The organism is Mesorhizobium sp. M0340, from assembly GCF_040321535.1.
GTDB lineage: Bacteria > Pseudomonadota > Alphaproteobacteria > Rhizobiales > Rhizobiaceae > Mesorhizobium.
The window spans coordinates 56,300-171,226 of the sequence record NZ_JAMYRR010000012.1 but is presented as its reverse complement, the minus strand read 5'-3'; the positions used below and the strand labels follow the sequence as shown (position 1 = coordinate 171,226).

At 60.1% G+C, this 114,927-nt stretch carries 100 protein-coding genes and 10 pseudogenes (2 of these 110 only partly in view); 67 read left to right on the top strand and 43 right to left on the bottom strand.

All coding sequences use genetic code 11. The annotated features are described in order from the left end of the window. The 3 genes in view from NKI79_RS18910 to NKI79_RS18900 are tightly spaced (at most 12 nt apart) and all read left to right on the top strand, a layout consistent with a single transcriptional unit that may run on beyond the window. On the top strand, positions 1–1,571 hold the 3' portion of the coding sequence (locus NKI79_RS18910) for a TnsB C-terminal domain-containing protein (protein WP_352620101.1). 43 nt of this gene lie to the left of the window's left edge; 1,571 of the gene's 1,614 nt are visible here — the last part of the coding sequence; its start codon lies beyond the left edge, outside the window; the stop codon is at positions 1,569–1,571. Between the two features lie 12 nt (positions 1,572–1,583). Continuing rightward, positions 1,584–2,465, top strand: coding sequence for a TniB family NTP-binding protein (locus NKI79_RS18905; RefSeq protein ID WP_352620102.1), 882 nt, complete (start codon positions 1,584–1,586; stop codon positions 2,463–2,465). After that, a complete protein-coding gene (locus tag NKI79_RS18900) occupies positions 2,462–3,328 on the top strand; it encodes a TniQ family protein (RefSeq protein WP_352620103.1) in 867 nt (288 codons plus the stop codon). Before NKI79_RS18905 ends, NKI79_RS18900 begins: the two co-directional genes overlap by 4 nt. 66 nt (positions 3,329–3,394) lie before the next feature. On the opposite strand, the gene NKI79_RS18895 is transcribed toward NKI79_RS18900, so the two are convergent. Further along, the gene (locus tag NKI79_RS18895; protein WP_352620104.1) at positions 3,395–4,324 is read right to left on the bottom strand and encodes an endonuclease/exonuclease/phosphatase family protein; all 930 of its coding nucleotides are present in this window, start codon (positions 4,322–4,324) and stop codon (positions 3,395–3,397) included. Positions 4,325–4,501: 177 nt separating this feature from the next. Then, positions 4,502–5,977 carry a DUF8370 family protein gene (locus NKI79_RS18890; RefSeq protein ID WP_352620105.1) on the bottom strand — a complete coding sequence of 492 codons (1,476 nt, stop codon included), beginning with the start codon at positions 5,975–5,977 and terminating at the stop codon, positions 4,502–4,504. A 177-nt stretch (positions 5,978–6,154) separates the two neighbouring features. Here NKI79_RS18890 and NKI79_RS33265 point away from each other — a divergent pair. The 4 genes and pseudogenes from NKI79_RS33265 to NKI79_RS18870 all read left to right on the top strand — a co-directional run. Continuing rightward, positions 6,155–6,318 (top strand): annotated as a pseudogene (locus NKI79_RS33265) (MucR family transcriptional regulator); the annotation flags it as partial. A 552-nt stretch (positions 6,319–6,870) separates the two neighbouring features. Next, the gene (locus NKI79_RS18880; RefSeq protein ID WP_352803363.1) at positions 6,871–7,458 is read left to right on the top strand and encodes a matrixin family metalloprotease; all 588 of its coding nucleotides are present in this window, start codon (positions 6,871–6,873) and stop codon (positions 7,456–7,458) included. 331 nt (positions 7,459–7,789) lie between these two features. Then, positions 7,790–15,118 carry a hypothetical protein gene (locus NKI79_RS18875; RefSeq protein WP_352803361.1) on the top strand — a complete coding sequence of 2,443 codons (7,329 nt, stop codon included), beginning with the start codon at positions 7,790–7,792 and terminating at the stop codon, positions 15,116–15,118. Positions 15,119–16,039: 921 nt separating this feature from the next. Further along, positions 16,040–20,176 (top strand): hypothetical protein, encoded by a 4,137-nt coding sequence (locus tag NKI79_RS18870; protein ID WP_352803360.1) that lies wholly within the window; start codon positions 16,040–16,042, stop codon positions 20,174–20,176. Here the strand turns inward: NKI79_RS18870 and NKI79_RS18865 are convergent. Then, the gene (locus NKI79_RS18865; protein WP_352620109.1) at positions 20,173–20,451 is read right to left on the bottom strand and encodes a hypothetical protein; all 279 of its coding nucleotides are present in this window, start codon (positions 20,449–20,451) and stop codon (positions 20,173–20,175) included. The two genes, NKI79_RS18870 and NKI79_RS18865, sit on opposite strands and share 4 nt — an antisense overlap. Before the next feature lie 342 nt (positions 20,452–20,793). On the opposite strand from NKI79_RS18865, the gene NKI79_RS18860 reads away from it, so the two are divergent. Then, positions 20,794–21,096 carry a hypothetical protein gene (locus tag NKI79_RS18860; RefSeq protein ID WP_352620110.1) on the top strand — a complete coding sequence of 101 codons (303 nt, stop codon included), beginning with the start codon at positions 20,794–20,796 and terminating at the stop codon, positions 21,094–21,096. Between the two features lie 261 nt (positions 21,097–21,357). Here NKI79_RS18860 and NKI79_RS18855 read toward each other — a convergent pair whose 3' ends face one another. Continuing rightward, positions 21,358–21,849 carry a DUF1612 domain-containing protein gene (locus tag NKI79_RS18855; protein WP_352803398.1) on the bottom strand — a complete coding sequence of 164 codons (492 nt, stop codon included), beginning with the start codon at positions 21,847–21,849 and terminating at the stop codon, positions 21,358–21,360. On the opposite strand from NKI79_RS18855, the gene NKI79_RS18850 reads away from it, so the two are divergent. The 5 genes and pseudogenes from NKI79_RS18850 (at position 21,784) to NKI79_RS18830 (ending at position 26,117) form a co-directional block, all read left to right on the top strand. After that, positions 21,784–21,993: a hypothetical protein gene (locus tag NKI79_RS18850; RefSeq protein WP_352620111.1), complete on the top strand. Its 210-nt coding sequence runs from the start codon at positions 21,784–21,786 to the stop codon at positions 21,991–21,993. The genes NKI79_RS18855 and NKI79_RS18850 overlap by 66 nt on opposite strands. Before the next feature lie 286 nt (positions 21,994–22,279). Next, complete coding sequence (locus NKI79_RS18845) at positions 22,280–22,471, top strand: hypothetical protein (protein WP_352620112.1); 192 nt, start codon at positions 22,280–22,282, stop codon at positions 22,469–22,471. Between the two features lie 71 nt (positions 22,472–22,542). Further along, positions 22,543–24,194 (top strand): annotated as a pseudogene (locus NKI79_RS18840) (transposase). 1 nt (position 24,195) lies between these two features. Continuing rightward, positions 24,196–25,074: a TniB family NTP-binding protein gene (locus tag NKI79_RS18835; RefSeq protein WP_352620113.1), complete on the top strand. Its 879-nt coding sequence runs from the start codon at positions 24,196–24,198 to the stop codon at positions 25,072–25,074. Further along, a complete protein-coding gene (locus tag NKI79_RS18830; RefSeq protein ID WP_352620114.1) occupies positions 25,071–26,117 on the top strand; it encodes a TniQ family protein in 1,047 nt (348 codons plus the stop codon). The genes NKI79_RS18835 and NKI79_RS18830 overlap by 4 nt, the downstream gene beginning before the upstream one ends. Before the next feature lie 24 nt (positions 26,118–26,141). On the opposite strand, the gene scpB (NKI79_RS18825) is transcribed toward NKI79_RS18830, so the two are convergent. Both scpB (NKI79_RS18825) and NKI79_RS18820 read right to left on the bottom strand, forming a co-directional pair. Continuing rightward, positions 26,142–26,840, bottom strand: a complete 699-nt coding sequence (gene scpB / locus NKI79_RS18825; protein WP_352620115.1) for an SMC-Scp complex subunit ScpB — start codon at positions 26,838–26,840, stop codon at positions 26,142–26,144. A gap of 5 nt (positions 26,841–26,845) precedes the next feature. Then, positions 26,846–27,799, bottom strand: a complete 954-nt coding sequence (locus NKI79_RS18820; protein ID WP_352803395.1) for a DUF1403 family protein — start codon at positions 27,797–27,799, stop codon at positions 26,846–26,848. 127 nt (positions 27,800–27,926) lie between these two features. Here NKI79_RS18820 and NKI79_RS18815 point away from each other — a divergent pair, with 127 nt between their 5' ends. Then, positions 27,927–29,042 (top strand): tyrosine-type recombinase/integrase, encoded by a 1,116-nt coding sequence (locus NKI79_RS18815; protein WP_023723132.1) that lies wholly within the window; start codon positions 27,927–27,929, stop codon positions 29,040–29,042. Between the two features lie 38 nt (positions 29,043–29,080). On the opposite strand, the gene NKI79_RS18810 is transcribed toward NKI79_RS18815, so the two are convergent. Further along, positions 29,081–29,773, bottom strand: a complete 693-nt coding sequence (locus NKI79_RS18810) for a nucleotidyl transferase AbiEii/AbiGii toxin family protein (protein ID WP_023723131.1) — start codon at positions 29,771–29,773, stop codon at positions 29,081–29,083. Beyond that, the gene (locus tag NKI79_RS18805; RefSeq protein WP_023723130.1) at positions 29,773–30,042 is read right to left on the bottom strand and encodes a hypothetical protein; all 270 of its coding nucleotides are present in this window, start codon (positions 30,040–30,042) and stop codon (positions 29,773–29,775) included. The genes NKI79_RS18810 and NKI79_RS18805 overlap by 1 nt, the downstream gene beginning before the upstream one ends. 606 nt (positions 30,043–30,648) lie before the next feature. Here NKI79_RS18805 and NKI79_RS18800 point away from each other — a divergent pair. Further along, positions 30,649–31,581 (top strand): recombinase family protein, encoded by a 933-nt coding sequence (locus NKI79_RS18800; RefSeq protein ID WP_031195486.1) that lies wholly within the window; start codon positions 30,649–30,651, stop codon positions 31,579–31,581. Positions 31,582–31,882: 301 nt separating this feature from the next. Here NKI79_RS18800 and repC read toward each other — a convergent pair whose 3' ends face one another. The 4 genes from repC to NKI79_RS18780 form a co-directional block, all read right to left on the bottom strand. Beyond that, positions 31,883–33,226, bottom strand: a complete 1,344-nt coding sequence (gene repC / locus NKI79_RS18795) for a plasmid replication protein RepC (RefSeq protein ID WP_023723128.1) — start codon at positions 33,224–33,226, stop codon at positions 31,883–31,885. A 154-nt stretch (positions 33,227–33,380) separates the two neighbouring features. Then, the gene (gene repB / locus NKI79_RS18790) at positions 33,381–34,415 is read right to left on the bottom strand and encodes a plasmid partitioning protein RepB (protein WP_352620116.1); all 1,035 of its coding nucleotides are present in this window, start codon (positions 34,413–34,415) and stop codon (positions 33,381–33,383) included. Next, positions 34,412–35,593, bottom strand: a complete 1,182-nt coding sequence (gene repA / locus NKI79_RS18785) for a plasmid partitioning protein RepA (RefSeq protein WP_023749471.1) — start codon at positions 35,591–35,593, stop codon at positions 34,412–34,414. The genes repB and repA overlap by 4 nt, the downstream gene beginning before the upstream one ends. 1,006 nt (positions 35,594–36,599) lie before the next feature. Then, on the bottom strand, positions 36,600–37,730 hold the full coding sequence (locus NKI79_RS18780) for a site-specific integrase (RefSeq protein ID WP_051409794.1): 1,131 nt from the start codon (positions 37,728–37,730) through the stop codon (positions 36,600–36,602). Between the two features lie 275 nt (positions 37,731–38,005). Between NKI79_RS18780 and NKI79_RS18775 the strand changes: the two genes are divergently transcribed. From NKI79_RS18775 to scpB (NKI79_RS18760), 4 genes are all read left to right on the top strand, one after another. After that, positions 38,006–38,302: a hypothetical protein gene (locus NKI79_RS18775; protein ID WP_352468047.1), complete on the top strand. Its 297-nt coding sequence runs from the start codon at positions 38,006–38,008 to the stop codon at positions 38,300–38,302. Then, entirely contained in the window at positions 38,292–38,885 is a 594-nt protein-coding gene (locus NKI79_RS18770; protein ID WP_352620117.1) for a type II toxin-antitoxin system VapC family toxin, read from the top strand. The genes NKI79_RS18775 and NKI79_RS18770 overlap by 11 nt, the downstream gene beginning before the upstream one ends. Positions 38,886–39,128: 243 nt before the next feature. Beyond that, the gene (locus NKI79_RS18765; protein WP_352620118.1) at positions 39,129–40,085 is read left to right on the top strand and encodes a DUF1403 family protein; all 957 of its coding nucleotides are present in this window, start codon (positions 39,129–39,131) and stop codon (positions 40,083–40,085) included. 2 nt (positions 40,086–40,087) lie between these two features. Next, positions 40,088–40,795, top strand: coding sequence for an SMC-Scp complex subunit ScpB (scpB, locus tag NKI79_RS18760; RefSeq protein WP_352620119.1), 708 nt, complete (start codon positions 40,088–40,090; stop codon positions 40,793–40,795). Positions 40,796–40,838: 43 nt separating this feature from the next. Here the strand turns inward: scpB (NKI79_RS18760) and NKI79_RS18755 are convergent, their stop codons facing one another. The 3 genes and pseudogenes from NKI79_RS18755 to NKI79_RS18745 form a co-directional block, all read right to left on the bottom strand. Next, complete coding sequence (locus tag NKI79_RS18755) at positions 40,839–41,363, bottom strand: RES family NAD+ phosphorylase (protein ID WP_352803352.1); 525 nt, start codon at positions 41,361–41,363, stop codon at positions 40,839–40,841. Next, positions 41,360–41,746 carry a hypothetical protein gene (locus NKI79_RS18750; protein WP_023680933.1) on the bottom strand — a complete coding sequence of 129 codons (387 nt, stop codon included), beginning with the start codon at positions 41,744–41,746 and terminating at the stop codon, positions 41,360–41,362. Before NKI79_RS18750 ends, NKI79_RS18755 begins: the two co-directional genes overlap by 4 nt. Before the next feature lie 89 nt (positions 41,747–41,835). Further along, positions 41,836–42,072 (bottom strand): annotated as a pseudogene (locus NKI79_RS18745) (hypothetical protein); the annotation flags it as partial. Between the two features lie 246 nt (positions 42,073–42,318). On the opposite strand from NKI79_RS18745, the pseudogene NKI79_RS18740 reads away from it, so the two are divergent. Together NKI79_RS18740 and NKI79_RS18735 are read left to right on the top strand one after the other, a co-directional pair. After that, a pseudogene (locus tag NKI79_RS18740) lies at positions 42,319–42,980 on the top strand (trypsin-like peptidase domain-containing protein); the annotation flags it as partial. Further along, complete coding sequence (locus tag NKI79_RS18735; protein WP_352803393.1) at positions 42,963–43,712, top strand: PDZ domain-containing protein; 750 nt, start codon at positions 42,963–42,965, stop codon at positions 43,710–43,712. The pseudogene NKI79_RS18740 and the gene NKI79_RS18735, both read left to right, overlap by 18 nt. A 62-nt stretch (positions 43,713–43,774) precedes the next feature. On the opposite strand, the gene NKI79_RS18730 is transcribed toward NKI79_RS18735, so the two are convergent. Then, positions 43,775–44,263: a hypothetical protein gene (locus tag NKI79_RS18730; protein WP_156937504.1), complete on the bottom strand. Its 489-nt coding sequence runs from the start codon at positions 44,261–44,263 to the stop codon at positions 43,775–43,777. 223 nt (positions 44,264–44,486) lie between these two features. Further along, the gene (locus NKI79_RS18725; RefSeq protein WP_352496426.1) at positions 44,487–45,221 is read right to left on the bottom strand and encodes a thermonuclease family protein; all 735 of its coding nucleotides are present in this window, start codon (positions 45,219–45,221) and stop codon (positions 44,487–44,489) included. Positions 45,222–46,464: 1,243 nt separating this feature from the next. On the opposite strand from NKI79_RS18725, the pseudogene NKI79_RS18720 reads away from it, so the two are divergent. After that, a pseudogene (locus NKI79_RS18720) lies at positions 46,465–47,444 on the top strand (IS110 family RNA-guided transposase); the annotation flags it as partial. A 949-nt stretch (positions 47,445–48,393) separates the two neighbouring features. Here the strand turns inward: NKI79_RS18720 and NKI79_RS18715 are convergent. From NKI79_RS18715 to NKI79_RS18705, 3 genes are all read right to left on the bottom strand, one after another. Beyond that, entirely contained in the window at positions 48,394–48,582 is a 189-nt protein-coding gene (locus NKI79_RS18715) for a hypothetical protein (RefSeq protein ID WP_352637044.1), read from the bottom strand. Positions 48,583–48,744: 162 nt separating this feature from the next. Continuing rightward, positions 48,745–49,050, bottom strand: coding sequence for a hypothetical protein (locus NKI79_RS18710; protein WP_352803350.1), 306 nt, complete (start codon positions 49,048–49,050; stop codon positions 48,745–48,747). A gap of 335 nt (positions 49,051–49,385) precedes the next feature. Further along, positions 49,386–49,763 carry a transcription elongation factor Spt5 gene (locus NKI79_RS18705; RefSeq protein WP_352637042.1) on the bottom strand — a complete coding sequence of 126 codons (378 nt, stop codon included), beginning with the start codon at positions 49,761–49,763 and terminating at the stop codon, positions 49,386–49,388. Positions 49,764–49,914: 151 nt separating this feature from the next. On the opposite strand from NKI79_RS18705, the gene NKI79_RS18700 reads away from it, so the two are divergent. Beyond that, a complete protein-coding gene (locus NKI79_RS18700; RefSeq protein ID WP_352803347.1) occupies positions 49,915–50,157 on the top strand; it encodes a hypothetical protein in 243 nt (80 codons plus the stop codon). A 1,681-nt stretch (positions 50,158–51,838) separates the two neighbouring features. On the opposite strand, the gene NKI79_RS18695 is transcribed toward NKI79_RS18700, so the two are convergent. From NKI79_RS18695 to NKI79_RS18680, 4 genes are all read right to left on the bottom strand, one after another. Continuing rightward, entirely contained in the window at positions 51,839–52,084 is a 246-nt protein-coding gene (locus tag NKI79_RS18695) for a DUF982 domain-containing protein (RefSeq protein ID WP_352469334.1), read from the bottom strand. A 207-nt stretch (positions 52,085–52,291) separates the two neighbouring features. Then, positions 52,292–52,546, bottom strand: a complete 255-nt coding sequence (locus tag NKI79_RS18690) for a DUF982 domain-containing protein (RefSeq protein ID WP_352469335.1) — start codon at positions 52,544–52,546, stop codon at positions 52,292–52,294. A gap of 379 nt (positions 52,547–52,925) precedes the next feature. Next, the gene (locus NKI79_RS18685; RefSeq protein WP_352803344.1) at positions 52,926–53,144 is read right to left on the bottom strand and encodes a hypothetical protein; all 219 of its coding nucleotides are present in this window, start codon (positions 53,142–53,144) and stop codon (positions 52,926–52,928) included. Positions 53,145–53,419: 275 nt separating this feature from the next. Continuing rightward, positions 53,420–53,647: a hypothetical protein gene (locus NKI79_RS18680; RefSeq protein WP_352469337.1), complete on the bottom strand. Its 228-nt coding sequence runs from the start codon at positions 53,645–53,647 to the stop codon at positions 53,420–53,422. Positions 53,648–54,127: 480 nt separating this feature from the next. Here NKI79_RS18680 and NKI79_RS18675 point away from each other — a divergent pair, with 480 nt between their 5' ends. The 3 genes from NKI79_RS18675 (at position 54,128) to NKI79_RS18665 (ending at position 55,345) form a co-directional block, all read left to right on the top strand. Further along, positions 54,128–54,454 carry a glycogen debranching N-terminal domain-containing protein gene (locus NKI79_RS18675; RefSeq protein WP_023722971.1) on the top strand — a complete coding sequence of 109 codons (327 nt, stop codon included), beginning with the start codon at positions 54,128–54,130 and terminating at the stop codon, positions 54,452–54,454. An 85-nt stretch (positions 54,455–54,539) separates the two neighbouring features. Then, the gene (locus tag NKI79_RS18670; RefSeq protein ID WP_023722970.1) at positions 54,540–55,157 is read left to right on the top strand and encodes an amylo-alpha-1,6-glucosidase; all 618 of its coding nucleotides are present in this window, start codon (positions 54,540–54,542) and stop codon (positions 55,155–55,157) included. Continuing rightward, entirely contained in the window at positions 55,046–55,345 is a 300-nt protein-coding gene (locus NKI79_RS18665) for a DUF6074 family protein (RefSeq protein WP_352536487.1), read from the top strand. The genes NKI79_RS18670 and NKI79_RS18665 overlap by 112 nt, the downstream gene beginning before the upstream one ends. A gap of 262 nt (positions 55,346–55,607) precedes the next feature. Here NKI79_RS18665 and NKI79_RS18660 read toward each other — a convergent pair whose 3' ends face one another. From NKI79_RS18660 to NKI79_RS18640, 5 genes are all read right to left on the bottom strand, one after another. Next, positions 55,608–55,835, bottom strand: a complete 228-nt coding sequence (locus NKI79_RS18660) for a hypothetical protein (protein WP_352803342.1) — start codon at positions 55,833–55,835, stop codon at positions 55,608–55,610. Positions 55,836–56,631: 796 nt separating this feature from the next. Next, positions 56,632–56,916, bottom strand: coding sequence for a PilZ domain-containing protein (locus tag NKI79_RS18655; protein ID WP_023680838.1), 285 nt, complete (start codon positions 56,914–56,916; stop codon positions 56,632–56,634). A gap of 295 nt (positions 56,917–57,211) precedes the next feature. After that, positions 57,212–57,565, bottom strand: coding sequence for a TadE/TadG family type IV pilus assembly protein (locus NKI79_RS18650; protein WP_352622013.1), 354 nt, complete (start codon positions 57,563–57,565; stop codon positions 57,212–57,214). Between the two features lie 40 nt (positions 57,566–57,605). Continuing rightward, complete coding sequence (locus NKI79_RS18645) at positions 57,606–58,046, bottom strand: TadE/TadG family type IV pilus assembly protein (protein ID WP_031195389.1); 441 nt, start codon at positions 58,044–58,046, stop codon at positions 57,606–57,608. 5 nt (positions 58,047–58,051) lie between these two features. After that, on the bottom strand, positions 58,052–59,284 hold the full coding sequence (locus NKI79_RS18640) for a pilus assembly protein TadG-related protein (RefSeq protein ID WP_352681764.1): 1,233 nt from the start codon (positions 59,282–59,284) through the stop codon (positions 58,052–58,054). 470 nt (positions 59,285–59,754) lie between these two features. Here NKI79_RS18640 and NKI79_RS18635 point away from each other — a divergent pair, with 470 nt between their 5' ends. Genes NKI79_RS18635 through NKI79_RS18605 form a run of 7 tightly spaced genes read left to right on the top strand, consistent with a single transcriptional unit; the run spans position 59,755 to position 68,419 of the window. After that, entirely contained in the window at positions 59,755–61,653 is a 1,899-nt protein-coding gene (locus tag NKI79_RS18635) for a methyl-accepting chemotaxis protein (RefSeq protein ID WP_245278787.1), read from the top strand. 7 nt (positions 61,654–61,660) lie between these two features. Beyond that, complete coding sequence (locus NKI79_RS18630) at positions 61,661–62,125, top strand: chemotaxis protein CheW (RefSeq protein ID WP_023680840.1); 465 nt, start codon at positions 61,661–61,663, stop codon at positions 62,123–62,125. After that, positions 62,125–63,375 (top strand): CheR family methyltransferase, encoded by a 1,251-nt coding sequence (locus NKI79_RS18625; protein WP_031195386.1) that lies wholly within the window; start codon positions 62,125–62,127, stop codon positions 63,373–63,375. The genes NKI79_RS18630 and NKI79_RS18625 overlap by 1 nt, the downstream gene beginning before the upstream one ends. Beyond that, positions 63,372–64,091 (top strand): chemotaxis protein CheW, encoded by a 720-nt coding sequence (locus tag NKI79_RS18620; protein WP_051409790.1) that lies wholly within the window; start codon positions 63,372–63,374, stop codon positions 64,089–64,091. Before NKI79_RS18625 ends, NKI79_RS18620 begins: the two co-directional genes overlap by 4 nt. Next, positions 64,088–66,367, top strand: a complete 2,280-nt coding sequence (locus tag NKI79_RS18615) for a hybrid sensor histidine kinase/response regulator (RefSeq protein ID WP_352803339.1) — start codon at positions 64,088–64,090, stop codon at positions 66,365–66,367. The genes NKI79_RS18620 and NKI79_RS18615 overlap by 4 nt, the downstream gene beginning before the upstream one ends. A 22-nt stretch (positions 66,368–66,389) precedes the next feature. After that, the gene (locus NKI79_RS18610; protein WP_352469269.1) at positions 66,390–67,412 is read left to right on the top strand and encodes a chemotaxis response regulator protein-glutamate methylesterase; all 1,023 of its coding nucleotides are present in this window, start codon (positions 66,390–66,392) and stop codon (positions 67,410–67,412) included. 11 nt (positions 67,413–67,423) lie between these two features. Next, entirely contained in the window at positions 67,424–68,419 is a 996-nt protein-coding gene (locus NKI79_RS18605; RefSeq protein ID WP_031195385.1) for a response regulator, read from the top strand. 915 nt (positions 68,420–69,334) lie between these two features. Here the strand turns inward: NKI79_RS18605 and tnpC (NKI79_RS18600) are convergent. The 3 genes from tnpC (NKI79_RS18600) to NKI79_RS18590 form a co-directional block, all read right to left on the bottom strand. Then, positions 69,335–70,975, bottom strand: coding sequence for an IS66 family transposase (gene tnpC, locus NKI79_RS18600; protein ID WP_352803336.1), 1,641 nt, complete (start codon positions 70,973–70,975; stop codon positions 69,335–69,337). Positions 70,976–71,051: 76 nt separating this feature from the next. Then, positions 71,052–71,396, bottom strand: a complete 345-nt coding sequence (gene tnpB, locus NKI79_RS18595) for an IS66 family insertion sequence element accessory protein TnpB (protein ID WP_023722957.1) — start codon at positions 71,394–71,396, stop codon at positions 71,052–71,054. A gap of 96 nt (positions 71,397–71,492) precedes the next feature. Further along, on the bottom strand, positions 71,493–71,705 hold the full coding sequence (locus NKI79_RS18590) for a DUF982 domain-containing protein (RefSeq protein WP_352466278.1): 213 nt from the start codon (positions 71,703–71,705) through the stop codon (positions 71,493–71,495). 992 nt (positions 71,706–72,697) lie between these two features. Here NKI79_RS18590 and NKI79_RS18585 point away from each other — a divergent pair. Beyond that, complete coding sequence (locus NKI79_RS18585) at positions 72,698–74,212, top strand: adenylate/guanylate cyclase domain-containing protein (RefSeq protein ID WP_352803333.1); 1,515 nt, start codon at positions 72,698–72,700, stop codon at positions 74,210–74,212. Between the two features lie 312 nt (positions 74,213–74,524). Continuing rightward, positions 74,525–75,457 carry an NAD(P)-dependent oxidoreductase gene (locus NKI79_RS18580; RefSeq protein ID WP_352803331.1) on the top strand — a complete coding sequence of 311 codons (933 nt, stop codon included), beginning with the start codon at positions 74,525–74,527 and terminating at the stop codon, positions 75,455–75,457. A 326-nt stretch (positions 75,458–75,783) separates the two neighbouring features. On the opposite strand, the gene NKI79_RS18575 is transcribed toward NKI79_RS18580, so the two are convergent. Then, positions 75,784–76,623, bottom strand: coding sequence for a class I SAM-dependent methyltransferase (locus NKI79_RS18575; protein WP_031195157.1), 840 nt, complete (start codon positions 76,621–76,623; stop codon positions 75,784–75,786). Between the two features lie 435 nt (positions 76,624–77,058). Between NKI79_RS18575 and NKI79_RS18570 the strand changes: the two genes are divergently transcribed. The 6 genes and pseudogenes from NKI79_RS18570 (at position 77,059) to NKI79_RS18545 (ending at position 81,555) form a co-directional block, all read left to right on the top strand. Then, entirely contained in the window at positions 77,059–77,298 is a 240-nt protein-coding gene (locus NKI79_RS18570; protein ID WP_352803328.1) for a M15 family metallopeptidase domain-containing protein, read from the top strand. Between the two features lie 29 nt (positions 77,299–77,327). Next, on the top strand, positions 77,328–77,435 hold the full coding sequence (locus NKI79_RS18565; RefSeq protein WP_023722474.1) for a M15 family metallopeptidase: 108 nt from the start codon (positions 77,328–77,330) through the stop codon (positions 77,433–77,435). Positions 77,436–77,677: 242 nt separating this feature from the next. Next, the gene (locus tag NKI79_RS18560; RefSeq protein ID WP_023722473.1) at positions 77,678–78,706 is read left to right on the top strand and encodes a sulfate ABC transporter substrate-binding protein; all 1,029 of its coding nucleotides are present in this window, start codon (positions 77,678–77,680) and stop codon (positions 78,704–78,706) included. Positions 78,707–78,718: 12 nt separating this feature from the next. Next, positions 78,719–79,569, top strand: a pseudogene (gene cysT, locus NKI79_RS18555) (sulfate ABC transporter permease subunit CysT). Then, complete coding sequence (cysW, locus tag NKI79_RS18550; protein ID WP_352684764.1) at positions 79,562–80,446, top strand: sulfate ABC transporter permease subunit CysW; 885 nt, start codon at positions 79,562–79,564, stop codon at positions 80,444–80,446. Before cysT ends, cysW begins: the two are co-directional and overlap by 8 nt. 68 nt (positions 80,447–80,514) lie before the next feature. Beyond that, positions 80,515–81,555 (top strand): sulfate/molybdate ABC transporter ATP-binding protein, encoded by a 1,041-nt coding sequence (locus NKI79_RS18545; RefSeq protein WP_352684761.1) that lies wholly within the window; start codon positions 80,515–80,517, stop codon positions 81,553–81,555. An 11-nt stretch (positions 81,556–81,566) separates the two neighbouring features. On the opposite strand, the pseudogene NKI79_RS18540 reads toward NKI79_RS18545, so the two are convergent. Then, a pseudogene (locus NKI79_RS18540) lies at positions 81,567–81,819 on the bottom strand (GNAT family N-acetyltransferase); the annotation flags it as partial. A 360-nt stretch (positions 81,820–82,179) separates the two neighbouring features. Here NKI79_RS18540 and NKI79_RS18535 point away from each other — a divergent pair. Both NKI79_RS18535 and NKI79_RS18530 read left to right on the top strand, forming a co-directional pair. Further along, positions 82,180–82,782 (top strand): sulfotransferase family protein, encoded by a 603-nt coding sequence (locus tag NKI79_RS18535; protein ID WP_084643033.1) that lies wholly within the window; start codon positions 82,180–82,182, stop codon positions 82,780–82,782. Positions 82,783–82,875: 93 nt separating this feature from the next. Beyond that, positions 82,876–84,249 (top strand): transposase, encoded by a 1,374-nt coding sequence (locus NKI79_RS18530; RefSeq protein WP_352473781.1) that lies wholly within the window; start codon positions 82,876–82,878, stop codon positions 84,247–84,249. Positions 84,250–84,600: 351 nt separating this feature from the next. On the opposite strand, the gene NKI79_RS33260 is transcribed toward NKI79_RS18530, so the two are convergent. The 4 genes and pseudogenes from NKI79_RS33260 to NKI79_RS18515 all read right to left on the bottom strand — a co-directional run. Further along, positions 84,601–84,705, bottom strand: coding sequence for a hypothetical protein (locus tag NKI79_RS33260; RefSeq protein WP_352693738.1), 105 nt, complete (start codon positions 84,703–84,705; stop codon positions 84,601–84,603). Beyond that, positions 84,699–85,136 carry a recombinase family protein gene (locus tag NKI79_RS18525; RefSeq protein WP_502894646.1) on the bottom strand — a complete coding sequence of 146 codons (438 nt, stop codon included), beginning with the start codon at positions 85,134–85,136 and terminating at the stop codon, positions 84,699–84,701. The genes NKI79_RS33260 and NKI79_RS18525 overlap by 7 nt, the downstream gene beginning before the upstream one ends. Before the next feature lie 331 nt (positions 85,137–85,467). Then, entirely contained in the window at positions 85,468–87,369 is a 1,902-nt protein-coding gene (locus NKI79_RS18520; protein WP_352621867.1) for a heavy metal translocating P-type ATPase, read from the bottom strand. Between the two features lie 135 nt (positions 87,370–87,504). Then, positions 87,505–87,699, bottom strand: a pseudogene (locus tag NKI79_RS18515) (transposase); the annotation flags it as partial. A gap of 269 nt (positions 87,700–87,968) precedes the next feature. On the opposite strand from NKI79_RS18515, the pseudogene NKI79_RS18510 reads away from it, so the two are divergent. Further along, a pseudogene (locus NKI79_RS18510) lies at positions 87,969–88,172 on the top strand (IS110 family RNA-guided transposase); the annotation flags it as partial. An 82-nt stretch (positions 88,173–88,254) separates the two neighbouring features. Here the strand turns inward: NKI79_RS18510 and NKI79_RS18505 are convergent. After that, entirely contained in the window at positions 88,255–89,619 is a 1,365-nt protein-coding gene (locus NKI79_RS18505; RefSeq protein WP_352621864.1) for a hemolysin family protein, read from the bottom strand. A 44-nt stretch (positions 89,620–89,663) separates the two neighbouring features. On the opposite strand from NKI79_RS18505, the gene NKI79_RS18500 reads away from it, so the two are divergent. The 14 genes and pseudogenes from NKI79_RS18500 to NKI79_RS18440 all read left to right on the top strand — a co-directional run bounded on the left by NKI79_RS18500 (position 89,664) and on the right by NKI79_RS18440 (position 103,808). Beyond that, entirely contained in the window at positions 89,664–90,005 is a 342-nt protein-coding gene (locus NKI79_RS18500; protein ID WP_352621862.1) for a hypothetical protein, read from the top strand. A 31-nt stretch (positions 90,006–90,036) separates the two neighbouring features. Next, positions 90,037–90,711 (top strand): response regulator transcription factor, encoded by a 675-nt coding sequence (locus NKI79_RS18495; protein WP_352621860.1) that lies wholly within the window; start codon positions 90,037–90,039, stop codon positions 90,709–90,711. Continuing rightward, positions 90,698–92,104: a sensor histidine kinase gene (locus NKI79_RS18490; protein WP_352621859.1), complete on the top strand. Its 1,407-nt coding sequence runs from the start codon at positions 90,698–90,700 to the stop codon at positions 92,102–92,104. The genes NKI79_RS18495 and NKI79_RS18490 overlap by 14 nt, the downstream gene beginning before the upstream one ends. 29 nt (positions 92,105–92,133) lie before the next feature. Beyond that, a complete protein-coding gene (locus NKI79_RS18485) occupies positions 92,134–93,204 on the top strand; it encodes an ABC transporter substrate-binding protein (RefSeq protein WP_352803320.1) in 1,071 nt (356 codons plus the stop codon). Positions 93,205–93,414: 210 nt separating this feature from the next. Next, positions 93,415–94,518 (top strand): ABC transporter substrate-binding protein, encoded by a 1,104-nt coding sequence (locus tag NKI79_RS18480; RefSeq protein ID WP_023722101.1) that lies wholly within the window; start codon positions 93,415–93,417, stop codon positions 94,516–94,518. A gap of 120 nt (positions 94,519–94,638) precedes the next feature. Continuing rightward, positions 94,639–96,309 (top strand): ABC transporter permease, encoded by a 1,671-nt coding sequence (locus NKI79_RS18475; RefSeq protein ID WP_352508356.1) that lies wholly within the window; start codon positions 94,639–94,641, stop codon positions 96,307–96,309. Next, positions 96,302–97,366 (top strand): ABC transporter ATP-binding protein, encoded by a 1,065-nt coding sequence (locus NKI79_RS18470; RefSeq protein WP_023722103.1) that lies wholly within the window; start codon positions 96,302–96,304, stop codon positions 97,364–97,366. The genes NKI79_RS18475 and NKI79_RS18470 overlap by 8 nt, the downstream gene beginning before the upstream one ends. 335 nt (positions 97,367–97,701) lie before the next feature. Continuing rightward, on the top strand, positions 97,702–98,709 hold the full coding sequence (locus NKI79_RS18465; protein ID WP_023722104.1) for an AI-2E family transporter: 1,008 nt from the start codon (positions 97,702–97,704) through the stop codon (positions 98,707–98,709). 275 nt (positions 98,710–98,984) lie between these two features. Continuing rightward, positions 98,985–100,021, top strand: a pseudogene (locus tag NKI79_RS18460) (IS110 family RNA-guided transposase). 138 nt (positions 100,022–100,159) lie between these two features. After that, entirely contained in the window at positions 100,160–101,347 is a 1,188-nt protein-coding gene (locus NKI79_RS18455; RefSeq protein ID WP_502906474.1) for an ISNCY family transposase, read from the top strand. Further along, a complete protein-coding gene (locus tag NKI79_RS33255; protein WP_502897232.1) occupies positions 101,280–101,423 on the top strand; it encodes a hypothetical protein in 144 nt (47 codons plus the stop codon). The genes NKI79_RS18455 and NKI79_RS33255 overlap by 68 nt, the downstream gene beginning before the upstream one ends. A 483-nt stretch (positions 101,424–101,906) precedes the next feature. Further along, the gene (locus NKI79_RS18450; protein WP_352452020.1) at positions 101,907–102,449 is read left to right on the top strand and encodes a hypothetical protein; all 543 of its coding nucleotides are present in this window, start codon (positions 101,907–101,909) and stop codon (positions 102,447–102,449) included. Between the two features lie 277 nt (positions 102,450–102,726). Next, complete coding sequence (gene copC, locus NKI79_RS18445; protein ID WP_023722111.1) at positions 102,727–103,068, top strand: copper homeostasis periplasmic binding protein CopC; 342 nt, start codon at positions 102,727–102,729, stop codon at positions 103,066–103,068. A gap of 2 nt (positions 103,069–103,070) precedes the next feature. Beyond that, positions 103,071–103,808: a CopD family protein gene (locus tag NKI79_RS18440; RefSeq protein WP_352803317.1), complete on the top strand. Its 738-nt coding sequence runs from the start codon at positions 103,071–103,073 to the stop codon at positions 103,806–103,808. Positions 103,809–104,705: 897 nt separating this feature from the next. Here NKI79_RS18440 and NKI79_RS18435 read toward each other — a convergent pair. Beyond that, a complete protein-coding gene (locus NKI79_RS18435; protein WP_352466309.1) occupies positions 104,706–104,885 on the bottom strand; it encodes a hypothetical protein in 180 nt (59 codons plus the stop codon). Positions 104,886–105,244: 359 nt separating this feature from the next. On the opposite strand from NKI79_RS18435, the gene NKI79_RS18430 reads away from it, so the two are divergent. The 5 genes from NKI79_RS18430 (at position 105,245) to tnpC (NKI79_RS18410) (ending at position 109,312) form a co-directional block, all read left to right on the top strand. After that, positions 105,245–105,889, top strand: coding sequence for a DUF1007 family protein (locus tag NKI79_RS18430; RefSeq protein ID WP_502906472.1), 645 nt, complete (start codon positions 105,245–105,247; stop codon positions 105,887–105,889). Between the two features lie 21 nt (positions 105,890–105,910). Then, entirely contained in the window at positions 105,911–106,624 is a 714-nt protein-coding gene (locus NKI79_RS18425; protein ID WP_352466347.1) for a HoxN/HupN/NixA family nickel/cobalt transporter, read from the top strand. A gap of 254 nt (positions 106,625–106,878) precedes the next feature. Further along, a complete protein-coding gene (gene tnpA, locus NKI79_RS18420; RefSeq protein WP_352453912.1) occupies positions 106,879–107,352 on the top strand; it encodes an IS66-like element accessory protein TnpA in 474 nt (157 codons plus the stop codon). Further along, positions 107,333–107,686 carry an IS66 family insertion sequence element accessory protein TnpB gene (tnpB, locus tag NKI79_RS18415; RefSeq protein ID WP_352469379.1) on the top strand — a complete coding sequence of 118 codons (354 nt, stop codon included), beginning with the start codon at positions 107,333–107,335 and terminating at the stop codon, positions 107,684–107,686. Before tnpA ends, tnpB (NKI79_RS18415) begins: the two co-directional genes overlap by 20 nt. A gap of 54 nt (positions 107,687–107,740) precedes the next feature. After that, positions 107,741–109,312 (top strand): IS66 family transposase, encoded by a 1,572-nt coding sequence (gene tnpC / locus NKI79_RS18410; RefSeq protein ID WP_352803314.1) that lies wholly within the window; start codon positions 107,741–107,743, stop codon positions 109,310–109,312. Between the two features lie 79 nt (positions 109,313–109,391). On the opposite strand, the gene NKI79_RS18405 is transcribed toward tnpC (NKI79_RS18410), so the two are convergent. From NKI79_RS18405 to NKI79_RS18395, 3 genes are read right to left on the bottom strand one after another with little or no spacing between them, the layout of a single operon-like run. After that, positions 109,392–110,180, bottom strand: coding sequence for a hypothetical protein (locus tag NKI79_RS18405; protein WP_352621854.1), 789 nt, complete (start codon positions 110,178–110,180; stop codon positions 109,392–109,394). 11 nt (positions 110,181–110,191) lie between these two features. Further along, positions 110,192–110,929, bottom strand: coding sequence for a HupE/UreJ family protein (locus NKI79_RS18400; RefSeq protein WP_352803310.1), 738 nt, complete (start codon positions 110,927–110,929; stop codon positions 110,192–110,194). A gap of 48 nt (positions 110,930–110,977) precedes the next feature. Continuing rightward, positions 110,978–111,361: a hypothetical protein gene (locus NKI79_RS18395; protein ID WP_352803307.1), complete on the bottom strand. Its 384-nt coding sequence runs from the start codon at positions 111,359–111,361 to the stop codon at positions 110,978–110,980. A gap of 106 nt (positions 111,362–111,467) precedes the next feature. Here NKI79_RS18395 and NKI79_RS18390 point away from each other — a divergent pair, with 106 nt between their 5' ends. The 4 genes from NKI79_RS18390 to NKI79_RS18375 all read left to right on the top strand — a co-directional run. Continuing rightward, positions 111,468–111,749 (top strand): metal-sensing transcriptional repressor, encoded by a 282-nt coding sequence (locus tag NKI79_RS18390; RefSeq protein ID WP_352803304.1) that lies wholly within the window; start codon positions 111,468–111,470, stop codon positions 111,747–111,749. Between the two features lie 9 nt (positions 111,750–111,758). Beyond that, positions 111,759–113,102, top strand: a complete 1,344-nt coding sequence (locus NKI79_RS18385) for a cation diffusion facilitator family transporter (protein WP_352622669.1) — start codon at positions 111,759–111,761, stop codon at positions 113,100–113,102. Between the two features lie 67 nt (positions 113,103–113,169). Further along, positions 113,170–114,492: an MFS transporter gene (locus NKI79_RS18380; protein ID WP_352466314.1), complete on the top strand. Its 1,323-nt coding sequence runs from the start codon at positions 113,170–113,172 to the stop codon at positions 114,490–114,492. A gap of 9 nt (positions 114,493–114,501) precedes the next feature. Beyond that, a protein-coding gene (locus NKI79_RS18375) for a YqaA family protein (protein ID WP_352495700.1) crosses the window boundary here: on the top strand, positions 114,502–114,927 show its 5' portion. Its footprint extends 15 nt past the window's final position; 426 of the gene's 441 nt are visible here — the first part of the coding sequence; the start codon lies at positions 114,502–114,504; its stop codon lies beyond the right edge, outside the window.

The window sequence follows — 114,927 nt, the reverse complement described above, 5'->3', positions numbered from 1 at the left end:
ACGAAGCGTGCAGACGGGCAGATGCGATCCGCAGCTTCCTGAAGCGCAATCCTGCCAGCGCGACGGCCGCAGATGTTGCGGAACTCGCGGCCAGGCTCGGCCTGAGCCAAGCGACAGCATACCGGCTGATAAAGCTGTTCCGCGCCGGCGGGACCATCCTGTCGCTGGTCGATCGTAAACGTGGGCGACCACAGGGGCACCGCGTACTGGACGATAAGCGAGAAGAGATCATCCGCGCCACGATCAACGCATATTACCTGAAGCGGACCCGGCCGACGGTTTCGCAGCTGGTCCGCGACGTGCAGACGAACTGCACATCGGCGGGGCTCAAGCCACCGCATCGCCGGACGATAGTGGCTCGCCTTAACGAGATTGACCTCCAGAAGCGTGCCAAGCGACGCGGTGAACAGAAGATCGTCAAGGCGACGACGCCCGTTCCCGGGGCGTTCGGTGCCTCCCGCCCCCTGGAGGTGGTCCAGATCGACCATACGAAAGCCGACGTCTTCGTTGTTGACGAGGAGACCCGGCAGCCGGTCGGTCGACCGTGGCTGACCCTGGCGATGGACGTGTGCAGCCGGATGGTCACCGGTTTCTATCTCACCATGGACGCGCCGTCCCGGCTGTCGACCAGTCTGTGCCTGTTACACTCCGTCTTCGACAAGTCGGCATGGTTGAGAGAACGCGAGATCACGGACCCTTGGCCCGTTGCCGGGCTGCCGGACACGGTGCATGTCGACAACGGTGCCGACTTCCGCAGCCGGGCGTTCAAGCGCGGATGCCAAGACGCCGGCATCGCCATTGAGTGGCGGCCACCGGGTGAACCCCGCTTCGGCGGTCACATCGAGCGCCTGATCGGCACACAGATGGGAAGGCTGCACCTGCTCCCGGGCACCACATTCAGCAACGAACAGGATCTGGGAGACTACGACTCGAAGCGGCACGCGGCACTGACACTGCGTGAGCTCGAACGGTATATCGCACTCGACATCGTCGGCTCCTATCATCAATCGATCCACGGTGGACTGGGCCGTCCGCCGATTGCTGTCTGGCGAGACCATGAAGGTGAGATTCCACTTCGACTGCCACAAGATCGAATGCGCTTCTGGCTGACCTTCTTGCCCGAGCAGGAGCGCACCTTGCGGCCGACCGGCATTCATCTGTTCGGCCTGCGCTATTGGTCGGCGGCGCTAAGCGCCGACGTCGGGCGTTCTGACCGGCGCCTGCTTGTCAAATACGATCCACGCGACATGGCCCGCATCTTCGTTCGACGGCCTTCAGGAAACTTCGTGGACGCCCGCTATGCCGACGTGACGTTGCCTTCGATCACCCTGCATGAGGCGGTGACCGCGCGACGCTCCCTGCTGGCGAAAGGCCGCAGTGAAGTCGACACCCGCGCCATCGTCCGCGCCGCCATCGCACAGCGAGAACTGGTCGAGACGGCAACCAAGAAGACCGCAGCGGCGCGACGCGGGAAGGCTTCTTCGAAATCGAAAGTGGATGACCGAGGATGGGGCTCGCTCCGCGGTGTAGACTCCAGCAAACCTGTACCCTTTGTCGAGGATACAGATTGAGCTGGAGTGAAAATGAACGATGAAGTCTCCCACCTGACCGCCGGCGCTGCAGCGCTGCTCGCCGAGACGGATGAGCAACGCGTTCGCGCGATACGATCACGCCGCTGGGTACTCTATCCGCGCGCCAAGCAGGCACTCGACCGGTTGAGCGCGCTCCTCGTCCAACCGCGAGGCACGCGTATGCCCTCGGTCGCGATCTACGGCGACAGCGGCATGGGCAAGACGATGATCATGAAGCGGTTCCGGGACGAGCACCCGCCAAGCTTCAATCCTCTGACGGGCACACTGAAGACACCGGTCCTGGCCATGGAAATGACCAGCCGCCCCGGCGAGCGACGGTTCTACGCCGAACTGCTCACCCTTCTCGGCGCGCCACAGCGGCCGCGCGCCGACATCGCCCAGATGGAACAGGCCGCGCTACGCATTATGGAGGCCATCGGCGTGCAGGTTCTGGTCATCGACGAGGTGCACAACATCCTCGCCGGAACTTATCGCGAGCAGCGCATCGTCCTGAACACGCTGCGGTTCCTCAGCAATCGTCTGCAGATATCGCTGGTCTGCTTCGGCGTCAACGAGGCGCGGGAGGCCATCAGCGGCGACGTTCAGCTTGCGCGCCGGTTCGAGCAGTTCACCTTGAGCCGGTGGGCTGCGAACGAACAGTTCGAAACCCTGGTCGTGTCGATCCTGCGCAATACGCCGCTGCGTCGGCCCTCGGTGCTCACGCCGAAATCGCTGCGCCGGATCCTGCAGATCACTGAGGGTATCACCGCCAGCATCTTCCACATGATCAACAGCCTGGCCATCGAGGCCATCGAAAGCGGCCACGAATGCATCACCGATGCATCGATTGAGAACTGGGAGCCAGAGTTCGATGCCGAGGCGGCATTCGCATGATTGAGAACACGCCGTCACGGCAGTTGCCGGTGCGGTTGTCACCTGTCGCCGACGAACTCCTGTCCTCTTGGATCAACCGCCATGCAGCCTTCTACGCGGTCCCTCCGCTTGTCATGCTTCGGCACTGCCTTCCAGAGGTGCCGTCGCTGCGCAGCGCCGATCTCCATCTGAGCGGCGCTCACCAGATCAGGCTGGCCAACATGTTCGCCATCGGACCGGCCGTCTTGCGTCGCATGGCCTTCACCGGTGCGCCGAGGTTATCGCATCGGCTCATCGCCGCGAGACCGGCTCAGACCTGTGCGAGTTGCAGCCCTCGTGGCGCGGAACTGTCGCCAATCCTGCGAAGCCAGTTGGCGGGATGGCGGATCACCTGCCCGCATTGCGGAACATTGTTGCGAGGGCTCGGCGATGGTGAACTCCCCTCCCCTTTCCGGCAATATCACCGTGCGGCTCTGCGGGGTGAAAAGCTGCTCGACGATGAAGCCGAACGCGGCATCCGAACCTGGACATCGGCAACCGAAATCGCCCGGCTTCTCCTGATGCGACGCATTCCAATACCTATACCCCGTGAGCACGATCTCTGGCGCTTCCGGGTGCTCGGCGCAATCATCCCCGATCTCGACCATGTCATTGCCGAGCAACAGGAGAATCTGCCCACACCTGCAAAGCCGATCCTGCCGCTTCACCTGCGGCCGGCTCTGCTGGCAGGGGTAGCTATCGTCGAGCGTGCCGGACCGGAGATGCTGCGAATGCTGCGTGGGCATATGATGGGTGACAACAGGGTGAGATTCACCGACGCCGCCGAGAACATAATAGCCCGAGCGCGCAGGTCGAGAGCCTCTTCTCAAATGCAGTTAATTTGAGACTCTGACGTCCAAGATTCCCACGATTAAATGCCAATCCTGAACCAAGCCGGCGCATTCTTACAATTAAGTGCCAAGCGACAGCACGCCTGAGAACTGGTCCAGAAATATTTCCTTGCGAACTGAATCTGGGGGCTTGAGAAGGGTTCTGTTCATATCGCCCGTGACGATCACGGCCTCGCCTTCGGGTCGGCTCTTGATCCACTTTGCGAGTTCCTCATACTGAGCCCGCTGCGTTCGGCAATCATCCTCGGCGCCTTCCTCGATAATGTCATCTTTGCAACTTGCCTTCATGTGGACAGACGGAATCCACGTCATCTGCCAGCCGATATCGAGCTTCACGCAAACGCCGCCCCGCACAGGCCGCGTAACGCCGCATTCGTCGGCATGATCGATCCCGAGACTGTCAATCTGAAAGATCTCCACTCTGCCGGCGAGCCCCTTCCGGTAGGCGATGGCGGTATAGATATCATCGTGATCGGAAAGGCATCTGGTTTCATGTGCCGTGCAGCGTGTCTCAAAGGTGATCTCATAGCCATCTCCGAGCACGGCACGCGCGCCCGGAAGACTGCCGATTTCCTGAAGGGCGATAATGTCGGCGCCGAGAATGCGAACTTGGTTCCTGAGATAGTCGTAGTCGTCCTGCGTTCTGGTTTGCCCGCGAAGATCGACACCTGGCCCGCTTGCAAGGTTGGCAATGTTCCAGCTTGCAATGCGCAGCTCGTCCGCGATCGCGGCCTGCGAGAAGAAAACCGCCACGCTTGCGGCAGCCGCGAAACGCCCATATTTCATGTGGTCCTCCCCAAAGTCGCCTGCCCCGTTACTGGCAATGGCAGTATATGATCCTTCCGTGAAGTTGGTACGAAAATCGGAAAGTCGTGCAGCGTCAGTGCCGAAACGCGCGAGCATCGCTGGAACAGACAAAAAAGGCACGCAAAAGCGCCACGCGTGCGAAGCAGCGCTGTAGAAAAAGGCAGCCGAAGGAGCGTCAGCCATTGCGGCGCCAAAGGCGAGACGCGGGACCGACTGCCCCCGGCGAGGAGTACCGTTCTCGAGCTTGCCGCGGTGGAGTCCGGATACGTCCGCCAGGCAAAGTGCTTAATGCCGAGCGCATCTTGGCAAAGCGCGGGGATTGGTTGGCGCATTGAATACTGAGACTTCGGTCGAAGCGTATTAAGCCTTAGATCCCGATGGCTTGTTATCGGCGCGTGCGTCGATCAGAACGACGTCCTTGTGCCCGGTAAGCTTTAGCTCGTCTAATATAGCGTCGACGCGGATCTTCTCTTCTAAGCTGAAATAAATGATGGCCTTGATGCCTTCCTTCGCGTCGCTAGCCGCTTGGTAGATCGGCAACTGCTTCTCAAGATTCCGCTTCAGCGAGGTGTTTTTCGCGAGCTTCATCTCAATCAGAGTCTTATCGAATGCTCCCCTGGTGATTTTGTAATCGACTGGCCCACGGCCGTCGTTTGCCTCCGCACCTACGTCCGACGGGGACCCGAACCACACGAGTCGCGCGAGCACGTGCAGATCGTTCTCCCGTTGAATGGCTTTACCGTCGCGCCAGAAAATGCGGTGACCACCTTTGTTCTCGATGACATCCTTCAGATAGGCGAGCCGCTGGTGGGTTTCCTCATAGGTGCTGCCGGCGATCACGTAGAACGGTGTGAAATTGGCTAGGTCCTTCTGGAGCAAGCGCACCTGCTCTTCGAATATCTGACGCGTGAGCAACACGCGCTCAGTACTCAAATCAACGGCCTGGTCGCCGTTGAGCTCTTTGCTCCGGATGTAATAATCGACCAGTGCGGGGAACTTGATAATCGTCTTAACCGCTGCCTCGTCATGCTCTCGCTGGCTCGGCTCCCGGTCTTCGTGTCTTGTTAGCACGCTCTCGAAATAGGCGAACACCTGCCCCCTTAGCTCATCGTCTGCGATCGCGGTTGGGATACTCTCAAAGTCGCGAATCATATCCGTGCGATTGATCCAGTTTTCGTCGCGAGTGAGAATGTCTTTGGGCGTCAACAGCACGAAATCCTGGTCGCGGGCTAGCCATGGCAGCTCGTACTGCCGCCGCTCCCACGAGTGGGTTTCATAATTGAACCGCGCCTTGCCGACCCAGACCTTTTTACGCAGTCCGGGCGCTATATGGGCCAAAGTGAACGCTTCCGTGTAGGTGCACAAAAAGTCCTTGATCAGATTGGTCGTGAAGTCGCTGATATTGTCTCGACCTACACCGCCCTGAACCAGGCACACCTTCTCGACATGGCTTCCATTGGTGATTTTCTCATCACCGAAATCAGCAAACAAATCGGCCAGATTGCCGCTGAGAGCGTTCGCAAATCCCTCGCCAAGTCCCGAGCCACCGTTGCCGACGAGCGAGAAACCCAGCCAGTTCTGCTTCACCTCGGAGAAGAAAAACCACGCCGCTATTAGGTCCTTGTTGATTTTGCCGCGGATAACCGCGTCACGCAGAAATTTTATGTACTTCAGAATCTCCGCATGTAGGGTCTTGTAGCGTGCATCCGCGCTGTGGAACAGCAAGAATGGGTCGATGAACAAAGGCAGATCGTTGATTATCGACACGTTGAATGCGCCGTAATCATCAACCTGATCACGACTGACGTTAAAATACTCGTTAAAGTAAGTTGCCATATTCCCCCCTAAGCAACGTCAACCGAAGACGATGCCCTTTCTATAGGGTTACCACTGTCTCGGGGGCCTGGCGACGGTTTAGGCTGCTGTCGCTTGGCAGTAAATTGTGAGAATGCGGAGTCAATGATTTCCGTAGCTTAGCTGTGCAGCTAATCTGAGAATGCAAACTTAATTTGATCAGTATTTCCTGACTACATCGTTTGTCTGGAAGACGGTAAGAAATTCAAATCGCTTAAGAGGCATCTTGGCGTCCACTACGACAGCCTGACGACTAACCGAGCAAATGGAGCCTTGTGAGGGACTATCCGATGGTGGCGCCGTACGCAGCGGCGGGCCTCTAAGCCCTTCACTAGTGAGGCAAGTCGACATGTTCAATTTTGCAACCATCGACTGATCCTAGCCCATATGTCCAGCATTTAGTGGTGTCACTGGATGTCGAATCGTACTGATTCTTGCCCTCGGTGCATGCAGCCTTTCGGGTCGCAAAAGGTCCCTTAAAGTCCTCGCCGAGTTTAGAAGCTGTCGTCTTTTGAACATGACAAACTCGAAAGTCTTTCTCTACTCGAAGTACCCAATCGTCCGCTTTGGCGATCGAACAGAACGAAGCATTGGCGAGCAATCCAAGCGCAAACAAAAGCTTCCTCACGTTTCAACTCCTTCGCCTTTAACTTTCTGCAAAAGCTCGACCAACTTTCGCTGGCGGCGACTGTAATACTGTGTTAGGTAAATGACAAGTAAATAACGAAAGTATTTGAGTCATTTCGGCGGTCATGGCTGTGAGGCTGATCGCACTAGTTGCCTGACAATGGCCTTTGCGCTTTCGTACTGACAACCTTTGTCGAGATCGGTAATGGGGGCTCACGCTTCTGACCTGCAGGCTAATCGTGGCTCTAATGTTTTGTACGATCCAAGTCGAATCCGCCCTTGGGTTCGAACTCGTTGGTGCTGATTGGACTTACCGGCATCATCCAATCGAAATACTCTTCGAGATTTGCAGTCATAAGCTCCCGCAGGGAGCGGTCGCGATTGTTCAGAACGCCGCCTCCAAGTGGAATTCACCATCATTGAGATTGCGCGCCGTGACTAAGGACTGTGGTCCCTTGAATGGATTATTCCCGATCAGGGATGGGCGCAACCGCATTGATTTCGGTCCACTTGAACAGTATGCGGCCCCTGGGCGTTCCGAGCTGAAGTGGAAAAATGGTCGAATTGCCGAATGCGACGTCCGCTTCAATGCCGCGCTCAGCTGGAATGTTGGAGAAAAAGCGCCGACGCACATTGAGTGGGATCTCGCCAGCGTTGCGCTTCACGAGATGGGTCATTGCATCGGACTGGCAGATATAAGAGATCGTACGTTAAACCCCCGACCTGTCATGCTGGAAGTGTTGTCGCCGGGTGAAGAACGACGCAAACTTACCAAAGATGATATTAGCGGGCGGGACGCAATATACGCGCGACGGTTAACCAATGGTAAGTCATAAGACTTCGGATGCCGCAGATCCTGCCGAAGGAACCCTTGACAATTTGAAGAATAAGGAGGAATTCTAAGGCCCAATCCTGAGACGTCGTCCTTTTCCCGGGGGGGGGCAGAGTTGGTTGAGTATTGCTTTCCAGCAGTGTCTTATGTCGGTTTATCAGGCGCAGTTTTACTGCTCGGCCTGAAGCAGAATGGCTAAAGCCCCACAAGGGGGGGCGCAGGACCAGGGGGACCACACCCCCGGCGGAAGTGATTACTTAGCGGCTCGGTTTCGAGGACCTCTCGTCACACGACGCGGCATTCTGAAAATAGGGTCGACTCTAGCGGCCATGCCGGTGGCCAACGTTTTCGCCGCAGCCGATGACAGCATCCATCTGACTCGCACCGACGCGTCGTTCAGAATTCAGTATGGAACCGGCGACTGGACCTGCCTACTGGCCTGGTTCGGTCCGCTTGCTCGTCACTCGCTCGGGCGCGATGCCGACGTCTCGCCATCCAGCGATCCGGTCGAGATTGCGATAAAGCCGGTCTCGTTTTCCGGCAGTGAGCTGAGCTTTAACCTAACCCTGACAGTGCGTTTCGTGGACGGGCGCGCGGCTCTGGCGCTCACGATTCCGGAACTCAGGATCAGGGACGAGGTCGATCTGATCGATTGGCTGTCAAATGCGCGCGACCTCAGCGGTAACATCAGTGCCGCGCGCGCCGCTTCCATTGCCAAGGCTCTAGATCATCGCTCTTTGGCGGCCGGCGGACCCGCTGTGTTCTCGTTTGCCCCAAACGGACGCTTCGCTCTGCACGGTCTTGAGACGCCGATCAGCTTCAGAGCCAACGGGGTCCGGATCCCTGTACGCACGCTGCGCCTTGCAATCGGCAAAACGGCACTGCCGTCGCGCGTTCCCGCCCTCGAACTGCTTGCCGCGCGAAGCAGCCGTATCCCGGGCTATGAGGCAGACGATCGCGTCACCGTGCTGTGGGCCGAAGGGCCGATGAGCGACGGGGCCGGCGGGCGCTTTGCGAGTTCCAAGACCGCGGATCTCGAACTCGACGCCTTCATGTTTGAAGCGTCCGATCCTGAGGAACCGCATCTTTCGATGGTTCTGGCCGACCTTTCGCCGACCTCTCGCACCTGTGTCGTCGCCAAGTCGTTCAATTTCGAGGCGGTAGCCGCTTTCTCTGCAAGAAAGGACGCTGCCGAGCGCCATGTTCGCGAGTGGCCGGACTTCAAATTGGAGATGGCCAGGCTGAACGAGATCGTTTGGGGCAAGCATTCTCACTCCTGGCTCACGGGGAACTTTCGGTCAAATCCTGCCTACAAGGCACGCGGTCACGTCCCGCTGACTATCTCAGGCGGCCCTGAGCTTGGACTCTGGGCCGAAAGCGCAGACGACGCGCTAACGGCCTTCACCGCGAAAGCCAACCTCCACCACGCATTCGTACCCTTGCCAGGAGCCGACTACAGTCGGATCGATTTCGAGCAGACGCAAATCGACTACGCCCTCGAGGAACTGCAGCCCGATCGGAAGGCGACGCTGGTCGCTGCAGGTTACATGCTCGGCAGCCCGCCGCTGTTCTCTGCTGTAATGGGCGAGAGAGCCATGGTCCGGGTGTTGAGGACTGCCGATCTTCTGAGCTTGAAATACTCGTTCCGGGACCTCTATCTCGTCAGTAAACCCGGCGATGCATACCTAGACAGCTGCGAGAATTGTCTGCCGGGATTCAAATTGCCCGTTGGCCGGGATCCGCTGATGATCGTGCGCTTTCCGCCGCAGCACATTACGGAGAAGGCCTATCTAGTAGTCGAAAACGAAGACCGCACCAGCAAAGACGTGCGACTTGGAACCACGCGTCTCTACGAAACCACCGGGGGTAATGGAAACGCCGAGCTTGCAAACGCGGCACGGAACCTTCGAAACGCGGCGCCGCCGGTTGTCGACAAAATAAAAACGGAAAATCTAGCGGCGGCTCAAAACGAACGCGACAAGGATCTGAAAACCGCGTCGATGGTCGTCGACGAGCTATTAAAATCGCTCGATCATGTAACAGAAGCCCGCAGCGCCGGTCCGACCCGTCTTGTCTTCGCCTTTAGCCCCGAGGCGCACGAGGCTGACCCGGCGACACGCGGAACACCATTCCTGCCGCGTCCGTATACGGTCCGCGCATTGTCCTACTGGCGCGGCCTCAAAGCCAAAGTGGCTGCCCGTGCTTTGCGGCGCGATGCTTCGCTCGCCGAGCAGTTGCGTATCTCTGGTGTTACTGTTGATACTGAGATTCGCGACAAGACCTACGCAATCGATCGCGCGCTGACCCGGCCCACCGCTGAGGACTCGGCAATGGAGATCCCCTATCGCCTGCAGCTCTCAACCGCCAACGATGCGCGATGGCACACACCGCCGGAGTTGACGGACGAGCGGATTGCCGCCGGTATCATGCTGTGGTCGGCACGTCTCGATCCCGATCTGGGTGGAAAGAGCGTACGTGCGTTGTGGTCGCCCGATTTCGACAAGGCACGTCCCGGCTTCTTTAGCAACAGGAAGCACCCATCCCATTCCAACGAAGCGCCTTGGCGCGACCCGCCGCGCAACATCTGGGAATCCGCATGCGACTGGCTTGCCCCTCATTCCATGCGCATGTCCCTGGACGCACGCGATCGGCACGAACTAGTCTTGCTGAGTTCGGTCTATGGTCTCCCCGCCTTGCTGCCAGTCCCCGACCCGGTGCTCTTCCAAAACCCCAGCAGCACCGACGACGAAAAGCGCGCGGAATCTACCGTCTTTCCGCTGCCAAAGGACTATATAGCCGCGACAGGCCTCTTGGGCGACGAGGGCATATTCGCGCCGCAGGCTTTGAGCAGCGCCGACATCGCGCTCTCCAGCCTCGGCGCGACCGTCAATCTCCAGGGGCAATGGGAGCCGCCCTCCGGCTTCACTATGCGCGAGGACGTTCAGCCGCTTTGGCCAGCTCTCACAATCGAACGGTGGCAACATCAAGCCTTCCTTGGCCGCGATGTGTTCGTGGAAGTGGTGTACAAAGGCTTTCTTTTCCCGCTTGGACACCGCTGCTCGGTAATCAAGTCGACAGAGCGGAAGTTCCGCGCCGACCCCAGGGATAGATCGGGCAAGGCGCCGGTCGCCTATCTCATACAGCGTTATTTCGTGGTCGTCGGTGAACCTCGTAAATCGTTCCCGGCAGTCAGCCAGCGCTATGGCGGGCGTGCCTTCTACACCACCGCCATTACGGTGTTGACGACAACGTCGCCTGACATCGTCGATCCCTTCGACAAGGGGAATATGCCAGGCACGTTTGGAGAAATGGGAGGAGCGGCGTTCTTTCCAAAGACGCAACCAGGCAATAAGCTCGAAGGCGTTATCCAGTTTGAGTATGAGGTTGAATATTCGAACGGCGACAAGCGCAAACTCAAGAGCCCCCTGATTGTCGTCGACAACACTCTTGCGCACGACCCCTTGGGTGTTTCGAAACTCGTCGCCTTCTACAACGGCCTCATGCCGGCCGGGGAAGTCACTGACGCTGGCCGCCGGGTAGATACGGCGAACCAGCGCATGCGCTACGCCGACGACAGCAAAGCCGGTAGCACCGAGTTCGCCACCCGCGATTGGTTGCTGGGCGCGCAGGGCCGCGAGGTCAGCAGTCCTGTTGGAACCTCGGCCGATCCTAGCTTTCAGTTCACCATGAACGCCGTGATGGAAGGCGCCGACCAGCCGCCTTTCTACCCGGTTGTCGCCGAAGCCCAGGTCGAGGTGCAATCACTCAACTACATGAACGGTCAGTCGAGAGGCTTCACGGCTGCTAGCTACGACCTCAACTACCTCCATTACGGCTTCTCACCGGCTAAGAACCCATCCGGGATTTTCTTGTCGCTGCTGAACGAAACCACCGGCAGGCGACCCACGGACTTGGTCGTTGACGGCAACACCGCCGTTGCGGGTGGGTTTGTGACCCCCAATATCAAGTCAGTGGCGCTGAGCCTACAGGGGCCAGTCGGCGGTAAGACGGCCACGATGGATCTTAACAGTGCGCTCGGCGATGGCAGTATGACAGCCGGCGCCGGCGACACGGGAAGCGACAATTTCGAACTTAGTACCGCGCAGGCGGGCCAGTTCGACGGGCTGGAAGCGCTAGTCGGTGCGCTGAAGCTACCCAAGCTCTTCGCCATCATCCCGCTGCAGTCAGTAGTCCCCATCCTGAGCTTCATCGACGGCGCTCCGGAGATGATCGAATCGACCACCTACAAGATCACCGAGAACGTTGAGGAGTTCGCCGACGAAGCTGCGAACGTCGCCAGTCGGATCACGGCGGCCGTCGACGGCGCCACGGGCCAACTGGATCACAACCTTGCTGACTATTCGGCCCAACTCGGTATCGCGCCCGCCATCAAGTTTGCAGACCTTTATCCGCGCCTCGCGGGCGCCTTCGTAGAGTTGCGCACATCCTTGGCAAAGCTCCAAGCGGCTGCGAGCCAATTCCAGCCCAACGAGGCGAGCAAGGCATTTGCGGCTTTGGGTGCTACCGCGTCTGCCATCCGCAAGACGCTGGCGGAGATCAAGGCCGTTGCTAAGAGTCCTACCCCTGCAATCGTCGACACATTTATCACCAAACTAAACGACGCCCTAAAGATGCTCGGAGAGTCACTGAGGGACGCCGTCCTCGCAGAAATCCGCAGCTACGTCTCCGAACTCAATGCCGCATTGATCTTCAGCGTCACGCTGCAATGCGATCTGGTAGATGGCAAACCCGGCCTCAACGTCACCGTTATTGATCCGCCGAACACCGATCTTCAACACACGCTTTATCCCTTCCTGATCGCGATCCTAGTGGGCCGGCCCGACAACTGGCAGATCGTTGATGGCGATGGAGACCAGGTGGGGCGCCAAGTCGTCAGATTCGACATCACCAAATTTGGCACACTCGATCCGACACAGGCACTGCAGGTCGGCGAGCAGACGCTCGAGCACTCCCTACTCAATAAGAGTGTGACCAAGCCTTTGATCGACGGCTATGTATCGCTGTCGCGCATCGCCCAGACTTTCGAAAAGGATGCGGGCGACATCGAGCGGCATCTGCGCGAATTGCCGCGACAACTTACCGTGGCACTGATCAGTTGGGCCGTCGGCGTCATGGGGCTGGAGCGCGTGTATGCTCTGGCTCACGAATTCCTCGCCGAGGCCGACCCACAAGGTCTGCTCTCAGATGTTCTCAAGACCTACGCCGACCCGCTGGTCAAACTACCGTCCTTCACAACGCAGGCAGATAACGTAAACTTGGCGCTTGGCAATGTAATCGACGCGCTGGATCTCGTGCTCGATGATCCGCGTGTTCCACCGGGAATGCGATCAGCGATCAGCCAGGCCCGGGTGCGCGTGGCGAAGCTGCGCCAGCGGCTCGACGCGACGCTCGATGATTTCGAGGTTCTGCGCAAGGAATTCGCCGCTACGGCACCTAGCGTGATCGTGAAGAATGCCACACCCGCGAGTCTCGCCGGCGTGAGCGCCAATGTCGCTGCCGCTCTCGGCAAATTCACCGCGTTGCAAGCCGTTGCTTTGGAAGCGTTGAAGGACACCATTGCCGCCGCCCAGGAAGCGCTGACGATCGTCCATGACAGCGCTGGGAACGATGTGAGCTGGGTCGTTCTGCAAAAACTTGCCGGCACGCTGGCTGCGGCCGAACAGAGTGCATTGCGCTTCGTCGGCAGCCTCATCGTTGACTACAACAAGACCGGCACGCTCGTATCCCCTGCCAAACACATTCTCGACAAGGTCGACCAGGAGATTGATGCGCAGCTCGACACGGCGGCAGGCAGCCTGATGGCTTTGACCGACAAGGTGCTCGATGCGGCCGTCAATGCAGCTAGGCTCCCGCTGAGTAACCCACCTACTGAGGACGAGGTAACGACCCTGTTGGGCGAGGGATTGTCCTTCCTCACCTTGGCAACGGATGCGTTTGCCAAAGTGACCGACACTGCGAGCTCCATTATGGGCCTCGCCACTCGCGGCATGACGCTGGGACTGGATGCGCTCAACGCCGCCGACAAGGTTATTTTCCCGAGATTGCAACCGATTCTAGTCAAGGCCCTGACTTTTATCGCCGGGCCTAATACGACAAGCCTCTACGGTCTCGCCCACGATGTGAACAGTAAGCTCAATCCGGCTACGTGGGATGCCACTGCCGTCAAGACGCTTAAGCTCTTCCTAGACAAAAAGCTGTTTGACCTCCTCGCCGATCCCACGATCGGCGACGCGATCATAAGCGAGCGCAAAATGATCGATGAGGCGCGTGCAGCCATCGAGAGCGCAACCAGCCTTTTCGATTTCGCGCTTCCGCCTGGCGCAGGCCCACGCAACACACAGATCAACGCTTTGATCAAGTTGTCCGAAAGCTGGATCAAAACAACAGCAATTCCCGCGCCAGCGCGAGCGCTCGAGCCGGCCCGGCAGCTGGCTGATCTGCTGCTGCACGGCAAGATAGCCGACCTCGTCGATCTCGACGGTCTGTCGCGAGAACTCGAGGATGCGCTGCGCTCCTTCATCCCAGCGCAGGTGAGCTTTGATTATGAGTGGGGCGTCCCACTCAAATCTTTCCCTTCCGAGTCCTCTAAGATCTTCTGGATTGACCAGACCCGCAGGAAGAATAAGCCCAACTTCCCGAGCTCGGATGCGTTCAAAGACAAGCTGGCGACGCGAAAGGACTCGAACGATCTAACGCTCTACGCGCGCGCTGGCGTGGACCTCCGCGATCCCGCTAAGCCAAAGCCAATTTTTCAGGCTGAAGGCGATATTCGTTTTTTCAACATCAATCTCTCCAGCCCATCATTCGACGTTGTTACAGTGAGGTTTGACCAGCTGCGTTTCACCTTGGATGAAACCGGATCGAACTTCCACGTGATCCTTGCCAAGGATGCGGTGACGTTCGGGCCGGTTGTCCAGTTTATTCAAGCCATGTCGGGTTTCCTCGGCGGCAAGAGCGGCATCTATCTACATCTGATCTTTAATCCGCTGGGCATTGTCATTGGTTACCATTACGAACAAGAACGAATTCCGCTCGGCACGCTGGCACTCCTAAACTTTGCGATCGATATCTCGATTGAACTCACTTTTGATGGTTCGCCAGTTGCATTTCGCTTCGCGCTGGCTGCGCGCAACAAGCCACTCACGATCATTTGCACGCCGTACGGCGGTGCCGGCTACCTATCGCTGCAGACCGTTGCCTCCGACATTGTCGACTTCCAGATGCAGCTCGAGTTCGGCGGAGCGGTGGCGATAACCTTCGGGCCGCTCAATGCGAATGGCTTTGTCAGCGCAGGCATTTATATCGAGAAGCACAAGGGGCAGGATCTGATCCTTGAAGGCTTCGTGCGTGCCATTGGCGAAGGTACTATCGTTTGCTTCACTATCGCCGTTTTCTTTGAAGTTCGCATTCGGCAAGTTGGCAGCAACGTCACCGGTCAACTCACAGTGACGGTCAGCTTTAAGGTAGGTTTCGTCAAGATCAGTTACAGCTACACCGCGCAGTACCAGTTCTCGGGCGGAGGCAGCGGCGGACAGAGCCTCCTTGCCGAGGGTAAGGTCATCAAGGTCGACGTCGCGAATCGCGTCACTAATTGGAAGAGATACCGGCAGTATTTTTCAGCGCTCGCCAAAGAGTTGAACTGATGGGTAAGCAAGTTCGTGTGCTCGTCCGGGCGGTCCCGGAACCATGTAAGGTGCTTGACAATGGCGATCTCGTCATCTCGCTGGTGTTGCAGCCCGACGACAGCGTTGAAAGCTCTGGCGCACGGAACGTGGATCTCTCACGGTGGCCGTCGGAAATCTTTAGTCGCCTTACGCCGGACAGCGTCGACATCGTCTTCGATACAGGTTTTCGCCAAAAGGCAACGCTCCTCGAGTGGATTCCTCGGCCGGCCAATACCACCGATCGCGATGAACTTTGGGTGCAGGCGGTCGGCCGCGACCTGCTCGATGCGACTGCACGTACATCCCCGGGCACGTTGGTTAAAGGTGAAAGTGCCCTCGCGGTTCAGGCGGGCCGGCGCTCCGCGACATACGTGCTAGGGAGTCCAGTGGACCGGCTGGCAATGTCCGCAATCGCCATGACAGCCGCGTCCGTCTTCGGCCAGGTGGCGATGCATTTCACCGACGACTTCGAGCGTCTCGCAACTCGCCTCAATCCGCTCGCGCCTTCGACGCAGCAGAGCCAGGCTATTTTCGAGATGTTTCCTGGTACGCGGCCAGACCAGCCGACGGACAGCCGCGGTGACGACAGTCCCATTGAAAGAACATTCAACATCGAAGGTCTCCAGGGGCTCGCAAACGAGACTGTCCGCCGGATCGAAAACTATGGCAAGGTCTATGCCGACGCACCCAGCCGTGTGCAACCTTTTTTCCAGGGGGCGCCAAAGTCGAGCGGGAATCTTATGACGGCGAACGCGGCTACCAGCGCGTCGGTCGCATTTCCGCGGCACTTGGAAAAAGCATCGCGACGCGCCTTGGTGAAGCGCGCGCCGATGGCAAGTCGCGTGACCGCAAGACTCCAACTTTGGACCCGAGAACCGACACAAGCCGCCAATTGCGGCGATGTATTACGACGCCGCATGGCGCGCCATAGCCGGGGATCCTGCAAAGGCAGAAGCCAATCGGGCTTCCGCCTCCGCAGAGACCAGAGCCTTCGCTGCGCAGCTCCGGGACGACTATGCCGACTATCTGCTTGGCATGCAGCCGGACGACGAGGAGAAAGTAGCCCGGAACCGGGATTCGCAGCGAAGTCCGAGCGACAACGACAAGGCCCTCAACACAATGGGCGTGGTCGGCGGAATGTACGCGTATCCGCAACTCGCCGCCTTCTTCGGCCTGATCATCGACGTGACTATCCCGGCTCAGAACGTGCCAAACAACGCGAGGTTTATGCGCGCCGATTTCGGAGGTGGGGGTGGGGTGCTCAATGCGCCGGTCTGGACCGCTATTGACCCACAGAGCGACGGCACCTTGCAGGTTAGGGCAAGTAATGTACAAGGGCCGGACTCGCAATGCAGCTTTGGCTTGCTCCACCTCGGCGACACGAAGCGGTTTGACATAGTATCGCTCAACGTGAATGCCGCCGTCGATGGTTGGATGAGTGCTGCACGCAGCGATCGGCAGGCCCGCGAAGATGGCGCCCGGCGCTCAGATCTTGCCTCGGGCGTGTCGGGTCAGCACGGCGTTGGCTTGTCTATAGTCGATCGGTTTCGGCGCGAGGCCGGGGCCAACGAGCTGACCTCGGAAAACCGGCCCGACGGCCATACGCTGCAACCAAGCGAGCGTGTCCTCTACCTCGAGGATCTGATCGCGGGTTATCGTATCGACGTGGCGACGCAGATGGGTCGTGAGCACAAATGGAGATGGCTCAGTCTGATGGACCGCGAGGTCAACTTTCCCGAAGTGGAAGGCAAACTGAAGCATCCGACGGCGCTCGCCGCACCGCCAGTCTGGCCAGTAGACCGCTTTGGTGGCAGCGTGCAGACCATGCATAGGGACGTGCAGGTCTCCGATGAAAATCAACCGCCCCTTGCCGTCGTCTATGAGACGCTCGCCTGCTGGCGCAACTGGAGCCTTGCGGTTCCAGCCCACGGCGCCAACACCAATTCGGGCGACGGCGAAATCCAACTGGAGCGTACCATCGCACCGAAGCGGGGCTCGCTGCCAAGCTTCCGGTTTGACAGTTTAGTTAAGTTGGGCGCTCGCTGCATGCTAATAAACGGCTCCAGCGTGAGGCTCAAGGACGCCGCAGAAATCTACGAGGGTAATTCCTCGGTATATGTTCTCGCGCAGGGGCCAGGTGTCCCGCTTGGCGAGGACGGTTTCCCGATTCTGCGGCATGAGCCGTTGCCAACGCCACGACTGTTCAAACACAAGCCACCCCCTGAGGAAAAGGACGAGGCCGACGACGCGCGGAACGTCGTCGTGCGCACCGGCTACGACGGTAAGGTCAGGGATGCGCGGGAGGAGCGAGTGATCCTCCCCGGTGAAACGACGTTCGACATGGCCGAGTTGCACGGCGCACTCGATGACTTCGAAGATCTTCCCGAGCCGCCCTACCAGCAATTGACCCTCTCGCCAAAACTCGGCACAGCCGCAAAACTTCCAGTGATGCAGGATTTGGTCACTCCGCAGGACAGCGTGCTAAGCTACCCTGATCCGAAGGCGCGGTTTATGACTATGGCTTTTACCGAGAACGGTCAGCCGGCCGAGCAGTTCGGCTTTTCGCCTCCGGTGATTGTCGATCTGCTTGCGCCTGACTCGCGAGGGCGCGATCGCCACTGGCCCGATATGGCGGGGTTGTCGTTGGAGCTTGTGGCAGTGCCCCTAGAGGCCCTGCCGCTCCATAATCGGATTGTAGGCACTTTCGACACTCAGGATATCGGCCCTGATCGCAGCGGCCTAGCCCTTGTAAAAGTCCGGCTCGCACCAGCTGAACAAATCGATCTGACCATTTGGTCTCTGCCCGAGACGGTCGCGGACTTGGCGACACAGGCACCGATGGCGGCGACGGTTCACTTCGCTCAAAATTATTCGGCCATGGCGGCCAATGCTATTGCGAATATAAGTGAAGCCGGCCAGCTTGCCGAGATCCTTAAGAGTTTCGAGAAAAAGCCAAACTTCCGTGGCCGGCGGATGGATGAGCTAGCCGCCACTCAAACCGACGCCGATCGGTTGCTGCGCGCCCTCCGGCGTCTCCCGATCCCGGCGCTCAGCAGCTATCAAACCTTGCGCCTCGTACACGCGGTCGAACGCCCGCTGGCTGCGCCGGCCCTTGAGGTGCTTTGGGCGGTGCATAGTCCAGACCCGCACCCCAGTCAAAAGGATCATGAAACCGGTATCCGTGTGGCTTGGACTCGCAACCTCATCGCTTGGGGCATCGGACCGGAAGAAAACCCGACATCACAATCCGCCGACGCTGAAAAAAAGCTTACTCAAGGCTCCAATCGCATCTTCTTCGGCGGTCGTGTCAGATTCCACCGCAAATCAACGTCGAGACTCGACCTGACAGGAGTCTGGGAAGACTGGCGCGACGACATCGCGCCGCGCAAAGACAAAACGACCGGCAAGTTCTGCTTCATCCCGGAACCGCACGCTGAGACGCTGATGTCGATGAACGATATCGACTACCGTCCCACAACAGGCGATGGCGACGTAGTCGGGCTTGCCTTCGGACATGGTCCCACGCTGAAACCCACGTTCGTGGGATACACGTTCAAAGACACGCGTGCCAGATCGATCACCGTCAACGCCCGCGCCGTTAGCCGCTTCCGCGGCCAGTTCGACGCTAACGAAGATTCATTGGACGAACGGTTCGCCCTAAGTTCCGACGGAGCAGCGAGTGGTAGCCGAACGCTGATCGTCCGCTCGACCGAACGCCCGAAGCAGCTACCATCGATCTTTTGCGCACCGAGCCTGCACTACGAGATCGAGAATTACGACCCGGAGGATTTGACGATTCGGGACAAAAGCGGCGTTCGACATAGGCGCACTGTCCGACTCCGTTGCGACGTCGGCGACAGATTTTTCGAGCGGGGAATTAAGGAGCGCGTAGGCGTGGTCTGTTGGCCGCCGCATCTGTTCGATGCGCCTGAGATCCCTGAAGTCCGGCAGATGGTCGTCGAGGAGATCGATGCTGAAATCGCCATGCTTGTAGATACAAACGGGAGCGGGATGCCCCCGAAGGGGGCGGCCCGCTATGTGACGCGCTGGGGCCGCGATCCAATCCACGATTCCGGCGACCTGCCCGCGCTGATTCCTGCATCGGCGTTCCGCAATTGTGTGAAATCAGTAAAGACGGTGATGCCGTTACCGGCGGACAAGAAGCCTGGCAGCACCAATCCTGACAAGGCATCCAATTCGACGCTCAACGTCTCACTCGCTCTTTACGATCCGAAACTCGACCCGGACACTGGGCGCTTCTACGTCGATATCGAAATTGACCAGCACGAAACCTACGAACCTCACATCAACCTTGGGCTGGTCCGTTATCAGGAGCATAGTATTGAAGGCGTTGAGTGTTCATTGCCAACGCGCAATCAGGTTCGCGTGCCGGCCGACCGCCAACTTGAACTAGAAGTGGCCGACGACGGACGCATTTCGCTACGGTACAGCGGGGTCGGCTATCATGGCGCCTACATTCCGCGCATTCTTCACCATAACAGCAACGGTGCGCCGCTCTCAACCTCAACCCTGAGCGTCACTGTGATGCGCACTCCTGTCGATGGCGTGAGTGGCGCGCCAGCACTGATTCGGCCGCTGGCCCCCGGCGTCGAACCGGATGGGTTGGCACATATTGACCTCCTGGAGCCGCGAACATCCGACGGACTGGTGGAATGGGTTGTGGGGCGCTTTGCCGACGGGGCAGTAAAGGATCCCAATCTCAAGGAACTCTTCCTCCCGGCCGATTGCGTACGTGAACACATTTCCGTGTTGGTGACGGAAAGCGAGCACTATGTGGCAGACAACTTCCTCAAAACCTTTGGATCCAACCGGACAAACAACAGCGACTTCGAGGAGCCGAGCAAATGGGCGGACGCGAGTAAGATCGACGGCACCGACCAGACCTTAAAAATCTCACGCGACGTCTCTGCGGTCCATCTCAGAATGCGGCCAAATGCACCGAATCAAGAGGAACAGCATCCGGCTCGAAGTGAGTGCGGTCCCACAAGAGGAGAACGCGATGCCAAAGTAGACTAGATGTAAAGAGGGGACTTCGACCCCAAGGCGCCTCCAAAAGCTTTGCCGTGATGACTACGTTCGTTCTCATCGATCTTTGCAAGAGTTTTATTGGGAAGTGGTTCCAAGATAACGTCTTTACCTGCCTGTGGCCTAGAATAGCGAATAGCAAAGGAACCCGGAACAATCGATGCGTCAACTTCATCATTGCCAAGCTCGACACACGTGTCACCACCGACATCACCTCGCGTTTGATTTCCTGCAAACTTGAAGTCAAGCGACTTACGCATTTGCAAGACCAGCCTCTTCTTGGACCTAGCTGTGTACGACCACATGTCTCGAGCTTTTTCTCGTCGCCATGTGACGCTCATATTTTGACAGCCCCTCCGTAGCCATCCGACTCAATATGCAGTGACAAAGTTCGCGAGGGGGGTTAAGTTCTCGATGCATAAATCAAAGGAGACATTTATGCCCCCTGCCCCGTACTAGAGGTTGAAAAAGCAATGTTGATGGACGATCGTATGCCTACAAACATCAGCACGTGAGGGGTGAACTTGCGACTCGGGACCGTATTCTTATTCGTACTGTAATGTTTTAAGATCACCTAAAGGCGGTCTAACAACGAGGGAGGAAAAGCTATGAAAATGGCGCTCGCAATACTAATATTTGTCGCGTCGGCAGCAGCGACTAATGTGTCGTTTGCATGTGATTGCACTGCTCCGTTCAAAGGAACATGCACGGGCAGCGCAAAGCTTGTTGGCGATAGTACTATCCATGTGACGGCACCCCCTGGACAATGCGCGATTGTCGAATATGCGGCTAACGGACAGGCGGCAACTGAGACTATAACTGATAAGGCTAAAGGGGTCAGCGATGTTGATTGGCTTGGCGATAAGAATCCAAAAGTAGAGTATACCGACTGCCACATTTGCAAAAAGTAGACTTGTATGGAGGTTGGCTATATAGAGGATACCGCATCTGGCCGAGCTTCACGTAAATGGCGAGCATGCGAATAACTGTTCTCGAAATCCGCAGGCCGCCGACACAAAAATGAGGCATCACCGTCGTGCTGATGGAAGGCTCCGCGCCTCCGCCGGTTGCTCAACCCGCGCCAAGAGGCGTAACAGAAACGGCCAAGGCTCTAATCGCCACTGGATGACAGTTCAGTGGCAGGTCACGTGCTCGACAATCACGTTGTTCAACTAAACAATTCCCCATGCCCGAAACCTTCTCCTCCCCGTCATCTCGCGCAGATTGAGATCACCGACCAGGTTGAGCGCCCCCTGCTTTGTCACCTTTAGCCTCTCCTGGATCATGCCAGTCGAGACGATCGGCCGCGACAGCACGAATTCGAGGAAGTCAGGCAGCTTCGAGTTGGCGCGGCGTTCGCGCAACCGACGTTCCATCTGGCTTTTCGCCATCGTCAGCCGATCGTGTTCCTTCAGGCCGACCAACGCGGCGTCGTGGATAGCATCGACGGAGGCCAGCAACCGATCGGAGCGATTGCGCGCCCGTCGCCGCTCCCGCGGAATGTTTTTGGCGCCGAGATGCAGGCTGGCCAGATGGTTGGCGGCAAGACCTTCCTGCCGCAGCAGCGCGGCAATCAGCAGAGGCCCGAGCCAGGCGGCATGCTGCAGCACCTCGATGTCGGACCAGGCCTCGAGCAGGATCGCCGCTCGCAGGACGACCGGCAGATCGCGCGTCCCGGCGATAACGGCCTGCCATTCGGCCAGCCGTTCTTCTTCTCCAGTCGAGATCGTAGATCAGGCCGTTTTGCGGCTCCGGCCGGTCTCGTCGTGACGTTTCCTCCTTTCGACCAGGCACGTCGGCGTCGCTGAGAATCTTCGACGAGCGGGCCAGGACGGCATCGATCTCGGCAAATTCTTCGGCCAGCAGGTCGGCCTCAGCGTCATCGCGACCGTCGGTTTCAACGGTGCTGCTTCCAGCCCCCTCCCCGTCCCGGCTTTTTTGTCCCGATGCCGGCGTCGCGCCGCCCCGGCCGGTCAGCGCCAAAAAACCGTCGCGGCTGAGCGCCCAGTCCGGCTTCTGCGACAAAATTCGACGGCGGGTTCGCAGCACCGCATGGGCGCGGGTGAGCTCGTGGGTCGGGGTGCGAATGTCCATATGGGCGTCGTGCAGGACGAGGTCCTCGAGGTGGACGAGTTCGCCCGCGAGCCAGAGCGCGGCGGCTGCGTCGGCGAAGTGCTGGCGCTCGACAAAACCGTCGCGGACGGGGGAACGCGCCAGTCGCTCGTCAAGCCGCGCCAAAGCCTCGGTCGCTGTCGCTTTCACTTCCCGATTTCAATCGCGCAATAGTCATGTGCTTGTTAGGTTTTGGCGCTACGATGGTGATGATTTTTCGCTAATGATTTCACTGACCGCTCGTTTTGCCGAACCGATTGCACAGCCTGAAACCGGCGCCTGCAGCGTCACATTCCGAAGAAGCATGGTCGACGGCGCGCCGGGTTGCGCGCGAGCTCGACAGGATTTTGGACGGCTCGGGTCCCCGACGGGCCGCGATCGTTCGGGCCGCAGCCGAACTGCGCCTTTCGACACGGCAGGTCTACAATCTGCTCACACGCTACCGTGTCGATCGGACCGTGACATCGCTCTTGCCGGACCGGGATCGGACACGGAAGAAGCGACTTCAGCAGGAGATCGAGAAGATCATCGCGACGACACTGCGAGAGCAGTGGCTGGTGCTGGAGGCTCCGCCCCTCGCTCCGGTCGTGGCCGAGATCCGCGCCCGCTGCGAGGAGGCCGGCCTGGCTCCTCCATCCTACCTCACAGTCGCTCGCCGAATACCAGCATTGTTTGGCGCCGAGGAAATCGCAAAGAAGCGATCTGCGAACCCGAAACATCTCTATCGGCTCAAGGCCCGGCCTGGATACATCCACGCGGCGTACCCTCTGGATGTCTGCCAGATCGATCACACGCCGACCGACATCAATTTTGTCGAGGTTGTCGAGGGCGGCGGGACGTTCGTCGGCAGGGCCTACCTGACGCTCGTCACCGACTGGCAACGCGCTGTATTCTCGGGTTCTGCCTCACGCTCGAAAAGCCGTCGGCGCTGTCGGTCGCATTGTGCCTGGCGCAGGCGATGTGTCCGAAGGAGGAATGGCTGGCTGCGCGGGGTATCGAACATGGGTGGCCGATGTTCGGTCGACCGCGATCGCTAGTCACCGACTCCGCCAAGGAGTTCAAGGGCAATGCCTTCCAGCGCGGGTGCGAGGACTACGGCATCCGCATCCGCTACCGAGATCGCGGCCGGGTCCATCACGGCGGCGTGGTCGAAAGGCTGCTTGGGAAGCTCAACGGGGTTCTTGCAACGCAGCCCGGCTCAACGGGCCGATCCGTGGCGAACCGCGACCAATATCCCGCAGAGCGGCGGGCGCGTCTCAGCTTCGCCGATCTTGAGCGATGCGTCGTGCTCGCGGTGATCGACCACAACCTGCAGCAAAACGCGAGGACCCTGAAGGTGCCGGCGTCGGAATGGAACCGGCAGGCGCACGACCTTGCGCGTTTCGACGATGATGCCATGCGGGTGCTGCTGGCATTCATGCCCGGAACGGAGCGCCGCATCTCACCGCAGGGCGTCAGCATGTTCGCGCTCGACTATTACTCACCTTGGCTGGGCGAGCTTGTTCCGCAGCGAGATCGGCTGGGCAAGCTCGAGCTTCGATACGATCCTCGCGACATCAGCCATGTCTATGCCCGCGATCCCGAAACCAGGGAGTTTCGATCCGTGGAGCGGCGCGACGGCATGCTTGCTCCGATGACGTTGTGGGAGCACGAGGCCGACCGCCTGCAGCGACGCGCCGCGAACGCGCGCACGGATGTCGAGAAGGTAACGCTGCGCCGGCGGATCGCGGAGATTAGCGGCGGATCGAAGCCGTCGAAGGCCGAGCTGCGCAATGCCGTGCGCAAATCCCACGCCGCTGACGCGCCCAAGCCCTACGACGCGATGCGGCCGGAGCCGCCGGCGCCCGCCGATCATCCCTCTCGCCCGAAGCGCCGCCTGCCGGTGGAGGATTGGTGAGATGACGGGTCATCTTCTCGATCACGTTCGTCCTCACCTCGACCGCAGCACGGAAGAGCGGATCACCTACATTCAGGCGCCGCGATGGATTGGACATCAGGTGGCGGTCACGGCGCATGAACGCCTTGCCGAACTTCTGTCGCGGCCGCCATCGTTGCGGACCCGAGGACTGATGCTCGTCGGCCCCTATGCCAACGGCAAGACGATGATCGCCGAGCGGTTCGCCGTCCGGCATCTGAGAACAGCTGAGCAGCAGCGGGTATGGGTGGTGCAGACGCGCGAGGGGGCCGGTCTCGCCCATTTCTACGGGAGCATCCTGCAGGCCTTGCGCGCGCCGACGGGCAGCAGCCGGAACGTTGGCCGCAAAGCCGAACAGGTCGATCATCTGCTCGACAGGCTGAAGCCCAGAATCCTGATCTTCGATGAGTTCCACAATGCGCTGCGCGGCCGTGCCCGCGACGTCGAGGCCGTGCTTGCCTTCCTGCGGAGGATCGGCCGCCAGTTCGACATCTCTCCGGTTCTGATCGGTGAGGTCACAGTCTATGACTTCGTCAACCAGACCGCTGAAATGGCGACCAGGTTCGACCTACACGCCGTGCCGCGATGGCAATATGGCGAGGAGTTTCTTGCGCTGCTCGACAGCCTGAAGAGCGCCTTGCCGCTTGTCCGTGCGTCCGATCTCTCGGATGAACCCTTGGCGCGAAGGATATTCCAGCTCTCCGAGGGACTGATCGGCGAGATCGTGGCGATCATCTCCGCAGCGGCCTCAGCCGCAGTGAGGTCCGGCGAGGAGCGAATTACGAAATCGGGCATCGAGGCGCTGCGCTACGTTCCGGTCTCGAAGCGGCGTCGGGCGCCGGTGCGCGAGGATCTGCTGTGACAGCGAATGCAGCACGGGCGGCCTTCACGATCGAGATCCGCGAGCGATATGGCGACGTCGCCGGGAATCGGTGGCCGGTTTCCGTCGACCCGCTTCCGGACGAGCTGTTGTCGAGCTGGCTCCACCGTCTCGCGCTCGCGAACGGCATCGCGCCGCGGTCGTTCGCCGGCGTCCTGGGCCTCAGTGAGAGGATGTGGTCGCCGCGTCTCGACCTTCGACTGCCGCGCCGCGTCGCCACGTTGCTCTGTCATCAGACCGGCCGGGCGACCGAGGAGATCTCGGCGATGATGATGAGCGGCTTTGCGATGGCCGCGCTCCTGCTGCCGTTGCGGGACAACACGCACCGGAGGCGTTCGACCTGGCTGCAGTATTGCCCGCAGTGCCTTGCAGCGGACGAGGCGCCGTATTTCCGCCGGCAGTGGCGGCTGGCGTTGCGTGCGTCGTGTTTCGCGCATGGCTGTGGCCTTCGCGATCGCTGCCCCGCCTGCCGAGCCCCCATCGCGACCTTCGACCAGGGCGAGGTTGTCGCGCAGCACTATTGTGCGCGATGCGGCTTCGACCTGCGCGCTGCTCCCAAGACCGCGGTCAAGGCGTCCGCGCGCCGACTGGAACGTGCGATCGCGGATATATGCCGGGTGGAATCGGGAACGGGTTCGGCGGCAACCAGCGATGTTGTCTCGCGCGTGCTGTCCGCACCGGCCGTCGTCGATATCGGCTCCACGGGCACTCTTAGGAATCTCTCGACGGCCGCGCGCATTCGCTGCTTCGAGTTGCTCGCCGCAAAATCTCTCGACTGGCTTGTGACCGACAAAGACGCCGCGACCGCGCATCGGCGTCGGATGATCCTTGCGGCGGGCGGCCATGATGAACTGATCGCCCGCTTCGCCGACTTCCTCGACAAGCACCAGACGCGGCCGAGATCCATGCGCCAAACCCTGCCCCGTGCCGGGCTTGCCGACGTGCTGACGGCCTATCTGCGCGTGGCCGGCGATCGGACCACGTCAAAGCGTCACCGCGATCTTGGAGTTCCACAGCCCCAATGATTGGTGGCGCCCCTGCCGCGGGTACTATTCGTCTATAACGGTGCCGGCGCCAGGGTCGTCCCCATCGGTGAACCTTGACATGATGTCGCCGGCCAGCAGCTTTTCCTTGCTGAGCAGGCCCGCGTCTTCAAGTGCCTCGAAGTCAGGCAGATCGCGCAGGGTGCCGAGCCCGAACTCCAGCAGGAATGCCTGCGTGGTGACGTAGGTGTACGGCGCGCCCGGCTGCGGCGCGCGCGGGCCGGATGCGATGAACCCGAAGGAGCGCAGATTGCCGATCAAGTCGCGGCTGATCTCCTTGCCGAAGAAGCTCGACAGTTCTGCACGGGTAATCGGCTGGAAGTAGGCGATGCACATCAACACCAGCAATTCGGACTGCGTGAGGTCGACCGATCGTTCGCTTTCGCCGACGGCCGTGCGGATGGCGTCGGCATAGGCTGGTCGGGTCAGGTGCTTCCAGCCGCCGGCGACGGCGACCAGATCGTAGGGGCGACCGCGCAACTCCTCGCGGATGTCGTCGATCAAAAGGTCGATGCTGCAGGTCTTGCCGACGATCCGCGCCAACGTCTCGCGGCCGACCGGTTTGCTGGCCGCGAAAATCGTTGCCTCGACGCGATGCATCCATTCCCGCCATCGCGCCTCCGGCGGCAAGTGATCCAGCTCCCGATCAAACAGACCGTCGCCTGGTCGGCCCGTCGCTCGTTTCGCGCGCGCTGCTTCCGCCATCGACCTCAGATCCCGTAGATGCGGAAGGTCGTGCGGCCGCTGAGCTCGCGGACGGCGCCGAGCTCGACCAGACGATCGAACAGCCGCCGGCTGGCCCAGCGTGACAGGTTCTTGCTGGTCACCGTTCCCGACACAGCATCATCGCCGATCAGCCGGTCAACGACGTCGCCGGCCGCCTTGGATCGCAGCTTCGGCACCACCGCCCGAAGCCGTTCGGCCCGCGCCGCCATGTCCGCCGCCAGCCGGCAGGCCTCGGCCGCTCCGAGGGCCGCGGCGATGAAGGCGGCCTGCTCAAACGCATCGCTGCCCGGCTGGGCGCGCCGGCCCTCCGACCCCGAACGCAGAAGCGGCGTGTGGATCTGCGAGCTGAGGATCGGCACGGCGTGGCGCCAGCCCATGCGCCAGGACAGCGCGCAATCGGCCAGCCACCAGGCCAGGATTTCGGCCTTCGGGTCATCCCGCACGACGGCGGCTGCGATGCGCGCCGCAATCACGGGGGCGAGCGTGCCGCTGCGCACCTCATCGCGCGTGACGTCGATCAGGTCGCCGAAACCGTCCGACCAGCCGACGCCGAGCAGGGCGGCGACCGCCTGCAGATCGCCGGTGGCAGGCGGCAGCGTGCGGCCGGCCAGCCGGCGCCACGCGGCAAGCACATTGCCGGCAGGCCCCGGCTCGTCGCCGGACCGACGTACCAACCAGGCGTCTCGCAACGCCGCTTCGTCCTCGGAGCGACCGATCAGCTTTATGCAGGCGCTTGCTGCTCTCAACGCCAGGCGATGCCGCCACGCCCCGCTCCATTCGGGTTCGGCCTGCACGAGGTTGTCGAGCGCATTCAAGGCGCTGCCAGCCATGAAGGCGCCTTCCACCGGGTCCCCGGAACGGGCGCGCGGCGTCGCCCACGCCGGCACGCGCGGGACCGGGAAGCAGACTTGCGATGCGGGTGCGGGCTGCCGACTCATCTCCGGCAGCGTAAACGGGATGTGCGGTTGCGACCAGATGCTTCGCCGTTTTCCGCACAGCATGTCGCTAGTGTTTTATGTCCGATAAGCTTGCCTTATCGGACGTATTCTGATAGCCTCCCAAATCATGCAAAATCCCCCGGAAAACAGGGCCATAACCGACGAACCGACCCACGACGATTTGCCCGACATCGTCGACCTTGTGCTGGAAATGGGCTCCTCACCCCCCGCCTCGCGGGCGCCGGCGCGTCTGGAAGCCCTCGTCGAGACCGCGACGGCCTACGCCAAGGCGGCCAGCTCCGACAACACGAGAGACGCTTACGCCAAGGATTGGCGGCATTTCACCAGCTGGTGCCGCCGGGAGGGATTCGATCCGATGCCGCCGTCGAGCCAGGTCATCGGCCTCTATATTGGCGCCTGCGCCGCCGGGGATCCGAGACGCGGCCTCCCCCCACTTTCTGTCGCGACGATCGAGCGGCGCCTCTCCGGTCTTGCCTGGAACTTTACCCAGCGCGGCGTGCCAATGGATCGCGCCGATCGGCATATTGCCACCGTGCTCGCCGGCATTCGCCGCAAGCACGCAAAGCCACCGCGGCAAAAAGAGGCCGTGCTCGGCGACGATCTCATCGCCATGATCGCGACGCTCGGCCATGATCTGCGCGGCCTGCGCGACCGCGCTATTTTGCTGCTTGGCTTCGCCGGCGGGCTGCGGCGCTCGGAAATCGTCGGCCTCGACGTCGCGCGCGACGACCATCTCGATGGCAACCACAGCGACGGCGCCGGCTGGATCGAGATTTTTCCTGACCAGGGCGTCCTGGTGACGCTGCGCGGCAAGACCGGCTGGCGCGAGGTCGAGGTCGGCCGCGGCGCCTCCGACCAGACCTGCCCCGTCGCTGCCCTCGAGAGCTGGATCCGCTTCGGCCGCATCGCGAGAGGCCCGCTCTTCCGGCGCATCTTCAAGGACAACAAGACCGTCGACGTCGAGCGGCTCTCCGACAAGCATGTCGCGCGCCTGGTCAAGCAGACCGCACTCGCCGCCGGCGTCCGCTCGGATCTTCCGGAAGGGGAACGGAAACTGCTGTTCTCAGGACATTCGCTGCGCGCCGGCCTTGCCTCCTCGGCCGACATCGAGGAGCGTTACGTCCAGAAGCAGCTTGGCCACGCCTCGGCCGAGATGACGCGCAAATATCAGCGGCGGCGGGATCGGTTCCGCGTCAATCTCACCAAGGCGTCTGGGCTCTGAAAGCCCCTCCCCCGCTTGAAGCCGGCTGCCGGCGTTGGTCAGGATGATGTCGCTGGCGACAGCACCTCTTCGAGCAGGGCTGTTGCAGTGGCAAGGCTATCAGCAGCCATCTCCTCGTAGTCTGGCATGATCATGAGCTGTGCAATCGTCCGTCTGACGAACTCCGGATTCAGCTCTGCAAGCCGCTCCCTTGTTCGAGCGACACGATCCGGAAATGCCCGGAGGGCTCCGACAACGCCGGCTCGATGCGATCGCGCGGCGGCTGCGATATCGAAGATGTCCCGCGGTCTGGGCTCCGCGCCTCGGTAATAAACCTTCTTGGCAATGATCTCGGGAATGGTCTCAAGCCATACCGAACGACCTTCTACCTCTCGCTTTTCGAAAGGTGTCCCGGTCAAGGCCCCGGCCACGATGAAGTCAATCTCGCCCAAGCCCTCGAACGCGAATTTCTGAAACCTCGTCCCGTCGCCGTCATATGCGGCAGGACCCGTGCTGAAGCTCAGTTGGCTCTTGGATGGGTCAATGAAGCCGAGTAGCTGAGGGTCGTCGAGGAAGATATCGACGTCGTGGCTTTCGCGATGGTTGATGTGGATCATCATCGCCGTGCCGCCGCCAAACGACCATTCGAATTCAAAACCTCCGGCCTTCTCCCGGAGCTGGTCGATCAGATCGGCAGCAATGGCGAAAAGCCGCCGCCATTCGGACGGACGACGGCTATGGACCTCGATCATCAGGCAGCGAGTTGATAGCTCTCGCCGGACCAGGCAGAGAAATGGGCCGCGAAAGCCTTCAGATCATCAACCGCTATCTGGTGCGCGGCGGCGAACTCCATCTGCTGCTCGACCGGTACTTCTCCAAGGAAGGCACTGACCTGCCCAGGATACTGCTTCGCCAGATCTAGATCCGAAAGACAATGAGCCAGCGCCACCCCGTCGAGCTGTTCGCTGTAGGGCGCGTTCACTGTCGTCAGAACCAAGGCCAGATGCTCACTCATAGTCATGCAAAATAGTCAATTCGTGGATGGGGCACAAGCTGCGAGACTCGGGCACTGCAAATGGCTCGCGAGACTCACAATCGTCCTTCCGTCGACCACAGTGACGCCTGAGCGGCCATGCGCGCGTAAACGGACGAGCTACAGACGCGCGCGGGATCGAGCGGCATTCGGCCAGCTGCGAACTGATCTTCGGAAGCACGACTCCGGCACGTCTCGCCCTTACGAAGCCGCAGGGCGAGATCGGCGGTGGCGCGATCGGTTCCGCGTCGACCTCACCAAAGGCTCTGAAGGTCCCCTCCCCGCGCTTGAAGCCGTAAGGTGTAAACGGCGGTACTGAACTTCAGCTTACGACTTCAATTGAAATCGGGAAATAAAAGCGACAGTCACAGGCGATATCTTCGGCAAGAAAGCTCACTATCGATAATGACCTCATATCGGGACTGTACAGCACCACGCCCTGGGGCGGTCAGGAGGCTAGAAATGGTTGATTTTCAGCCTCATCGAAGCCGTAGGAGCTACCCAAAGGGCCACTAGAGACGTTTACAAACGATCGTTTGTTGATATCTTCGGTGTTTGTACAAACGCCCTTTCCTAAGCTGAGAGACGCCGCAAATGGCCCGTGAAGCGCAAGATCGACGCTCCGGACGACCACAGGGCCGACAAATCGGGTACGCGCGCGTGTCGACGGACGAACAAGCGACGGAAGCGCAGGAAATTGAGCTGCGGTCGGCTGGCTGCGACGTGGTCGTTCAGGAACATGGATCCGGGGCCTCAAGAGCTCGCCCTGCCCTACTGCGGTTGATGAGCGATATCGGCGCCGGCGATGTCCTGGTCGTGGTGCGCCTCGATCGCCTCGCGCGCTCGGTAAGCCATCTTCTTCAGGTGATCGAGGATCTGACTGAGAAGGGCGCGCATTTCCGATCTCTCCGAGATCCGATCGACACGTCGACGCCACAGGGCATGTTTTCGCTACAGGTACTCGGCGCCGTTGCCCAACTCGAGCGTGCGCTGATTTCAGAGCGGACCAAGGCCGGCATTATCGCTGCACGATCGAAGGGGCGGCTGCCAGGCAATCCTGGTATCCGGGAGCGCAGGCCCGAAGCCCTGGCGAAGATGACAGCGGTACAAAAGGCAGCCTATGGCCGACGGCTACAATCAACGATGAACCAGTGGCTTCCGACGGTCCGCCGGATGCGACCCGACCACAACTGGGACGACATCGTTCGGGTCTTGAAGCAGCGCGGCCTCGACTGGACGCCTGAACGACTGCGGCGGGCAGTGAGGTGGCTCGTCACAGAGCACCTGGCCGACTCCACACTGCTAAAGCGGGCGTCTCCTCTGTCTCCCGAAGATCGCCTGATGACTCTCGTGGCAGGGATTTCGCAGTCTAACCCAAACCTGTCGCTCCGCGACATCGCTGGCCAGCTCGAGCGTCTGCATGAGCGAACCCCACGAGGAAGCGCAAAATGGTCTGCCTCCTCAGTCAAGAACCTGCTCGATCGAGCCCGACGGCTTGGACTCGTCGCCGAACTACCTGCGAACTGACCGCCATCCCGCTGCAGAACAGTCCTCAGTTTACGGTCTGTGGCTGACGCTCAACGTTCCCGAGCCGCTTGTACGCGGCCCAGGCATCAGCTGGAACGGCGCTGCCGGCCCGCGCCAGCCAAGCCGCACGATCGGATTCGGTAAGCGAATTCCACCACACCATCCCGGCGGTTTCATCGGGCGTCGGTTGCGGGTCATGTTCTTTTCTCATACCTTCGATGCTCGCATAAGACGCTCGTCCCGACAAGCGCCGCAGCGACCCGCCCAAGCTCATAAAGCGGATCGAAACCCGCCCACCTCATCATGATCCGCGCCCCGGCTTGTCGAGGCTGCGGCGCAACGCATTGCTGATTTCCAGCCGGGATTCGGTGCGCACGACCTTGCCCGCCATCTCCAAATCGACGGCAGCGGCTTCAGCTCCGGTTCCGGTCATTTTCGACGCGTCAAGCTTGGCCCGCAACAAGGCCATCACCATCGGCCAGACCGAGAACTTTCCGACCTTTGCTCGATCTGTCAGGCTGCGCAAATAGCCGCCGGCGCTGTTGATCTGGTCCTGCCGCTGGTAGATCGCGGCAATGGAAATTGCCGCCTGCTGCTCACCCATTGCCGTTCGCGCTTCCTCCCAGGCGCTCGGGCTGACGCCCATGGACGGTCGGGCAACCTCGGCCGCGGCCAGAAATTCACGCCAGTTGCGGATTCCGCCGCCGCCCTTCACCAGCCAAAGCATGTTCGGGCAGGCATCCAGCACGATCCCTAGCGGCAGTTCGCGTTTCGGTAGGCTCCGTACGTTGTCGGTGTCCGCAACGTTTCCGCCCGCTTCATCTTTATTTCCTGAGCCGCTTTCAGATTCAAATTTAGAGTCTGGTTTTGAATTCTGTATGTGGCGCCCATTTTGGGACTCATTGGCGTCCACTTTCTGTGTTTTTACAAATGATTCCAATGCTTCACGCACTTCAGCCCAAAGGCCTTCAAGTTCTTCGGCAATCACCTCGAGAGTCTGCCTAGGTGCAGTGCGTGGTATCTGACCAACAATCGCCTGGTAGGCCTGCTGGACCCTGCCCCAGTTCGCCGGAACGCCTTCCTCAATCCCCGCGTCGATCATCTTGACGATGTCACGGCGGCATATGGTTAGCCGCTCCTTAACGAGACGAAAGGCCTTCTTCTCAGATCTGACCGCTTCCGCAAGATCCTTGAACTCCTCAGCGCGCGCCACGATCGGCGAGATGTCAAAGCCATAGGCTTGCTCGATCTCGCCCGCCTGCCCTTTCCGGGCGAAGCGCTTGCCGTTTGGGCTGTCCCGACGGATGATCAATCCACACTCGACCAGAACGGCCAGGTGTCGCCGTAAGGTCGTTGGGGGCATGCCATTGGCGCGGCGGATCAGCTGCTCGTTGGATGGCCATACAACCAGTTCACTGTCGCCATAAAGTGCCGTGTCCGGATGGAACGACAACAGCGCGTCGAGAATAGCCAAAGCGCGATCAGTGGCGCCCAGAGCGATCCTGGCATCCTTGATATCTTGGAAGACATGCCATTTGTGGACGATCGCGTCCTTCGGCACGGCCCTTGCGGTGACTTGGCTTGAAATCATGCCAAGCGTCATCGGCCGCCGCCCAAAGGGCGTCGTCGCAATATTCGTCTCCATTTTCTTTCACCCTCGATTAGGCAAAAGAAACCTGCTCGCCAAAACGACGCCAATGACTCTTGACAGTGATTCGTGGAGATGCGATTCTCAGAGTGCTTAGTTCAGAGAGAGGCTTCCACGGCTTGCCGTTCGGGGGCCTTTTTCTTTTGCGGTTTCAGACTCCTTGTTTCGTGATGGACTTCCGAAAGGCCTCAAACAGGTCGTCCAGTTGTCCGGCGATAAACGCTGCGAAACGCGATCCTTCAGCCTCTCCCACCGCAATCATGGTAGTTTTTCCGTTGTCTTTGAGGCTGACGCTGACTGTTTTGTCTGGAGCAGCCCAGGATTTCATAGCAATCTTGGGCTTTGATGGCTTGGCCGGACCCGCAGGTTCTTTGATCGCATTATGATCCGATGGAAGCGTCTCAAGCAGAATAATGAATCTGTCGTCGGACGTTGCCTCGCGGAATTTGTTTTTGCGAATAAGATCGAAAGCTTTTGCGGGTAAGCCGTCTATGGAATAGCGGTTCGAGAATTCCTGCCATCGTCCTCGACCAATCCCGGGAGCTTTACCAATCGATTGCAGTATCTCCTTGTCGACCGATGAGGCGATTTTGATCATCTCGGAGACATGCGATTTTCCTGTCGACAGCGAAGCGCAGATGGTGTCCCGTTTGTATCCCGCTTCCTGCTGCGCAAGCGCAAAAGCGCACTTCTCAATGTATGAAAGATCCTCTCGAGCGGTGTTTTCTTCGCCTTGGAAAATGACTGCTTGTTCATCAGTTAACTCGCGGACGGCCGCTTTGAATCCGATCCCAAGCTGCTTAGCTGCCGCTAATCTTCTGCGACCATAGACGATTTGAAACTCGCCATCCTTGCCTTGTACTGGCCGAACCAGTCCAGGCACAATCTGACCGCGCTCCCGCATGGATTCAGTGATCTCAGCAATGGCGGAAATCTCGTAGGCGTCATCATATCGATCGGTAATAGACGACGGCCGTATTTTGTCGGGATCGAGTTCAATGATCTGTTCGCCTGACTTCAGTAACTTGTCGGCGATATCGCTACGCTCTTGCATTTGGCGAACACCAGCCGCCACCTTCATCAGGTGCGGCGATGACGTGCGGCGGCTGACGCCCTCCTCCGAATTGTCCTCCCCGAGTTGCCCCAAAACAGCAGCAAACATGCCCTTAGAATCTTTACGGCTCACTGTTCACGCCTCCATGCCATTGTGATGAGGCTTTCTATTTCCGCGTTCGCGGCATTGATCGATTCGATTGCACGATCATAAGTTTTAGGTGCCGAAAACCTCGATCGTTGCACTTCATAGAGGCTCTGCTTCCAAGTGAGAGCGTCCGCAACCGCAGTGGATTTGGAGACTGAATTCAGAAGTAAATCCTCGCCAAACACTTGGCGCATTAGGGCCTGCATGTTGGCTTGCGGGTGGTCGTTGGCCTCAAACTTTGTGATGAGGAATTTGGCGAAATCCCAACGTGCGCCTGCACCAGCCTCATCCAGGATTTGCATATAAGATGCGGCCAGCTCCAAAAACTTCCCTGTGGAGTCGACATCGAGCATGTGCGCTGGAACTGGGATTAGGACTCCGGTAGCGGCAGTGAGCGACGAAAGTGTCAGGAAATTGAGTGACGGCGCACAGTCGAGAAGGACGATGTCGTAGTTATCGACGATCTGTTCGAGCGCCTGTGACACTCGAAGCAGAAAACTGGTTCCACCGCTCTTGCGCATCTCAAGGGTGACGGCCGTCTCGAATTCTGTCAGCTCAAGACCGGCGCAGATGACGTCGAATCCGATGATATGCGTCTGATGAATAATCTTTTCCGTTGGCACCGGATCATCAAACCGAATCGCTGAGTAAAGGGTGTCACCTTCTCGGTAGTCAAATCCGGGTAACGCTCCTTGCAGACTTGTCAACGACGCCTGGGGATCCATGTCGACTGCGAGAACGCGATATCCACGTAGTGCCAACCAATGACCCAAGTGAATAGTGGTCGCTGTCTTGGACGATCCACCTTTGAAGTTCGTGATCGCGATGATCTGGCAATCCTCGCCTTTAACACGACGAGGATTGATCCATTTCTTCCGTGCCTTTTCCGCCAGGTGCATCCGAAGGTCCAGCACCTGCTCCACAGAATATAAGCGCTTTCCGGTGGTCGTTGTCTCTGGCTCAGGCCCCTGCCCTTTTAAGGAGACCTGCCGTATGTAAGCTTCAGTCACTCCTAGCAATGCTGCCACTTCCGTCGAAGTGAATTTGCGCATCGTACGAATCGCATCTGGAGGATACTGAGCCAGCGAAAGATTGTTGAGTGCCTTCTCGAGTTTCGTCGAAAAGGTATTCATGAACTGAAGGCTACTTAGATGCCGCGTCACCCAGATTCTCCTCTTGCACCCAGCGCCTATTGATAGCGACTGTGGTTAACAAGCTGTTAACGCCACGCCAACTACGCCAACTTTTCGAATTACGCGGTTTGTCCGTTACTGGAGGTATGCCCGATTCGGAGAATTCGAGCAAATGGACACAGGGCAGTTCCCAGCTGGGAACTTTTCGCTATCGCTGGCTTCCCTGTGCCGTCAAAGTTGCGCATCAGGCATTGAAAAAGACAGCTATGAAGTTGGTTACGCAGCATGGGGGCACGGGCGGGCCCCGTTGCCCGTTTTGTTCTCGTAGATAGTCGACGTTGGTGTACCGGTTGGCCTCTGGCTTCCGCGTACGGCCGCGAGCGACCTACAAAAGCGCAGGTAGGTTTCGGCGCATGGAGAGATACCCCCTCCCCCCACTTTGGCGCGGCGGCGAAATTCCCGTTGTGACGGAGGCACTGAGCTCGCGCAGTCCTAGGGAAGTCACCATCCTTTGCGTCGGGGACGATGGGTTGTGTTTGTAATGCAGCCATGCCGCGCCGCTTCCGATGTCACTTCGGTGAACGCCCCCAGGCAGACAAGTTAGACGCCCCACGGCCCCTACCCTGCAACGAGGCATTCCTTCCGGGCCGAGCGACTCTCGCGAATGGCAACTCAGCGGCTAGGATCTATCGCCAGGCGTCCCACGCGATTTGACAGCAATCAGCACCGTTTGGCACGTGGGCGTCCTGTCCACGCGCACTTTCCTCCAGCGTCGAGCAAGAGGCTCCTGCAGTCGCCAGGCAACTTCCCTCGGGGGCTAGTCCAAGTGTCGGCGAAGGATCCTGGAGAACTCATCGAGAAGCAACTTCTCGCACAACCCGTATTTTGAGTTCCCAGCTGGGAACAGCTCTTCAAGTTGGAGGCTTGCGCCCGCACCAATAAACCTTAGAAACCCATCAACTTGATGGTTGGATCTGTGGCGCCGGGGTGGATTGGCGCATCCAGAGGCACCTGCGGCTGGGGGGCGTACCGCACTCTACAATCCTGACGCCTTAGTTAGATTGACGCGGAAGCGATCGCGCCGGCGCTGGTATTTGCGTGTCATCTCTGCCGAGGCGTGACCAAGCTGCTTCTGCACGTAGCGCTCGTCAACCTCGGCAGAGGAGGCGAGGCCAGCGCGCAGCGAATGGCCGGAAAACTTTTGGCCGCGCTCGCCCTCGGAAAGATCACCGCGCACGCCGGCGGCCAAGGCCGCGCGTTTGACCAGCCGCGCCACCTCCTGATCGTTGAGCCGCTCGGCGCCCACAGCTTTGCCCTGCCCCGTGACGCGGCGGAAGAGGGGGCCATGCGCGATGCGGGCCAGCTTCAGCCAGGTCTGCAGGGCGACGACCGGGCAGGTGGCATCGGACGAGCCGCGGCCAATCTCGACCTCGCGCCAGCCGGTCTTGCCTCGCAGCGTAACCAGCACGCCCTTGTCCGGGAAAAATTCAATCCAGCCGCAGCCGTCCTCGGTTTGATCGCGCGCAACATCGAGGCCCACGATTTCGGAGCGGCGCAAGCCGCCGGCGAAGCCCAAAAGCAACATGGCGCGGCCGCGCAGACCGCGCAGCGTGCCACGATCGAGCGTTTCCAGCATGGCGACAAGATCGTCGCGCAGGATGGCTTCCTTTTGACGGGGAGGGGAGGCGTGTTTATTGCGGATGCCGGCGAGCACGGTGGCGATATGCCGGTCCTTCCGGTCGAGCGGTTGACCGCGTTGCGTATAGTTCCAGGTCAGCGACGACAGGCGGCGCTCAATGGTCGACACAGACTTTTTGTCCCGTTCCGATCCTGAGGCCTGGGCCGTGATGTAGAGGCCGACGACTTGTGGATCTGGCGGCAGCGGATCAAACGCCTGGCGCCGGCACCAGGCGCAAAAATGCTTCCAGTCGGCGGCATAGGCGCGACGGGTGTTTGCCGAACTCGCCGCCTCGACGTAATCGCGCGCGCGGTCGGCCAGCTTTTCGAGATGGGCAGGCAGTGATGCTCGTCGCGAGTCGAGGACCTGCGTGGGAGGAGCGGGAGCCTCATCCGGATGCCCCATTTCCATGACGACGTCGACAATGTCAGGCAGGTCGCTGGTGTCGACCGCGTCGATGGGCGTCATGAAATTACGGGGACTGCCCATCGAAACTCTCGATCATTTGAATGTCACAGTGGTGCGATTCTGAGAGCCCCAACGTGCGACCAAAGCGCCCAACTGTCCACCGCGAGGTGCTTGACCAGTAGCTCCCGAGATTTGCGCCGGTCGCGTACGACCACACGCTGGGTCGTGCTTTAGCATGACCGGGCGACGGACCATGTCCGATCCAGTGTTGACCCTCCTAGGGCCCTCTTTCTCAGTGCCGATCCTTGCCTTCATGTTCAACATCCCTTATGTTTCGTTCAACAGGAGAATCCAGGATGAGCGTACGTGGCGCAACGGCAGCCGAAAGCGAGGAGCGGATCGCCCACACCCGGAACCGTCTGGTGCTTGAGCAGGCGAGGGCGGTCGGCCTTCTCGGCGCGGCCAAGAACACACGCCTTTCCGGGAGGGTGCCGTCGGAATTGATCGAGGCGGCAAAAAAGCGCGCTCATGTGACCTCCGACACTGAACTGCTGGAGCTCGCCTTGTCGCGGCTGGCCCTCGAGGACGATTTTGGCGCCCAGCTCGTCCGCCGCAAGGGCAGCATCTCCGCAGACATTGATCTTGGCGTTTGATCTCGGGAGCGCACTGCGTTCCCTCAAACCACAGCGGCGTGCCGGCGGGCTGGAACGGCGGCCGGATTCCGCTCTGTCCTGGGCAGGGGACCAGCCGCCTGTCGGCGGTGCATTGCTTCTCGACACGAGCGTCTATCTGGATGTCCTTCAGGGGCGCACGCCCAAAGTGGTCGATGACCTTCTGATCTATAGGCTCTGTCAGCACTCGGCCGTCTGCCTTGCCGAGCTCAGCCACCTGTTCGGCCGGCTCGACCCAGCGCACCCCACGACGAAGTCGGTCCTGAAAGTGGTTGCAGGCACGATTGAAGACATTCCAGTGCACCGGCTGCATGCACCCGACGCCACCGCCTGGGGACGCGCCGGCATGCTTGCCGGCCTGCTGTTCCGGCTGAGCCGTCTGCCGAAAGGGGAGGGCCATGCACGCCGCTTCCTCAACGATGCGCTGATCTTTCACCAGGCCGGTCTGCTGGGCGCGACGGTCCTGACCGGCAATGTTGGGGATTTCGATTACCTCAACCAGCTTGTTCCGTCGGTGCGTGTGATCTTCTACCGGCCGGTGACAGACTTGCGCCCGCAGGGTTGAAAGCGTCTGTGGCAGATGCCCGTGCACCGTGATCGTCCAACCTCCTTTAATGACCACCAGTTTTCAAAAAGGTCGCTGACACTCTCCTGCGACCGTTGAACCGCGGGCGACAGCGGCCATTTCTAACGTAATGACAAACACGAACGATAATGCAATTATCGTTCGTTTTATTACGCCGACAGGTTGTGCGTTTTGGCGCGAAAATTCTAGCGCAAAGCGCACCGGCGCTTTACCCTCGAAATCATGATTCGCCTCAATCCCGCGACCGCCGCCCCAGCCGCGCCCCCTGCCCTTCCGGCCTGGGCGCTCGCGCCCGGCCGTAACGCTTGCGACGCCGACGCCGCTTTCCAGGCCGGCGCCGCCTTGGCTTCGCTCGATAGCCTCGCCCGCGCGCAGCCTGCCTGGTCCGGCGCCTGGCGCCAGCGGCTGGCGCTGAAATGCGCCGCCGCCAGCATGCGGCTGGCCGGGCGCGCGGAGGATGAGGCCGCCCTGCGCGACGCGTGGCACCTGCGCCCGGCTGGAGCCGATCCTGGTCCTGCCGGCGCCATCTTCGGCGCTTGGCGGCAGCTCGCGCTCATGCCGCCAGCCGCCGCTGTCGATCGCCTGGCACGGGTCACCGAGCAACTGGGTCTCCATCGAGACGTCGAGGCGCTGACCGCGCTTTGTGAACACATCGACGACCTGGCGCGCTCGGGGCGGCCGGCGCCGTTCGCCGCGGCAGCGATCGCCGCTCACGTCGTTGCCATGCGGCCCGATGCCGAGCTTTTTGCCTGGTGGCTCGCCGACCTGGTACTGGCGCAAAACCTGCGCTGGCCGCGGCCGCTGCCGCTGCTGCTGGCTCAGGCCTTTGGTCCGGCTTTTCGCGGCGAGGCCGGCGGCGGCAAACGGATCCGGCCCGGCGAAAAGGGGTTTGAGCGCGCGGTCTGCATTGCGCTGGTTCATGCTGCGACGGAGGCCTGCCGGTTGGCGACCGAGCTGTTGCGCCGCGCCGAAAAGCTGCTGGCGGCGGCACCAAAACTGCGCGCCAAAGGCGCCGGCGACGTGATCTTTCTGCTGCTCAGTGAAGACGCCGTCTCGGGCTCGCTGACGACGAAAAACCTGTCGCGGTTTGCGGCGCGCCGCCTGTTCGAGCGGCTGCAACAGCTCGACGCCGTGCGTGAGCTGTCCGGCCGCCCCACCTTCCGCCTGTTTGGACTTTAGCGATGAGCGAAGCGTCCGCCCGCCGCAAGGCAAACGATCAGCCGGCGTTGCTCGACACCGAGCTGGAACATCTGCCGGCGGAATTGCGCTGGCGCGAGTGGATGGGACGCGTCGAAGCGGCGATCTTTGCCGCAAATGAACCGGTGCAGCGAGAGGTGCTGGCGCGGGTTGTTGGGAGAAATTGCAATCTCGAGCTGATCATCGATGACATCCGCGCCGAACTCGCCGGCCGCCCCTATGAGCTGGTGTCAGTCGCTGGCGGCTGGCAGCACCGGACCAGAAAGGTTTTTGGCGATGCCATTCACGCAGCCTTCGGCACGGCCGCGGGGCAGGGGCCGAAAGAACTGTCGCAGTCGGAGGCGCTCGTGCTGATGTGCATTGCATACTTCCAGCCGATCACGCGTGGCGAGCTGTCTTCTTTCTTCGGCAAGGAGGTGTCGCGCGACCTGATCGGCGTGCTGCGCGCGCAGGATCTTATCGCTTCGGGTCCGCGCTCGCCGCAACCTGGCGCGCCCTATACTTATGTGACGACGAAAACTTTTCTCTCGCAGTTCGGGCTCGACACGCTGCGCCAGCTACCGGATTTCGAGGCGCTTGAGGACGCAGGGCTGCTGTCGAAGGAGAAGCTGCTGGCCGGCGATATTCCAGCCGGGCTGGCGAGCGGGGAGGGCGACGGCGAGGACGATGTCGTTGGGGACCAAGCGCCGTGACGGGGGACGTCGTCGCGTTGCGATCCCAGAGACGGTCGATAACTCAGCACCAGGACGACTGGTTGTGCGGCAACCGTTGATCGGGATCGTGAACCGCGACATGGTCGCCGTCGACAAGATTGGCCGGAAAGATCACCAGATTGGTGCCGCCGGCGTGACGCAGCGACGGAAACAGGATGCCGCGAAGTCCGGCGGTGATGACCAGATCCGCGAGCTTCCACGATGGCGGGATCTTCTTGTCGATGCGAGCGACCTGGCGCCAGGCACAATCCCACTCCTTCCACGGGCCGTCCCAGATGTCCGGGTCGAAACCCTGCGAAAGGTCGGCTACCTCGGCGAGCGTGATCTTGTAAGCGGCAAGGGTGGCGGGCGGGGTGATGCTGGCTCCCTGCTTGTATTCATCAAGCGCCGTCTGGGTCGCACGCGACAGATAAAGTGCTTCGATGCCTGGCCGGTTGAAACGACCGCCGTCCATCGCTGCGCCTGCACCGCTGGTGGGCAGGAAAGCCCATTTGGGAGTCAGATAGCGATGGAAGATTTCGTCTGGACCGATGCGGGTGATCCTCACCCGCGCGCACCATTCTCGAGATCCCGGATAAAGGCCAGAACCGCCTCGACCTGGCCGCCCGCGACGAGCTCGGCTGCGGTACGATGGCCATAGTCGGCGATCGGTTCATTGCGGTACCAAAAGATCGCCTTGTTGACGTCGCCGGTGAGTTCCGTCGCCGCCGAGATCACTTTCACCATCTCGCGCATCCGGCCCTGCAGGCGCTCCGATGAGGGATTGCGGAGCGTGTTGCGGTGGACACCGGTCAGCTGGGCCAAGTTGGCCACCTTCACGCCCAGCGCCTGCGACAGGCGCTTCGGCGAGATATAAGGCGTGCGCGGCTCCTGCAGGCTATCGACAAAGCCGGAAATCACCGTGGAATGTGCGAGCTGTGCGTGGGCCATGACAAATCTCCGACCTCTCATATGCACAATATATGCACATTCCGATGCATAGCAAGTGGACGGAGGCATCGTCTTGTCCCCAACATGGAGCTGACCGGTTCGGTTGCTCCCGGCGGCATGCGTAGCGCCGGCACCGATTCCACCGCACAGGCATCCGATGCCCAGGACGAAAGGATTGCACGCTTCTCCTGGACGTCCAGCGTCGCGTCAGTCAGCACGTCCTGAGGTCGCTCGAAATGCCGTGCTGGATGGAGCAACCGGTCAAGAAAAACATCAGGACCCTCGGGCCCGATTGGGGGAAAACTCGTCGAAATGGCTCCTTCCATCGATGGTCCTCCGCTTTGAATAGTCTCCTTTGTTGATGTCATCTTTGGTGGCTCTCGCGATTTTCACCAGCCGAAATTTTGGAGAGTTTCGAGCAAATTTCAATGGCCCGACAAGGCCAAATCCTCGCAGTTCAGCCCACGATCAACATTTTTTCGAACCGGTGAAACAATCGGCGTGAATGTCAGTTGTTGCGTCTGGGAAAAGTCGCGCGGCAGCGCCAGGGCGGTCGGGCAGGAGAATCAATCATGTCTTACATTGCCAGGAAGCGACTGAGCATGGGCCTCGTCGCAGGAATCTTGATGCTCTCGGCTGGCGGCTTTGCTCCGGTTTCAGCACAGGAAATCCCGAACGACTTCAGCGCAATCCTGCGTCAGAAGCTGCCGGCCGTGGTCGCGATCACGACGAGGCAGATCATCCAGGACCAAACGATGCTCGACGATTTTCTCAACCCCTTCGACAGCCGCGGGCCTGCCCAGCCGCAGGTGCGAGAAGCTCTCGGCTCCGGCTTCGTGGTCAGTCCGGAGGGCTACATCGTCACCAACAATCATGTCGTGGCCGACTCCACCGAAATCCACGTCGTATTCTCCGATAAGGAGACTTCGCGCGCGCGACTTGTGGCCGCGATCCAGCAACCGACATCGCGGTGCTGAAGGTCGATCCACGCCCCAACATGACGACCACCGCCTGGGGTGACTCTGACGCAATGCAGCCGGGTGCCTGGACGATCGCGATTGGCAGTCCCTTCGGGCTCGGGGGAACCGTGACCGTCGGCGTTCTTTCCGCCCGCTCGCGCGACATCCAGGCCGGCCCTTACGACGATTTCCTCCAGACAGACGCCTCGATCAACAGAGGCAATTCCGGCGGCCCGCTGTTTAACGCGCGCGGCGAAGTGATCGGCGTCAACACGGCCATCGTCTCGCCATCGGGCGGCAGCATCGGCATCGGTTTCGCCGTGCCGTCCCGAACTGCACGAAGCGTCGCCGATCAGCTGATCCGTACCGGCCGGATCGACCGCGGCTTCATCGGAGTGCGTCTCCAGGAGGTGACGCCGTCGCTTGCCCAAGCGCTTGGGATATCGAGCACCAAGGGAGCGCTGGTCGCCTCGGTCGAGCCCGGCAGTCCGGCGGAGAAGGCCGGCCTACAATCGGGCGATGTAATCACCCGGTTCAGCGGCAAGGACATCCAGGGCGTCCATGACTTGACACTGGCGGCAGCGAACGAAAAGCCAGGGTCGAAAGCGACGCTGACAAGGAACCGCGGCGGCTCCCAGCAGGAGGTGGAGCTGACCGTCGGCCAACGCAAGGACGAGGAGGTGCAGACCGGTGCCGTTCCGAGTCCGGAAGCGGCGGACCAACGCCTCGGGCTGTCGCTCAGCACCATTCCGGACGAAGCCCGCCAGCAACTCGGTCTGCAGCCGGGTACCACCGGCGTGTTTATCCAGGAAGTGGCGCCGAATAGCCCCGCCGCCGAGAACGGCCTTCGACCTGGCGACGTGATTGTCTCGGCCAACAACCGGGATGTGGCACAGCCGTCAGATATCCAGGAGGAGTGGGCAAGATCCCGGCAGCAGCACAAGCCCATTCTGTTGGGCATAAACAGGCAAGGACAATCGCTCTTCATTGCCCTAGCTGCTTCCTGACGTAGCGTGCGTCGAAACCAAAAATGTGGCAAAGTTTCCGTTCCGTATCCGAAAGAACGGAATCAGGTCGCCGGAGCCCAAACATCACTCCAGCCGCCTCCTCCCATCTCGCGCGCGGCAAAAAGCAGCCAGCCGGCCGTGGCTCCCATCATCGTCCGCACTTGAGCAGCTCGTGCCGAGCCCGTGTCAATTTTGACGCACTCCGTTCCTATATAGCGTGATAGAAGACCTTCGCCGCGTTGGCGATGATGAAGACCGGCCTTGCCGGAACCGCGCAGCGAGCGCCCTTCCCGAAGACGCCATATGACCACATCTCGCACGGTCATTGTTGAGACGGCAGCGTCAAAGTTCGCCGCATCAGTTGCAACGAGTTCTGGAAAATCAGGCCGGACTTGATGCCAGCGAATGATAACGTCAGGTCGGCTCGCCGTGTTCTGCATCGCTCGTTGTCGATGGGTGGCGATCATAATCGATGGGCGGGGCAACATAACTTCGGCCTCGGCTCTGCCGAACTCCCTGCCGATTTGGAATGCCGCTGAAAGCTGTCTCATGAACGGAGGGCTGCACGTATTTTGGAGGCATCGTTGGATCTTCCCGCTTTCATTTAGTCGACAATAGCTGGTCCGCTTGGAACGGCAGTCCGTCACCGTTCAAAAGCCACCCGTCGAGGCGGCCCTTTCATTAGGAACCCCTCCACATGACCAAACCCACCCCAACGCGCCGCGGCGCCAACACCGACGTGCGTGCGACCGTGAAGCGGCAGCACCTGCAGGTTCAACACTGGCTTTCGCAGGCGATGCCGTCTTTGTCGCGGTCTAGCTTGCGGCCCCAAGAGCAGTTGGCTGGGTACCAACTTGCTTCATCGCACGAGCTGATTTGGGAACAGGTGCGCCGCGGCTCGCATGAATAGCCGCTTTGTGCGACCTGATGGCGGTTGATTAAGCCAAGCGGCTGGTTAGAAAGCGGCCGGTTGTCGGCATGCGCTAGACGCCACACCCAAGGCGCCTGAAAAGTTCCGGCCCACAGACCGAGCTTTGCCGCCTCTGCCTTCGCCTGCTGCCCCGCATAGGCGCCGTGGCTGTAGAGGGGCCAGTCCAGTGCCAAGCCCTGCTCGACAAGCCAGCGCTGAACGCTACGACCGCCCGCCCGATCGCAGTTCCCGACAAGACGCCCGTACCGATCACGATCGACAAAACTGCAATGCAGCGGTCGCGAAGCTGCCAGGAACTTGTCCAAGGCTTGGGCAGCGCGGCGCCCGCATGGGTAGTCAAAGCCCTTGGCGTCGTCGCAGTGCTGACGGCTCTCGGGCGCGTCGATGCCATTGAAACGAATCCTTTGGCCTGCAATCTCTACTGTGTCGCCATCGATCACCGAGGCGCGGCCTTCCATGTGGCCAGGCAATGGTTCTGTCCAGTTTGTTATCGTGCTCTGTTGGCCGGCGGTGCTCTGGATCGCGAATTGGGTGACTGCGGCGGCAAGCGTGCCGGCGCCGAGGAAGATCAGCCCCAAGAGGGGTCGCGGCAGCCGCCGTAACGGCATTCTTCTGCCGGCGCGCCTTCGCCAGCGGTCAGCCTGATTGGCGCCTTGATAACGGTGGCCTTTGCCCACGCCCGCTCTCCCGGAAGAGAGAATGCCGCCATTCCGGGCGAGAGTCCAGAAGCTGCACTAGCCGGTCGGCAACTGGTCAACGCGGGGGGCACCGGCTCAGCCTTTCAACCGTCTCAACTATGGCCTTCGCAAGCGGGCATCAAGGTCCGCGTGAAGCACCTCCGGGGCGAGGAAGACCTTCGGCACGCCTCGCTGCAGGATTTTTGGGATGAAGACTAGAACGCCGTTTGTGTCTCCAAGACGCGACAACGCAAAGTTCACCGGCCCGGCCAAGCGCCGACTATTTGACAAGCGCGCAAATGGCGTATGCTGTCAGCGTCCAAGCTGTTGGGGACGTAGCGGCTACATGCGCTTGTGCTACCCACCCTGGAGCTGGGGAAGTAACCGGCAAGCTCCTAGAAATTAGAGCATTTGAATTTGACGCGCTGGCACCGCCACCTATGACGACTTTTGGCTTGGGACACCAAGCCTGTGCGGATTTGTCTGGGCTTGTATCACTCGCGCTTGCATACTGGGTGATTTCCCAACCGCCGACGCCGTCCTTCCCCGCCGGACCCTCAGCCCCCATTGCACCTCTAGGTCCCTGCTTGCCGGGAAGACCTTGTGGACCGACAGGCCCTTGGGGCCCTGGGGGGCCTGCCGTTGTGCAACCTGCAAGGAGGGCGACGCATGCTAGAGCGGTAATAATTCTCATGACCACCTTCCCGGTTTCCCGGTGAGTTGACGACAAAAAACATTCGCCAAATCAACCGAATGTACCACCACGCGATTGTCGTGGATAGGAACGCGATCGGCGGCTAACGGAACGTCGCATATGCGCCGTGACGACGGGCGGCCAGCAATCGTAGCGTAGAGTGTTGACGCGCCTTCCTTGCCGTTGAAGCTCTCGATGAAGCCGTATCCGGCATGATGTTCTTGGTGCCATCGTTTGTTCGGTACGTCAGGTTCGTTAAGCTTGGCGCATCCGGGCCACGGGGCACCGGGAGCACGCAAGTGCGGGCAGGCCGGCGTATGCAGATGAACTGCGAGTTCGAGCACATTATCTGGCCGCCCCTACGACTCGCCCGGATGCGCTGCGAGTGCGGATCCGTATTTGTCGTGTTGCCCGCTCGCTCCCTGTTCGTGACCAACGATGGAGGGAACCGTGCGTATTATCGGCATGGACATACACCGCGTAACCGCCGAGGTCGTGTCGTTGCTTGATGGCGAGATCGTCAAGCTCGGCCGCGTTCAAATGCTGCGCAATAAGCTCGAGGAGTTCGCCAGGAAGGAACTCACCCACGATGATCATGTGGTGATCGAGGCGACAGGCAATGCTGCTGCCGTCGCTGAAGTGCTGTCGCCCTACGTCCATCGGATCGTGATCGCCAATCCCAAGCAGGTGCACATGATCGCGCACGCGAAGGTGAAGACTGACACGATCGACGCACTGTCCTTGCGAAGCTCTACGCCTCGGGCTTTCTGCCGGAGGTCTGGGTTCCGGATCCGGGGACCCTTGCCCTCCGAAGACAGGTCACCAGGCGGACACAGCTGGTTCGCCAGCGTTCGCGGCTGAAGAACCTGATCCAGTCAATCCTCCACGCCCACCTGATCCCGCCGTGTCCGCATGGGAACCTCGTCGGGATCAGCGGGCGCAAATGGCTGACGAGGCAAATATTGCCTGCGGATGAGCGCGCCGCCATCGAGCGCCACCTCGGCTTGATTAACCAGATCAACGAGACGTTGACGGTGGTCGAGGCGGATATAGCCGTACATGCCCTTCAGGATCCGACAATCCGCCGCCTGATGACGTTGCCCGGCCTCGACGTCACCGTGGCTGCGAGCGTTGCCGCGGCAATCGGCGACATACGGCGCTTCAGCGATCCACAGAAGCTCGTTGACTATCTTGGCCTCAATCCGAGCGTGCGGCAGTCCGGTGAGGGGCCAGCCTATGACGGGCGCATCACGAAGCAGGGCCGCGGCCATGCGCGGGGGATGCTGGTCGAGGCGGCATGGGCGGCTGTGCGATCGCCAGGACCTCTTCGCGCCTCCCACAAGCGGATCGCCTCGCGCCGCGGGAAGCACATCGCGGCCGTCGCCACTGCGCGCAAGCTTGCAATGATCATCTGGCACATGCTGAGCAAGGATACCGCAAAAAAGCCTCGGCGCTGGGTCGTTGCGCCGAGGCTTTGGGCACGTACAAGCTACACCAACATGTCCGTTTATAAACGTGCGCTAATAATGTAAAAAACGGTGAACCACGCACAGGCGGAAGGGCGCACGCTCAAAGCTGGGGTGAAGCGGCAATATCAGTCATGACAAGTTGCGCACCCTGATTGTTCCACCTGGCTTTCGACCGAACGAGGGGACGAGGATGTCGGCTGTGTTGATTTGGCAAGATGATGTACTCCGTCACCGCTCATGCCGATGAAGGGAGGCTTGAACCGCAAATCTCGAAATGTCTAGTGATGGCCACTGGGACCCCGCACATTCGGGGATTCGAAGCTGATTTTCAGGTGGTGCTAAGCAAGGCCGGCAAGGTGGAGACGATCACCGTTATGCTAGGTATGCTCATACATCGCGCTTTGCTCTGAGTGGCGGCCCAGCAGCTTGGGTTAGGGGGGCCGCTGGGCCTGACCAGCGAGCGTTCGGGAATGCTCGACTGGCCGGTTAGTATTTTAGATAAATCTAATATAATCGAACCATGCGAACGAAGTACGCGGCGGTAAGAAAGTGGCTGGCCCGATTCACTTACCGCGCTCTTGCCTTGGGTTCTGGCGAGCTTTCGGACGGGTTTGCAGCCAATTTTGCAGATCGCCGATCTGTTACCCACAGGGACTTTTTCCTCGCCACCAAATCGTCACGATCGCCCTCAGCGGTCGCTCGGCTGTGCATGGCAGCTATGGCGTAGTCGGCTCTGTTGGTTCGATAGTCTTCTTTTTGGACAGTCATCGTTTGCTCCCAGTTTCATAGCCCCTCTTTTGCCCTTGCGGGGAGATTAACTGCCGGTGCATTACGCGAGTCAATCGATGAAACGACCACTCCGCAGTCGCGAGGGCGGGAAGCAAACCGACAATTTTAACGTTGGAACGGCTTACAGAGTGCCGGCAACACAGCCGCCCTTTCGTCGGGCTGCGTTGTTCGCGTCCATGTTGCCCTTCAGCTCGCCGATCTTGGCTTCACGTACCTTGATGTCTGTGTTGTCCATCATGCTGCCAACCGGCAAGCCAAGCCAAAACACGCCGTCCACGTCATGGCGGGCGGTTCTGTCTTGTACAGCCATTATCGGCGCCAGGTCGGAACTCGTTCGGTAAAGTTCGGCTTCCAACTGGCTGCAGGACTTGCCCGCGTATGGGCTGGACCAAACCGGCGTGGGCTTGATGTCGGCTGGGCGAGTAGCGCAGCCCGACAAAACGCTGATGGCTACAAACGCACATAACTTGATTCATGCTTCCCCCCAAAATGCCCGCGGCGAGCAGGCGCTGAGGGCGGGATGAAGTCTATGTGCCTTGACGGCATGCGGAATATATTTTGCGGGATGCCGCACCCTCGCCGACACGAAGCCGTTTCCGAATATCACCTCGCCAAAATTGAACGATAGGCGTGGCTTCTGACGGTAGAACTCCGCGACGCGCAGTTGTCGCTCAAGCCATTTGGCGAGCATTGGGAAGCGATCGACCATCTGCATCGGGACATAAAGCGGGCGCTCAATCTGCTTAACAATAGGCCGGCGGACTACGAAGAACCACATTTCGCGCCCATGTCGCGAGGGTGAAGAACTAGCCTGTCAGTTTAGTGAAGTCGTGGCGCCGCGCGCGAACATGTGCCAGCAAATTCGTTTCGTTTACGACCCCTGATTGAAAGAGATTCAGCGTGGTCGAGGCCAGAATCTGACCGTCTATCGGGGTGCTGTACCATTTGGCGTCGGCGGTTACCTGGTCGACAACCCGCTGGCAGATCGCCCGATCTTTAGGTCTAAGGAACTGACTTTTCAGTGCTCGTAGCATCTCGACGCCTTGAAACGGGGAGTCACCTGTCTCCGCGCGATACCCATGCGTGGTCTCCGGGCATGGACCCTAAACGCATTCAGACGGAAAATTGCCATTCGTTTGAGTGGTACCGATGTCGCGTGGATAAGCGGCGGTCCGCGAGCTGATCCACCATGTCGCGCAGCGGCTTCTTGCGTTTTGGCGTCCTGTACTTCTCGACCAGCCTGACCTTGTCGATATCGATCGTCACCAGCGGTCCCAGATCGACGGTCACCCTGCCGCCTTCCTCGTCTATGCGCGTGATCTCTCCGGTGAGCTCGATCTGCTGCCCCTTCTTCACCTTGGTATGATCGATGATCGAATGTGGAAAGCATAGCTCGGAATCGAGACGTTTACGCCGTGCTGAGTGACCCATTTGCGAAGGTGGGCGTGATCGCCACCTCGTCACGAATGGAAATTCGGCGCGCCGTTCCATGAGTCCGGTGCGCTCGGCGCCTTACTCAAGATATTGCTAATTATGGATGAGCCCGCTTCCTCCAATCGATGGATGAAGCCGATCGTGGGCCGGTGCTACTTTGATGCATCGCGCGACTTACCCGACAAGAGCTGGCTCCAGGGGCAAAAATATGAGCAAGACGACTCTCACTGCTATCGCAATCCTCGCGATCGGTGTCGGCTGTGCCGAAGCCAAGGACCGTAAGGTCGAAACCGCGACCTTGGGCACTTACGCCAATTCGAAGAACCTGCCCGTTTGCACCGCGTCAAGCTCACCCTTCGAAGTCCTCGGTGATGAATGTTTTCTCGTCACAGGTTCGATGATCTATGGCGACATCGCCGAACTCTCCCGGACAATCACTTTGAGTTGGTAGCCTAACCAACAACCTCCCAGCGCGGCCTCCATTCTCCGGTATGAAGTTGTTGCGTCGCAGGGGCTGCCTTCGCCCAGATATCGACCCAGTCTTCGCGCGTCGCCAATACCGGCGCAATCCCCAGTCACCACGGGCCTCTCCAAAATTCTTATGCCGTCCGCACCTGCGGTCGAGCGTGTCGCGCCAACACAGCAGCGCCTCTGCATCGTTTGGGCAACCCAACGCATAGCTTCCGGTCCGGAAACTCGCTTACGCGTCTCATCGTCCATTCGGCAGCGGAAAATTAGGCCGATTTGGCAGTGCTCAGAATCGCGTAGCTGTCCTGCGATCCGCTCGGAGAGGATGGCGAGTGGTTGCGGCAACTGCGCCTCAAGCTGGCTGGCGACCGCCGTCTGCAGCGCGCTGCTGCGGAGCAGCGCTGACGCTGCGTTCGTCCGGACCGTCGCAAGACCGCTTGATTGTATCCGGCCTGGAGACAGACAAACGCCGGCGCAATCTCACCCTGAAACCAAAAGACAATATCGATGACCTCCAACAGCTATGCTCCCAAGGGTTCAAGCGCCTGCAAACATTCACCATGCCAATTTCGCCCGCTTCGATAATGACGGCGCCATCAATTTCATGGCGCAAGCCGCTTCATGAACCGGCTAGAAGACCCCACCCCAAAAGCCGCTGATCGATTTGAGCCGCAGTAACGAAGTCTAACCGGGTTCCCAGTACAAGAAGCTCAAACCGCGCAAGACCGCTGATCGATACGGCCACGATCTTCAACGGTCTTGCCCAATGGAAGCCGCCCCAATGGAAATCGCCACGAACGGCCATACGACTAGCCATCTGATGACGTCACGGCGCTATGCGCCTCTCTTCTGGACGCAGTTCCTTTCCGCCTTCAACGACAATTCCTCAAGAACACGCTGGTGTTCCTTATTCTGTTCACCCTGGCGGCGGACAAGCACTTGCATGGCGGATTGAAGCGTCGTCATGCGTATCCTAGTCCCTTCATGCGCTGATAGGGTCCGCTCCCACTGCTCGCACAATGGCGTGTCCACAGCCGGTATCAGGGCTGTTAGTGATCTTCACACGCGCACCAATGCGCCTTGTGGCAGTTCTTCTCCCTCGAGATGCAGCTATCGCCGCACGCCTTGCCGGCGGAGCACGTCTTGCAGCAGCCCTCGACCGGGATTGTCGACCAGGGTATTGCGGATCCGGGCGCATGACGATCGGCGCCGTCAGCATCAGAATGCCGGCAATCGCCGCAGCGGCGACGAGTCGAAACATGGTTGCCCCCTCCCAAGGAAGGAGGATCAGAGCATTTGTGATGGCTCAAGTCGAGGGAGGTGCAAACGTGATGAAATGCAAGGTTTTCGCCCACTGCCTCACGGTGGAGGGCTCTCCTTTCATCGTGACATCCAGCCGTCCGGCCCGTTGTCTGAGCGCATTGTCTCGTTGAGTTGCCGAAGCCGCTCTTTTCTCGCCGCCTCGGCCGCGGTCCGTAGCGGGTGAAGGGAAAAGCCTCGAGCTTGGAGGCAGAGGGTCACCGCCTTATGCCAGCGAGGCCCTCGCCGGGTCCACATCTTGAGCTGCTCAAGGGCTTCCTTCGCATTGTTGCAGCCATGCCTGACACCGGTTTCAGTCTTCACGAACACCGGAGGGACGAACCAGATGGGCGCCATGATACCTCCTACTCAGGGGAGAGATACACGTTGGCCTCCTTGGCAGCCGCCTCAAAGGCTTCACGCACCTCTTGGGGGGAGGCGCTGCCCTGGAACGCATCGACGCAGGATTGGACCGCCTTGGTCCACTTCGGGCCCTTTGTGTCCCACCCCATGAGTTCCTCGGCGGCTCCCTCGACGTGGCTGACCCCATTGCGAATGCCCGGACGTTTCGTCTTCACGTAGACCGGGGGAGCGAACCAGAGGGGACCCATAAGGGGGAACTTAGAGCGCCAAGAGCCCGCTGACCAACCCCGCTTTAGCCGCAGCTAAGGAACGATGTAGGCCCTCGCGGGTTTAGAACTCGCAGCGGTCCTTCTTGGATGTGCAGCCGCTGTGGGGGTCCGTCGCCTTTCTCTCACGGGCGGCGGGCTCCTTTCGCGAAGGCGGTGTTGGTCAGAGAACCTTTACCGCAGTTCAAGTTAGCTGGTTGTCATTGGGGGGAGTAATGTCCCCTCCTCTTTTGCAGCGGCCAGGAATGCCTTCCGTGCCTCCTCAGGTTCCATCTCGTCGGCAATGCAGGCCATGCAAACGCGCACCGCGAGGTCCCACCAAGGGCCACGCTTGGTCCACTTCATCAGCTCCTCGCCGGCTGCCTCGGCGTTGTTGACGTTGCGGATGATCCCGGGACGCTCGGTCTTGACGGGGACCGGAGGGTTGAACCAGTGGCGAGCCATGAAGGGGCCTTAGGGCGGCTAGCGGGTTTCCTCTCTATGAACCGGCTCAGCGACGAGGACGGCTAACCATTTGTTAGGGATGGTCTGAGTCCGTGACGGGTGTTTCCAAACGTTCATCGACGTTTATCCGAGCGGTCGGTACGAAGCCGGTATGCATCATCTTCCGGTGGGTGTCGCCCTAGTCATTTCGCTTGTAGTCGGTCTAGCCATTGCGGCGATCGCCTCAAAGGACCATTCGGAAATCTGCGGCATCCGATGCTTATTCGTCCTCGGCGAGAGCGTTAATGTGAGGGCTGTCACGCCAAGGCCGGAATGTCGAGAATGAATGGCAGCACACGGTCGCCATTGCCAGGTCACGACAAGCGAAGTTGGCTGACAGCTACTCCTGGGCGTCGAAAGCCACGCAGAGGCCCATGGCAGTTGCTGCCTCGACGATTGCCTCGGTTAGTTCTTCGTCGGAGGCCACCAAATAAGGCGCAGTCTCCCGAGCTTCGCGTAGTGCCGCTTTGATCGAGACCGTGTCGCGACGGTCCGCCCTGTTGAGGAGTACAGTAATTGCTTGTTCTAGAAACGGACCGACCCTTTGCGCGACGCTCATCCAGCCCTCCCCAGGGACACGCCGAAGGGTGACTCTACTCCCTACCTGAGCGGCATCAAGGCCATGTACGAATTGTACAAATTGGTACGGCGCTGGGCCGCCACAGTCAGGAATGTTTGTAGAATTTCTGTGGTGGGGATCGGACACCGGCTCGCGAAGACCCCCATGTTCCTCCTCGATCCTATTGACGCGCCTCGAGCCGCCTTTCTCCCACAATCCCAGGTCGGTCTGTCCTGACGTACACCGCAGGGGAGAACCAATGGGGTGCTACGAGGCTATTCGCGAATGTCGAACGCAACGAACATGCCAAAGGCTGGGGCAAGGTCGACGATAAGCTCCACCAGCTCGCAGTCACTTTCCACCAGATGTGGCCCGTCTCGGCGCACCGCTGCGATAGTCTCTTTGACGGAGATGATTTGGCCGCGACGGGCTTGTAGGATCAGCTCGTGAACAAGGTGTTTGGCAGTCACTTTGTCGGGTCGGCAGTTCGTCCAAACGTTCATACAAGGCCTCCCACCTCAGCGAGAACCCAAGGGGAACATTCATGATCCTCTGTCGGGAAAAATCAAGAAGAATGTTTGATAGACTTCTGAGTGGGAATCAGGGGGACAAGCCACGAAGCGAGCCTCTATACTCTTTGACCTGACGCCCAGCCAGCCGGCTAGGGACCTTCTTCCGTCGGGCCCTGTTTGGCCCGATCAATAGCCGCAAGTAATGACTGTAGGGTGGGCGGCAGTTCTGGTTCGACCTCCAGATTTAAGAACGTTTGTACGTGATGACGATAGCCTTCGGAACGGATCAGTTTCCGAAACGCTCCGGAGACAGACTGATGGTCTGCTTTGTTGCTCGTTGTCATGTTCGGGAAGTCCGTCCCAATGAGCCGCAACTCGCCCGCAACGAATGGGTTCCATCAGGAGGTCGGAATATTTGGTAGAAATTTCTGAGCGGGAGACCGGATAACTGGCTCGCGCGAAGACCCCCCGTTGCTCGAGCGCATTACCTTCACCAACTACTTCTCGCGCGAGATTGCGTTGCCGGTCCGTCTCGACTTCGATGCCGATTTCCGAGACATGTTCGAGGTGCGCGGCACCACGCGTAGCCGTCGCGGTCGTGCCCCTGACGCGCTGATTGGTGAGGCAAGCGTCACATTTCGGTACGAAGGGCTTGATAATGTAGCGCGCCAGTCGGTCATTGCGGAGCCGGATCAGGTGCATTCCAGTTACGCCGAGTTCCGCATTGTCGTGCCGAGCCGTGACCGCAGGATCCTCCATCTGGATGGTCGGTCACGGCGAAGAGATTCCGTCCAGTGACCGGTTTCGTGCCGCCGCTGCGCGAGCGCGATGTGCGATTCGCTCAAAGCGCCGGCAAGGCGCCACCGTTTTCAGTTCCGGACGCGTGTTCAATGACTGGCTGGCCCGCATACGTACCGACATCGCGCTCCTGACAACCGACCTCGAGACGGGACCATACCCGTATGCCGGCATTCCATGGTTCTCAACCGCCTTTGGTCGCGACGGAGTCATTTCCGCCTTGCAGATGCTCTGGCTCAATCCCGAGCTTGCCCGTGGCGTGCTGGCGTTTCTCGCCCGCTACCAATCGACCGAGACTTCCGTCTTCGGAGACGCGGAGCCAGGCAAGATCATGCACGAAATGCGCAAGGGCAAGATGGCCGTGCTTCGCGAGTTGCCGTTCGGCCGTTACTATGATGGCGTCGACACCACTCCGCTGCACATCTATCTGGCTTCGTCCTACGCCGACAGGACCGGAGATGAGGACTTTGTCGATCGCATTTGGGAATCACTGGGTGCTGCCACGGCTTGGATGGAAGAGGTCGGAGCCCGCAACGGGGAGGGGTTCGTTACCTACAGCAGGGCAGCGGATACGGGCCTCTTCAATCAGGGCTGGAAGGACAGTGCCGATGCGATCTTCCATACCGACGGCACTATTCCCAAGGGACCGATCGCCTTAGTCGAGCTGCAAGGTTACGTCTTCGCAGCATACCAACCGCGCTGAACGCTCGCACCTACCAAGCCGGACAGCGCTACTGGTCGCTGCATGTTGCACCGGAGCGGAAGAAGCTCGAACGCCGAGGCTTTACCCCAAGCCAGATCGACGCCGAGATCAGCCGCTATGCGACGGCGATCAGCCGCATCCTTCACTCTCAAAAGCAATATGGCTCAACACCGGATAGTGCCGCATGAGCGAGGGAGCGAGCATGTCCGTCCGCGAAGCGGAACGGAATGGGGGTGGGGGGCCTCAGGCCCCACGTCTTCCTTCTGTTGGCGCCGCGCGCGCGATGGCATTTCGAGGCAGTGGAGCGCATGCCCGATGACAGGTTCCTCGCGAGCACCAGGCCGCGCACCATGAGCTGCGCTCGCCGTCTGTCGACCTGGTTGCCGCCGTGCTTGAGCGCGAGTGGTGCCGGTGGCCTGAAGGTCGCGACGAATCAACCGCCGGCCCAGTTCAACCCGCGCGACGTCCTTCAAAGCTCGGGGGATCGATCTTCACCAAGCGGTCTGCGGCCTCGACCGCAGTTCGTATCCTGCTGCACAGCGCAAGATTTTCGGCCAGCATTTCTTCAGTGCGTTGAAGTGCGAGCTCGGTCCGGTGGATGCGCTGCCTGGCATTGGCAACTTCCGATGTCAAAAAATCGGCCGCCATCCCGTGGCCGTGGGGTTCCATAGTGTCCATGGGTTTCTAATACATGGGGGGCGATATCGTTCCATGATGTCGGGCGAAACGGCGGGCCGCAGAAAAGCGCGATGGGCCGAATGACCAATGCGCTCCCTGTCAAAACAGCGGACGCTGAGGAAGATCACAAGGGAAGCACTAAGGCGCAACTCAACCTCAAAGCGAACGGTCCGTTTTTTTGGAACTTTGTGGGCTGGTCGACAAATTGCACGACGTTCCCTGATATGACAGGCACTCTGACCCTGTCGTTCCCAGTCAGGCGAATGTCGCTGTCGTCTCGACGGACCAAAACCATCACCTTTCGGACCGATCACGTGACGATTCGCGACGGCATGAAAAGATGGACGGCGGCACCCGCTAGCGGGTGCCTTGTCGGTGCTGCAGGCCGCAGGCCGAAGCAAGGGGGAGGCCGGTTTTCTGCTTGTGGGGGAACAGCGCCTTTTATTACCCCTGCCCAATACCGAGCAGGTGCGCGACCAACGCAGGCGTGATGAATGCGAGCAGTTCCACACGAGCAGACCGACCCCACCAGCGCCGCATCCTCGCGACGACTCGGACCGTCTCGAAATGCACGGGCACTGTTTAAACCATCAGGACGGTGGAGAGGGCGAGAGCAGTAGCTATTCTGAAATCTCCAACGATGGTCGGCAAACCGATAATGGAAGCGAGCAGTCAGTCGGCGCCAGAATGGTTGTCGGCCACCTAAGTCGAAGAAATTCTGGAGGAGGAACAAGGCGTCCAAAGGACGGGGTCAATCACCGCCCAGCATACGGCTACGAGGTGTGGTTCAGGGGATTTAGCCGTAGTGCCAGTGCGGCTTTGGCTCGGTGCCGGTGAACATGACGCCGATGCGGTCTTCGCGACGCCAACGAACCACCGCCTTGTAGGCGATGCCGTCGGTCGGCACATAGAGCAGGAATTCGTCGGGGACGCGAGCGTCGATCGAGGCCTTCAGTTCGGCGCCGCCGGCATGCATGTTGCGCACCGTGCACGTGACCTCGGAATGGGTCATGCCGGTCAGGATTGTTGCGCCCTTGAAGACGCGCTGCCTGCGTTGGCGCCTCTGTTCGTCTTCAGCCATTTCGCCTAATTCCCGGCGTCTGTCGCTTCGTGTAGTTTTTGGTCTGCCAGATAATTGAGCTTGGCTGATGAACATAGCGTTATCGTCAGAGGCGGCGTGACATGCGGGATCGGTTGTGGAAGTACGTTTCAGGAGCATGCCGGCCTCCTACCAAAGGGCTTGCCAAGGCCGCCGGCGACCCCACAATGGGTCAAGCCGGGGATCAAAGCCCGCGTGAAGCACCTTGCGGCAAGGAAGAGCTTCGCTGCAGGTTTTTTGATGGAGAACTAGCTGCGGCGTCCGACTAGAATGAGCCTTATGTTCCAATCAACGGAACCGTGACGGTTGTCGCATAATTAATCGGATACCGGTCGAAATACAGGAATTCAATCACGAACGCATATTTGGCGGTCAGATGGGCCATTCGAAAGCCGCCGCTGGGGGCGTCGATTGCTATTGTTATGTTGACATCGCTTAATCCCAAACTCAGCAATTTTGCCGTGGCTATCGCTTTTATCTCGGCTTCGGTCAGCGAGTTCTTCATTTGCAGCGCTCGTGAGGACGTTTCCAGAGTATAGCGAACACTCGACATGGCATTCAGAGCCCAGCCGAATGCGAAGATGCCGATCAAAAGCATTATCAGAATAGGCGCGATCAGCGCGAACTCCAATGCGGCTCCGCCTGATACCCCACGTATGAAGGCTCCCGCTTTAGCGGACACGAATCACCTGTTTGTGGCTGATCCCGCGCGAGAGGGAAAAATCGCCAAAACTGAAGGGCGGGAACCAGGTGGCTGTCGCCTGGATTTCGACGAAAACCGCGGGAGCTTTCAAACTGTCGCACAGGACAGATGGATCGACCACGGTGATCCCGCACATATATTTCCGGCTCAGCGTCACCTGCGCGTCATCGGGATGATTTTCCCAGCTCGAAAGGGCGACGGCTTGGGTAGCCGCGTCGTCGGCCGCGCCTTGCATCACGAGGTTCGCCGCCGTTTTGACGCCTGCACGCATCGACAACGCGCTTGATACGAAAGACCAGCCGTTAATAACGCCAAGAAGTACCAGGCAAAGGATCGGCACAATCAGCGCAAACTCTACCGCAGCAACACCCGAATCGCTCCGGAACATCCGGACGGATCGCCGTTCCACGAAGATTACTCCACAAGCCGAACGGATTGCGTCGCCGGAATGTCGCGCATTCCGAGGCTCGTGCAATCCTGGCTGATGCTCGTGTTGCCGGACCACTGCAAGGTACTGGCGACGACCTGCGTGCAACCACCTTTGCCAGAGAAATTGCCCAGAAAATTGACATCCTGGGTTGGAAAATACAAAGCGCCGGTCAAAAGCGAGTCCGCCGTGCCATTGAACGTGTTCGATCCCGCCAGGTTAGCCCTGTTGCCGTAAAACAGCACACCGGAATACGTGCCCGACGTCGGTGCGCTAAGCTTGACGGTGGCGTTGCCGTTCATGCTGACGCCCGAGCTGCCGGCCAGATAAATGATGACTCCGTCGCCGGAAATATTGGCGTTCGCGTTCGCCTTGAAATCACCGCCTTGAATGACGTACACGCCGGGCGCGAGCGCAACATTGCCGCTCAAGCTCAGCCCGCTGCAGTATGTCCCGGGGTTCAGGGTCGACAATTTCGAGTTTTGACAGGGGGTTGTGGCTGGTGGCGCCAGCAGGTCGGCAAAGGGATCACCAGCGGGTAAGGCCTGGGTTATCGGGCTGGCGCAAACAGTCGTCACGGGGTTGTTCAACGAAACACCGCCGGCCGATATCAGGCAGTCGGCCTGAAGGTTTGCCGATCCCTGAAGCTTGATCGCATCGGCGGCAATGGAATTGGACATGACGGAGCAGCCCGTCATTTTTATGGTCGAACTGCCGGAAAACAGCGCCGCTCTCGGGGCGGAACGATTGAGCGACAAAGCGCAGGCCTTTGAGGCGTCAGTGATAAAAGCCACCGCTCTTGCCCGTGCGCCGATCGCGTTTTGCGTGAATATCGATGTGAAAAACCGATCGAGGGTCTGATGAACGATGACCTCGACGGCCTTTTGGGCGACATTCGGGCCAGAGGACGGGGGAGTGAAGATTTCGATTGTGCCTGTTGACGGGTCCCAGCCGTTCGTCGTCGCTGACAGTGTCGCGGCGGCGACTATCGTTGGCTTGTCAGATCCCGAAACCTTTTCCAAAGCGCCAGCATAGGCTGCCGCATCCGCCACCGCCTGTAATTTCAGGCTGCTAAAGTACCAGTAGGAGGTCTCGATACCGAGACCCGCTGCGCCGACGACAATCGGCAAAGATAGGGCAAAAATAGTAGCAACGTTGCCGCTCGTCCCGACGCCTCGTCGCAAACACCGAACCAACCGCCTCGATATGGGGCGCCCCATTTCCATGGGGTATTTAACGAAAGATGGATGAAGGAATGGCTAAGAATTGCGCTCCATTTGATATATCCGCTCCTTGGCGCGGCCGGCACAAGTTCCCGCGGCCGCACTCGGCGAGCACGCTGCTGGTCGCTGGCCCTCTCTTCAACCGGCGGCGCCAGTCGCGTATCGGGTTAGCGTTTCCAGTCTCGATGATTGACTTTGCGAGTGTTTCGCCCTCGTGGGTAGGCTAACGGCCATAGCCGCGACAAATGAAATCAGATTTGCGCCAGCGCAAAGCGTGCACGGCAAGCAGGCCTCACCTGCACGCGCTCCACTTTGACAACCCTAAGCGCCAATTGCACGGCGCTTCCAGGAGTTCCACCTCGAGCTATGTGCGCTCTCGCGCGAAACAGCGCGCCCCCTTGCCAGGCCTTCGAAGCAATCCGTCGCTGAGAACACGCGCGACTCACGAGCGTTTCAATGGAGGGGAGTTGGTTGCCACGCTCGATGTGGGAGATACTTTCCAGTTGCGGCCGATGCGATCGACCATTGGTTTGGACGCGTACATGCCGTTCGCAGGCGGCTTGTGGGCGCGACGTGAACGGAAAAGAAACGTTTCCAATATTAGATTCCGCGATTCGAATGAATCTCGCCTGTTCGGCATAGTCGCAACGCGGTGCTGGGCTAGTCGTGCCAACAAATCAATTAGCGCCCTGGCGGAACTGAGCCCGATGAACAGCTTGACGATACGCCGCCGCATACTCGCCAGTTTCGCGGCCGTTCTGGTTGTCATGTCGGTTATGGCCATCATTACATACGTTTGGTTTCTCCAGACGGAGCAAGAAGCGACCAGCGTGGAAAAGGAAACTCTTCCGGACCTCTATCACAGCACCCAGATCATGATGGGACAGATGGATGCCCATAGTCTTCTCCAGGAATATGCTCTTCAGGACAATCCTGCCGACAAGCGGGCTTTCGAGACTACCATCAAGGCGAACCGCGACGCCCTGCAACGGTCGATGGACGAGTATGAAGAGACCATTGAGTCCGATTTGGACAAGCAGAACTACGCTGTCGTCAAGGACCTCGCCGATCAATTCCGCCAAGCCGAAGCCGCCGTACTGGATGCCAGTCGTGCCGCGTTGGCGAAGGGAGAGATCCCCAACGAGCGCCCGGCCATCAAGAACAATGTGGAGCCGATCTTTCGGAAATTGCAATCGGCTCTGCAAGCCATGGTCGAGGACCATAGAGGAGAGGCAAACAGCTCGACCCAAAAGATAGGTTCGATCGTCCGCACAGCGAAGTTGGGCCTGATTGCCGGGTTCCTCGTAGCACTCGGTTTGGCCCTTTTGTGCGGCTATCTTCTATTCCGTGCCGTTAGTGTCCCGCTTGGCCGATTGGTCGATCTCGTCCGTGTAATGCGCCTGGGCGACTTCAGCGGGCGCCTCGATTTGAAGCGCAAGGACGAGTTTGACACGCTGGCTGAGGGCTTCAACACCATGGCCGATGATCTCACCACGCTGATAGGCCAGGTTCAGAAATCCAGCATTCAAGTCAACACATCGATAACCGAGGTGGCCGCCACCTCAAAGGAACAGCAGGCAACCGCAAATGAGATCGCGGCCACTACGACCGAAATCCGAGCGACCGCGAAGGAAATCTCGGCAACCTCCAATGAGCTCGTACGAACGATGAGCGAAGTTTCTGCGGTCGCCGAGCAAACCGCCACGCTCGCCACCGGCGGACAAGCAGGGCTGGCACGCATGGAGGCAACCATGCAGCACGTCATGGAAGCCGCCACCGCGATTAATTCCAAACTTGCGATCCTGAGCGAGAAGGCCGGCAATATCAATCAGGTGGTGACCACGATCACCAAGGTTGCCGACCAGACCAACCTTCTTTCGCTAAACGCCGCAATCGAGGCTGAAAAGGCGGGCCAATATGGGCGAGGCTTTGCGGTCGTGGCAACGGAGATCCGGCGGCTTGCCGACCAAACCGCCGTCTCGACATACGACATCGAGCAGATGGTCAAGGAAATTCAATCCGCCGTCGCAGCCGGCGTCATGGGCATGGACAAATTCTCCGAGGAGGTCCGACGTGGCATGCAAGATGTGCAGCAGGTCGGCGGCCAACTCTACGAGATTATTCAGCAGGTCCAGGGCTTGGTGCCACGCTTCGAAGTCGCCAATGAAGGAATGCAGGCCCAGGCAACGGGCGCAGCGCAGATCAGTGAGACGCTGATACAATTGAGCGAAGCCGCTCAGCAAACGGTTGAATCCCTCCAGCAATCCACGCTCGCGATCGACGAACTCAATCAGGTTTCGGGCGGGTTACGCAGCAGCATTTCCCGTTTCAAACTGCGGGCGCTACGAGAGGTGCCTGCGAGCTAGGACGACTATGCTATTCCTCGGGTTCTGTATAGGTGGCGACCGGTATGTGCTGGACATGGAGCAGGTTGAAGAGGTCCTGCCTTACATTGGCGTGAGAACGCTGCCGGGCGCGCCGAACGGCGTAGTAGGCCTAATCAACTGCCGGGGCTTACCCGTTCCCATGATCGATCTCAGCCTGCTTGCGCTTGGCCGCCCCTCGGCGCTGGTGCTGAGCACACGAATCGTTCTGATACGCTATCCAACCAAGGATGGTGAGAACCACCTGCTTGCGCTTGTTGCTGAACGAGCGACCGATATGCTCGAGCGGGATCCTTCTGACTTCGCGCCGTCCGGGATGGAGGCGGGAACTCCGCCCTACTTGGGCCCCGTGGCGTCCGACGATAGAGGACTTGTCCAGTGGGTCAGGGCCGAAGCGCTGCTATCGGACGACATTCGCAAAACGTTGTTCCGTCAGGTCGCGATGAGTTCATGATGTTTGGTGCGGTCGAACAGCTATTGAGGGAAAAGATTGGACTGGACAGCGGCACTGTCGGTCTGTCGGTGATCCGTCACGCGCTCCGGGAGCGGATGTCAGCCTGCCGGATCAGCGGGCTTCAAGATTATTGGCAGTTGCTGGCTGGCTCCCCATCCGAGCTCCAGGAACTGATCAACGCGGTTGTCGTACCGGAGACATGGTTCTTCCGAGATCGTGAAGCTTTCACTGCAATGACGCGTCATGCACGGGCGCGCATGCGGCCGGGTCAACCCATAATGCTCTTGAGCCTACCATGTTCGACAGGCGAAGAGCCCTATTCGATGGCGATGGCCATGTTCGATGCTGGTTTCGGAGCACAGGATTTCAAGATTGACGCAGTCGACGTGAGCACGGGCAATCTCGCGGCCGCGGAGCGCGCGGTCTACGGGCGCAACTCATTTCGCGGCGATTTTCTCGAATTCAGAGGGCGCTATCTCGAAGCGGCCGAAGGCGGACTACGGCCTGAGGTGCGGGTCCTGAAGCAAGTCCGGTTCAGGCTTGGCAACCTGTTTGATCCTGCGGCCTCGTATGGGCCGGCACCGTACGACATTATTTTTTGCCGCAACCTGCTGATCTATTTCAACCGAAACCTGCAAGACCGCGCGCTGGTTTGTCTGAAGACCCTCCTCGCGCCAGATGGCCTGCTGCTCGTCGGTCCAGCGGAATCAGGCCTTCCGATTCTGCACGGCTTTGCTTCAGCGCGATTACCGATGGCATTTGCGTTCACGAACGTGGAGCCGGCTAAGGCGCCCCGGACGGTTGCCCCCTCCAAGTCGCGCTTCGGTCCGGCCACCCCTGCTCCTATCTCTGACGTCAGCAAAGTGCTGAGCCCGATCCGGCCGGCCTCCAGTAATGCAGCGAAAGTGGAGCGCTCCTTCCACCCTTCCGAGCGGGCGGCCCAAAGCCTCGCTTCTGTAGAACGCACCGCCAATGCCGGACGAGTTGCGGAAGCAAAGGAACTCGCGCTGACGCATCTCGGGGAATACGGTCCTTCGCCGGAAATCTTCTATCTGCTCGGGCTAGCTCAGGATGCAGAAGATGCGCGTTCCGAGGCGATCCAGAACTATCGCAAGGCCCTCTATCTCGAACCCCGCCATCAAGAAGCCCTCGCGCATCTTGCGCTGCTGCTTCGCAAGCAGGGTGACATCGCCGGTGCCGAGGCACTCACCGGGCGGCTCGGTCGGATTGGGAAAAGGAGCGGCACTTGACGTCAGCTGAGCCCGGTAGCGCATCATCGGTGCCGGACATCGCCATCGGCGACTGCTGGCGGCAAATAGGCGTTCGTGGTGACAGATCGTGCCCTGAACTGGAGCAACATCTCCACTGCCGGAACTGCCCGACCTATAAGGAAATCGCACGGAACCTCCTGAACCGTCCGCTGCCGCCCGGCTATCGGGACGAGTGGGCCCGACATTTTGCCCAGGCAAGGACCGATGAAGCAGTCGGGAATGCCGAGAGCAGTGCATTTCAGACGGTCGTTGTCTTTCGTCTCGGCGAGGAATGGCTGGCGCTTCCGGTTGGCTGCTTCCAAGAAGTGGCCGAGCTGCGTAGCATTCATTCGCTGCCACACCGCAGGAACAGTGCGGTTCTCGGCATTGTCAATGTTCGAGGCGAATTGCTGGTTTGCATTTCGTTGGCCAAACTGCTCGGAGTAGACGACCGCAAAACGCGGGTACAGGACACGCGGACCAAGGCATTTCCGCGTCTTATCGTCGTCGGCAACAGCGACAAGCGCGTTGCTTTTGCTGTGGACGAAATGCACGGCATTTATCGATTCAAACAGAGCGACAAGCTTGCCTTGCCTGCTACCGTTGGCAAGGCGTCCTCGACCATGACGGCAGCCATGGTCTCGTGGCGAAGGGGCGCGGTCGGTTGTCTGGACGAGGCGCTGCTGCTGGCCATGCTCGATCGAGCTATCGCATGAGCGGCGCGGACTACAGCCAATTTTCGATGCTCGACCTCTTTCGGGCCGAATTGGAGACGCAGTCGCAGGCCCTGACGTCCGGTCTGCTAGCGCTCGAACGCGATCCCGTGTCCGCCCAGAGTCTCGACGCTTGCATGCGGGCTGCCCATTCGCTGAAGGGGGCGGCCCGGATCGTCGATCTGACGCCGGCGGTGGAAGTTGCGCACGCGATGGAAGAGTGCCTGGTCGCCGCACAGCGGGGGCGTCTCAGCCTGAGTCGCGAGCACATCGATACACTTTTGAAAGGCGTCGATCTCCTCGGATCCATAGCGAGTGAGCCTGCCTCGGCCGATGAGAGCGCCAAACTGGAAATAGCCGGTTTTCTGCTGGCGCTTGAGCAGGCATCCTCCCCATCGACAGCATCAGAGACGGAGCTCGCCGGCTCAAATGCTGCCCCGCAGGAGGCGCCGTGGGCCTCTTCGGCGAAGGAGACGAGCGTCCTCGCTCGATCGGAACCACTTCTTCAACCTTTTGGCGGCGTCGGTTCCGACCGTATGGTGCGGGTAACGGCCGATAGTCTAAACCGCTTACTAGGGCTTGCCGGTGAGTCCCTGATGGAGGCTCGTCGCCTCAGGCCGTTTACGGGCGGCCTACTTCGACTGAAACGGATTCAGTCGGATCTGGCCATTGCCTTCGACGTGCTAGGCGACGCACTGGCCGAGATTCCTAAGGACGATCGGGCGGTGCAAGCACTGGCAGAGGCGCTGCAAAAACTTCGGCTGAGCCAGACGTTCCTCGCAGAGCGCCTTGACGAATTGGACTCGATTGACCGCAGAGCCACTGACCTTGCGAACCGACTCTATGACGAAACGCTGGCGAGTCGCATGCGCCCCTTCGAGGATGGCGTCCGGCACTACTCAAGGACGGTGCGCGACCTTGGCCGAACCTTGGGGAAGAACGTGCGGTTAGACATCGTCGGGGGCTCAACTGGCATCGATCGCGACATCCTGGACCAACTCGAGGCACCACTCGGCCATCTCCTCCGCAATGCTGTCGACCATGGGCTCGAAACGACCGACGAACGTATAGCAGCCGGCAAATCTGAAGAAGGTGTCATCAGGCTCGAAGCACGGCACAATGCGGGCCTGCTGCAGATAATCGTCGCGGACGACGGAAGGGGAATCGATCTGAACAAGCTGCGCGAGACGGTCGTGGCGCGCGGCCTGACGACAGAGGAGACCGTCGGCAGACTTGCCGAAGCGGAATTGCTCGAATTTCTGTTTCTGCCAGGCTTTTCGATGAAAGCGACGGTTAGCAACATCTCCGGACGCGGCGTGGGGCTCGATGCCGTACAGGCGATGACCAAGCAGGTCCGAGGCCTCGCAACCGTCTCCTCAGAGTTCGGCTTCGGAACCCGATTTCAACTACAGCTGCCGTTGACCTTGTCGGTGCTCCGCACGCTGCTCGTCGACATTGACGGAGAGCCATACGCCTTCCCGCTCGCAGGCATCGCCAGCACGATAAAGTTGCCGCGCACGCGCATCGAACTGCTCGAAGGCCGGCCGCATTTCCGCTTCGAGGATCGACAGATCGGACTAGTCACCGCGCACGAGGTTCTTGACCGCGCTGAGCCGCAAGCAGACGCCGATGAACTTTCAGTCGTTCTGATTAATGGTGATCACGGTGAAACCCACGGGTTGATTGTCGACCGCTTCCTGGGCGAGCGCGAGTTGGTGGTCCGGCCGCTAGATCCTCGCTTTGCCAAGGTCAAGGACATCAGCGCGGCGGCGTTGATGGAAGATGGTTCGCCCGTGCTTATCGTTGATGTCGACGATCTGATCCGATCAGTAGACAAGCTCGCGTCATCCGGCGGCCTACGCACCTTGCGGCGTGGTACTACCAGCCCCGATCTTAGGCGGCGCAAGCGCGTTCTGGTGGTCGACGATTCTTTGACGGTACGTGAGCTCGAACGCAAGCTGCTGGACAATAACGGCTATGAGGTCGAGGTGGCGATTGATGGTATGGATGGATGGAACGCCATACGGTCTGAACCATTTGATCTTGTTATCACCGATGTTGATATGCCGCGCATGGACGGCATCGAACTGGTGACCTTGATGAAGAAGGACAGCCGGCTCGGGAACACCCCGATCATGATCGTGTCGTACAAAGATCGCGAAGACGATCGCAGGCGAGGTCTGGACGCCGGCGCGGACTACTACCTGACTAAAGGGAGTTTCCACGACGAGACACTGCTCCATGCAGTCGTCGACCTGATCGGCCAGGCGACAGAATGAGGCGCAGCGTGTGTATCCATCAATGAGGATCGCTATCGTCAACGATATGCCTCTTGCGGTCGAGCTTCTGCGGCGATTGGTTGTATCAACCCCGGAACATCAGGTGGCCTGGATCGCCGTTAACGGGCGTGAGGCAGTAGAGGCCTGCCAACGAGACCTCCCGGACCTGATCCTCATGGACCTGGTGATGCCGGAAATGGATGGCGTCGAGGCTACGCGCAGGATCATGGCGAAGACGCCATGCCTGATTCTGCTGGTCACGGCGAGCATTGAGGCCAACATTCCTGGTGTCTATGAAGCAATGGGGTATGGCGCGCTTGACGCGGTCGACATCCCCTCGATCGGCTCTGACGGCCCGGGGTCCGGACGGTCCGCACAGCTTCTCATCAAGAAGATAACGACGATCAGCAAACTCGTACGTGACGCGCCGTCTTCAAATTGGGGCACACGGACATTGCCCCCGTCTGTGTCATCGGCACAGCACCTTATTGCCATCGGCGCGTCTGCGGGCGGGCCCGCAGCTGTTGCCGCGATCCTCGGCGCATTTCCGAGCAATTTCACGGCCGCAATAGTTCTCGTACAGCATCTCGATGCGCAGTTCGTACCCGGTTTTGCAAACTGGCTCGGCCAGCATGCGGCACTTCCAATCCGTCCGGCACGCGAAGGAGATGAGCCCGAGGCCGGCACCGTTCTAATTGCGGCCACGGCTGATCATCTCGTCTTCAAGTCAGCCCACAAGCTCGGCTATACCCCGAAGCCGCACGACAACGTCTACCGTCCCTCCGTAGATGTATTCCTTGAGAGCGCCGCGCAGTGGTGGCCGGGTGTCGTGATCGGTGTCTTGCTCACGGGCATGGGTAGAGATGGTGCCCAAGGGCTCAAGCTGCTACGCGACAAAGGGCATTTGACAATCGCTCAAGACAGCGCGTCGAGTGCGGTCTATGGGATGCCCAAAGCCGCCGCTGCCATCGGTGCCGCTGTCGAGATCCTACCGCTTGACTCAATCGCCCCGCGCCTAATCGAGGCGTGCGGCCCATCTTGCTGAAAGGTTATTCTATGACGGGCAAATCCAATCTCGTCTCACCCCTGGCAGACAATTACTCGTCAATGGTTCTGCTGGTGGACGACCAGATAATGATCTGTGAAGCGGTCCGGCGCGCGCTCGCAAACCAGCCGGACATAGATTTCCACTTCTGCACCGATCCGCTCAAAGCGACTACAGTTGCCGACGAAGTGAAGCCAACGGTCATCCTGCAGGATCTTGTCATGCCGGGCGTTGATGGGCTGGACTTGGTACGGCAATACCGAAAGAATTCCTCGACGCATTCTGTCCCCGTCATCGTGCTGTCAAGTAAAGAAGATCCGGCCATCAAGGGCGAGGCATTCGAGGCCGGAGCGAACGACTATTTGGTCAAACTGCCGGACCGTATCGAGTTGGTCGCTCGTGTCCGTTATCACTCCCGGGCCTATCTTGACCACGTTCAGCGAGAGGAGGCATACAGGGCCCTGCGAGAAAGCCAGCGGCAATTAATGCGCGCGAATCTCGAGCTGGAACGTCTCACACGGATTGACGGTCTCACAGGTCTGGGAAACCGGCGCTACTTCGATGAATATCTCGCGGCGGAATGGAAGCGCGCGGTCCGCACGAAGAGCCCGCTGTCGTTGTTTATGATCGATGCCGATCACTTCAAGCGCTACAACGACACCTATGGCCACATGGCAGGCGACGAGGTGCTGAAGCAGGTCGCCAGTGTAATCCAAAGCAGTTGCAACCGCTCGACCGATCTCGCGGCGCGCTACGGCGGCGAAGAGTTCGTCGTGGTGGTGGTCGATATTTTGCAGGCGCAGTCGGGCGCTATGGCCGAGCGGCTCGTGCAGAGCGTGCGAGCCTTGAGCATTCCACACGGTTCTGAGCGGGTGACAATCAGCGTCGGTGTTGCAACCATGGTGCCTGATGAGAACCACACGCCAAATGACCTCATCAAGGCGGCCGATCTGGCGCTCTTCCGCGCCAAGTCGGAAGGACGGGACCGTGTCGTGTATTACGACTAAAGGTAAGGGTGCTTTACGGACGGGCTTACAGCTCGTGCAGTTTAAAGGCTTGGTGATCGCCGAACGGGACCCCTCGATTGTCAACCGGGCAAGCGAAACAGTTCAAAGTCAGTTCCATTTCTGGATAACTGCTGTTCCGCGGACCGGAACCTCAAACACGAGTTCGTTTTCGACGGGTACGCCTCCGACGCTTATGCGGCTGGTCCAGTCTAATCTAGGACATCCCTCGCCCCTTTTGGCGCGAAATAGACTTGCGCAACGCGCCCGCCCGGATACGCCCACCGATCTCCTTGCGTGAAGGTGATCCTCACGTCAGGGTATCGGACGCCGCAGCCGATGCGGGAGGCTGGTGCGATGGAGGACCACTGCTGGCGAAACCTTACGATCACACGCTGCTTGTCAATTGATCAACGCCTGCTCAGCACGCGGGAGCGTCTTCGAGATAGGGGAGCCGCTTGAGAGCAGTGACTAACGACCCGGAGGAGTGTGCCCGGCACGAGTAGGGGGTCGGGCGGAGCATCGTGCCGGGCCTGGGCAATCCCCAGCAAGCGCCGGCTCCATGCGCTTATCTCAAAAGGTGACCGTCACAACGACAATATCCGTATAGGTGCCGGACGGCGGCGTCGACCATCCGCACCGCTATTTGAGACTGTAGTGCACCCTGCCAGAGATATGCTCGATATCAAAAGCCCGATGGCCAATGCGTTGCTTGCGAATGATCGCTGAATGCCAACCTGATTCTGTTTCATACCCGTCACCTCAACTGACAATAGTGCAGGCTAGATGGGGATACGGCGCGAAACAAGGGAGCGCCTCTTCTTTGGTTCGGCCGATCGCTTCTAGTCAGCAGCCGCGGGCCAGCCGCATCGCCTGCAAAGCCAAATCGTACGTGATAGGCTGATCGCGCGTAAGCGGTCAGCCGATAACGTCAGGCCTAAAGTTCCAAGGCATGAGCATTTCGATCTCGGATGCCGGCCAGCCTTGAGCGATGCGGGTCAAGGTCTGGGAGAGCCAGTCGAGCGGATCGACGCTGTTCATTTTGCAGGATTGCAGCAAGGTGGCTACCGTAGCCCAGGTTCGTCCACCGCCTTGGCCGCCGGCGAATAGACTATTCTTTCGCGTGATCGTCTGGGGCCTGATTGCACGCTCGACGATATTGGAGTCGATTTCGATGCGACCGTCCATCAGAAAGCGTTCCAGCGCCTCCCGCCGGGTGAGCGCGTAGCGGATCGCCTCGGCGGTCTTGGATTTTCCGGAGACCTTGCCCAGTTCCGCTTCCCATAGATCGAAGAGGCTCGCGACAATGGCCACGGACTTTTCCTGACGGAGCGCGGCGCGGCTTCCGGCATCCTTGCCGCGAACCTCGTCCTCGACCTTCCACAATTCGGTCATGGCGATGATCGAATCCGTCGCGGCCTGCGAGATCCCGCTGATGTGCAGGTCGTAGAATTTGCGCCGCAGGTGAGCCCAGCAGCCGGCGAGCCGGATTGTTTCATTGCTGCCGGCTTTGGCCCGTGCCTTGACCAGGCTGGTATAGGCCGAGTAGCCATCCACTTGCAGGATGCCGCTGAATCCGGCGAGGTGGCGCGCCACGCAATCCGCGCCTCTGCTGTCTTCAAAACGATAGGCAACCATTGGCGGACTGGTTCCGCCATAGGGTCGATCATCCCGTGCGTAGGCCCATAGCCAGGCTTTCGTGGTTTTCCCCGCTCCGGGGGCAAGGGTGGGCAAGGTCGTCTCGTCGGCGAAGACCCTTTCGCCCTCCTTGACGCGCTCAAGGATGTAATCGGCGAGCATCTGCAACTCGAAGCCCAGGTGCCCCATCCACTGCGCCATCAACGACCGGCTGAGTTCAACGCCATCGCGCAGATAGATCGTCTCCTGCCGGTAAAGCGGAAGGCCGTCGGCGTATTTCGACACGGCGATATAGGCGAGCAGCCGCTCCGTCGGCAGGCCGCTTTCAACGATGTGCGCCGACGCCAGAGCCTGGACCACGCCGTCACGGCCCCGGAAAGCGTATTTGGGACGGCGCGTGACGATGACCCGGAACTTCGGCGGCACGACGTCCAACCGCTCGGATCGATCCTCGCCGATCAGAACCTTTTCCAGCCCCTCGCAGTCGCCCGGGATTTCCGGCTCGATAACTTCCTCGATGCGTTCGAGATGAGCTGCAAAACCCTTGCGTGGACGCGCTGCGCGCTTTGGCTTGCCCTTGACTGCGTGATCGAGTTCGCTGCGGATCGCAGAAAGGCCGGTCTCGACCTCTTCGAAGGCAAAGGAGGCCTGCTCGTCGTCGATGGCCAGGCGTAGCCGCTCGGAACGCGTGCCATGTTGCGTGCGCTGCAAAACCTTCAGGATCGACGTGAGATTGGCAATCCGCTCGTTGGCGCTCTTCTCGACGGCCTTCAGCCGGGCGACCTCCGCCTCGGAGGCTGCGATCCGAGCTTCGGCGACTACGATCCGGGCCTCGCTCGCAGCCTGCTCGCGAGCCATGGAAAGGATCATCGCCTTCAGCGCATCAACGTCGTCGGGAAGGGCAAGACCCGGTAGAACCATGGCAGGCAGCAAAGCACAAAAACAGCCGCTTTCCCAACCGTTCCAGCCGCATGATTCATCTTGCCGCAGGCCGGTTTCAGCCCGTCGATAACGGCCGCCTGATCCTGGCCGGACGGATCTTTTTCCAGTCTAACCCGGCCAGAAGCGCCATCAGCTGGGCGTGGTCGAGACGCATGCGCGCGGCCGATATCGCAGACCAGCAGAAGCTGTGATCTTCCAGAGTCTTCGAATAAAGACAAACCCCGCTGCCGTCCCACCACACGATGCGAACCCGGTCCGCACGCTTCGAACGGAATACGTGAAGCGCCCCCGAGAACGGGTCCAGGCCACCATCCCTGACCAGCGCCATCAAAGCTGCCGCGCCCTTGCGGAAGTCGACCGGCTGGCACGACACGTAAACCACCACACCGGAAGCGATCATGCCTTGCGAGATCGACGCACGATGTTTGCACAAATGTAATGGCCGCTGCAAGAGTGATGCACGATGGACAGTGGTGGGGCACGCGTTGACGAGATGTCAAGCAGTCAGGATTTTCGCTTCCTTGGCGGCGTTGAGAAATGCCACGCGCGCTACCTCCGGTGCGCTGCCGCCGCCGAGCACCTTCATGCACGCCATGCGAGCCTGGATGCGGCGCCCGGTTTCTCCAATGGGCCAGCGGTAAAGCAGCATTTCGGCGGCTTCGCGGGTGCTCGAAACACTGACTTTGCCCGAGGACAGCAAAACGGTCACGGGCTCTTCGAACGTGCCGACGTCTCGTTCGCAGGTCATATGCTGGTCTCCTTTCGCAATCTCCCCAAGACCTTACGGGTGAACCATCCGTTCCGTTGCGTCACGTTTGGCCCGGTGGGCGAACATTCTGTGAGGATGGGACCTCGTCCAGAGCGCGGGCTTGATCGCTCAGACTAGACTCGCCAACCCGTTGCGGTCCTCAAATGGCGAGAACCGTCCTTATCGTTACGAGCCCGCTATGCCTTGGTCAGTTGCCGGCGCTGATATCGGAAACGAAGCGCGGAAGGGCACTCTGCCGCCCAGAGTAACCGGCCTGCACGGTGAGGACGAGAAGGACGCTCTTCCAAGCGCGGAGTTCGAATCCTCCCTCACCGCCATAAGTCATTGTTTAGATCAATAAAAATACAAGAATAGCCGGATTGAGATAGCTTCTCCGCTAGCGCTTGCGGCCGGAGCCAGTTCTTGGATTGCGCTCCATTTCTTGCCAGCTTTCATCGATGAGTGCAAAATCGCACTCGTCAGAAAGACAGTTCTGAAGGCCGCCTGAAGAAGCACTGGAAATGTGGGTCAGGATCGCGACCTTATCGACCGTTCGTCTGTACGTCAGGATTTGGCGCTCCTTTCTCGTTCCAATCGGCGAGAGGGAAGGCAAAAAAACACCCAACCAAGTCGTTTGACGCTCATTTAGGGCGTTCTCGAGGGCGGATGTTCGAACCAGCGGGACGCGCCATTTCGCGCCATTCGAGTCGCGCCTCCTAAGCCGACCTTCACGCACTGGCCAGAGTCGACCCTAAGCAGAAGCTCGCTTGCTCCGGGTCAATTCACGGCCATGACCCAAAGCTGTCATTCCGCCCGTACGTGTCGTAGCTTCTAATGGCTTGCCGATGGGAGGCGTCATATCCGAGCGCCCGATTGCCCTGACATAAGGCGCTGGTATTGTGTAGTTGATTGGGCTCCAAAGCGGAGCCGTCACACGTGGGAGGAGTCCGAGCGTGGTCGAGAGCGCCGTGCAGCGCCGTTTGGCCGCCATACTCGCTGCCGATGTGGTCGGTTACAGCCGGCTCATGGGCCATGACGAGATGGGCACGCTGACTACGCTGAGGGCGCTGCGGGCCGAGCTGGTCGATCCAAAGATCGCCGAACACATGGGTAGGATTTTCAAGGCGACCGGCGATGGGGTTCTGGCTGAGTTCCCCAGCGTTGTTAACGCCGTTGCCTGTGCGGTCGACATCCAGCGGCGGCTGGAGGCGCGCAACGCCGACATGCCAGAGGACCGCGCGATCCGACTGCGGATCGGGGTCAACCTGGGCGATGTCATCGTCGAGGGCGAGGACATCTTCGGAGACGGAGTGAATATTGCGGCTAGGCTTGAGAGCGTCGCCCCGGCCGGTGGCATAGCGGTGTCGGGCACAGTGCGTGACCACCTGGGCAACCGGCTCGATCTGCAGTTCGAGGATATGGGCGAGCAGGCGCTGAAGAACATCGAGCAGCTGGTGCGCGTTTGCCGAGTGCGCCCAGCCGATACCTCTGCCTTGGTGCGTCGCGCACTGTCGCTACCCGATAAGCCGTGGGTCGCCGTCTTGCCGTTTGTCAATATGAGCGGCGATCCAGAGCAGGAGTACTTCTCCGACGGCATCACAGAGGACATCATTACCGAACTTTCGCGCTTTCGGTCGCTGTCCGTCATCGCCCGCAATTCCTCGTTCACCTACAAGGGACGGACGATGAAGATCCCCGACGTGGCACGCGACTTGGGCGTGACCTATGTACTCGAGGGAAGCGTTCGTCGCGCCGGGAATCGTCTGCGCATAACCGCGCAGCTCATCGACGCTGAGACCGGCAGCCACATCTGGGCGGAGCGCTATGATCGAGAAATTGCCGATATGTTTGCGGTTCAGGACGAGATAACCCAGAGGATCGTGGGCATGCTGGCGGTGGGCCTCGAAGACGATTCCTTGGAACGCGCTAAGCGTAAGCACCCTGAAAACCTCATCGCCTATGACCATTGGTTGCGCGGCAAACATCTCTTGTGGACGGTGGGTCAGAACAATCTTGAAGCGCGCCAGCACTTCGAAAAGGCTGCTGCCACAGACCCAAGCTTTTCGCGCGCCTATTCCGGTTTAGCGGTGACCTACCAGATGGAAGCGCTTGATTTGCTAATTGCGGCAGAAGGTAGAGGCGCTTATGACATGGCCTTTGATTGCGCCAAACGGGCCCTCGCGCTCGATGAAGCCGATTATCAAGCCCACATCGCGCTGGCATGGCCTTGCCTCTATCGGGGCGACTATGAGCGCATGAAGAAACATGTGGTCGCGCCATCATGTTCAACCCTAATGATGCCGACAGCCTCGCCAATGCCAGCTACATGCTCGCAATGTATGGAGAAGGGGAAAAGGCGGTTGCCTGCGGCGAAGCGGCAATGCGTCTCAATCCACGATACCCCGATTGGTATATCGCCTTTCAGGCGACTGCCCTATTTACCGCAAGGCGGTATCCCGAGGCCCTAGCCGCGCGGATCAGAGTCCCCGACTACTTTATCGATTCGACTTTTTTCGGCGCAGCTATACTTGCCAAGCTTGATAGGCTTGCCGAGGCAAAGCTATGGGCGGAAAAAGCAGTAGCGAGGCTGAAAGCAAGGCCGGGGGGCATTGAGCAAGCAGCCAAAGGATGCATCCAGCTTCTGCTCGACAACAACCCATTCCGTCGTCAAGAAGATCGTGATCACTTCGCAGAGGCGATGCGCATGGCTGGCGTGCCCGGATAGCCGCTTCGATCCATTCCGGCTGATGTACGTCGAACAGAGTGTTTAGGAGGTAGTGGTGAAAGCACTCACTTTACTGATGGTGAATGATTACCCCGACTATATCGACGCGGGGGAGTGGGCGCGATCTCTCAAGGCGCGCGTTTCGGGCCTCGACTTCCGGTTATGGCCCCATCACGGCGATCCCGGCGACATTGACTTGGTGCTGATCGATAAGGTTACGCCGCGCAGGTTTTTTGAAGGTATGACGCGATTGCGTGCAGTTGCCTATCTCGGCGCGGGCATAGACGGCTTGCAACTGGGTGAGCTGCCTGCGGGCGTTGGCGTCGTACGTTTGGCGACCCGCGAACTTGCCTCTGAGGTTGTGCAGTACATTGTTCTCAGAGTACTGTGCCGGCAACGCCATGTCGTTGAATATGCTCTCCAACAGACCCAGAAGAGATGGCGCCCGATCGCGCCACGGAAGACCAGCGAGACCCGCATCGTTATCCTTGGGGCTGGGCGTATCGGTGGATGGGCCGCGCGACTCTTCGCCGAGCTGGGATATCGCACGGCGGCATGGTCCCGCAACCCTAAGCAAATCGCCGATGTGGCCTGTTACGCTGGTGCCCCAGCGCTTAAGGAGGCCTTGGCTGAACGAGACTTCGTCGTGTGCGCGCTGCCGCTGACCACCGAAACTCGAGGAATACTTAATTCCGAAACTTTCCGTCTGATGAAGCGCGGCGCCTACCTCGTTAATGTCGGACGCGGAGCACACGTCGACGAGGCTGCACTTCTGCACGCCATTGACGCTGGGCAACTGTCAGGCGCCTGCCTCGATGTTTTTACCTCGGAACCGCTCGACCAGGCGAGTCCGCTATGGGCCCATCCGAAGGTGACCATCACACCACATGTGGCAAGCTATTGGGTCGATTCGGGCATAGCGCAGGTGGCAGGTCTGTGCGAGCAGATCAAGTTGGGCAATGACATCACCCAATCTCGTAAATCTTGAGCGGGGCTACTAAGGGCCCGTATGACAATAACTGCTTCAGTTCCTTGACGGGATTCGGCCAATTGCCGCGGCCTAATGAACCTAATCGATTCGAAAATTTCTGTACGGACCCTAAGTGCGGGCTAAGAATCCACTCTTAGTCCGTTAATGGCGCTGCCTGCTCGTTCCGCTCGACGAGACAGACGGCAGAGAACCACCCAACCAAGCCGTTTGACCCGCACTGGCGGCTGCTGAGTAGGCGAAGTCCGCATCGCCTCGATCGCGCCAAGAGCGGACATGCGCCTTAGTCGTTCGTGAGAGGCAGCCGCCCAGTGTCATGGCTAGCTCTAGGCGTGCGACCAGGCGCCTACTTCCGAACGGCTCACGATGACGCTACCCGCCTCGATTTCGCGCTGCATCCGCTGTCCCAAAGTTTCAATATCGACCTCAGCGGCCGTCGCAACGCCCCGGCTCTGGATTTCCGGCAGCATCGTGACAATGAGTTCGGCGGTCTGGTGTGACCAGTCGAAGCCGCCATTGGTTCCCCCCACAACCGCCTCCATGCGCATTGAGGGCGCGGTCAATCCAGCCGCGCGGAATGCCGCATCGAGCTTGATACCCATATTAGTCTCGATACCGCTGCGCCGGAACGTCTCGACGATCCATCGACAGCAGTGGTCGTAGGTCGGCGCCGGCGGGCTGGATCGACAGCCGTCCCAATCCGGCTCATGGAAGACGATGGTCCCTCCAGGCCGGAGATGACGAGCGACGCCACGCAGCATGGCCACAGGATCGGCTTGAAACATCAAAACGTAGCGGCCGATCACGGCGTCGAACGGTCGGTCGAACGAAAGTGCCGCGGGATCGCCTTCACGGAAGCTGACATTCTGGATCGGATGCGCCGCCGCACGCCGCTCCGCCGCCGCCAGGGCCGCTGGAGCCCGATCTGCGCCAATGACCTGACCTCCGCTGCCAACCATCTCGGAAACCAGGAATGTAACGTCACCCGCGCCACAGCCCACGTCGAGCACGCGCATCCCGGGGCTCATGCCCGCAGAGAGCAAGATTCTTCGCGTGATCGGGTTAATGATGCCCGCCTGATGGCTGAGACGCCTGATCTCGCGATCGGAATGGACGAGAATATACGGGACGTCAACGTCGGCACCAGCGCCACCGGCGACTTCCATGGCCTGCCTCCCCTCATACGACTGTTCCCCAAATGGGGCATCGTGCTCGTCGACGACTATGCGCCGATGCGGCAGCCAGTCAACGAGACTCGCTGTCCACCTCAATGCGAATGTCGCTTCAGGGTCACGACCGCCGGTTCCGCTAAAGGTCAGCTTTCGGGCCGCCAAATCGCCCCGGGAAGGGTGGGTTCGGGTCATCGGCGTGAATTCGCCCTCGACGAACGAATTTCCGCTCGGGGTCGTCTTTGCCCGTTGGCGCGCTGTCGCAAATTTGGGCGCCGCCGCATCACGATTGGACCCTCAATCTTTCGCCATTCAACTCTGCTTGACCCCCCCTAGCAACCGCGGCGCAGTGTTGCCATGCGTGCGTAATATGCGCAGTCCAATTGGGGTCGTGCTTGGTGAGTGCAGCGGACGTCAATACGGGCAGCCATCGTGACATCAAGCGCCAAGGATCTCATCCCCAAGGGCTATATCGGCGAACTGTCCACCCATTCGCGCGGCTCGACAGTCGAGGTCGCGATCGCGCGGATCGACCACAAACAGGCCGACCACAAGAGCGCGCCGAAACCGGCCTGCGGCGCGACCGATGCCGATATGCTCGATTTCGGCACTGGCTTCGAGTGTTCGACCCGGCGAGCGAAACGGCTCACCGACCGCTCGCCAGTGAAGTAGCGGCAAACCGCGAAAGACTTGTCGAGGCGATGCGCGCCGGCGGCTTCAACAATTATGCCCGCGAATGGTGGCATTTCACGCTGGAAAACGAGCCGTTTCCAAGAGAACGCTTCAACTTTCCCGTCGGCGCCGAGTAGCTCCGCCGGCCACCGTGGGATGAAACCCTCGTTGACCCTGCGCGGCCATTGCCGAAGGGCTGGCGGTTTCTAATTATCGCCTCCGGGAGCCCAGGATCCCGAGACACGCTGGTGAGGAAAAACATTCCTCATTTAGAGTAAAATAGGCGAAAAATTGCTTCACTAGGCCAAAAAAGGCAACATTGAATGCATCTAAATTCTATCAAATCGGTAGATTTGGCGCGAGTTCAACGGAGGCGGAAATGACCAAACCTCATTTCAGGAAACTGCTCGGCGCGCTGGTCGCCACATCTGTCCAGTTCGGCACGCTCGGTTTCGCGTTTGCCGATACCACCATTCTCAATGTGTCCTATGACCCGACGCGTGAGCTCTACAAGCAATTCGACCAGGCCTTCGCCGCTCACTGGGAGGGCGAGACGGGCGAGACCGTCACCGTCCAGCAGTCGCATGGCGGATCCGGCGCCCAGGCGCGCGCCGTGATCGACGGCCTCGACGCCGACGTGGTGACGCTGGGGCTGCAAGGCGACATCGACGCGATCGTCTCGAAAACGAAGAAGATCAATCCCGACTGGCGGACGAAGTTCGAGAACAATTCGGCTCCTTATACCTCGACCATCGTCCTCCTCGTCCGCAAGGGCAACCCGAAGGGCATTCACGATTTTGGCGATCTCACAAAGGACAGCGTCCAGGTGATCACGTCCAATCCCAAGACCTCCGGTGGTGGCCGGTGGGCCTACCTCGCGGCCTGGGCCTGGGCCAACACCAACGATGGCGGCGATGAAGCCAAGACCAAGGAATTCGTCGGCAACCTCTATTCCCATGTTCCGGTGCTTGACACCGGCGCGCGTGGCTCTACCGTGACCTTCGCGCAAAAGGGCCTTGGCGACGTGCTGATCGCCTGGGAAAACGAGGCCTATCTGGCGCTGGACGAGTTCGGCGCCGATCAGTTCGAAATCGTCATCCCGCCGACCTCGATCCTCGCCGAACCGCCGGTCGCCGTTGTCGACGCCAATGTCGATGCTAAGGGCACACGCAAAGTTGCCGAAGCCTATCTGGGCTATCTCTATTCCAAGGAAGGCCAGACGATCATCGCCAAGAACCACTACCGTCCGGCGAAGCCCGACCTGGTGCCTGCGGAGGATCTCGCCAAACTGCCGGAAATCAAGCGGATCAGCATCGACGATCCAATTTTCGGCGGATGGACGAAGGCGCAGCCTTACCATTTCGGCGACGGTGGTATATTCGACCAGATCTACAAGCCAGCGCAGTAAGATAAAATCTAGATCAGGACGACACCCGCCAAGGCGGGGTGGCGGTTCAGACAGCCGAGCGTCATTCCGGGTTTCGGATGGACGCTCGGCTTCTCGCTTGCCTACCTCACGCCATCATCCTCATCCCCCTCTCAGGGTTGGTCTGGCGATCGGCGGCGCTCGGCTGGACCGATTTCTGGGCGATCATCACCGATCGCCGTACCATCAACGCGCTTGAAATCAGCTTCGGTACCGCCTTCATTGCCGCCGCCGTCAACGTCGTCTTCGGCACGATCGTCGCGTGGGTGCTGGTGCGCTACAGCTTTCCAGGACGCCGCATCGCCGATGCCATGGTCGACCTGCCCTTCGCGCTGCCGACGGCGGTTGCCGGCATCGCGCTGACCACACTTTACGCACCGAATGGCTGGATCGGAAGCCTGCTGACGCCGCTCGGCATCAAGGTCGCGTATACGCCGCTCGGCATCGTCATCGCGCTGGTCTTCATCGGTCTGCCCTTCGTCGTGCGCACCGTGCAGCCGATCATGGAGGAGATCGACAAGGAGGTAGAAGAAGTGGCCGCCACGCTCGGCGCCAATCGCTTCCAGATCATCAGCCGCGTTCTACTACCCGGACTGGCGCCTGCCATCGTCACCGGTTTCGCGCTGGCCTTCGCGCGCGGCGTCGGCGAGTACGGTTCCGTCATCTTTATCGCCGGCAACCTGCCGTTCAAATCCGAGATCGCGCCGCTTCTGATCGTCATCCGGCTGGAGGAATATAATTACGCCGCGGCGACCGCGATAGCGGCGATCATGCTGGCGCTGTCCTTCGTCATGCTGCTGGTCATCAACCTGGTGCAGACCTGGAGCCGCAAGCGCTATGGCTGACCCGGAGATCAAATCCTACGCGCCGCACCATGAAAGCCAGTCGCCGGCGGTGACCGAGAGCCGCACGGCGAGAACCGTGCTGATGATCGTGACCTTTGCCTTCCTCGGCATTTTCCTGCTCCTGCCGCTGATAATCGTCTTCAAGGAAGCTTTCGCCAAAGGTATCGAGGCCTACACACAGGCGCTGGGCGAACCGGACACGCGCTCGGCGATCCGCCTGACGCTTCTGGTCGCGGCGATCTCGGTGCCGCTCAACATCGTCTTCGGTATTTCCGCCGCCTGGGCGATCGCCAAGTTCGAGTTCAAGGGCAAGGCGTTCCTGACCACACTGATCGACCTGCCGTTTTCGGTCTCCCCGGTCATTTCGGGGCTTGTCTACGTGCTCTTATTCGGCGCGCAAGGCCTGCTCGGCGCCTGGCTGAAAGCGCATGGCATCGTCATCCTGTTTGCCGTGCCGGGCATCGTGCTGGCCACCGTCTTCGTCACCTTCCCCTTCGTCGCCCGCGAATTGATCCCGCTGATGCAGGAACAGGGCAATGGCGACGAGGAGGCTGCCCTGTCGCTCGGGGCCAATGGCTGGCAGGCGTTCTGGTACGTGACGTTGCCCAACGTCAAATGGGGATTGCTCTACGGCGTGCTGTTGTGCAATGCCCGCGCGATGGGTGAGTTCGGCGCCGTCTCGGTCGTGTCGGGCCACATACGCGGGCTGACCAACACCATGCCGCTGCATGTCGAAATCCTTTATAACGAGTACAATGCCGCCGCCGCCTTTGCCGTCGCTTCGCTGCTTGCCGGCCTGGCGCTCGTCACGCTGGTCTTGAAAACACTTCTCGAGATGCGCTACGGCGCCGAGATCGCCGCGATGCGCGGACATTGAATGCATGTCGCCCAAAAGTGCGTAGCGGTTTTGGGACAACGACATGCATCGACAAAAAGGGACGGTTGATGGAAGTTCGCGTTGTCAACGTGCGCAAGGAGTTTGAGCGGTTTCCGGCGCTTCACGACATCTCGCTCGACATCAAGTCCGGCGAGTTGATCGCGTTGCTCGGACCTTCCGGTTCCGGCAAGACGACGCTGCTCAGGCTGATCGCCGGGCTCGAGCGGCCGACACGCGGAAAGATCTTCTTCGGCGAAGAGGATGCCTCCCAAAAGTCGATTCAGGAGCGCAATGTCGGCTTCGTCTTCCAGCACTACGCGCTGTTTCGCCATATGACGGTCGCCGACAATATCGGCTTCGGACTCAAGGTCCGGCACGGGCCGTCACGCCCGTCGGCGAAGGAAATCCGCCGCCGCGCCTCGGAACTCCTCAACCTCGTTCAGCTTTCCGGTCTGGAAAAACGCTATCCGGCACAGCTTTCGGGCGGCCAGCGCCAGCGCGTGGCGCTGGCCCGCGCCATGGCGATCGAACCGGCCGTGCTTTTGCTCGACGAGCCGTTCGGCGCGCTCGATGCGCAGGTGCGCCGCGAACTGCGCCGCTGGCTGCGCGACATCCACGATACGACCGGCCACACCACCGTTTTCGTCACCCATGACCAGGAAGAGGCGCTGGAGCTTGCCGACCGCGTCGTGGTGATGAGCCAGGGCCGCATCGAGCAGGTCGGCACCGCCGACGAGATCTACGACACACCGAATTCGCCCTTCGTCTATGGCTTTATCGGCGAATCGAGCTCGATCCCGGTCAAGGTCGAGGACGGCCAGGTCTGGATCGTTGACCGCCCGATCGGGCTGTCCGCGCCGCAGGCGCCGCAAGGCGAAGCGACGCTTTTCTTCCGTCCGCACGATGTCGAACTGGTGGAAGAATGCAATGGCTGCATCGCCGGCACGGTCGCCGCCAGCCGCCGCGTTGCCGATACCAGGCGGGTGGAACTCGAAATCGGCGGCGAACGCCAGCGGGTCGAGATCGAGCTGCCCGTCGACCATCCGGCGGCGCAGAAAAGCCGGGTGGCATTCAGGCCGCGGCGCTGGAAGCTGTTTCCGGCTGCTTGATTACGAGGCGATTACCAACTTGTGCACAACAAGACGTTTCGGCCCGCTCTTTCAACGCGCCTTAGCGAGAGCACAAGGGTCATCGGATTTTTCGGGAAAGCCGCAAAGCCGTAGTGCTCGTAGAAGGCTTTCGCTTCGTCCGATATGGCATGAACAAGAAGGCCGCGAATCCCGAGGATCGTCGCGGCGTAACGCGGTGCGCAGAACGGCGTCTTGCAACAGCGCGGCGCCTAACCCCTTGCCTTGCCAGCTTGTGTCCACGCTGCTCGAATGTCGCGCGGTCGACGTCGAGCAGCCTGATGGAGCAGGTCTGCACGGCCTTGCCGTTCAAGATGGCTTTGGTCACCGCGATCACGTTCCCGGCGGAAACTCGCCGTCGGTTGTCTCCCATCCCTGAAAGGCGTCCACGTCATCGACCGGAGCAAGCGCTGCGTCAGCGGATAGTGGTGTCGATGCACGCGTCTTTCGCCACAGCGGCGCCAGGAGCCACCATTCCCGGCGCTTCTCCAATACTGACCTTCGCGCGCTACGGCTTGAGGCGATTCGGAGCTGAACCTTCAAAGATAATAGCGAATTAAAGAAAACAGCGGTATTTTGACCGATTGAATCTCCTTGGGGGTGCTCATGGCTCTATATGTCATTGGCGCAGGCATGGGTCGCACTGGCACATATTCGCTGAAGCTCGCGTTGGAGCATCTTGGGTTCGGGCCGTGTCATCACATGGCAGATGTCCACGCCAATCCCGAGCAGAAGGCGCTGTGGCGCGCCGCCGGCCAGGGACAACTCCCGACCTGGGATGCGGCATATGCCGGCTATCTTTCCGCGGTCGATTGGCCAACGGCGCATTTTTGGCGCGAAGTGAGTGACCACTACCCTCATGCAAAGGTTATCCTGACAGTTCGTGACCCAGAAGCCTGGTATGACAGCATGGCGCAAACAATAGGGCTCACGATGGATGCTGCTACCAATGATCCACAGTCCTTTGGTGTGGCGGTGGTTGGAAACACTGTCTTTGGCGGTCGATTTGATAACCGTGATCACGCAATCGCTGTCTATGAAGCACATAACGCTTCCGTGAAATCAACGCTGCCACCTGAACGCCTTCTTACTTATCAGGCCTCCGAAGGGTGGGAGCCGCTTTGTGCCTTTCTCGGTGTACAGTTGCCTTCCGAACCGTTTCCACGCACCAATTCGACTGCCGAATTTCGTGCTCGCATAGGGCGCTGAACGGCGGTTTTCCACCGATAGTGTTGAAAAAGTCCGGGTTGCAGCAGTCCTGAAGCACTGATTCAATCTTCGTCGTAAGAGGAGATTGAGTCGATGATGGGCGAGCAAAGTGTGATGCAGGAGGAGCTGTTCTACGGCTTCAGCCTGGAGCGGCATGTGCCGGCGGATCACCTGCTCAGAGCGATCGACCACTTCGTCGACCTGTCCGCCATCCGCCAGCATCTGGCGCCCTTCTACAGCCCGATCGGCCGTCCCTCGATCGACCCTGAGCTGCTGATCCGCATGCTGATCGTCGGCTATTGCTTCGGCATCCGCTCGGAGCGCCGGCTGTGCGAGGAGGTACATCTGAACCTGGCCTATCGGTGGTTCTGCCGGCTTGGCCTCGAGGGTGATGTGCCTGACCACTCAACCTTCTCCAAGACCCGCCACGGCCGCTTCCGCGATGCCGACCTGCTGCGCGAACTGTTCGAGACCGTCGTCCGGCGCTGCATAGCTGAAGGGCTCGTCGGCGGCGAAGGCTTTGCGGTCGATGCCAGCATGATCGTCGCCGACGCCCATCGTCAGCGCGGGATCGAAACGGCCGAGGACCTCAATCCCAAAGCCAAGCGGGCCGTGGCTGAGTATCTCGCCACTCTGGATGACGCCGCCTTCGGGGCCGCCACGCCGGTGGAGCCCAAGTTCGTCTCCCCTGTTGATCCCGCCGCGCGCTGGACTGCCGCTTGGGGTGGCCCAGCCGTCTATGCCTATTGCACGAACTATTTGATCGACGTGGAGCACGCCATCATCGTGGACGTGGAGCCCTCGACCGCGGTGCGCCAAGCCGAGGTGACGGCCGCCAAGACTATGATCGAGCGGGCGCACGACGAGCTCGGCCTCTGGCCGGAGCGGCTGATTGCCGACACCGGCTACGGCTCGGCCGAAATGCTGAACTGGTTGGTGCATGAGCGTGGGATCGAGCCGCATATCCCGGTCTTCGACAAGTCTAGGCGCAAGGATGGCACCTTCTCGCGCGACGACTTCACCTACGACCATAAGGCCGATACATACATCTGTCCTGGCGGGAAGACGCTCAGGCAGCGCCAGAAGACCTATCGGATGCCACACCCTCTCGTCGACGAGAATGGCATGATGCGCTATCGCGCCAGCAAGCTGGATTGCGACGCCTGTGCCCTGAAGCCCAGCTGTTGCCCGAAGGAGCCGGCGCGCAAGGTGCTGCGCTCGATCTATGAGGGCGCGCGCGACATGGCCCGCGACATCGCAAAGACAGACGCCTACCAGACCTCACGCTATCAGCGGAAGAAGGTGGAGATGCTGTTCGCGCACCTCAAGCGCATCCTGAAGCTCGATCGATTGCGATTGCGCGGCCCCTGTGGTGCCCGCGATGAGTTCCACCTTGCAGCCATCGCCCAGAACCTCAGGAAATTGGCCAAGATTTGCACCCTCGGAACAAACGTCCGAGCCACTTAAGGCGAGGAGGTCGCGTCGACCTTAATCAAGACGCTTCGGTGCGAGTGGATCCACGGCTTCATCGCCGACTTCTTCAACACTATCCACCCCGGCCGGACCTTCCCGAGCCTCATCAGGCAATCTGATGTCTGAACGCACCAACCGACCACGTGCGCCAGTAGCAGTCATCCGATCGGACGAATCGAATGACCGCTTTGGCTAGTTCGGTTCGAATTCTTTTGCTCCAGGATGTGTTCCGCCGAACCAACCACGTAGGCAGCTGGTACAATACCAAGAACTGCAGGCCGGGGGTACGCGTCCGAGGAGGGCCGGTGCGTACGTCGCTGCGAAAGCGGCCAATTGGACCCACAATCAGCGAACATTCATTTTCGTCTGAGCGCCGATACGTCTCACAGTGGCCCTATGAACTCGGAAGATGCGAGCAATCTCGGCGGCGGGTGGACCATCATTCAGCATGCCGATGATTTCGGAGCGCTGATCGGACGTGAGTTTTGGGCGACGACCACCTTTTCGCCCGCGCTCCTGGCCGCTTGAAGCCCCGCCATGGTGCGTTCCCGTACGATGGCTCGCTCGAATTCGGCGAAGGAACCGAGCATCCGCATCATCATGCGGCCTGCCGTCGTGGTCGTGCCGATTGCCTCGGTCAGTGAGCAGAACCCGGCGCCGGCGGCCTCGATCTTCTCAAGGATAAGGAGCAGGTCTTTGAGTGACCGCATCAGTCGGTCTAGTTTCCGGACAACCACGATATCGCCTTCTTCGAGCTCGCCAAGAAGCCGATGGAGCTCGGGTCGATCCCAGCGTCCTCCAGATGCTCGCTCCTCCGCGAGCCGCTTGCAGCCGGCGGCTTTGGCACCGCAGACAGGCCTACGCGCTTCTCTGGAAGCCATACTTGGCCTACTCTGTCAGGGGATCAGATGAGTCGCTCGTCACGAAAACGACGACCAAAGGATCGAAGAAATCGCTGGGTCGTCAGGCGCAGCGCGATATTTGGAGGTAACGATGAATTTCACGGACAGGCGCCTCTGGTACGGTGTGGCAGCCGTGATCGTGGTGCTGTTTGTGATCGGGTATGCGGCTGGGTGGTTTGGGGGCACACCGCCACCAGCGCCACAGCAGTAAGCGTACTCTGGTTGCGGTTGCCCGGTTTCGTGGACGATGCGAATTGGACGCGTTTGTCGTCCAAAGAACTGCAAGCGCCTTAGGCTCCAAAGAGATGCGCTAAACATCTTGGATTCGAACGCGCAGCAGTTTTGCCGAATTCAGGAACACCAGGACATCTGGCCCCAAGTGCAAAATCGCTGCCTGGATAGGACCGATCCAGCCCATCAGCGCTGCGGTAATGCCCAAAACGTGCACAACACCGACACCGACAAAAATATTTTCCTGAATTGTCCGGTAAGCACGTCGAGCAATTGCGCGCGCGCTGACAATTTTTGCCAGATCATCCTTCATCAATGCAATGTCGGCGGCTTCCAGTGCCGCCTGCGTGCCGCCGCCGCCCATCGCAATGCCGACATCGGCGCGTGCCAGCGCCGGCGCGTCGTTGATCCCGTCGCCGACCATCGCCACGCGATGGCCCTGCTTTTGCAGTTCGGCGATGGCGGCGACCTTGTCCTGCGGCATCAGATTGGCACGCACTTCATCCACGCCGAGTTCCTTGGCGATGGTCCGCGCTGTGGCCTCATTGTCACCCGTCACCATCACCATGCGCTTGACCCCGGTCGCACGGAGCTTTGCCAGCGCTTCGCGCGCACCTGGTCGCAATGTGTCGGCAATCAGAATCACGCCCGCGAATTTCCCATCGACCGCGACGTGAACCGGCGTCTGTCCGCCCTTTTCGATCGCATCGGAAAGCGGCACGCCGGCCTCGCGCAGCAACGATGCATTCCCGACCAGCACGGTGCGTCCGCAGACCGTCGCCTTCACACCGCGCGCCTGCAACTGCTCGTACTGCTCCGGTTCCGGGACATCGATTTTCATCCGGGCGGCATAGTTGACGACCGCTTTCGCCAAGGGGTGAGCGGAGCGCCGATCGGCGGCGGCGGCAAGGCTGAGCAGATCAGCTTCCGAAAGCGTGCCGTCCTGCATCTCCACGCCGACAACCTCGGGCTTGTTCGCCGTCAGGGTGCCTGTCTTGTCGAACACCAGGACGTCGACCTTGGCCAAAGACTCCAGATAGACGCCCCCCTTGACCAGAATTCCACTGCGTGCGGCTCGCGCAATGGCTGCGATAATCACCAGAGGAGTCGCCAATCCGAGTTCGGCAGGCGATGTGAAAATCAGCAGAGTGACGATCATCCGAACGTCGCGGGTATAAAGATAAACCGCAACGAGGAAGATCAGCACGACCGGGATCAGCCATGACGCGACCTTATCCGCCAGTTTCTGGACGGGTGCCTGTTCCGCTTCGGCATTCTCGACCAGACTGATGATGCGGGCAAAGGTGGTGTCGGCACCAACCTTCTCGGTCTCGATGTCGAGGGCGCCGGATTCGACGATGGTTCCGGCAAAGACATCGGCGCCATCGCTCTTGTCCTTCGGAATGCTCTCTCCAGTGATCGATGCTTCGTTGACCGAAGCCGCTCCACCGACGACGGTGCCATCGACCGGGATCTTCTCGCCGGCCCGCACCAAGACAACGTCGCCCGCGCGCAAATTCTCGATCGTGACCATGCGTTCGCCACCTGCGTCCCGCACAAGCGCAACCTGGGGCACCGAGCCGATCAGGTCTTTGATCGAGGCTCGCGCACGATCCATATTCAAATCGGCAATGAACTCTGCGATCAGAATGATCACCATGAGGACCGCGCCGGCGACGGTCTCGCCTCCGATCAGCGCTACCACCGTAGCGATGGTGACGAATATCTCGGTACCGATCTTGCGCTCTTTTACGAGGTCAACGGCGCCGGTCTTGACAAGCGGATACAAACCGATGGCAACCGCCCCCCACAAAGCTTGAATGGGAATCAGCTGTTGCCAGTACAGAAAGGCCATCAGGCCGGTAAATATAATGCGAGCGACTTCGGTCCAACGTTCGTGTGTCATCAACACTCGCCAACCCGATGGAACAGCCTTAGGCGCCGGCTCAACGCTTTCGGTAGCTGCTGTCTCGGATTTCATGATTGGCTCGCTATCTGGATTGCGGTCTTGGCTTGAAGCGTGAGCGCATCAGGATCGTGTCCCAGGGAGTGGTGTAGTTGACGGCTTGGTCGCCGCAGCTTCCGGCATGGGCCGGGAATGATCAGCGCGCCACAGCAGGCTGATGAGCGGATCATCGCTCATTTGGCTGATGGTTTCCAGCGTAATGTATCTCGCCCGCTGCACGGCCCATTCATCGTTCTGCTCGAGCAGGATCGCGCCGACCAGACGGACGATGGCGTCATCATTTGGGAAGATGCCGATGACCTCGGTGCGCCGCTTGAGCTCGCCGTTGAGGCGCTCGATCGGGTTGGCAACCGGTATGATCATGACGGTGCCATCTGATCCCCCGCTGGAGATGCGAGATTTTCAGCCTATGTGTGACCATCCGGGACAGCGGCGCCGGGAGCACGCCAAGTGCGGGCAGGCCGCTTGTATTCGATAAGCTGCAAGCTCGCGTTAGTAGCTGGCCGCCCCTGCGACCTGCCCGGTTGCGCCGAGAGCGCGGATCCGTAGGTGTCGCGTCGCCCGCCGGCTCCCGATTGTTCAAGGAGAGAGGGGGCCAATGACGTGTAATTGGAATGGACATCCACCGCACCTTTGCGGAAGTGGTTTTCTGCGAAGATGGCCGGCTGCGCCATCACGGACGGGTCGACATGACCCGCTCCGGACTGGAGGGATTTGGCCGCAGCTTGAACAGGACGGACGAGGTCGTTGTCGAGGCGACCGGCAACGCCATGGGGGTGGTGCGGGTGCTTTCGCCTTTCGTCGACCGGGTGATGGTGCATCACTGTCAGTCACGTTGGATACAGTTGGTTCGCGGGCACTGGCGACCTCGACGAGGCCCATGGCCGCCTATTCATTGGCCTATGTTCTGAGCCCATCTACCTCCGATGTTTCTTGCCGCCCCGTGGGAGAGTTCCTTCGTGCGAGCAGTTTGTCGATCCGCCGGCCATCCATGTCCACGATCTTGAAGTGCCAGCCGCCATACTCAAAATGTTCCCCGACCTCAGGCAGATGCCCTAGTCGAAACAGCGCAAATCCTGCGATCGTATGGAAGTCGCCTTCAGTTGGCCGTGCTCGAAAACCAAGGCGATCGAACGCGTCCTGGGCCGACATCATACCATCCACGAGAAGGGAGCCGTCTTCACACTCGACGATATCCGGCTCTTCGCCTTCGATGTTGGGCAGGTCGCCGGCGATGGCTTCGAGCAAATCGGTCTGGGTAACAATTCCTTCCAGACTTCCGTACTCGTCGAGGACCATTGCTATGCGGACGGGCGCCTTCCTGAACTGCTCCAGCACTTTGAAAATCGGCGTTGATTCATGAACGACGAGCGGCTCACGGATGATCGCCATCGGATCGAGAACCTGCCCGTCAAGAACCTGGTCGAGCATGTCCTTCTTCAGAACCATGCCGAGCAGTTCATCGATACCGCCCTTGCCGACAAGGAGCTGCTCATGGCGGCAATCGCGGATCGTACGAAGAATCTCGGTTCGGTCATCATTCACGTCGATCCAGTCGATATCCGGCCGAGGCGTCATGATGTCACTGATGCGGCGCTCGCCGATATTGAAGACCCGCTCGACCATCTCCCGCTGCGCCTGCTGCAACAGCCCGCCTTCCTGACTGGCCGAGATCAGAAGCTTCAGCTCGTCTGGCGAGTGCAATGAATCCTCACCGGTTCCCGGGCGCAGGCCGCAGAGTCGCAGAACGAGGTTGCCGAGACCATTCAGCATTAGAATCGCCGGCCTGAGCAGAAAGAGGAACAGACCGAGCGGACGCACGACCCAGAGCGCAGTGTCTTCGCTGCGCTGGAGCGCCAGACTCTTTGGTGCGAGCTCGCCAAGCACGATGTGAAGCGCGGTGATGATGATGAAAGCGATCGCGACGGCGACAGTGTGTGAGCCCGCAGTCGCCAACGACCCCAGCAGCCCGATCAAGAGAGGCTCGACGAGATGCGCGAGAGCAGGTTCGCCGATCCAGCCGAGCGCAAGCGATGAAATGGTGATGCCGAGCTGGGTCGCCGCCAGATTGGCATCGAGATTGTCGACGGCCCGCTGGAGCGCTGCCGCGTTCAGCCGCCCAGCCGCAGCGAGTTCGGCAACTCGGCTTCGGCGCACGGCGACCAGGGAAAACTCGGCGGCGACAAAGAAGCCGTTTGCGGCCACGAGTAGGAGAACCGACAAGATTCCAAGAATGTCGCTCAAACTGCCATCGCCTGTCGGCATGAAATCCTCTTAATGACGCAATTGGATACGTCTCTGAAGCGCAAATGATGGCATTGCGCAATCGCTATCAGCATCACGATCGCCAGAAACATAATCCCCTGATGGCGATGGTGGTGCATCTACTAGCGACTGATCACGGTGCGGTCGAATACGTTGAATGCGGCAAAATGCGTGGTCTAGCCGTGGCTTGCAGCGCGGGTCATGTACCGACGCGCCCCGTTCTTGGCGTGGATGCGCAGATCAACATGAAGGCAGACGCCATCACGCAGCCCGTCGATAAAGCTCAAATGATTGGACAGCTTGAACTGCTGACGGTAACAGGGCTGAAGCCAACGCGTGATCTGCAGATGATGTCAAGCGCCTCTCCGCAAAGAGGTGACGCTTGATAGGGGGCTGCTTCCGTGCAAATGCTCCGGCATGCGAATTCTCCTCGTCGAAGACACGCGCGACGTTGGCGAGGCTATCAGCCGCCGCTTCGAAACGATCGGCCACGCAGTCGATTGGGAGACGGACGGCCGTGCTGCCGCAGAAATCCTCGGTTTCACCTGCTACGATCTCGTCATCCTCGACGTCATGCTGCCCAGCCTCGACGGGTTCGAAATCGTTCGACGGCTCCGGCAGGCAAGGAATACGACCCCGGTTCTGATGTTGACGGCCCGTTCCGAGATAGAGGACCGCGTTGGCGCGCTTGATCTCGGCGCCGACGACTATCTGGTCAAACCGTTCGATTTCCGGGAATTGGAAGCGCGCGCCCGTGTTCTGCTCCGGCGGAAAAGCGGCGAGGCGACCAACATCGTACAGTGTGGCGATGTCGTGCTCGACCGCGGCAGCCGCTCAGTGCGAGTAGGCAGGCGCGAGGTGCAATTGAAACGACGCGAGATGACGTTGCTTGAGATACTGGCGTCGCGGCCAGGCCGCGTCTTCAGCAAAGATGAACTTATCGATCAGCTTTTCGGGTTTGACGAGCCGGCCAATCAGAACGCGATCGAACTTTATGTCGGGCGGCTGCGCAAGAAGCTGGAAGGCGCCAAGGCGCAGATCGTTACCGTGCGGGGCGTGGGATATCAGCTGGCTTCCGATGATACCGGCTGAGCCTTCCCTTTTCACGCGCCTGGCGGTCCGCATCTCGCTGGTGCTGGGCTTGGGTGCGGCTCTTCTGGTGAGTGCGGCGTCGTATTACGCACGTACCGCCGCCGATGACGCCTATGACCGGCTTCTGCTTGGTGCGGCCATCCAGATGGCAGACAGCCTTACGGTTGAATCCGGTTCGCTCATCATCAACCTGCCGGTATCAGCTTTTGAACTTCTGGGCCTCGCCAGCCGCGATCGCATCTTCTATCGCGTGATCGGCCCTTCCGGCGCGACGCTGACAGGTTATGCCGATCTGCAAACAGAAGTTGATCTGGCCGCAATACACGATGTCCCGGTATTGGAATCGGCGCATTATCGCGGCGAACCGGTTCGGATTGCGGTGGTGGCGCGCGCACTGTCCGATCCAGCCGTATCCGGTTGGGCGCATGTCATCGTTGGGCAGACCACGGAAGCCCGCCGCGCGCTCGCGGGTGAATTGACTCTCAGGGCGACCGTCCTCCTGGCGGTCATGAGCATATTGGCATTGGCTGGAGCGATGATTGCTATTCGCTATTCTCTGCAACCGGTCAAGCATCTCGGAGCGACGCTCCGCCGTCGCGATGCACAAGACCTGACGCCGGTAACGGTCGTCGTACCGAGAGAATTGCGGCCCTTCGTTACTTCCATCAATTATTTCATGAGTCGGCTCGACGAGCGCGTGGAACTCCTGCAGCGCTTCATCGCCGACGCGGCGCACCAGATCAGAACGCCGCTGACGGCGCTAACGGCGCAGCTCGATCTGTTGAGTCAAGCCAAGCTGGACAAGTCGAGCCGCCAGCATCTCGATCGCGTACAGCAGCGCGCCAGCGAACTTGCGCGCCTGACCAACCAGTTGCTCAGCCACGCCATGGTCATCCATCGTGCCGATTCCGTGCAGCTTCAGCCGCACGATCTGGCAGATGTCGCACGGCGCGCTTTCCGTGCGGCGGTTCCGATAACTATCGATCCGGACATCATCGTCTCCTTCGAGGCGCCTGACGACGAGCCGGTCGTGCTTGCGGACGCCGTCAGCCTTCGCGAAGCGATCGTCAATATCATCGACAATGCCTTGCGCCATGGAGTGGTGTCGCGCCTTGAAGTCAGAGTACGCAGCGACGGTACACGTGCCCATCTCGAGGTCGAAGATGACGGACCGGGCATTCCGCGGGGCGAGTGGGAGCGGGTTACGCAGCGCTTCGAAACGTCCAAATCTCATGACGGCAGCGCAGGTCTTGGTTTCGCCATCGCGTCGGAGGTTGCGGCGGCTCACGGTGGCGCGCTGACCTTTCGCGAGACAAGCAAGGATGGCGGGAAGGGCACGCAAGGGTTCACCGTCACCTTGACGTTGCCCATCGCGACGGAGAAGACCGGATGATAACGGGAACATTGCCGACATTCGGTTTGATGGCTGCCGTCGTCCTATGCATCGGTCACGCGGCAAGAGCTGCTGAAGGAAGCAGCGCATTTTTCCCTTCGTCTCAGCCGGAGAAGAACCGACTGTCGATCCACGCCGCGACCGATCTGGCGGCAATGGAACCACTGATCCGGGATTTTCAGTCCGTTTTCCCCAACGTGGCAGTCGACTATGTTGAATATGTCACCAACGACTTGCAAAGGAGTGCCAGTGAAGCCTGTCGGACGGACGCGGTGCTGGGCGACATCTTGTTGTCTCCGTCGGTCGACCAACTTGTGAAGCTCGCCAATGACGGCTGCGCGGCGCCGCACGTGTCGGCCGAAACCGCGCATGTCGCCAATTGGGCAAACTGGCGCGACGAGGTATTCGGCTTTACCTACGAACCGGCCGTCTTCGTCTATAACGCCCGCCTCGTGCCGTCCGGCGACGTACCGCGCACCCACATCGAACTCGCCGATCTTCTCAGGCGGCGGATCGATTTTTATCGCGGACGGGTCGGAACGTTCGACATCCGACTTTCGGGCATCGGCTACCTATTGGCGTTCAGTGATGCGCGGCAGACGACGGCGGTCTACGGTCGGCTTCTGGAAAGCATGAGCCGAGCGGAAACTGTGGTGCGTTGTTGCACCGCGGAGACCCTTCAGGACGTTGCAAACGGGAGCCTATATATAGGCTACAATATGATCGGGTCATACGGCTACGCGGCGGCCAGGGGCAATTCCGACTTGAGGGTCGTTGTCCCGCGGGACTATGCGCTGATACTCAGTCGTGGCGCGCTCATTCCGAAGACGGCGCCGAATATGGACGTTGCCAAACGATTTCTCGACTACCTTCTGTCGGCCCGGGGACAGAAGGTTGCCAGGGATAGCGCCTTCTTCTTTGCCGAGAACGGGCAATTGCCTGAGGGAGCGGACGGCCCGGAAAAACTTGGGGAGTCTGGTATCGCGCGCGCCATACGCATCGGCCCTGCGTTACTTGCCGTACAAGACGAGGCGTTGCGCCGCCGCTTCATCGAGGATTGGAGCAAGTCCATGATCGATGCGCAGGGCCAGCGACCGTGACGCGTAGGATGCCGCCCCAAGATTTCAGCAATCCCGCAATACGTCGATGTGGCCGATCCCGCTGTCATCGACAATCTGATCACGACCCATCGGGCCTAGTCGGCTGAGCAAACCTCGACATCGCCGTGACAGGTTGGTGACAGGTCAGGATGATACTCGCCTTTTGTGCCTGGAGGAGGTACGATTTAGGCGAACTTGGAGGAGACCCTAATGAAAAATCGTCTTGCGACGATGATGGCCGCGTTTTCGCTGTCAGCCGCTTTTGTGACGCTTGCCGCCGCTGCCGAGATCCCCGCCGGGTATCCGGATAACTACAAGGATCTAGTGGCCGCCGCCACCGCGGAAGGACACCTCAGCATCTATTCGACGACCGATGCGGCGCTGGTCCAGCCCTTGCTCAAGGACTTCGAAGCAGCATTCCCCGGCATCGCCGTCGAATATTCCGACCTCAATTCCACCGAACTCTACAATCGCGTCATTGCCGAAACCGCTTCGGGCCAAGGCACGGCAGATGTCGCATGGTCTTCGGCTCCGGATCTGCAGATCAAACTTGCCGCAGACGGCTATGCGCAGGAATACAAATCCGTGGAGGCGGCCCACCTTCCGGCCTGGGCGTCCTACAAGGACATGGTCTATGGTACCACCGCCGACCCGGTGACTTTCGTCTACAACAAGCGTCTCGTGCCTGAAGGCGATGTTCCCGCAACCCACGCCGATCTTCTCAAGCTGATGACTGGGAAGACCGCAGAATATGATGGCAAGATCGCGTCCTACGATCCGGAAAAATCCGGTGTCGGCTTCTATTTCTACAACCAGGACGCCAAGAACTGGACCGATTCCTGGGCGCTTAACAAGGCTTTTGGCAAGGCCCATATCAAGCTCTACAGCTCCGCCGGCTCGATGATCGAGAAGGTCACGTCTGGCGAACATTCCATCGCCTATGGCATCTTCGGCTCATATGGCCTCGCCAAGCAGGCCAAGGACGAGAACCTCGGTGTGATAATCCCGAAGGACTATGTCCTGGTGACCACCCGCGCCACCGTCATTCCGGCGGAAGCCCAGGATCCCAATGCTGCGAAGCTATTCGTAGACTATCTGCTGTCGGCGCGCGCGCAGAAGCTGATCGCCGACGACATCAAGCTCTATGCCGTTCGTGATGACGTTGAAGGGGCAACCACGCTGGCGTCCATAAAGGCCGCCGCCGGTGAAAACGTTCACCCGATCGCGCTCGACGACAAGCTGCTCGAAGGTCTCGACGAGACGACACGGCTGGCGTTCCTCAACGAGTGGCAGAAAGCCATGAAGGGCGAGTAATCGCTTGATCGGGAGTGCCTCCACAGTCGGCTCTCTCACCCTTCTTGCTATTAAGAATCATCGGAACGGCGCGCTTGCGCTCTTGCTAGCGGACGGCCCCCGGCTTTGTTCGAGGCAATCATGCCCTTCCGTGTCTTTCGTGTCAGCACCAACCTCCTCGCCATCCTGGTGGTGCTGGCGCCGGTCACCCTGATCATTTATCAGAGTTTTCTGTCCGCGCCTTTCTTCCAGAAAACCGCGCATCTGTCGCTGAACGCCTACAGCTTCATCCTCGCGGACGCGGATTTCTGGCTAGCGCTGACGACTTCGCTCAAGCTCGCGGTGGGCATGACGGTGATCGCAGTTCCGGTGGGAATCCTGCTGGCGTTCATCATCGTGCGCACCGACGTGCCGGGCAAGCGCTGGCTGGAGCCGATCATCCTGATCCCGGTTTTCATGTCGGCGGTGGTGCTGGCCTTCGGCTATGTGATGACACTGGGACCAGTCGGCTTCGTCTCGCTGGCGGTCAAGTCGATGATCGGCTACGTGCCCTGGAATGTCTATTCGGTGACATCGATCGCGATCATTGCCGGGCTCACCCATGTCCCACATGTCTATCTCTATGCATCGGCGGCGCTCCGCAACGTTGGCGCCGACCTCGAAGAGGCGGCACGCACCGCCGGCGCTGGCCCTTGGCGCGTCGCCGCCAGTGTGTCGCTGCCCATGGTGATGCCGGTGGTGCTCTATGCGGCGGTTCTGGTGTTCTTCCTCGGTTTCGAACTTTTCGGCCTGCCGCTGGTGCTTGGCGATCCGGAAGGCGTGCTGGTTCTCGCCACCTATCTCTACAAGCTCACCAACAAGCTCGGTGTTCCTTCCTACCAGTTGATGGCCGTAGTGGTGGTGGCGATCATCATGATCGCGCTGCCGCTGGTCGTGCTGCAGCGCTACATGCTGCGCAACGCCAGCCGCTATGTGTCTGTCAAAGGCAAGGGCAGTCGGCACAACCCCATCCGGCTGGGCGCTCTTCGCTGGCCGGCCTTCGCGCTTGTGGTGGCCTGGTTCGCGGCCACCGTGATCATACCGGTGGGCGGCGTCGCAATTCGTTCACTGGTGACAAGCTGGGGCGTCGGGGTGAATATCTTCCAGGTGCTGACGTTGGATCACTATCGCGATCTCGCTGACTATCCGAATGTCATCAGCGCCATTCTCAACACGGTCGGCGTCGCGGTGGTCGGCGGCGCGGCTTCGATCGCGGCCTATACTGCCGTGGCACTCGCCGGTCACCGCTCGAACGCACCCCTGACTAAAGTCGTCGATTACGTGGCCATGATACCGCGGGCGATGCCGGGCATTGTGGCTGGCCTGGCCATGCTGTGGATATTTCTCTTCTTCAAGCCGATCGCACCCCTGCGTGCCACGATGATCTCGGTATGGCTCGCCTATACCATTGTCTGGTTCGCCTATGGCATGCGGCTGATTTCCGGAACGCTCCTGCAGATCGGCAAGGAGCTCGAGGAAGCCGGCCGGTCAGTTGGCGCCAGCGAGGGCCGGGTCGCCCGGGACATCACGCTGCCGCTCATCCGCGGCGGCATGTTCTCGGCCTGGCTGTTGATCTTCCTGATCTTCGCCCGTGAATATTCGACGGGCGTCTATCTGCTCGGACCGGGAACCGAAGTGATCGGCTCGCTCATGGTTTCCCTTTGGGGCACCGGCGCGATCGATCTGGTCTCGGCTCTCGCCGTCATCAACACCGTCATCATCGTGACCGGTCTTGCCCTCGCGATGCGCTTTGGAGTCCGCCTCAATGACTGACATCATCATAGACGGCCTGCGCCTCAGTTACGGCAACCTTGAAATCCTGAAAGGTGTGTCCTTCTCGGTCGAACCGGGTCAGATCGTCGCCTTGCTCGGCGCGTCCGGGTCCGGCAAGACGACGCTCTTGCGAGCGGTCGCCGGTCTGGAGACACCCAACAGCGGCAAGATACTGCTCGGTGACAAGCCGCTTTTCGATGCCGGGCAGAACATCAATCTGGCGCCGGAAACGCGCGGTCTCGGGCTGGTATTCCAGTCCTATGCGCTGTGGCCTCATCGGACGGTGTCCGAGAATGTGGGTTATCCCCTGAAGCTGCGCAAAGTGTCCCAGGCAGATGTTGCGAGCCGCGTCCAGAAGGCTTTGGACAGCATCGGCCTCGGCAAACTGGGCGAACGCTATCCGCATCAGCTCTCCGGCGGACAGCAGCAGCGCGTGGCGCTGGCCCGCGCGCTGGTCTATGAGCCGAACGTGATTCTGCTCGATGAGCCGCTGTCAAATCTGGACGCCAAGTTACGCGAAGAAGCGCGGATCTGGCTGCGCCGCCTCATCACCAATCTCGGGCTATCGGCGCTGTGCGTCACCCATGATCAGGTGGAAGCGATGGCGCTCGCCGACCGCATCCTGCTGCTCAACGGCGGCCAGATCGAACAGGACGGAACACCCAAGCAAATCTACAACAAGCCGAAGAGCCTGTTTGCAGCAGAGTTCATGGGTGCCAGCAATCGCCTTGACGGCGTGGTCACCGCCATCAACGGCAACCGTGCGGAAATTGTCGCCAACGGCATCCATCTTGTGGGCAGCGCCCAGCAGGAGCTGACCGTCGGCGCCAAAGTCACCGCACTCGTCCGGCTTGAGCGGGTGACGTGGTCCGGGGAGGACGGCCCTGGACGTATCGCCATGACCTGCGTCGAGAGCCTTTTCCTTGGCGATCGGCATGAAGTCATTTTCGAAAGCAATGACCTGACCATCCGGACCTATTCCCGGGACGCCCTTCCGTCCGGCCAATACCATGTCGAGTTCCCGTTCGAGGATCTGATGGTCTTCGCGGCGGAATGAACTCCGGCGTTCACCACGAAGAGGATCATTCTTGCCAACCGGCATAAACATCGTCGAGCGGCTGACCTGCCACGGGCAATTTCCTCCATCTGAGATCAAAGTCCGGCCTCGATTGAAGGGCGGACTGATGAAGAGAATGCGGTTTACGCAAGAGCTGATCATCGCGGTCCTGCGTGAGCATGAGGCGGGGCAAAAGCGGGCGACCTGGCGCGCAAGCATGGGACCTCCGAGGCGGTTAGCCTTACACACGTGTTGAACGCGTGTTCGCTTGCGCATCACCGGGTATCAAAGCTAATGAAACCCGGAGAGGACTTGGCTGCTTCTGCAGGTGAAAAGTGCTGATTTTCTCATGGTTCTATCTCGCGTCGTGCCTGCTTGCGCTTATAGCGCTCGTCGCCGTTCTCGAACTCGGGCTGCTTCCGGCACTGCTTTCGGGCCTTCTCGTGTTCAATCTCGTTCATTTCGCCGCACCGATGCTCCATCGAATCGGCGTTTCCAACAGCCTGACGAAAAGCCTTGCGCTGACCTTGGTGGCATTGATTTTCACGCTCCTGGTAGCCGCCGCTATCTTTAGCGGCATGTCGCAATTGACTGGCGGTTCGGAGAACGTCGTGACGCTCCTCAAGAAGATGGCCGAGATCATCGATACCGCGCGCGTCCATCTCCCGACCTGGGCGATGACCTATTTTCCGTCGAACATCGAGGAACTGGAAGTCTTCGCGGCCCGGTGGCTCCGCGAACATGCCGGCCAGCTTCAACTCGTCGGGCGGGATGTCGGCGTCCTGGTGGTCCACATTGTCGTCGGCATGGTGATCGGCGGCTTGATCGCGGTGAGCTCGGCGGCGCCATCGCGCGAGCCCGGCCCACTGGCGGTCGCGCTGGCGGATCGTGTCAACATTCTGAGCAAGGCCTTTCGCAACATCGTGTTCTCGCAAATCCGGATTTCGGCGTTGAATACGTTTCTGACGGCGGTCTATCTCGTCGTTGTTCTGCCGTCCTTCGGCATCGATCTGCCATTCATCAGGACAATGATAGCGCTGACTTTCGTCACCGGCCTTCTGCCGGTCATCGGCAATCTGATCTCCAACACGGTGATCGTGGTTGTCAGCCTCAGCATCTCCTTCCTTGCAGCACTCGGCTCGCTTGCCTTTCTCATCATCATTCACAAGCTCGAATACTTCGTAAACGCCAAGATCATCGGTTCGCGGATCAATGCGCGTGCCTGGGAGCTTCTTCTGGCGATGGTTTTCATGGAAGCCTGGTTCGGTATGCCGGGTCTTGTCGCCGCGCCGATCTATTATGCCTATCTGAAGGCTGAACTGACGATGCGCGGGCTAATCTAGTTTCCGTCCATAAACGGCAAACGATTGATTCTGTTGGATGAATCGCGGCTTTGCGCGAGCAAGGCCCGGCGGTTTCAGGTATCTTGGATCATGCCACTGATTCCAAAGCCTTGCCACCGCCGGAGCCGACAATGCGCCAAGAACGCACCGTCCAAGATGGGGTATTCGGCTTGCGCCCCATCTTGGCGGAGCGGCATGGAGGTGCTGCGCTTCGAGCTGATGGTAGAACGTGGTCTGTCCGAAACAGCCACAAGCATCAGGAAAGGAAGCGCAGCATGAAACATTATGCAGGATTGGACGTCTCGGTGAAAGAGACGGCAGTGTGCATCGTCGACGAAACAGGCACGGTTTGCCGCGAGATGAAAGTTCCCAGCCATCCGGAGGATCTTGCGCGGGTGCTCAAGGATCCTGCCTGGAACTTTGAGCGGATCGGTCTTGAAGCCGGGCCCTTATCGCAATGGCTGTTCGAGGCCCTTGCCAAAGCCGGCCTGCCGTTGATCTGCATTGAGACGCGTCACACCAAGGCATTCCTGAAGGCGCAGGTGAACAAGACCGACCGCAATGACGCGCGCGGCATCGCACAGATGATGCGGGTCAACCTGTTCCGCCCGGTGCGTGAAGACCCTGACGAGCCAGAAGCGTCGGGCGTTGCTGACGGCGCGCAAGCTGCTGCAGGAAAAGGCGATTGCCATCGAGAACGACATCCGCGGGCTGCTGCGCAACTTCGGGCTCAAGGTCGGCATCGTCGGTACGGGCAAATTCGAGCAACGCATCCACGAACTGGTTGAAGGCATGCCTGATCTGGCCGAAATCGTCGAACCGCTTCTCGACGCTCGCGGCAAGCTGCGCCAGCACTTTGCCACCCTTCACCGCAAGCTTTTGGCGATCGTCCGGGATGAGGAAGTTTGCCGCCGACTGATGACGACACCAGGTGTAGGCCCCGGTCGTGGCTCTGGCCTATACCACCACCATCGACATTCCGGCCCGCTTCCGCAATTCGAAAGCGGTCGGACCGGTTTTGGGTCTGACACCTGTGCTCCATGAGTCGGGCGAAAGCCGCCGGGTCGGCCGGATCTCGTTATGCGGTGACGATATGATGCGAACGCTGCTCTACGAAGCCGCGCAGGTCCTACTGACGCGCGTGACGAAGTGGTCCTGGCTGAAGGCCTGGGCGATGAACGTCGCCAAGCGGCGTGGTCGGCAGAGGGCCATCGTTGCGCTCGCCCGTAGACTAGCGGTGATCATGCATCGCATGTGGAGCGATGGCACACGGTTCCACTGGACAAAGGAAAGCACACCGGTCGCCGTCTGAACTGGGCACAACAAAGTTCCACTTGCCGGTGGAAAAACGTCCTTCGCGGGACGAGGGATGAGGTGAGTTCGCTATGCTGGCGGTGCCAGCATATTCGATCTTTTCGCCACGCACGAGATCGGTCACGAGTTGAAGGCGATGTCGCAATGGCTGGATGAGCATCGCGACCTTCTTGGCTTGGTGGCGCGCGATTTGGTGCGGGTCGACGTCAAGGCCACCGGACGGCAGGGCCTGCCTGCCGAAGCGGTGTTGCGCTGCGCGATCCTCAAGCAATACCGGCAACTGAGCTACCAGGAGCTGGCGTTCCATCTTGAGGACTCCGCTTCGTTTCGCGCCTTTGCTCGCCTGCCTTTGTCATGGAGCCCGCACAAGTCGGTGCTGCAAAGGACCATCAGTGCGATCCGGTCCGAGACCTGGGAACAGGTCAATCGGGTACTGCTGTCGAGCGCTCGGCAGGCGAAGCTCGAAGATGGCGCAGTCGTGCGGCTGGACAGCACCGTGACCTCGGCACTCATGCACGAGCCGAGCGACAGCAGCCTGCTTTGGGATGCCGTGCGGGTCATGGTGCGCCTGCTGAAGCGGGCTGACGCCTTGGTCGGCGGTGCCGGCTCAGCATGGCGCGATCATTGCCGCGCAGCCAAGAAGCGGGCTCGCAAGATCCAGTTCACGCGCGGTCGACCCAATCGGGTCCAACTCTACCGCGAGCTGATCGCAATCGCCCGTGCGACCTTGACTTATCTGGAGCAGGCGAGCGAGCGATTGGTAGTGGCGAGCACACCGTCCATCGCACTGTGGCAGCTCCAGGTCCGTCACTATCGGCCGCTGGTCGAACGCATCATCAGACAGAGCGAGCGGCGGGTATTGGCCGGCGAGCCGGTGTCGGCCGGCGAGAAGCTGGTCAGCCTGTTCGAAGAGCATGCCGATATCATCGTCAAAGGCAGCCGCGACACCGAGTATGGCCACAAGCTCAACCTGACCACCGGCAAGAGTGGAATGATCCTCGATCTGGTGATCGAGAAAGGCAACCCGGCCGACAGCGACCGATTGCTGCCGATGCTGGAGCGTCACATAGGCATTTGGGGTCAGGCGCCACGGCAGGCAGCAGCCGATGGTGGCTTCGCCACGCGCGACAACCCTGGCCACGGCGAAGGCGTGGGGCGTCTCCGACATGGCCTTCCACAAGAAAGCCGGCCTCAAGATCGAGGATATGGTCAGAAGCAAGTGGGTCTATCGCAAGCTGCGCAACTGTCGCGCCGGCATCGAAGCTGGCATCTCGTGCCTCAAACGCGCTTACGGCCTGGCGCGCTGCACTTGGCGCGGCCTTGATCACTTCAAAACCTACGTCTGGTCCTCGGTCGCGGCCTACAACCTCGTCCTCTTCACCCGCCTCAGGCCGACCTGATATCAGCTCGGCATCGCAGCCGTCCCGCCGGCAGAGCCGCCGGCAATGGCGTGCGTCCGATCGTTGCCAAGCACTGCATTTTGTCGATCATCAACTATTCCTGACCTGTCCATGCCCGTCAACGGCGCTTCCGGTCGGATCCAAGCGATTGCAAATGCTGCGAAATACCGGCGTTTATGGACGGAAACTAATCTAGGGTTAGGGCAGGTGGCGATTTGACGACGCAAGCAAGATTGCTGGGAAACCGCGCAAATTTGGCCACTCGCTGAACAGCACCATCTTGGTTAGTGAACCCTCAGGAGTTTCGTGACCGATTTGAAGGCCCCCGTTTAATAGCACACCCCCTGCAAAGACATTAGACAGCGCTAAAACGTAAATTGTCCGGAGGCATGTAATCTGCTACTGCTTAATCACCGACAAACGGCTCTGGAAAGCCGTGCGTCGGACATCATGCACAAGATCAACTCAAACCGGAGAACGGCCATGAAACGGCTGCTGACGGTCGCTGCCCTTTTGGCGGCAGGCAGTTTGGTTACGATGCAAGGCGCAGCCGCCGACGACGCTGCGATGATCAAGAGCGCTGAATCTGCTGCACCCCCTGCCGTGGCAAGCGGCGCTGCGGTCTACGCCGCGGATGAAAAGGGCGCCATGCGCACCTTGCGCGAGGGCAAGAACGGCTTCTGGTGCATGCCGGACAGCCCGTCCACGCCCGGCCCGGACCCAATGTGCGGCGATGCCAACGCGATGGAATGGGCGATGGCATGGATGGAAAAGAAGGAGCCGCCCAAGGGCAAGGTCGGCTTCATGTACATGCTGTCCGGCGGTACCGATGGCAGCAACACCGATCCCTATGCGACGAAGCCCGAGGAAGGCAACAATTGGATAGAGACCGGCCCGCATGTGATGATCGTCAACGCAATGGACATGATGCAGGGCTATCCGACGGACCCCAAGCCTGACACATCCAAGCCCTATGTGATGTGGCCGGGCACTCCATACGCACATCTCATGATCCCGGTTAAGTAGCTGAAATGGAGTCACGCGGGCGCAAACGCTTGTTTCGCCCGCGCTTGTCCTGATAATTACAAACGCTTGCGGCGTCCGTGACCTTCAATCGAGAGTCTCGGCGGTCGGTAGCGTGTTGGCCTGATCTCCCATCACTTTTCCGGCAAATGGAAAATTTCGTGACAGCTCGAACGGTGGCGGCCCTGCAACACCAACAAATTCGTATACTCGTCAGAGAGTGCATAGTCTTTGATGACCGTCGCCGCGGGAGGAGTTCGCGTTGAATCGGACTATCGGAATGATCGCCACACTTGCGCTGTGGAGCGTGCCATTATCGGGCCAGGCGCTTGCGCATGCTCGATTGGTCGAGGCTACTCCAGAGATCAATAGCACCATTGCCGCTCCGCCCACCGAGATTGGACTGCGGTTTAGCGAATCCATTGAGGCTCGATTCTCGGGCATCGATCTGTCGGGGCCGGATGGTGCGAAGATCACCACGGAGATCGCGGTGCGCGATAAGGACATGGTGGCACCTGTATCAAGGTCCCTTGCGCCGGGTGTTTATCAAGTTGATTGGCACGTGCTGTCAGCAGACGGGCACAAGGTGAAGGGCAATTTCAAATTTGAAGTCAGACCGTAGAAATGGACGTTGATGGCACTCTGGCCTTCGCCCGGTGGGTCTACTTCCTCTCAGTGATGATTCTATTCGGGTCGGCACTCTTCCCTTTCTATGCGCTAGACAGAACCGCGGCTCCCGCGCTTGCGCCTCTACCCCGTAACATCAATCCTGCCCTCGCACTTGCGGCCGCAATCTTCGCGGCAATTTGGCTGCTGTGCTTTACGGCCGGGCTCTCCGGACGCGAGGGTATGGTTGACACCTTGCGCGGCGTTCTCATGGAAAGCGACTTCGGAACTGTTTGGTTTGTTCGCCTTTCGCTCGTTCTCCTGCTCCTGGTGATCAGTTTCTCGGGGCGGCCCGAATTGATCGTCGGGCCGGCTTTCTTGCTACTGACCTGCGAGGGTTGGCAGGGCCACGCGGCGGCGTTGGGCCTTCTAGGCTCACTGACTCAAGCTCTCCATGTTGCAAGTGCCGGGGCGTGGATAGGTGGCCTCCTGCCCCTCGGCCTGCTTATCGCGGCAGCACAGCGGCATCCATCCGAAGTCGCAGGCGTGGAAACCGTCCTGTGGCGCTTCTCCCGCTTTGGTATGGTGGCGGTTGCGCTCATTTTTTTGACGGGTGCCATGAACACTTGGCTCGTGCTTGGCTCGTTCCCCGATCCGCGCAACAGCTACGGTCGAGTTCTCCTGTTCAAGATCAGCCTATTCGTCGCGATGGTCGGTTTGGCGGTCACAACCGATACGCCCTGGTCAGCCGCATGAAGTCCGAACCGGCCAAAAGCTTGGGCACATTGTCTCGCAACGTTGCGCTGGAGCAGATCATCGGGTTTGGGGTGCTTATGGATGTAAGCGCGCTGGGGCTTATGGATCCGTACGCGTGACGCGCTGACTTTGCAATTATCCGCTGGCAACGTTTCTGCAATTCGCGATCGACACTCACCTCTATCCGCCTGGCGCACAGAGTGGCTGGCCGGTCTGGCTGCCGATCTTAACCAACGTCGGGACGTGTGGAGCGCGGATATATGCCTGCGACCTAGACACGATTCCATGCGTAAACGAGTAACTGCCAGCACCAGCCGGCCAGCGTTCATCGCTCCTTTGATCCCCACCCTGGTGGAGAAGCCTCCCGAGGGCCGAGGGATGGACACACAAGTTCGACGGCTATCGCGGGTCTTCAATGCGGACCGCGTTGGAGAATAACTGGCGAATGATACTACGGGGCGACGGCGCAGCCGCCGACAGTCGGATGCAGGTCGATCTCGTCGCAGCCGCTGGGCCCGCTAAATGGCACTCTTGACTAACGTGCCAGAGGGTCCATTTTTTGACCCTGCGGTGTGCTGATGTCGAAGCCCCTCTTTATCCCGGCGCTCGCTGCTATATGCCTGAGATCGCCGCTGGTGCGTGCCGATAATGTCGATCTGGCGTTGGAAGCTTTTCACGGTATTTGTCTTGCCCATGGACCTGACTTCGAACGAACCGTCCTGCGGCCAGGAGACGCGGATGGACTCCGTTGTCCGGCGACGCAGCACTTGCCCCCGTCGGTGACGTAGGCGCCTTCCAGGACTGGGAGGCGACCGGTGACGACCTCCCGGCCAAAACCATGATCGCGGTGACAAAAGCCACTTGAATGGCAAGTCCGTGCAACCTTGCTCCATAAAGCTATTCGATGTCGACGGCGCGCCATTCGAGGAGCGTTTCTTCGCCCGGACGGATGCCGAAACAATCGGCGAGGACAGAAACGGAATGCAAGTTTCCAAACTCTGCATATTGACAGTCGGCAATCGCAAGCACTTGTCCATTTGACGTTCCCGAGGTCCGGATCACATCGAACACGGTCATTGCAAGCTCGATCGCCGACGACTAGGGCGGATCAGCTGGTGTTATCAGCACGGGACGCGGGGCTTTTTGCGTTTGCAAGGAACTCGCGATAGGAATGCTCTGAATCGATCAGGAGCAGGAAATTGAGCGATCGGCAAAAGATCATCTGGATGATAGTGCTGGCAATCCTTGCTGGTATCGCGGTGATCATGCTCAAACATTGGCTGAAGGGCGACCTTGGGTAGCTGCCTCCTTAGATGAAGCAACACAGCCCTGATCGATCAAGGTTGGTATGGGCTTTGGCCCGTCCCATTTCGGCCTGCTTGCAATGGCAGGTGTCCTGCCTGATGCGGAATCGACGAGCGAAATGTGAGCGAAGAATGCAACTGACAGGCATGGTATCCGGCGCGGCGCTGTTGCTCGCTTCCACCGCGGCAGCGAACGCCCATCCGCATGTCTTTGCCGAAGCGAAGCTGGACCTGACCGTCGATCCAGACAAGACGGTCAAGTCGCTTCGGCATCTCTGGCGTTTCGACGACCTCTTTTCCAGCACTGTGCTGATGGAATTCGACAAGAATTCCGACCTTGTCCTTGATGCGAAGGAACTCGATGAAGTCGCTCTCACCGTCCATGCGTCGTTGGCCGAGTACAACTACTTTCAGATGGTGACCTTGAACGGCAAGGACGTGACGATGGCGCCACCGCCGAAGTTCAGCGTCAGCTATGAAAACGATCAACTCGTCGTCCAGTTCGAAACGCAGCCGAAGGACCCGTTGGCCCTTGCTGGAAAAGTCAGTATCGGTGTCTACGATCCGACCTTCTACACGGCAATCGATTTTACCGAGGACGAAAAGCTTGCGGTGGCCGGTCTGCCGCAAGGCTGCTCACGTTCCGTCGTCCGTCCAGATCCGGACACGGCCATCGCGCAGAACCAGAAGAGCCTGACAGACGCGTTCTTCAGTGACCCGACGGGGACCGATCTCGGCAAGATTTTCGCGACGCGCCTCGAATTGACGTGCGGCTGACCCGGAGCCGGTTCGATGGCCATGTTCCAGACGCTGGTCGAGTTCCAACGCACGATCTACCTGGCGTTGGCCGAGCAGATCAAACTGCTTGCGGCTGGCGGCGGTTGGCTGGCGTTCACGGCCTTTCTGCCCATGGGCATTCTGTTCGGTGCGGCGCATGCGCTGACGCCGGGCCATAGCAAGGCTGTCCTGGCCACCTATCTGGCAGGATCGGACGCCAGCGTCCGGCGTGGGCTTCTGGTGTCGCTGACACTCTCCTTCACGCATGTAACGATTGCCGTGCTGATCGCGGCGCTCTCGTTGCCGTTGGTATCGATTGCCCTGGGCAGTGTTGGCCGAGCCCCACTGCTGGAAGACGTCAGTCGGGGCCTGCTTGGCCTGATCGGCATTTGGATGCTCTGGCGCGCATTGAGCCACGGCCATCACCACAAGCATGAGGGCGAGGCCGTCGGCGTCATGGCCGGCCTGATCCCATGCCCGCTGACGCTTTTCGTGATGACCTTTGCGATATCCAGAGGCGTTCCGGTCGCCGGCATTCTTTTCGCAATCACAATGATGGCCGGCGTGGCGCTGACGCTGTCTTGCGTTGCGGTGCTGTCGATCCTGTTTCGTGAACGTCTGGTGCATTTTTTCGATAGCCGGCCACGCCTGTTCGATGCCATTTCCCGAGCCATTGAGGGCGCTGCCGGCTTGGCGCTTGCCGGCGTAGCCGTTTGGCAAATCTCGTCGGGCTGAAATGCCGTGAACCAGATCGAGCGATGGATCAAGACCCGTTTACCTGAAGGTCAGCCGTGTCTTCGTCGCGGCGCAAAGCTTCGACGCGCATCTGCGCTCGTCGGTGGAACAGACGGATAGGTGACGCCCGAGGCTCGAAGTGGCGCCGGGCGACCCTGTATGCGCTAGATCAGTAAGCGCGAATTTCCCCGCACCTTTTGCTGTTGAGTGCTCTGATGCATGAGGTGTCCACCAAAATAGGTGGACACCTTGTGATGGAAGAAGATGAGCAGAAACTGCGGGTGAGGCTTGTCGGTCGGGACGGGCGACGCCGATACGACCCGGCATCGAAGGACCGTCTTGTCTCGGCCTGTCTTGAGCCTGGCGTGTCGGTATCGAGGCTTGCGCTCGAACATGGGGTCAATGCGAACCTTCTTCGGAAGTGGATAAAGAAGCGGGCGGAGACCCAGTCCCTCCCACAGCCCCCACCATCGGCGTTCATCCCGGTTCAGATTGAAAGCACTTCCGATCGGGCCTTGCTGCGACAGAGCAGCATGGCTGCGGTGGATTTGCCGGGGACTTGCGATGGGGCACGTAGGTCGGCATCGAAAAGGACAGCGCCTTTTTCCTCTCCAGCCAAGGTGAGCGCGTCGCTGCCGAACGGCGTGAAGTTGACGCTGGAATGCGGTGATGTGGATGCGTTGACGGCGACCATCGGAGCACTGGGTCATGTTCAGACTGGGCGCTGACCTGAAAGTCTACCTGCACCGCGAGCCGATCGACTTCCGGGCCGGCATCAACAGCCTTGCGGTTCTGGTCCAAGAGACGATGGCGCTCGATCCGTTTGCTCCGGCGGTTTTTGCGTTCTGCAATCGCCGTCGCGACCGGATGAAGCTCCTGTTCTTCGATCGGTCGGGCTTTGTGCTGGTAATGAAGCGGCTGACCGAGGACAAGTTCCGGTGGCCGCGCCGGGAGGCAGCGGTGGTCACGCTTACGACCGAGCAATTGCACTGGATCCTCGACGGCATCGACATCGATGCGATGGTCCGCCATCCGGTGCGGCAATATCAGGTTGCCGGTTGAGGGCTCTCGAATTGAGCGGTTGACGCGGCGGCATGCTTTCGATTCAAGAATCTGATGAATCGACCCGGCGAACCGACTGTTGAAGCGTTGATGGCGCGTATTGCTGCGCTGCAGGCGCAGAACCGTCAACTCACCGAACGCGTCGTCAAACTCGAGGAAGAGCTGGCGCTTGCACGACTGCATCGTTTTGCGCCGCGCAGTGAAAAGCACATTGACCGCCTCTTCAATGAAGCCGAACAGGCCGCGGATGAGGACGCCGCCGACAACGAAGATGGCGGCGTCGTTGTCCTGCCGGACACGGGCTTGCCGGCGAGCGAAGGGGCGACGGGAAAGAAGCGCGGCCGCAAGGCCTTGCCGGAAAACCTGCCGCGCGAGCGCGTCGAGTATGACCTTCCCGACGATCAGAAGGCTTGTCCTTGCTGCCGTCACCAGATGCATCGCATGGGCGAGGCCGTTACCGAGCAACTTCATATCGAGGTGAAGGCGAAGGTCCTGCAGAATGTGCGGTTCAAATATGCTTGCCGTCATTGCGACCGTACCGGCATCAACACGCCGGTCGTGACCGCGCCGATGCCCGCGCAACCCTTGCCTGGCAGCATCGCCACGGCTTCGACGCTGGCCTTCGCGCTCGTTCACAAATACGTCGACGGCACACCGCTCTACCGCCTGGCGCAGGCCTTCGAGCGCGCGGGCGTTCCTGTCAGCCGTGGCGCTCTGGGTCACTGGGTGATCGGCTCGAGCGAAAAGCATCTCGCCCGCATCTATGACGTGCTGAAGCTGCGGCTCAGATCGCAGCCCCTCATCCATGGCGACGAGACCACGGTCCAGGTGCTGAAGGAAATGGACAGAGAGGCCACCAGCACCTCGTACATGTGGGCATACCGGAGCGGCCACGACAGTGACGAGCCGATCGTGCTGCTCGATTATCAGCCGGGTCGCGGCCAGATACACCCGCAGACCTTCTTGGGCGATTACCGCGGCATCGTGATGAGTGACGGTTATTCCGCCTGGCGCACGCTGGAAGGGGCAACGCATCTTGGCTGCATGGCCCATTCCAGGCGGCGCTTCGTCGATGCCCTAAAGGCGAGGAAGAAAGGCGGCGGCCCGCCGGAACAGGCGCTCCGGTTCTTTGAACAGCTCTATCGGGTTGAAAGGCAGGCGCGGAACGAAATCCCCGATGACGGCGAAACGCGAGATCACTGCATTCGCCACTTCCGCCAGCAACATAGTGTCCCGATCCTCCATGCTCTCAAGGCATGGCTCGACGACATCGCCCCAAAAGTCTTGCCGGACAGCAAGCTCGGCGACGCCGTCTCCTACACCCTGAACCAATGGGGATATCTGACTCGTTACACCGAGGACGCCAGCATGCCGATCGACAACAATCTTCTCGAGCGTGACATCAGAATCTTTGCCACTGGCCGGAAAAGTTGGCTGTTCAGCGATACCGTCGACGGAGCCAGGGCCAGCGCCGTCATCTACAGCCTGATGTTGACCTGCCGCGCCTGTGGCGTCGAGCCGTTAGCGTGGCTGCGCCACGTCCTCACTGAACTACCTCAGCGCCCCGAGAACGCAGCCATCGAGGATCTGCTGCCCTTCAACTTCGCCAAAGCAACAGCAGCCTGATCAGACCAGATACCGTTCCCGATTCGAAGGCCATCCGTCGAAAGCGCTCGCGTCAACGTGCAGCGAAAATAGCGCTTACCTAGATCATACGCTTGATGTCGATGTAGTCGCCTTCAGCCTGGATCGTCAGGGTCACGTCGCTGCCACCGCGGTTGCGCCAGAACCAACCATGATTTCCATCGAAGGCGGCTTCAATGGCACCTTCGTCAGCTGGAACGCTGCGACCCTTTTCATAGCTGACGGACTGACCGCCGCCATCGCCGTGCGTCTCGAAGTTCACCACGCCGCCGTCAGCTGTCCAGGAAAAGTTTGCCTTGGCCCCCTGCCGCATCACGAGCTTGACTTCGGCACCCTGGCCTGGCGCCAACGTGAAGGATAGCTCGTCTTGCCTTCCATCTGGCTGGATCGGGGCTTCCGAGGTTGCTTCGGCGGCAGGCGTTATAGCAATGGCCGGAGCCTCGGCAGGAGCGATCTCTCCAACTGTCACATTGTCTTGGGATACGGCCTCCCCAGTTGGCGACGGCTGCAAAGCAGGCCGTTCGGCGGTCAGGGCGACGAGGAGGTTTTCGATTCGGTCCATGCGCGCCATCAACTCGGCCGGAGGGACCATTTGCGTCATCCGCTCGGTTGGTGCCTTCGCGCTGGCCATTTCGTCGGCTGCCGCCTCGGCTGCCAGCTGTGTCTTGATTTCGCCCATTCTGGTGAGGCCGAGCAATCTGCCTGCTCCGGTCGGGTCGATCGCATACTCGGACGGCATGACGACCGTGATGACCAATGCGAAAGCCGTCAGCGCGGCAATGAAGGTGGAGCGCTTCAGCTGCGCTGACGTCGGCAAATCGGCGCGGCTGGGAAGGTCGGTGTTGTACATGATTCGGTTCCTTATGCGGCGACGAACAGGCCGGTGAGCTGATATCCGATCAGCAGGAAACCAGCCGTCATCATGATGACGTTTGCGGTATAGGCGTGGCGCCAGAAACTTCGTGTCCGGCGCCAGTAGCCCATCACGATCAGCATGGCGCTAAGAGCCAAGAGCTGCCCGATCTCGACGCCGACATTGAAGGCCAAAAGGTTGGCCACCAGGCCGTCCGGCGAGATGTTGTATTCGATGATCTTCGTCGACAGGCCGAAACCATGGAAGAAGCCGAAGACCAGCGTCGTGATCTTGGTGTTCGGCTGGAAGCCGAGCCATCTCTGGAAAGCGCCCATATTGTCGAGCGACTTGTAGACCACGGACAGCCCGATGATGGCGTCGATTATGTAGCTGTTGATGCCGACGTTGAAATAGACGCCAAGCAGCATGGTCGTGGAGTGGCCGAGCGCGAACAGGCTGACATAGATGCCGATATGCTTCATCCGGTAGAGGAAAAAGATTACCCCGAACAGGAACAGGATGTGGTCGTATCCGGTCACCATGTGCTTGGCGCCGAGATAGATGAAGGGCAGCACGTTAATGCCCGAGATTTCCTGGATATAGCCCTCGTCGCCCTCGGCCACGGCGTGGGCGAAGGCAGCCCCGCCCAGGAGCGGCAGCGTCAGGAGAGCGATAAGCAGGGGCAGGGCGGGTCGCCGACGCGCGTGGCGCGCGCGTGGCCGGCCCCGGTCGAAGGGTCGTTGCATAGAATTTCCAATCTTCGTCGTTGAGGGTGGCCGCGCGAGCGGCCGCGATCATGCGGCGAGGAATGGTCTCGGCGGTCGCTCGAGCCGGAATGTCGTGTCCGGATCGACGAAAGTCAGCGGATAATTCAGCCAGCCCCGTTCGAGCTGCGGAACGGTCGGTGCGAAGTCGGAGGGCGTACTCGCCGTCTCGTGCGAGTGGTCTGCCGCATTGTGCCCGTGAAAATGTCCAAAGCTCTGCTCGTCCGAAACGCCATCATCGTGTGCGTGGCCATGATCTTCGATCTGTGCGGCGGCTCCGCCGTGACGTTCAACCGCGGTGGCAATCGCGATCGGATCGTGTGAGGTCGAATAGCCGAAAGGACGCAGCACGCCGAACATCATCGCTAAAGCGATGACCAGACAAAAAACCGTGCTGTGGATCCGATTCGGCATGAACGGCGATTATTCTCCAAAATCCTAACGAATGGTTGTTGACTGCACCGGAATCGAGGCCTCTTTGAGGCTTGTTGTATCCCCTCCAAGAGGATAGTATCAAGAGATGAGCGAGCAGCCTCATACCCACGAAACCCATCCCGATATCATCAAGCGCCTGAAGCGGGCTGGCGGACATCTGAAGGGCGTGATCGAAATGATCGAAGCGGGCCGGCCCTGCCTCGATCTTGCCCAGCAGCTCCATGCTGTCGAGCGGGCCATCGCGCAAGCCAAGAAGACCCTGATCCAGGATCATCTCAACCATTGCCTTGAAGACGTCGTCGGGCCGCTGGCGCGCGAGCAGCGCCGCTCGATCGACGAGTTCAAGGATATCACCAAGTACCTGTGAGAGAACACCATAATGGATAAGATACGCGACTGGTTCGGCTTCGGTCCGATGACGCAGGGCTTCGGCGGCCATGGACATGATCATGGTGATGGTGATGGCGGCCATGGCCACACCCACGGCGTCATCGATCCGACGATCGCCACGACGACGCGCGGCATCTGGGCAATCAAATGGTCATTCGTCGTTCTGGCCGTCACGGCAGCGCTCCAGCTTGTGGTCGTGTTCCTCTCCGGCAGCGTGGCGCTGCTGGCCGACACCATCCACAATATCGGGGACGCGGTCACCGCCGTCCCGCTGTGGATCGCCTTCATGCTGGTCCGCCGCAAACCGAGCAAGGCGTTCACCTACGGCCTGGGCCGCGTCGAGGATCTGGCCGGGATCGTCATCGTTCTCATCATTCTTTTCAGCGCCATCGTCGCAGGCTATGAAGCGATCGACAGGCTGATCAATCCGCGTCCCATCGCATTTCTTGGCTGGGTCGCCATCGCCGGCCTCATAGGCTTCATCGGCAATGAAGCGGTGGCCGTATTTCGCATCCGCGTCGGCCGAGAGATCAACAGCGCGGCGCTGATCGCGGACGGCTACCATGCCCGCACCGACGGCTTCACCAGCCTGGCAGTCGTCCTTGGCGCTATCGGCGTGTGGCTGGGCTTTCCGCTTGCCGATCCGATCATCGGACTGCTGATCACCGCGGCGATCTTCGCCATCGTCTGGCAGTCGTCGAAAGCCGTGTTGACGCGCATGCTCGATGGTGTGGAGCCCGGCATCATCGATGAAATCCATCATGCCGCCGAACATGTGTCCGGCATCGAGCGCGTTGGAAGTGTGCAGGCGCGCTGGATCGGCCATCGCCTACATGCCGACGTGGCCATCAGTGTTCCGGATGCGGCGACGGCCAAAGACGTACTGGGCGTCAGCGAAGCCCTTAAGGAGGAACTGTTCGCCCACTTGCCGGCGTTGGCGGAGGCGACTGTCCGCCTCGAAAGCTCAGCCGGTTCGACCGCCAAGCGGGGGGAAACCTCTCATGCTCATCATCATGCACCGGAGCCGTTCAAGGTAGTCTGCGATCTGGCTGCAGGGACATTGGAAATCGTCGATACACCGGCTGGCGAGCGGATGCGGCTGACCATCGATCGCCACGCCGATGATTTGACAGCGACGGTGATTATCGACCGACCCGAAGGGCCAGAGACGCTTCGCCTCGAGCCCGCCGCTGACAACCATCATCGGCTTGAGAGCACCGTCGCCCCTGCCGAGCCGCATGAGTTCCAGGCGAGGTTGATCCTGGCCGCGAAGGGTCGCGAGCAGGTGCTGCCGTTCAAGATGGTCGAACCCGAAGGTCACCACCACTGAGACAGGCGGGCTGTTTGCGCTACGTTCCTGGCTCGACGAACCCCAATCCGCTGCAAGAACGCAAAATATGCTTCAGGTCCTGGCCAATCGCACCTACCGTCATCTCTTCCTGGCCCAGGTCATCGCCCTGATCGGCACTGGCCTTGCCACCGTAGCACTCGGGCTGCTGGCCTATGATCTTGCCGGCGCCGATGCCGGCGCGGTGCTCGGCACGGCGCTCGCTATCAAGATGATCGCCTATGTCGGCGTGGCGCCTGTCGCCGCTGCGTTCGCCGAGCGCCTGCCGCGCCGCACCATGCTGGTTTCGCTCGACCTCATCCGGGCTGCGGTCGCGGTGTTCCTGCCCTTCGTTACCGAAGTCTGGCAGGTATATGTTCTCATCTTCGTCCTGCAGTCGGCGTCGGCAGGCTTCACTCCGGCCTTCCAGGCCTCGATCCCTGACGTGCTGCCCGAGGAGAAGGACTACACGCGGGCCCTGTCGCTGTCGCGACTGGCCTATGACCTGGAAAGCGTCGTCAGTCCCATGCTGGCGGCGGCGCTGCTTTCCGTCATCAGCTTCCACAGCCTGTTCGCCGGTACGGTTATCGGCTTTCTCGCCTCGGCGGCGCTGGTGGTGTCGGTGGTCCTGCCGAGCCCTAAACCGTCGCAGCCGCGCGGCGTTTACGATCGTACCACGCGCGGAATCCGCATCTATCTGGCGACGCCGCGATTGCGCGGGCTGCTGGCCCTTAACGTTGCCGTCGCGGCGGCAAGCGCGATGGTGATCGTCAACACGGTCGTCCTGGTGCAGGCGCAGTTCGGCCTCTCGCAAAGCGACACGGCGCTGGCGCTCGCAGCGTTCGGCGGCGGATCGATGATTGCAGCCCTTGCCCTGCCGCGGCTGCTGGAGAACGTCCCGGACCGGGTTGCGATGCTCTCGGGCGCCGCGATCCTGGTCGCGGGCGTGCTGGTGGGACCGCTCGCCGGCAGCTATTATCTGCTGCTGCCGCTCTGGTTCGTGCTGGGGCTCGGCTATTCGCTGGCGCAGACGCCTTCGGGCCGATTGATCAGACGTTCTGCCGATGCCGTCGACCGGCCCGCTCTGTTTGCTGCCCAATTCGCGCTTTCGCATGCCTGCTGGCTGATGACCTATCCCATTGCCGGCCGCGTCGGTGCCGCGATGGGATTGCCCTTCACCTTCGTTCTGCTCGGCGTTATAGGCGCCGCTGCCCTGCTTGCCGCGATCTGGCTATGGCCGAAACACGATCCCGACGTGCTTGTGCATACGCATGTCGACCTGCCTGAGGACGACCGTCATATCGGGGACGCAGTATGGTCGGAAGCGGGCTATGAGCATTCGCATGGCTACGTCGTCGACGATCGGCACCCGAAATGGCCCAAGGCAAGCTGAGAGCTCGAAATGCCTGGCGAGCTCGCCATCTATGGCGGTCTTTTCCTGACCGCGTTCGCGGCGGCGACCATCCTGCCGATGCAATCGGAAGCAGCCCTTGCGGGGCTGCTCCTGACAGAAAGCTATGCTCCGGCTCTGCTCATCGCCTCCGCAAGCGCAGGCAATGTGCTCGGCTCGATCGTCAACTGGTGGCTCGGCTGGGGCGTCGATCGCTTTCGCAATCGCAAATGGTTCCCGGTGCGGCCCTCTGCGCTGACGCGCGCGACGCGATGGTATCAGCGCTATGGACGATGGTCGCTGCTGTTGAGCTGGCTTCCTCTCGTTGGCGATCCGCTGACGGTTGTGGCGGGAGCGCTGCGGGAGCCATTCTGGAGCTTCCTTGCGATCGTCACGATCGCGAAGGTCGGCCGCTACCTTGCGCTGGCGGCGATGACG

Bases quoted from the DNA above. Each gene is read 5' to 3' on its own strand.
- NKI79_RS18905 (WP_352620102.1), top strand. From the start codon at position 1,584: ATGAACGATGAAGTCTCCCACCTGACCGCCGGCGCTGCAGCGCTGCTC.
- NKI79_RS18900 (WP_352620103.1), top strand. From the start codon at position 2,462: ATGATTGAGAACACGCCGTCACGGCAGTTGCCGGTGCGGTTGTCACCT.
- NKI79_RS18895 (WP_352620104.1), bottom strand. From the start codon at position 4,324: ATGGCTGACGCTCCTTCGGCTGCCTTTTTCTACAGCGCTGCTTCGCAC.
- NKI79_RS18890 (WP_352620105.1), bottom strand. From the start codon at position 5,977: ATGGCAACTTACTTTAACGAGTATTTTAACGTCAGTCGTGATCAGGTT.
- NKI79_RS18880 (WP_352803363.1), top strand. From the start codon at position 6,871: ATGTTTTGTACGATCCAAGTCGAATCCGCCCTTGGGTTCGAACTCGTT.
- NKI79_RS18870 (WP_352803360.1), top strand. From the start codon at position 16,040: ATGTATTACGACGCCGCATGGCGCGCCATAGCCGGGGATCCTGCAAAG.
- NKI79_RS18860 (WP_352620110.1), top strand. From the start codon at position 20,794: ATGAAAATGGCGCTCGCAATACTAATATTTGTCGCGTCGGCAGCAGCG.
- NKI79_RS18850 (WP_352620111.1), top strand. From the start codon at position 21,784: ATGCTGCAGCACCTCGATGTCGGACCAGGCCTCGAGCAGGATCGCCGC.
- NKI79_RS18845 (WP_352620112.1), top strand. From the start codon at position 22,280: ATGGGCGTCGTGCAGGACGAGGTCCTCGAGGTGGACGAGTTCGCCCGC.
- NKI79_RS18835 (WP_352620113.1), top strand. From the start codon at position 24,196: ATGACGGGTCATCTTCTCGATCACGTTCGTCCTCACCTCGACCGCAGC.
- scpB (WP_352620115.1), bottom strand. From the start codon at position 26,840: ATGGCGGAAGCAGCGCGCGCGAAACGAGCGACGGGCCGACCAGGCGAC.
- NKI79_RS18820 (WP_352803395.1), bottom strand. From the start codon at position 27,799: ATGAGTCGGCAGCCCGCACCCGCATCGCAAGTCTGCTTCCCGGTCCCG.
- NKI79_RS18815 (WP_023723132.1), top strand. From the start codon at position 27,927: ATGCAAAATCCCCCGGAAAACAGGGCCATAACCGACGAACCGACCCAC.
- NKI79_RS18810 (WP_023723131.1), bottom strand. From the start codon at position 29,773: ATGATCGAGGTCCATAGCCGTCGTCCGTCCGAATGGCGGCGGCTTTTC.
- NKI79_RS18805 (WP_023723130.1), bottom strand. From the start codon at position 30,042: ATGACTATGAGTGAGCATCTGGCCTTGGTTCTGACGACAGTGAACGCG.
- NKI79_RS18800 (WP_031195486.1), top strand. From the start codon at position 30,649: ATGGCCCGTGAAGCGCAAGATCGACGCTCCGGACGACCACAGGGCCGA.
- repC (WP_023723128.1), bottom strand. From the start codon at position 33,226: ATGGAGACGAATATTGCGACGACGCCCTTTGGGCGGCGGCCGATGACG.
- NKI79_RS18780 (WP_051409794.1), bottom strand. From the start codon at position 37,730: ATGGGCAGTCCCCGTAATTTCATGACGCCCATCGACGCGGTCGACACC.
- NKI79_RS18775 (WP_352468047.1), top strand. From the start codon at position 38,006: ATGAGCGTACGTGGCGCAACGGCAGCCGAAAGCGAGGAGCGGATCGCC.
- NKI79_RS18765 (WP_352620118.1), top strand. From the start codon at position 39,129: ATGATTCGCCTCAATCCCGCGACCGCCGCCCCAGCCGCGCCCCCTGCC.
- scpB (WP_352620119.1), top strand. From the start codon at position 40,088: ATGAGCGAAGCGTCCGCCCGCCGCAAGGCAAACGATCAGCCGGCGTTG.
- NKI79_RS18750 (WP_023680933.1), bottom strand. From the start codon at position 41,746: ATGGCCCACGCACAGCTCGCACATTCCACGGTGATTTCCGGCTTTGTC.
- NKI79_RS18730 (WP_156937504.1), bottom strand. From the start codon at position 44,263: ATGAGACAGCTTTCAGCGGCATTCCAAATCGGCAGGGAGTTCGGCAGA.
- NKI79_RS18715 (WP_352637044.1), bottom strand. From the start codon at position 48,582: ATGGCTGTACAAGACAGAACCGCCCGCCATGACGTGGACGGCGTGTTT.
- NKI79_RS18710 (WP_352803350.1), bottom strand. From the start codon at position 49,050: ATGTGGTTCTTCGTAGTCCGCCGGCCTATTGTTAAGCAGATTGAGCGC.
- NKI79_RS18705 (WP_352637042.1), bottom strand. From the start codon at position 49,763: ATGGAACGGCGCGCCGAATTTCCATTCGTGACGAGGTGGCGATCACGC.
- NKI79_RS18700 (WP_352803347.1), top strand. From the start codon at position 49,915: ATGAGCAAGACGACTCTCACTGCTATCGCAATCCTCGCGATCGGTGTC.
- NKI79_RS18695 (WP_352469334.1), bottom strand. From the start codon at position 52,084: ATGGGTCCCCTCTGGTTCGCTCCCCCGGTCTACGTGAAGACGAAACGT.
- NKI79_RS18690 (WP_352469335.1), bottom strand. From the start codon at position 52,546: ATGGCTCGCCACTGGTTCAACCCTCCGGTCCCCGTCAAGACCGAGCGT.
- NKI79_RS18685 (WP_352803344.1), bottom strand. From the start codon at position 53,144: ATGAGCGTCGCGCAAAGGGTCGGTCCGTTTCTAGAACAAGCAATTACT.
- NKI79_RS18680 (WP_352469337.1), bottom strand. From the start codon at position 53,647: ATGAACGTTTGGACGAACTGCCGACCCGACAAAGTGACTGCCAAACAC.
- NKI79_RS18660 (WP_352803342.1), bottom strand. From the start codon at position 55,835: ATGGACACTATGGAACCCCACGGCCACGGGATGGCGGCCGATTTTTTG.
- NKI79_RS18655 (WP_023680838.1), bottom strand. From the start codon at position 56,916: ATGGCTGAAGACGAACAGAGGCGCCAACGCAGGCAGCGCGTCTTCAAG.
- NKI79_RS18640 (WP_352681764.1), bottom strand. From the start codon at position 59,284: ATGGGGCGCCCCATATCGAGGCGGTTGGTTCGGTGTTTGCGACGAGGC.
- NKI79_RS18630 (WP_023680840.1), top strand. From the start codon at position 61,661: ATGCTATTCCTCGGGTTCTGTATAGGTGGCGACCGGTATGTGCTGGAC.
- NKI79_RS18625 (WP_031195386.1), top strand. From the start codon at position 62,125: ATGTTTGGTGCGGTCGAACAGCTATTGAGGGAAAAGATTGGACTGGAC.
- NKI79_RS18615 (WP_352803339.1), top strand. From the start codon at position 64,088: ATGAGCGGCGCGGACTACAGCCAATTTTCGATGCTCGACCTCTTTCGG.
- NKI79_RS18610 (WP_352469269.1), top strand. From the start codon at position 66,390: ATGAGGATCGCTATCGTCAACGATATGCCTCTTGCGGTCGAGCTTCTG.
- NKI79_RS18605 (WP_031195385.1), top strand. From the start codon at position 67,424: ATGACGGGCAAATCCAATCTCGTCTCACCCCTGGCAGACAATTACTCG.
- tnpC (WP_352803336.1), bottom strand. From the start codon at position 70,975: ATGGTTCTACCGGGTCTTGCCCTTCCCGACGACGTTGATGCGCTGAAG.
- tnpB (WP_023722957.1), bottom strand. From the start codon at position 71,396: ATGATCGCTTCCGGTGTGGTGGTTTACGTGTCGTGCCAGCCGGTCGAC.
- NKI79_RS18575 (WP_031195157.1), bottom strand. From the start codon at position 76,623: ATGGAAGTCGCCGGTGGCGCTGGTGCCGACGTTGACGTCCCGTATATT.
- NKI79_RS18565 (WP_023722474.1), top strand. From the start codon at position 77,328: ATGCGCGCCGGCGGCTTCAACAATTATGCCCGCGAATGGTGGCATTTC.
- NKI79_RS18560 (WP_023722473.1), top strand. From the start codon at position 77,678: ATGACCAAACCTCATTTCAGGAAACTGCTCGGCGCGCTGGTCGCCACA.
- cysW (WP_352684764.1), top strand. From the start codon at position 79,562: ATGGCTGACCCGGAGATCAAATCCTACGCGCCGCACCATGAAAGCCAG.
- NKI79_RS18545 (WP_352684761.1), top strand. From the start codon at position 80,515: ATGGAAGTTCGCGTTGTCAACGTGCGCAAGGAGTTTGAGCGGTTTCCG.
- NKI79_RS18535 (WP_084643033.1), top strand. From the start codon at position 82,180: ATGGCTCTATATGTCATTGGCGCAGGCATGGGTCGCACTGGCACATAT.
- NKI79_RS18530 (WP_352473781.1), top strand. From the start codon at position 82,876: ATGATGGGCGAGCAAAGTGTGATGCAGGAGGAGCTGTTCTACGGCTTC.
- NKI79_RS33260 (WP_352693738.1), bottom strand. From the start codon at position 84,705: ATGCTGAATGATGGTCCACCCGCCGCCGAGATTGCTCGCATCTTCCGA.
- NKI79_RS18525 (WP_502894646.1), bottom strand. From the start codon at position 85,136: ATGGCTTCCAGAGAAGCGCGTAGGCCTGTCTGCGGTGCCAAAGCCGCC.
- NKI79_RS18520 (WP_352621867.1), bottom strand. From the start codon at position 87,369: ATGAAATCCGAGACAGCAGCTACCGAAAGCGTTGAGCCGGCGCCTAAG.
- NKI79_RS18505 (WP_352621864.1), bottom strand. From the start codon at position 89,619: ATGCCGACAGGCGATGGCAGTTTGAGCGACATTCTTGGAATCTTGTCG.
- NKI79_RS18500 (WP_352621862.1), top strand. From the start codon at position 89,664: ATGATGGCATTGCGCAATCGCTATCAGCATCACGATCGCCAGAAACAT.
- NKI79_RS18495 (WP_352621860.1), top strand. From the start codon at position 90,037: ATGCGAATTCTCCTCGTCGAAGACACGCGCGACGTTGGCGAGGCTATC.
- NKI79_RS18490 (WP_352621859.1), top strand. From the start codon at position 90,698: ATGATACCGGCTGAGCCTTCCCTTTTCACGCGCCTGGCGGTCCGCATC.
- NKI79_RS18485 (WP_352803320.1), top strand. From the start codon at position 92,134: ATGGCTGCCGTCGTCCTATGCATCGGTCACGCGGCAAGAGCTGCTGAA.
- NKI79_RS18480 (WP_023722101.1), top strand. From the start codon at position 93,415: ATGAAAAATCGTCTTGCGACGATGATGGCCGCGTTTTCGCTGTCAGCC.
- NKI79_RS18475 (WP_352508356.1), top strand. From the start codon at position 94,639: ATGCCCTTCCGTGTCTTTCGTGTCAGCACCAACCTCCTCGCCATCCTG.
- NKI79_RS18470 (WP_023722103.1), top strand. From the start codon at position 96,302: ATGACTGACATCATCATAGACGGCCTGCGCCTCAGTTACGGCAACCTT.
- NKI79_RS18455 (WP_502906474.1), top strand. From the start codon at position 100,160: ATGTCGCAATGGCTGGATGAGCATCGCGACCTTCTTGGCTTGGTGGCG.
- NKI79_RS18450 (WP_352452020.1), top strand. From the start codon at position 101,907: ATGAAACGGCTGCTGACGGTCGCTGCCCTTTTGGCGGCAGGCAGTTTG.
- copC (WP_023722111.1), top strand. From the start codon at position 102,727: ATGATCGCCACACTTGCGCTGTGGAGCGTGCCATTATCGGGCCAGGCG.
- NKI79_RS18440 (WP_352803317.1), top strand. From the start codon at position 103,071: ATGGACGTTGATGGCACTCTGGCCTTCGCCCGGTGGGTCTACTTCCTC.
- NKI79_RS18435 (WP_352466309.1), bottom strand. From the start codon at position 104,885: ATGACCGTGTTCGATGTGATCCGGACCTCGGGAACGTCAAATGGACAA.
- NKI79_RS18430 (WP_502906472.1), top strand. From the start codon at position 105,245: ATGCAACTGACAGGCATGGTATCCGGCGCGGCGCTGTTGCTCGCTTCC.
- NKI79_RS18425 (WP_352466347.1), top strand. From the start codon at position 105,911: ATGTTCCAGACGCTGGTCGAGTTCCAACGCACGATCTACCTGGCGTTG.
- tnpA (WP_352453912.1), top strand. From the start codon at position 106,879: ATGGAAGAAGATGAGCAGAAACTGCGGGTGAGGCTTGTCGGTCGGGAC.
- tnpB (WP_352469379.1), top strand. From the start codon at position 107,333: ATGTTCAGACTGGGCGCTGACCTGAAAGTCTACCTGCACCGCGAGCCG.
- tnpC (WP_352803314.1), top strand. From the start codon at position 107,741: ATGAATCGACCCGGCGAACCGACTGTTGAAGCGTTGATGGCGCGTATT.
- NKI79_RS18405 (WP_352621854.1), bottom strand. From the start codon at position 110,180: ATGTACAACACCGACCTTCCCAGCCGCGCCGATTTGCCGACGTCAGCG.
- NKI79_RS18400 (WP_352803310.1), bottom strand. From the start codon at position 110,929: ATGCAACGACCCTTCGACCGGGGCCGGCCACGCGCGCGCCACGCGCGT.
- NKI79_RS18395 (WP_352803307.1), bottom strand. From the start codon at position 111,361: ATGCCGAATCGGATCCACAGCACGGTTTTTTGTCTGGTCATCGCTTTA.
- NKI79_RS18390 (WP_352803304.1), top strand. From the start codon at position 111,468: ATGAGCGAGCAGCCTCATACCCACGAAACCCATCCCGATATCATCAAG.
- NKI79_RS18380 (WP_352466314.1), top strand. From the start codon at position 113,170: ATGCTTCAGGTCCTGGCCAATCGCACCTACCGTCATCTCTTCCTGGCC.